Annotated in this window: 107 protein-coding genes, 2 pseudogenes, 2 riboswitches and 1 other annotated feature (1 of these 112 running past the window's edge); of the genes and pseudogenes, 58 read left to right on the forward strand and 51 right to left on the reverse strand. The window is 57.6% G+C overall.

The annotated features are described in order from the left end of the window. The 4 genes from WHJ28_RS04775 to WHJ28_RS04790 all read right to left on the reverse strand — a co-directional run. Positions 1-379: the 5' portion of a CatB-related O-acetyltransferase gene (locus WHJ28_RS04775; protein ID WP_340040190.1), read on the reverse strand. 245 nt of this gene lie to the left of the window's left edge; 379 of the gene's 624 nt are visible here — the first part of the coding sequence; the start codon lies at positions 377-379; the stop codon falls past the left edge of the window. Between the two features lie 15 nt (positions 380-394). After that, on the reverse strand, positions 395-1,771 hold the full coding sequence (locus tag WHJ28_RS04780; RefSeq protein ID WP_340040192.1) for an MATE family efflux transporter: 1,377 nt from the start codon (positions 1,769-1,771) through the stop codon (positions 395-397). A gap of 452 nt (positions 1,772-2,223) precedes the next feature. Further along, positions 2,224-2,667, reverse strand: a complete 444-nt coding sequence (locus WHJ28_RS04785; RefSeq protein ID WP_340040194.1) for a GNAT family N-acetyltransferase — start codon at positions 2,665-2,667, stop codon at positions 2,224-2,226. A 9-nt stretch (positions 2,668-2,676) separates the two neighbouring features. Next, the gene (locus WHJ28_RS04790; RefSeq protein ID WP_340040196.1) at positions 2,677-3,426 is read right to left on the reverse strand and encodes a GNAT family N-acetyltransferase; all 750 of its coding nucleotides are present in this window, start codon (positions 3,424-3,426) and stop codon (positions 2,677-2,679) included. A 164-nt stretch (positions 3,427-3,590) separates the two neighbouring features. Here WHJ28_RS04790 and WHJ28_RS04795 point away from each other — a divergent pair, with 164 nt between their 5' ends. The 8 genes and pseudogenes from WHJ28_RS04795 to WHJ28_RS04830 form a co-directional block, all read left to right on the forward strand. Next, positions 3,591-4,517: a helix-turn-helix transcriptional regulator gene (locus WHJ28_RS04795; protein WP_340040198.1), complete on the forward strand. Its 927-nt coding sequence runs from the start codon at positions 3,591-3,593 to the stop codon at positions 4,515-4,517. After that, the gene (locus WHJ28_RS04800; protein ID WP_340040200.1) at positions 4,504-4,824 is read left to right on the forward strand and encodes a TfoX/Sxy family protein; all 321 of its coding nucleotides are present in this window, start codon (positions 4,504-4,506) and stop codon (positions 4,822-4,824) included. The genes WHJ28_RS04795 and WHJ28_RS04800 overlap by 14 nt, the downstream gene beginning before the upstream one ends. 2 nt (positions 4,825-4,826) lie before the next feature. Beyond that, positions 4,827-5,456 (forward strand): GyrI-like domain-containing protein, encoded by a 630-nt coding sequence (locus WHJ28_RS04805; protein ID WP_340040202.1) that lies wholly within the window; start codon positions 4,827-4,829, stop codon positions 5,454-5,456. 8 nt (positions 5,457-5,464) lie between these two features. Then, complete coding sequence (locus tag WHJ28_RS04810; protein ID WP_340040204.1) at positions 5,465-5,950, forward strand: GNAT family N-acetyltransferase; 486 nt, start codon at positions 5,465-5,467, stop codon at positions 5,948-5,950. 15 nt (positions 5,951-5,965) lie between these two features. Further along, positions 5,966-6,400 carry a nuclear transport factor 2 family protein gene (locus tag WHJ28_RS04815; RefSeq protein WP_340040206.1) on the forward strand — a complete coding sequence of 145 codons (435 nt, stop codon included), beginning with the start codon at positions 5,966-5,968 and terminating at the stop codon, positions 6,398-6,400. Positions 6,401-6,413: 13 nt separating this feature from the next. Further along, a complete protein-coding gene (locus WHJ28_RS04820; protein ID WP_340040208.1) occupies positions 6,414-6,971 on the forward strand; it encodes a DUF3795 domain-containing protein in 558 nt (185 codons plus the stop codon). A 4-nt stretch (positions 6,972-6,975) separates the two neighbouring features. Then, a complete protein-coding gene (locus tag WHJ28_RS04825) occupies positions 6,976-7,371 on the forward strand; it encodes an SRPBCC family protein (RefSeq protein WP_340040210.1) in 396 nt (131 codons plus the stop codon). Between the two features lie 72 nt (positions 7,372-7,443). Further along, positions 7,444-7,563, forward strand: a pseudogene (locus WHJ28_RS04830) (helix-turn-helix transcriptional regulator); the annotation flags it as partial. Between the two features lie 738 nt (positions 7,564-8,301). Here the strand turns inward: WHJ28_RS04830 and WHJ28_RS04835 are convergent. The 4 genes from WHJ28_RS04835 to WHJ28_RS04850 form a co-directional block, all read right to left on the reverse strand. Beyond that, the gene (locus WHJ28_RS04835; protein ID WP_002578721.1) at positions 8,302-8,847 is read right to left on the reverse strand and encodes a P-loop nucleotide/nucleoside kinase family protein; all 546 of its coding nucleotides are present in this window, start codon (positions 8,845-8,847) and stop codon (positions 8,302-8,304) included. 199 nt (positions 8,848-9,046) lie between these two features. After that, positions 9,047-9,823, reverse strand: coding sequence for an aminoglycoside nucleotidyltransferase ANT(9) (gene ant(9), locus WHJ28_RS04840; RefSeq protein ID WP_340040217.1), 777 nt, complete (start codon positions 9,821-9,823; stop codon positions 9,047-9,049). Between the two features lie 24 nt (positions 9,824-9,847). After that, on the reverse strand, positions 9,848-10,618 hold the full coding sequence (locus WHJ28_RS04845; protein ID WP_002578723.1) for a nucleoside phosphorylase: 771 nt from the start codon (positions 10,616-10,618) through the stop codon (positions 9,848-9,850). A 24-nt stretch (positions 10,619-10,642) separates the two neighbouring features. Then, positions 10,643-11,440: a helix-turn-helix domain-containing protein gene (locus tag WHJ28_RS04850; protein WP_002578724.1), complete on the reverse strand. Its 798-nt coding sequence runs from the start codon at positions 11,438-11,440 to the stop codon at positions 10,643-10,645. Between the two features lie 339 nt (positions 11,441-11,779). Between WHJ28_RS04850 and WHJ28_RS04855 the strand changes: the two genes are divergently transcribed. From WHJ28_RS04855 to WHJ28_RS04885, 7 genes and pseudogenes are all read left to right on the forward strand, one after another. Continuing rightward, positions 11,780-12,193: a cysteine-rich VLP domain-containing protein gene (locus tag WHJ28_RS04855; RefSeq protein WP_024400051.1), complete on the forward strand. Its 414-nt coding sequence runs from the start codon at positions 11,780-11,782 to the stop codon at positions 12,191-12,193. Between the two features lie 111 nt (positions 12,194-12,304). Beyond that, positions 12,305-12,700 (forward strand): replication initiator protein A, encoded by a 396-nt coding sequence (locus tag WHJ28_RS04860; protein ID WP_002578726.1) that lies wholly within the window; start codon positions 12,305-12,307, stop codon positions 12,698-12,700. Positions 12,701-12,882: 182 nt separating this feature from the next. Next, positions 12,883-13,827, forward strand: coding sequence for a MobV family relaxase (gene mobV, locus WHJ28_RS04865; protein WP_024400050.1), 945 nt, complete (start codon positions 12,883-12,885; stop codon positions 13,825-13,827). A 72-nt stretch (positions 13,828-13,899) separates the two neighbouring features. Next, positions 13,900-14,094, forward strand: coding sequence for a hypothetical protein (locus WHJ28_RS04870; protein ID WP_002334813.1), 195 nt, complete (start codon positions 13,900-13,902; stop codon positions 14,092-14,094). Between the two features lie 100 nt (positions 14,095-14,194). Beyond that, positions 14,195-15,817: a recombinase family protein gene (locus WHJ28_RS04875; RefSeq protein ID WP_024400049.1), complete on the forward strand. Its 1,623-nt coding sequence runs from the start codon at positions 14,195-14,197 to the stop codon at positions 15,815-15,817. A gap of 37 nt (positions 15,818-15,854) precedes the next feature. Next, a pseudogene (locus WHJ28_RS04880) lies at positions 15,855-16,262 on the forward strand (helix-turn-helix domain-containing protein); the annotation flags it as partial. A gap of 128 nt (positions 16,263-16,390) precedes the next feature. Beyond that, positions 16,391-17,248: an AraC family transcriptional regulator gene (locus tag WHJ28_RS04885; protein WP_340040225.1), complete on the forward strand. Its 858-nt coding sequence runs from the start codon at positions 16,391-16,393 to the stop codon at positions 17,246-17,248. Positions 17,249-17,336: 88 nt separating this feature from the next. Here WHJ28_RS04885 and msrB read toward each other — a convergent pair whose 3' ends face one another. Together msrB and WHJ28_RS04895 are read right to left on the reverse strand one after the other, a co-directional pair. Further along, complete coding sequence (gene msrB, locus WHJ28_RS04890; protein ID WP_340040227.1) at positions 17,337-18,449, reverse strand: peptide-methionine (R)-S-oxide reductase MsrB; 1,113 nt, start codon at positions 18,447-18,449, stop codon at positions 17,337-17,339. Between the two features lie 107 nt (positions 18,450-18,556). Further along, positions 18,557-19,123 (reverse strand): 6-carboxytetrahydropterin synthase, encoded by a 567-nt coding sequence (locus WHJ28_RS04895; protein ID WP_340040229.1) that lies wholly within the window; start codon positions 19,121-19,123, stop codon positions 18,557-18,559. A gap of 317 nt (positions 19,124-19,440) precedes the next feature. On the opposite strand from WHJ28_RS04895, the gene WHJ28_RS04900 reads away from it, so the two are divergent. From WHJ28_RS04900 to WHJ28_RS04910, 3 genes are all read left to right on the forward strand, one after another. Further along, entirely contained in the window at positions 19,441-20,097 is a 657-nt protein-coding gene (locus WHJ28_RS04900) for a Crp/Fnr family transcriptional regulator (protein WP_340040231.1), read from the forward strand. Positions 20,098-20,165: 68 nt separating this feature from the next. Continuing rightward, the gene (locus tag WHJ28_RS04905) at positions 20,166-20,579 is read left to right on the forward strand and encodes a DUF3788 domain-containing protein (protein WP_340040233.1); all 414 of its coding nucleotides are present in this window, start codon (positions 20,166-20,168) and stop codon (positions 20,577-20,579) included. 210 nt (positions 20,580-20,789) lie between these two features. Beyond that, a complete protein-coding gene (locus tag WHJ28_RS04910) occupies positions 20,790-21,179 on the forward strand; it encodes a NifB/NifX family molybdenum-iron cluster-binding protein (protein WP_340040234.1) in 390 nt (129 codons plus the stop codon). A gap of 58 nt (positions 21,180-21,237) precedes the next feature. Here WHJ28_RS04910 and leuA read toward each other — a convergent pair whose 3' ends face one another. The 6 genes from leuA to WHJ28_RS04940 all read right to left on the reverse strand — a co-directional run bounded on the left by leuA (position 21,238) and on the right by WHJ28_RS04940 (position 27,064). Then, positions 21,238-22,929, reverse strand: a complete 1,692-nt coding sequence (gene leuA, locus WHJ28_RS04915) for a 2-isopropylmalate synthase (RefSeq protein WP_340040235.1) — start codon at positions 22,927-22,929, stop codon at positions 21,238-21,240. 54 nt (positions 22,930-22,983) lie between these two features. After that, positions 22,984-23,219, reverse strand: a binding site (T-box leader). A gap of 44 nt (positions 23,220-23,263) precedes the next feature. Next, on the reverse strand, positions 23,264-24,658 hold the full coding sequence (locus WHJ28_RS04920) for a hypothetical protein (RefSeq protein WP_340040236.1): 1,395 nt from the start codon (positions 24,656-24,658) through the stop codon (positions 23,264-23,266). After that, positions 24,655-25,401, reverse strand: coding sequence for an ABC transporter ATP-binding protein (locus tag WHJ28_RS04925; RefSeq protein ID WP_340040237.1), 747 nt, complete (start codon positions 25,399-25,401; stop codon positions 24,655-24,657). Before WHJ28_RS04925 ends, WHJ28_RS04920 begins: the two co-directional genes overlap by 4 nt. Continuing rightward, positions 25,394-25,921, reverse strand: a complete 528-nt coding sequence (locus tag WHJ28_RS04930) for a hypothetical protein (RefSeq protein WP_340040238.1) — start codon at positions 25,919-25,921, stop codon at positions 25,394-25,396. The genes WHJ28_RS04925 and WHJ28_RS04930 overlap by 8 nt, the downstream gene beginning before the upstream one ends. Further along, positions 25,908-26,678 carry a hypothetical protein gene (locus tag WHJ28_RS04935; RefSeq protein ID WP_340040239.1) on the reverse strand — a complete coding sequence of 257 codons (771 nt, stop codon included), beginning with the start codon at positions 26,676-26,678 and terminating at the stop codon, positions 25,908-25,910. Before WHJ28_RS04935 ends, WHJ28_RS04930 begins: the two co-directional genes overlap by 14 nt. Beyond that, complete coding sequence (locus tag WHJ28_RS04940; protein WP_340040240.1) at positions 26,675-27,064, reverse strand: GntR family transcriptional regulator; 390 nt, start codon at positions 27,062-27,064, stop codon at positions 26,675-26,677. Before WHJ28_RS04940 ends, WHJ28_RS04935 begins: the two co-directional genes overlap by 4 nt. Positions 27,065-27,217: 153 nt before the next feature. On the opposite strand from WHJ28_RS04940, the gene WHJ28_RS04945 reads away from it, so the two are divergent. From WHJ28_RS04945 to WHJ28_RS04965, 5 genes are all read left to right on the forward strand, one after another. Next, a complete protein-coding gene (locus WHJ28_RS04945; protein ID WP_340040242.1) occupies positions 27,218-29,005 on the forward strand; it encodes an ABC-F family ATP-binding cassette domain-containing protein in 1,788 nt (595 codons plus the stop codon). A gap of 35 nt (positions 29,006-29,040) precedes the next feature. Next, complete coding sequence (locus WHJ28_RS04950; RefSeq protein ID WP_340040244.1) at positions 29,041-30,888, forward strand: family 10 glycosylhydrolase; 1,848 nt, start codon at positions 29,041-29,043, stop codon at positions 30,886-30,888. Between the two features lie 181 nt (positions 30,889-31,069). After that, a complete protein-coding gene (locus WHJ28_RS04955; protein WP_209344799.1) occupies positions 31,070-31,255 on the forward strand; it encodes a hypothetical protein in 186 nt (61 codons plus the stop codon). A 95-nt stretch (positions 31,256-31,350) separates the two neighbouring features. Continuing rightward, positions 31,351-32,163, forward strand: coding sequence for a histidinol-phosphatase HisJ family protein (locus WHJ28_RS04960; RefSeq protein ID WP_340040249.1), 813 nt, complete (start codon positions 31,351-31,353; stop codon positions 32,161-32,163). A 122-nt stretch (positions 32,164-32,285) separates the two neighbouring features. After that, positions 32,286-33,530, forward strand: a complete 1,245-nt coding sequence (locus WHJ28_RS04965) for a phosphotransferase (RefSeq protein ID WP_340040251.1) — start codon at positions 32,286-32,288, stop codon at positions 33,528-33,530. Between the two features lie 54 nt (positions 33,531-33,584). On the opposite strand, the gene WHJ28_RS04970 is transcribed toward WHJ28_RS04965, so the two are convergent. Next, complete coding sequence (locus WHJ28_RS04970; protein ID WP_340040253.1) at positions 33,585-34,760, reverse strand: M20 metallopeptidase family protein; 1,176 nt, start codon at positions 34,758-34,760, stop codon at positions 33,585-33,587. Positions 34,761-34,946: 186 nt separating this feature from the next. Here WHJ28_RS04970 and WHJ28_RS04975 point away from each other — a divergent pair, with 186 nt between their 5' ends. Together WHJ28_RS04975 and WHJ28_RS04980 are read left to right on the forward strand one after the other, a co-directional pair. Beyond that, complete coding sequence (locus tag WHJ28_RS04975; RefSeq protein WP_340040255.1) at positions 34,947-36,884, forward strand: MATE family efflux transporter; 1,938 nt, start codon at positions 34,947-34,949, stop codon at positions 36,882-36,884. 52 nt (positions 36,885-36,936) lie between these two features. After that, positions 36,937-37,410, forward strand: coding sequence for a hypothetical protein (locus WHJ28_RS04980; RefSeq protein WP_340040257.1), 474 nt, complete (start codon positions 36,937-36,939; stop codon positions 37,408-37,410). A gap of 42 nt (positions 37,411-37,452) precedes the next feature. On the opposite strand, the gene WHJ28_RS04985 is transcribed toward WHJ28_RS04980, so the two are convergent. The 3 genes from WHJ28_RS04985 to WHJ28_RS04995 all read right to left on the reverse strand — a co-directional run bounded on the left by WHJ28_RS04985 (position 37,453) and on the right by WHJ28_RS04995 (position 40,922). Then, positions 37,453-38,307, reverse strand: a complete 855-nt coding sequence (locus tag WHJ28_RS04985) for a patatin-like phospholipase family protein (protein ID WP_340040259.1) — start codon at positions 38,305-38,307, stop codon at positions 37,453-37,455. Positions 38,308-38,324: 17 nt separating this feature from the next. Continuing rightward, positions 38,325-39,677 carry an MATE family efflux transporter gene (locus WHJ28_RS04990; RefSeq protein WP_340040262.1) on the reverse strand — a complete coding sequence of 451 codons (1,353 nt, stop codon included), beginning with the start codon at positions 39,675-39,677 and terminating at the stop codon, positions 38,325-38,327. A 297-nt stretch (positions 39,678-39,974) separates the two neighbouring features. Further along, complete coding sequence (locus WHJ28_RS04995; RefSeq protein WP_340040264.1) at positions 39,975-40,922, reverse strand: AEC family transporter; 948 nt, start codon at positions 40,920-40,922, stop codon at positions 39,975-39,977. 132 nt (positions 40,923-41,054) lie between these two features. Between WHJ28_RS04995 and WHJ28_RS05000 the strand changes: the two genes are divergently transcribed. From WHJ28_RS05000 to WHJ28_RS05025, 6 genes are all read left to right on the forward strand, one after another. Then, the gene (locus WHJ28_RS05000) at positions 41,055-41,324 is read left to right on the forward strand and encodes a YlmC/YmxH family sporulation protein (protein WP_340040266.1); all 270 of its coding nucleotides are present in this window, start codon (positions 41,055-41,057) and stop codon (positions 41,322-41,324) included. Positions 41,325-41,422: 98 nt separating this feature from the next. Then, the gene (glmS, locus tag WHJ28_RS05005) at positions 41,423-43,255 is read left to right on the forward strand and encodes a glutamine--fructose-6-phosphate transaminase (isomerizing) (RefSeq protein ID WP_340040268.1); all 1,833 of its coding nucleotides are present in this window, start codon (positions 41,423-41,425) and stop codon (positions 43,253-43,255) included. Positions 43,256-43,272: 17 nt separating this feature from the next. After that, positions 43,273-44,847 carry an ABC transporter substrate-binding protein gene (locus WHJ28_RS05010; protein ID WP_340040270.1) on the forward strand — a complete coding sequence of 525 codons (1,575 nt, stop codon included), beginning with the start codon at positions 43,273-43,275 and terminating at the stop codon, positions 44,845-44,847. A gap of 99 nt (positions 44,848-44,946) precedes the next feature. Beyond that, positions 44,947-45,906, forward strand: a complete 960-nt coding sequence (locus WHJ28_RS05015; RefSeq protein ID WP_340040272.1) for an ABC transporter permease — start codon at positions 44,947-44,949, stop codon at positions 45,904-45,906. A 4-nt stretch (positions 45,907-45,910) separates the two neighbouring features. Next, entirely contained in the window at positions 45,911-46,783 is an 873-nt protein-coding gene (locus WHJ28_RS05020) for an ABC transporter permease (protein WP_340040274.1), read from the forward strand. A 283-nt stretch (positions 46,784-47,066) separates the two neighbouring features. Further along, positions 47,067-47,621, forward strand: coding sequence for a helix-turn-helix domain-containing protein (locus tag WHJ28_RS05025; protein WP_340040276.1), 555 nt, complete (start codon positions 47,067-47,069; stop codon positions 47,619-47,621). 39 nt (positions 47,622-47,660) lie between these two features. Here the strand turns inward: WHJ28_RS05025 and WHJ28_RS05030 are convergent, their stop codons facing one another. Then, a complete protein-coding gene (locus WHJ28_RS05030; RefSeq protein WP_340040278.1) occupies positions 47,661-48,158 on the reverse strand; it encodes an SLOG family protein in 498 nt (165 codons plus the stop codon). A gap of 149 nt (positions 48,159-48,307) precedes the next feature. Continuing rightward, positions 48,308-48,436: riboswitch (FMN riboswitch) on the forward strand. A gap of 83 nt (positions 48,437-48,519) precedes the next feature. Here WHJ28_RS05030 and WHJ28_RS05035 point away from each other — a divergent pair. Further along, complete coding sequence (locus WHJ28_RS05035; protein ID WP_340040280.1) at positions 48,520-49,125, forward strand: ECF transporter S component; 606 nt, start codon at positions 48,520-48,522, stop codon at positions 49,123-49,125. Positions 49,126-49,169: 44 nt separating this feature from the next. Here WHJ28_RS05035 and WHJ28_RS05040 read toward each other — a convergent pair whose 3' ends face one another. The 3 genes from WHJ28_RS05040 to clpB form a co-directional block, all read right to left on the reverse strand. After that, a complete protein-coding gene (locus WHJ28_RS05040; RefSeq protein ID WP_340040282.1) occupies positions 49,170-50,240 on the reverse strand; it encodes a hypothetical protein in 1,071 nt (356 codons plus the stop codon). Further along, positions 50,237-50,776, reverse strand: a complete 540-nt coding sequence (locus tag WHJ28_RS05045; RefSeq protein WP_340040284.1) for a sigma-70 family RNA polymerase sigma factor — start codon at positions 50,774-50,776, stop codon at positions 50,237-50,239. The genes WHJ28_RS05040 and WHJ28_RS05045 overlap by 4 nt, the downstream gene beginning before the upstream one ends. A gap of 130 nt (positions 50,777-50,906) precedes the next feature. Continuing rightward, positions 50,907-53,540 carry an ATP-dependent chaperone ClpB gene (clpB, locus tag WHJ28_RS05050; protein ID WP_340040286.1) on the reverse strand — a complete coding sequence of 878 codons (2,634 nt, stop codon included), beginning with the start codon at positions 53,538-53,540 and terminating at the stop codon, positions 50,907-50,909. Between the two features lie 208 nt (positions 53,541-53,748). Between clpB and WHJ28_RS05055 the strand changes: the two genes are divergently transcribed. Continuing rightward, positions 53,749-55,119, forward strand: coding sequence for an MATE family efflux transporter (locus tag WHJ28_RS05055; RefSeq protein ID WP_340040288.1), 1,371 nt, complete (start codon positions 53,749-53,751; stop codon positions 55,117-55,119). Positions 55,120-55,176: 57 nt separating this feature from the next. Here the strand turns inward: WHJ28_RS05055 and kal are convergent, their stop codons facing one another. Both kal and murC read right to left on the reverse strand, forming a co-directional pair. Further along, entirely contained in the window at positions 55,177-55,578 is a 402-nt protein-coding gene (gene kal, locus WHJ28_RS05060; protein WP_340040290.1) for a 3-aminobutyryl-CoA ammonia lyase, read from the reverse strand. A gap of 147 nt (positions 55,579-55,725) precedes the next feature. Beyond that, complete coding sequence (gene murC / locus WHJ28_RS05065) at positions 55,726-57,096, reverse strand: UDP-N-acetylmuramate--L-alanine ligase (RefSeq protein ID WP_340040292.1); 1,371 nt, start codon at positions 57,094-57,096, stop codon at positions 55,726-55,728. 108 nt (positions 57,097-57,204) lie between these two features. Here murC and WHJ28_RS05070 point away from each other — a divergent pair, with 108 nt between their 5' ends. From WHJ28_RS05070 to malQ, 6 genes are all read left to right on the forward strand, one after another. Continuing rightward, entirely contained in the window at positions 57,205-58,200 is a 996-nt protein-coding gene (locus WHJ28_RS05070) for a CCA tRNA nucleotidyltransferase (protein WP_340040295.1), read from the forward strand. Positions 58,201-58,393: 193 nt separating this feature from the next. After that, complete coding sequence (locus WHJ28_RS05075) at positions 58,394-59,743, forward strand: ABC transporter substrate-binding protein (protein WP_340040297.1); 1,350 nt, start codon at positions 58,394-58,396, stop codon at positions 59,741-59,743. A gap of 98 nt (positions 59,744-59,841) precedes the next feature. Continuing rightward, positions 59,842-60,684: a carbohydrate ABC transporter permease gene (locus tag WHJ28_RS05080; RefSeq protein ID WP_340040299.1), complete on the forward strand. Its 843-nt coding sequence runs from the start codon at positions 59,842-59,844 to the stop codon at positions 60,682-60,684. Beyond that, positions 60,684-61,520: a carbohydrate ABC transporter permease gene (locus WHJ28_RS05085; protein WP_340040301.1), complete on the forward strand. Its 837-nt coding sequence runs from the start codon at positions 60,684-60,686 to the stop codon at positions 61,518-61,520. The genes WHJ28_RS05080 and WHJ28_RS05085 overlap by 1 nt, the downstream gene beginning before the upstream one ends. Positions 61,521-61,552: 32 nt before the next feature. After that, positions 61,553-62,560, forward strand: a complete 1,008-nt coding sequence (locus WHJ28_RS05090; protein ID WP_340040303.1) for a LacI family DNA-binding transcriptional regulator — start codon at positions 61,553-61,555, stop codon at positions 62,558-62,560. Positions 62,561-62,564: 4 nt separating this feature from the next. Then, positions 62,565-64,058, forward strand: coding sequence for a 4-alpha-glucanotransferase (malQ, locus tag WHJ28_RS05095; protein WP_340040305.1), 1,494 nt, complete (start codon positions 62,565-62,567; stop codon positions 64,056-64,058). A 50-nt stretch (positions 64,059-64,108) separates the two neighbouring features. Here malQ and WHJ28_RS05100 read toward each other — a convergent pair whose 3' ends face one another. Together WHJ28_RS05100 and hemW are read right to left on the reverse strand one after the other, a co-directional pair. Continuing rightward, positions 64,109-67,126, reverse strand: a complete 3,018-nt coding sequence (locus WHJ28_RS05100) for a phosphodiester glycosidase family protein (protein ID WP_340040307.1) — start codon at positions 67,124-67,126, stop codon at positions 64,109-64,111. A gap of 95 nt (positions 67,127-67,221) precedes the next feature. Next, positions 67,222-68,424 carry a radical SAM family heme chaperone HemW gene (hemW, locus tag WHJ28_RS05105; RefSeq protein ID WP_340040310.1) on the reverse strand — a complete coding sequence of 401 codons (1,203 nt, stop codon included), beginning with the start codon at positions 68,422-68,424 and terminating at the stop codon, positions 67,222-67,224. A 140-nt stretch (positions 68,425-68,564) separates the two neighbouring features. On the opposite strand from hemW, the gene WHJ28_RS05110 reads away from it, so the two are divergent. Both WHJ28_RS05110 and WHJ28_RS05115 read left to right on the forward strand, forming a co-directional pair. After that, positions 68,565-69,467 carry an RluA family pseudouridine synthase gene (locus tag WHJ28_RS05110; RefSeq protein ID WP_340040312.1) on the forward strand — a complete coding sequence of 301 codons (903 nt, stop codon included), beginning with the start codon at positions 68,565-68,567 and terminating at the stop codon, positions 69,465-69,467. Positions 69,468-69,583: 116 nt separating this feature from the next. Then, positions 69,584-70,285 carry a hypothetical protein gene (locus tag WHJ28_RS05115; RefSeq protein ID WP_340040314.1) on the forward strand — a complete coding sequence of 234 codons (702 nt, stop codon included), beginning with the start codon at positions 69,584-69,586 and terminating at the stop codon, positions 70,283-70,285. A 59-nt stretch (positions 70,286-70,344) separates the two neighbouring features. Here the strand turns inward: WHJ28_RS05115 and ribH are convergent, their stop codons facing one another. The 6 genes from ribH to WHJ28_RS05145 form a co-directional block, all read right to left on the reverse strand. After that, positions 70,345-70,812: a 6,7-dimethyl-8-ribityllumazine synthase gene (gene ribH / locus WHJ28_RS05120; RefSeq protein ID WP_340040316.1), complete on the reverse strand. Its 468-nt coding sequence runs from the start codon at positions 70,810-70,812 to the stop codon at positions 70,345-70,347. A gap of 1 nt (position 70,813) precedes the next feature. Further along, positions 70,814-72,043 (reverse strand): bifunctional 3,4-dihydroxy-2-butanone-4-phosphate synthase/GTP cyclohydrolase II, encoded by a 1,230-nt coding sequence (locus WHJ28_RS05125; RefSeq protein ID WP_340040318.1) that lies wholly within the window; start codon positions 72,041-72,043, stop codon positions 70,814-70,816. 15 nt (positions 72,044-72,058) lie between these two features. Then, positions 72,059-72,688: a riboflavin synthase gene (locus WHJ28_RS05130; protein ID WP_340040320.1), complete on the reverse strand. Its 630-nt coding sequence runs from the start codon at positions 72,686-72,688 to the stop codon at positions 72,059-72,061. Next, the gene (gene ribD / locus WHJ28_RS05135; protein WP_340040321.1) at positions 72,669-73,775 is read right to left on the reverse strand and encodes a bifunctional diaminohydroxyphosphoribosylaminopyrimidine deaminase/5-amino-6-(5-phosphoribosylamino)uracil reductase RibD; all 1,107 of its coding nucleotides are present in this window, start codon (positions 73,773-73,775) and stop codon (positions 72,669-72,671) included. Before ribD ends, WHJ28_RS05130 begins: the two co-directional genes overlap by 20 nt. A gap of 123 nt (positions 73,776-73,898) precedes the next feature. Then, positions 73,899-74,016: riboswitch (FMN riboswitch) on the reverse strand. A 47-nt stretch (positions 74,017-74,063) separates the two neighbouring features. Next, complete coding sequence (locus WHJ28_RS05140; protein WP_340040322.1) at positions 74,064-75,449, reverse strand: alanine/glycine:cation symporter family protein; 1,386 nt, start codon at positions 75,447-75,449, stop codon at positions 74,064-74,066. Positions 75,450-75,479: 30 nt separating this feature from the next. Further along, the gene (locus WHJ28_RS05145; RefSeq protein ID WP_340040323.1) at positions 75,480-77,660 is read right to left on the reverse strand and encodes a DNA topoisomerase III; all 2,181 of its coding nucleotides are present in this window, start codon (positions 77,658-77,660) and stop codon (positions 75,480-75,482) included. 130 nt (positions 77,661-77,790) lie between these two features. Between WHJ28_RS05145 and WHJ28_RS05150 the strand changes: the two genes are divergently transcribed. Then, positions 77,791-77,997, forward strand: coding sequence for a hypothetical protein (locus WHJ28_RS05150; RefSeq protein WP_340040325.1), 207 nt, complete (start codon positions 77,791-77,793; stop codon positions 77,995-77,997). A gap of 42 nt (positions 77,998-78,039) precedes the next feature. Here WHJ28_RS05150 and WHJ28_RS05155 read toward each other — a convergent pair whose 3' ends face one another. Beyond that, positions 78,040-78,360 carry a winged helix-turn-helix transcriptional regulator gene (locus WHJ28_RS05155; protein ID WP_425461100.1) on the reverse strand — a complete coding sequence of 107 codons (321 nt, stop codon included), beginning with the start codon at positions 78,358-78,360 and terminating at the stop codon, positions 78,040-78,042. 115 nt (positions 78,361-78,475) lie between these two features. Here WHJ28_RS05155 and WHJ28_RS05160 point away from each other — a divergent pair, with 115 nt between their 5' ends. Both WHJ28_RS05160 and WHJ28_RS05165 read left to right on the forward strand, forming a co-directional pair. Then, positions 78,476-79,087 carry a LysE/ArgO family amino acid transporter gene (locus WHJ28_RS05160; RefSeq protein WP_340040327.1) on the forward strand — a complete coding sequence of 204 codons (612 nt, stop codon included), beginning with the start codon at positions 78,476-78,478 and terminating at the stop codon, positions 79,085-79,087. Positions 79,088-79,226: 139 nt separating this feature from the next. Then, a complete protein-coding gene (locus WHJ28_RS05165) occupies positions 79,227-82,010 on the forward strand; it encodes a DNA methyltransferase (protein WP_340040329.1) in 2,784 nt (927 codons plus the stop codon). A 60-nt stretch (positions 82,011-82,070) separates the two neighbouring features. On the opposite strand, the gene pepT is transcribed toward WHJ28_RS05165, so the two are convergent. Beyond that, on the reverse strand, positions 82,071-83,282 hold the full coding sequence (pepT, locus tag WHJ28_RS05170; protein WP_340040330.1) for a peptidase T: 1,212 nt from the start codon (positions 83,280-83,282) through the stop codon (positions 82,071-82,073). Positions 83,283-83,558: 276 nt separating this feature from the next. Between pepT and WHJ28_RS05175 the strand changes: the two genes are divergently transcribed. After that, on the forward strand, positions 83,559-84,506 hold the full coding sequence (locus tag WHJ28_RS05175; protein WP_340040331.1) for an alpha/beta fold hydrolase: 948 nt from the start codon (positions 83,559-83,561) through the stop codon (positions 84,504-84,506). 43 nt (positions 84,507-84,549) lie between these two features. On the opposite strand, the gene WHJ28_RS05180 is transcribed toward WHJ28_RS05175, so the two are convergent. Both WHJ28_RS05180 and rpmB read right to left on the reverse strand, forming a co-directional pair. After that, positions 84,550-84,888 carry a histidine triad nucleotide-binding protein gene (locus tag WHJ28_RS05180; protein WP_340040332.1) on the reverse strand — a complete coding sequence of 113 codons (339 nt, stop codon included), beginning with the start codon at positions 84,886-84,888 and terminating at the stop codon, positions 84,550-84,552. A 1,131-nt stretch (positions 84,889-86,019) separates the two neighbouring features. After that, positions 86,020-86,208 (reverse strand): 50S ribosomal protein L28, encoded by a 189-nt coding sequence (rpmB, locus tag WHJ28_RS05185; RefSeq protein ID WP_087188236.1) that lies wholly within the window; start codon positions 86,206-86,208, stop codon positions 86,020-86,022. Between the two features lie 523 nt (positions 86,209-86,731). Here rpmB and hprK point away from each other — a divergent pair. From hprK to WHJ28_RS05225, 8 genes are all read left to right on the forward strand, one after another. Further along, entirely contained in the window at positions 86,732-87,685 is a 954-nt protein-coding gene (gene hprK, locus WHJ28_RS05190) for an HPr(Ser) kinase/phosphatase (protein ID WP_087188237.1), read from the forward strand. 89 nt (positions 87,686-87,774) lie between these two features. Continuing rightward, positions 87,775-89,217, forward strand: coding sequence for an MBOAT family O-acyltransferase (locus tag WHJ28_RS05195; protein WP_340040335.1), 1,443 nt, complete (start codon positions 87,775-87,777; stop codon positions 89,215-89,217). A 15-nt stretch (positions 89,218-89,232) separates the two neighbouring features. Continuing rightward, positions 89,233-90,252 carry an SGNH/GDSL hydrolase family protein gene (locus tag WHJ28_RS05200; protein WP_340040337.1) on the forward strand — a complete coding sequence of 340 codons (1,020 nt, stop codon included), beginning with the start codon at positions 89,233-89,235 and terminating at the stop codon, positions 90,250-90,252. Between the two features lie 107 nt (positions 90,253-90,359). Further along, positions 90,360-90,860, forward strand: coding sequence for an RNA polymerase sigma factor (locus tag WHJ28_RS05205; protein ID WP_340040339.1), 501 nt, complete (start codon positions 90,360-90,362; stop codon positions 90,858-90,860). Then, positions 90,841-92,013, forward strand: a complete 1,173-nt coding sequence (locus WHJ28_RS05210; RefSeq protein ID WP_340040341.1) for a DUF4179 domain-containing protein — start codon at positions 90,841-90,843, stop codon at positions 92,011-92,013. The genes WHJ28_RS05205 and WHJ28_RS05210 overlap by 20 nt, the downstream gene beginning before the upstream one ends. Positions 92,014-92,234: 221 nt before the next feature. Continuing rightward, the gene (gene rpsB / locus WHJ28_RS05215) at positions 92,235-92,960 is read left to right on the forward strand and encodes a 30S ribosomal protein S2 (RefSeq protein WP_087188242.1); all 726 of its coding nucleotides are present in this window, start codon (positions 92,235-92,237) and stop codon (positions 92,958-92,960) included. 80 nt (positions 92,961-93,040) lie between these two features. Next, positions 93,041-93,955: a translation elongation factor Ts gene (tsf, locus tag WHJ28_RS05220; protein ID WP_340040344.1), complete on the forward strand. Its 915-nt coding sequence runs from the start codon at positions 93,041-93,043 to the stop codon at positions 93,953-93,955. Between the two features lie 384 nt (positions 93,956-94,339). Next, complete coding sequence (locus WHJ28_RS05225) at positions 94,340-94,810, forward strand: GNAT family N-acetyltransferase (RefSeq protein ID WP_340040346.1); 471 nt, start codon at positions 94,340-94,342, stop codon at positions 94,808-94,810. 55 nt (positions 94,811-94,865) lie between these two features. Here WHJ28_RS05225 and WHJ28_RS05230 read toward each other — a convergent pair whose 3' ends face one another. Further along, on the reverse strand, positions 94,866-95,546 hold the full coding sequence (locus tag WHJ28_RS05230; protein WP_340040347.1) for a Crp/Fnr family transcriptional regulator: 681 nt from the start codon (positions 95,544-95,546) through the stop codon (positions 94,866-94,868). A 103-nt stretch (positions 95,547-95,649) separates the two neighbouring features. Here WHJ28_RS05230 and hcp point away from each other — a divergent pair, with 103 nt between their 5' ends. After that, entirely contained in the window at positions 95,650-97,290 is a 1,641-nt protein-coding gene (gene hcp / locus WHJ28_RS05235) for a hydroxylamine reductase (RefSeq protein ID WP_340040348.1), read from the forward strand. Positions 97,291-97,326: 36 nt separating this feature from the next. Here the strand turns inward: hcp and WHJ28_RS05240 are convergent, their stop codons facing one another. The 5 genes from WHJ28_RS05240 to WHJ28_RS05260 form a co-directional block, all read right to left on the reverse strand. Next, a complete protein-coding gene (locus WHJ28_RS05240) occupies positions 97,327-97,803 on the reverse strand; it encodes a TspO/MBR family protein (protein WP_340040349.1) in 477 nt (158 codons plus the stop codon). Positions 97,804-97,851: 48 nt separating this feature from the next. Beyond that, complete coding sequence (locus WHJ28_RS05245; protein ID WP_340040350.1) at positions 97,852-98,457, reverse strand: hypothetical protein; 606 nt, start codon at positions 98,455-98,457, stop codon at positions 97,852-97,854. Then, a complete protein-coding gene (locus WHJ28_RS05250; RefSeq protein ID WP_340040351.1) occupies positions 98,445-98,957 on the reverse strand; it encodes a flavodoxin family protein in 513 nt (170 codons plus the stop codon). The genes WHJ28_RS05245 and WHJ28_RS05250 overlap by 13 nt, the downstream gene beginning before the upstream one ends. Before the next feature lie 145 nt (positions 98,958-99,102). After that, the gene (locus tag WHJ28_RS05255; protein ID WP_340040353.1) at positions 99,103-99,684 is read right to left on the reverse strand and encodes a hydrolase; all 582 of its coding nucleotides are present in this window, start codon (positions 99,682-99,684) and stop codon (positions 99,103-99,105) included. A gap of 71 nt (positions 99,685-99,755) precedes the next feature. After that, a complete protein-coding gene (locus WHJ28_RS05260) occupies positions 99,756-99,983 on the reverse strand; it encodes a hypothetical protein (RefSeq protein WP_340040355.1) in 228 nt (75 codons plus the stop codon). Between the two features lie 499 nt (positions 99,984-100,482). Between WHJ28_RS05260 and WHJ28_RS05265 the strand changes: the two genes are divergently transcribed. Together WHJ28_RS05265 and deoC are read left to right on the forward strand one after the other, a co-directional pair. Continuing rightward, entirely contained in the window at positions 100,483-101,610 is a 1,128-nt protein-coding gene (locus WHJ28_RS05265) for a DUF362 domain-containing protein (RefSeq protein WP_340040357.1), read from the forward strand. A gap of 24 nt (positions 101,611-101,634) precedes the next feature. Next, positions 101,635-102,300, forward strand: a complete 666-nt coding sequence (gene deoC / locus WHJ28_RS05270; RefSeq protein ID WP_340040359.1) for a deoxyribose-phosphate aldolase — start codon at positions 101,635-101,637, stop codon at positions 102,298-102,300. A 248-nt stretch (positions 102,301-102,548) separates the two neighbouring features. Here the strand turns inward: deoC and ptsP are convergent, their stop codons facing one another. Genes ptsP through WHJ28_RS05295 form a run of 5 tightly spaced genes read right to left on the reverse strand, consistent with a single transcriptional unit; the run spans position 102,549 to position 108,219 of the window. Further along, positions 102,549-104,270 carry a phosphoenolpyruvate--protein phosphotransferase gene (ptsP, locus tag WHJ28_RS05275; RefSeq protein ID WP_340040361.1) on the reverse strand — a complete coding sequence of 574 codons (1,722 nt, stop codon included), beginning with the start codon at positions 104,268-104,270 and terminating at the stop codon, positions 102,549-102,551. A gap of 40 nt (positions 104,271-104,310) precedes the next feature. After that, a complete protein-coding gene (locus tag WHJ28_RS05280; protein WP_340040363.1) occupies positions 104,311-104,574 on the reverse strand; it encodes an HPr family phosphocarrier protein in 264 nt (87 codons plus the stop codon). Between the two features lie 55 nt (positions 104,575-104,629). Continuing rightward, positions 104,630-106,549, reverse strand: a complete 1,920-nt coding sequence (locus WHJ28_RS05285; protein ID WP_340040365.1) for a PTS fructose transporter subunit IIABC — start codon at positions 106,547-106,549, stop codon at positions 104,630-104,632. Positions 106,550-106,570: 21 nt separating this feature from the next. Beyond that, positions 106,571-107,473: a 1-phosphofructokinase gene (pfkB, locus tag WHJ28_RS05290; protein WP_340040366.1), complete on the reverse strand. Its 903-nt coding sequence runs from the start codon at positions 107,471-107,473 to the stop codon at positions 106,571-106,573. Continuing rightward, positions 107,470-108,219, reverse strand: a complete 750-nt coding sequence (locus WHJ28_RS05295) for a DeoR/GlpR family DNA-binding transcription regulator (protein WP_340040369.1) — start codon at positions 108,217-108,219, stop codon at positions 107,470-107,472. The genes pfkB and WHJ28_RS05295 overlap by 4 nt, the downstream gene beginning before the upstream one ends. 177 nt (positions 108,220-108,396) lie before the next feature. On the opposite strand from WHJ28_RS05295, the gene WHJ28_RS05300 reads away from it, so the two are divergent. Both WHJ28_RS05300 and WHJ28_RS05305 read left to right on the forward strand, forming a co-directional pair. After that, positions 108,397-108,609, forward strand: coding sequence for a hypothetical protein (locus tag WHJ28_RS05300; RefSeq protein ID WP_340040371.1), 213 nt, complete (start codon positions 108,397-108,399; stop codon positions 108,607-108,609). Positions 108,610-108,808: 199 nt separating this feature from the next. After that, the gene (locus tag WHJ28_RS05305; RefSeq protein ID WP_340040373.1) at positions 108,809-109,489 is read left to right on the forward strand and encodes a Crp/Fnr family transcriptional regulator; all 681 of its coding nucleotides are present in this window, start codon (positions 108,809-108,811) and stop codon (positions 109,487-109,489) included. Positions 109,490-109,538: 49 nt separating this feature from the next. Here WHJ28_RS05305 and rpoD read toward each other — a convergent pair whose 3' ends face one another. After that, positions 109,539-110,885 carry an RNA polymerase sigma factor RpoD gene (gene rpoD / locus WHJ28_RS05310; protein WP_340040375.1) on the reverse strand — a complete coding sequence of 449 codons (1,347 nt, stop codon included), beginning with the start codon at positions 110,883-110,885 and terminating at the stop codon, positions 109,539-109,541. Next, positions 110,878-112,668: a DNA primase gene (dnaG, locus tag WHJ28_RS05315; RefSeq protein WP_340040377.1), complete on the reverse strand. Its 1,791-nt coding sequence runs from the start codon at positions 112,666-112,668 to the stop codon at positions 110,878-110,880. Before dnaG ends, rpoD begins: the two co-directional genes overlap by 8 nt. Positions 112,669-112,789 lie beyond the last annotated feature (121 nt).

Genomic DNA, 112,789 nt, shown 5'->3' on the forward strand with positions numbered 1-112,789 from the left:
CATATCCGATCCACACATCGTTTCCGATAACGATATCACCCTTGTTGTCCCAGGCTCTGGCCACCTGACTCCGATCCAGGCCCCACTCCTCGAAGAAGATGGGAAAGGGATAGGTGGAGAGGGATTGCAGGCTGTGGTTGGCGCTGTTGAAGAGGAACTTTGCCCCACAGGCGATAGAGCAGAACTTGCCGATCACCAGCCGGTCATGGTTGACGGGATAGTGATACAGCACGTTGTTCTTCTCAAAGTCAACGGGGTCATGGACAAAGTCGTTATACATGGTGTAGTCCCCCACAAGGATGCTGGGGTCCGTCACGACTTGGTTGAGATAGATGGTCTGAGTATCTCCTGTTCGGGGATAGATGTTGGATGGATTCATATTCTTTTCCTCCTCTTATTTGTTTCGGCTGCCCTCTCTCGAAGGCTCACGCACCAGCCTCTTCCGTTCCCAAACTCTGCTTTTGAAGTAGATGAGCCCAACCAGAGCGGGCGGAATGGGCGAAAGGGCCTGACCCAGATAGATGCCGGGAAAGCCCATGGAAAGGGAAAAGGCCAGCAGCAATCCCACCGGCAAACGCACTACCACCGCGTCCAGCAGGGCGTTGACCATGGCCACATGGGCCGCGCCCACACCGATGGCAAAGGAATCCAGCGTGTACATGGCGGCATAGATAAGGCTGTTGACCCCGCAGCACAAGCGCAGATACAGCACGCCTACCCGGATCACCTCCGGGCTGGTGCTGTCAAACAGGCGGATAAGAGGTTCCGCCAGAAACTGTACCGTCACCACTACCGCCGTTGTGACGGCAAGGTTCAGCAGCAGACCGGACCGCACCACCTGGCGGGCCCGCCGGATTTGGCCGGCTCCCATGCACTGGCCCACCATGGCGGTAATTGCCTGTCCAATGGCCCAGCAGTGCATCCCGGCAAAGGTGTTGATCTTCAGTCCTACGCCGGAGGCAGCGGCCACCGAGGTGCCAAATGGATTGAGCATTCCCGTTACCAGCAGATAGGCCGTGTTCACCACCACCATCTGGGTGGCAGTGGGCAGGCCTACCTTCAAAATGGCCAACAGTATTTCCCGGCGGAGCTCGATCCTTCTGAGGGGAACGCTCAGCTGGTACCGTTTCAGATAGGCCAGCGATCCCACAAAGGAAATGCCTTGGGCAGTGATTGTGGCCCAGGCCGCGCCGGCGGTACCCATGGAACACGGCCCTACCAGCAGTACATCCAGCAAGACGTTGAGAATCGTGGCGACACCTACGAAAAAGAGCGGTGTTTTGGAATCGCCCAATCCTTTTAGAATGGAGCAGACTGTGTTGTAGCCAAAGACGAATACGGTTCCCCAGCAGATGATCTCCATATAGCCGCAGGCGTCCGGATAGGCCTCCGCCGGTACATCCAGCACCCGGAACAGAGGCTCATAGGCAGCAAGGCCGAGCATGGTAACCACAACGGAGGCCGCCAGTGACAGGAGAAACAGCATCCCGATGGTGTCACGCTGTCCCTTTTGGTCACCCGCCCCTTTGAACTGGGCCACCAGAACACTCCCCCCCATGGTCAGGCCGATACAAAGGGAATTGATGATAAAGCACAGCATGGAGGCGTTGCTGATGGCGGCCAGGCCGATTTCACCCACAATTTTCCCCACCACCAGCATATCCACCACATTGTAGAGAGCCTGCAGCAGGTTGGCCAAAAACAGCGGGAAGGCAAACCGGATCAGTTTTTTGGGTACACTCCCGGTCAATAAGTTTTGTTCTTGGGTCATGTAACATCCTCCTTTCAAAAAAACAGAGGGCAGCACAGTGCTGTGCGCCCTCTGTTCGGTTGCCGCCCCTAAAATGGGCATAACAAAAGGCCGCGGACAAAACATCGTCCGCGGCCCAAAATAAACGATCTTGCCCTGTCAGATTGTAAAAAGGGTACAAAAAGCAAAGGCAGTATTTTTCTGCCCTGGCCTCCCGGTTTTACAGATTGACAGTCCGAAAAGGCTCCGCACAATGTTTTGTGGTATCCATTTGTACGGAGCCGAAATCAATACAGAATTTTCCGAATAACATCGTGCTCACCTCGCTTTGCTATTGTAAATACTATACCATGTACCGCTGCCTGTCAATGCCCGTCTGGCGGCCTGCCTTTGATGGGTCGGAGCGCTGACATCACCGCATCCGTCATGTCAGTGACAACTGCCCGATTCATCCGCAGCGACCACTCGCATTTTTACAGTTTCCTTTGCAGGTACACCATGTCCGCCAGCTGCACCCCACACTCGTAGATGGGGTGGTTGTAGTGGTCGATAAAAAAGTCCTTGACCAGATGGTGCCTGTAAAAGCCGCAGGCCTCATAAAAGGGGACGGTGGAGGGGCTGTCTCCGGTGCCCACCTGTAGCACTGCATACTGCCCCTTGTAGGTTCGGATGAGAAAGTCCACCATGGCCTTTCCGTAGCCTCTGCCCTGCGCGGCGGGCGCAACGGCGATGTTCTTCAGCTCCAGGACGCCGTTTCCCTCGTCGGTCACCACGCACTCCGCCTTGACGCCGCCGTCCTCCAACACATACATGGTCCCCCGCTCCAGATAGCAATCCACCATGTCCTCCTGCTCATCCGCCAGCAGCAGCAAACTCAAGTATTGCTTTTTGGCGGTCTCCACTTTTCTGATTTCCATAGGCGCACCTTATTGTTTCAGAAGCCGCTTCAGCGCGGCGGCGTCCAACAGATTCACCGTCACGAACTTCCCCCCATAGAAGACCGCCCAGTTGTTGAACACGCAGGGCAAGGCCTTGGCCTTCTCCAGAGTGTCCACCGGGATGAGGGTGCAGGGTGCCTCCAGTTCTTCACAGGTTTTGCGCACCAACTCCACGCTCTGGTGGATGTAGGGACACTGGGAACTGTAATAGACGGTCAGCTCCTGGTTTTCGATGGCCTGCACCTTGGCGTTTTCCCCGAAGCAGGGTTTTGTCCCGTCAAAGGAGAGAGTCAGCAGCCGGTAGCCCTCCGGGGTGGTGTCCACGGTTTCAAATCCATACTTCTCTGCAAAAGCCTGGTCTGAGAGCCAGGCCTTCTGCTTTTCCGCCCCCAGCATACACACGCCGGACTTTCCCTTGGCCCTGGCGTCGGCCAGGCAGTATTCCATCAGCTGTCTGCCGTAGCCCTTGCCCTTGAACTCCCCGCTGACCCACAGGCAGTAAATATAGAGGTAGTTATTCCCCGCCACCGGCACCCAGGCAGTCTCCAACGGGGCGTACTCGATAAACACCACGCCCTTGGCGTCCAGTTTGCGAAACACATGGCCCTCCCGGAGCCGCTCCCGGAGCCAGGCCCGCTTGGCTTCCACACCGGGGTGGGGCTTCTTGCTGCGAATGATGCAGCACAGGTGCTCCCGATCCAGATTTTCTTCCGTCAGATTGAGAAACTGATCCCCCATATCCTGTACCTCCCGAAAAAACTGCCTTCATGATACCACGCCCTCCGCGGCAAGGCAATGCCGGATCCCACCAGCAAAAGTTTTTCTTTCAATGGGAACATGACAGACAGTTGTCGTGTTCCTGTGCTATAATGCAGACAGAATCCAGAAGGGGGGCGCATTCCATGAAGATGGAACGGCTGATCGGTATCCTGTCCATCCTGCTCCAGCGGGAGAAGGTTACTGCCCCGGAGCTGGCGGAGCAGTTTGAGGTCTCCCGCCGGACCATCCAGCGGGACATCGAGTCCCTGTGCCGGGCGGGCATCCCCATCTCCACCACCCAGGGCGCGGGGGGCGGCATCTCCATCATGGAAGGCTACCGGGTGGACCGGACGGTGCTCACTGCCCCGGAGATGCAGGCCATCCTGGCGGGGCTGAGGAGCTTGGACAGCGTCAGCGGCACCCGGCGCTACGCCCAGCTGATGGAGAAACTGTCTGCCGGAACGGGTGGGCTGGTACCCGGCGGCGCCCATATGCGCATCGACCTCTCCTCCTGGTACAAGACCAGCCTGCCGCCCAAAATTGAACTTATCCAGAGTGCCATCGAGCAGCACCGCACCATCCGCTTTACCTACTTTTCTCCCAAGGGGGAGTCGGTGCGTATCGTCGAGCCCTGCTACCTGGTGTTCCACTGGTCCACCTGGTATGTGTGGGGCTGGTGCCAGAAGCGGGAGGATTTCCGCCTGTTTAAATTGAACCGCATGACAGAGCTTACTACCGGGGATCTCTTTGAGCCCCGGCCTGCGCCTCTGCCAGACCTGGAGCCGGAGCGCATCTTTCCAGCCAAGTATCAGGTCACCGTTCTCTTTGGCCCGTCTTGCCGCTGGAGGCTGGTAGAGGAGTACGGTGCGGACCGTTTCACAGTGGAGCCGGACGGCAGGCTTCGTTTTACCGGCGGCTTTCCCGATGCCGACAGCGTGCTCAGCTGGGTGCTGACCTTCGGGGACAAGGCAGAGTTGCTGGAACCGGCAGAACTGCGGGAGCAGTTGCGGGGACTGACCGAAACACTGGCCCGTCGATATCGAAAGGGGGATCAGCATGGCCTCTCATAAGGACTTTGTGGACTATGTGGCTGAGCAGCTCCGGGAGGCGGGCGCCATCCGCAGCCGTAAGATGTTCGGAGAATACGGCCTCTACTGCGATGAGGTGTTCTTCGCAGTCATCTGCGACGACCAGCTTTTTGTTAAAATCACCCCGGCGGGCGAGGAGGCCTTTTCCGACCTGCCCAAGGCTCCGCCCTACAAGGGGGCCAAGGACTCCTTTCTGGTGGAGAATGTGGAAGACCGGGAATTGATGACCGCTCTCACCCGCCTGACCTGTCTGGCCCTTCAGGAGCAGCCGAAAAAACGGGGGAAATGACCATGGCCTTTGACTATAAAAAAGAGTACAAGGAGTTCTATCTGCCGCCCAGGACGCCAGGCATCGTCACGGTGCCCGCCATAAACTTTCTGGCGGTGCGGGGGCAGGGCGACCCCAATGAGAAGGCTGGTGCCTACAAGTACGCCCTGGAGCAGCTCTACGCGGTGGCCTACACCATCAAAATGAGCAAACAGAACCCGCCGGAGGGTTACTTCGACTACGTGGTGCCGCCGTTGGAAGGGCTTTGGTGGCAGGAGGGCGTCCACGGCGTGGACTATTCCCGCAAGGCGGATTTCCAGTGGATCTCCCTCATCCGCCTGCCGGAGTTTGTAACCAGAGCGGTCTTCCGCTGGGCCGTTCAGAAAGCCGCGGAGAAAAAGCAGCGGGATTTCTCCAAGGTAGAGTTCTTCTCCTGGGAGGAGGGCCTGTGCGTCCAGTGTATACATATCGGTCCTTACGACGACGAGCCTGCCACCGTGGCGGCTATGGAGCAGTGTGCAAAGGGACAGGGCTATGCGTTGGATTTCAGCCAGGGCCGGTTCCACCACGAGATCTATTTGAGCGATGTACGGCGGTGCAAGCCGGAAAAACTGAAAACGGTCATTCGGCAGCCCATCAAACGGGCAGAGTGAGGAAAAAGATGAACACAATCATTCGTAAAATACGCCCGGAAGAACATGGCCTTCTGCGGGAATTTCTCTATCAGGCCATCTATCTCCCGGAAGGTGTGGAGCCGCCGCCCCGATCTGTGGTGGACTTGCCGGAACTGCAGATCTATATTGCGGACTTCGGTACTCGGCCGGGTGACCACTGCCTGATAGCCGAGGTGGAGGAAAAAGTGGTGGGTGCGGCGTGGAGCCGCATCATGGAGGACTACGGCCACATTGACAACGATACCGTCTCTCTGGCCATCTCTTTACTGCCGGAGCATCGGGGGCTGGGGGTTGGGACACGGCTGTTGCACGGCCTTTTGCTTCTGCTCCGGGAGAACGGGTATCTCCGGACATCTCTTTCCGTTCAGAAAGAAAATCCGGCACTGCGCCTGTATGAGCGGGTGGGATTCCGGATCGCAGCGGAACAGGGCACGGAGTATTTAATGCTGCGGGATATTGCCCAAGCGCCGTAACAGGAGGATGTTGATATGGAAAATATAACGGAGAAGCAAAGAGAAAGTAAGATCCAGCAGTGGTTTTCCATGTGGCTGGACAAACAGGACACGGGCATTGAAAACCTCTTTGCACCTGATGCCGTCTATATCGAAAGCTGGGGGCCGGAGTACCACGGCAGCGGGAAGATAAAGCTGTGGTTTGAGGAATGGAATACCCGGGGAACGGTACAATGCTGGGACATCCGGCAGCATTTCCACAAACAGGACCAGACTGTGGTGGAATGGGTCTTTCGGTGCGCCATGGATGATGGTGTGATCCAGAGTTTTGACGGACTCTCACTCATCCGCTGGAATGAGGCGGGACAGATCTGCTTTTTGCAGGAATTCGGCTGCAACGAAAACCGCTATGATCCCTACGCTCAAGGAAAAGCCCCGGTGTTCCGGAAAGAGCGGGCACTGTGGTTTTGAAGGAGAGATGGACATGAAGGGCTTCACCCGTGCAGAAACCCGATTCTCCCTGTGTGGACTCAACTGTGTCCTGTGCAGTATGCACTTGGGCGGGTACTGTCCTGGCTGCGGCGGGGGAGCAGGCAATCAGAGCTGTGCCATCGCCAGATGCTCCCTGGAGCATGGCGGCGTTCCGTTTTGTTGGGAATGCCTGGAGTACCCCTGCTCCCGCTACGAGGGCTTTGACGATGGAGATTCCTTTGTCCCGCACCGAAACCGGCAGCGGGATATTGCCCAGGTCCGGGAACTGGGACTGGACGCATACCTTGCCCAGCTGGAGGGGAAACGGGAAATTTTGGAGGAACTTCTGACCCATTACAACGTTGGCCGCCACAAGACCTTTTTCAACACGGCGGTCCATCTTTTGCCTCTGGAGGATCTGCGCGCTGTGATAGCTGCTCTGGACAGCCGATCGGAGTTGACAGAAGAGCTGATCAAGGAGCGTGCCCTTGCCGCGGTGGAACTGCTTCAGGCGGCGGCGGACCGACGGAGTATCAGCCTGAAGCTCAACAAGAAACCGAAAGAGGGGTGATCCCATGGCCACGTCCAAAGTGACAGTCCATTTCCCCTGTCCGGTGGAACAGGTGTGGCAGACGGTGACTGACCTTTCCCATACCGCCTGGCGCAGCGATCTGATCCGGGTGGGTGTTTTGGATGAGACTCACTTTGTGGAGTATACCAAAAGCGGCTACGCCACAAATTTTACGGTCACAGATTGTGAGCCGCGTTGCCGCTGGGGCTTTACCATGGAGAACGGCAATATGTATGGTGCCTGGGAAGGGGGCTTCGAGGCAGAGGAGTGTGGCACCCGGCTGACTTGCACCGAGACTGTTAGCGCCAAGCGCTGGTGGATGCGCCCCGTCGTCCCTGGATATCTGAAGCGGCAGCAGAAGCGGTATCTGGACGATTTGCGGAAGGAATTGCTGAAATAAGCCGTGTTAATCTGCGTTGCTTGCGGCAACGGGGCGCTTTCCCTACAATAGGGGCGGAAGGAGTGAGCCCATATGTTGAACGAAAACATCAAAGCCATCCGGAAGTCCAAGGGCCTTTCCCAGCAGGAGCTGGCTGTCAAAGTGAATGTGGTGCGGCAGACCGTCTCCAAATGGGAGCAAGGGGTATCACTTAGATAAAGATACCACACCATTCCCACGCTGACTTTTGCTCAACCGATACAGCCGGAGGGCTGGATAACAAGAAAAGGCGGTATGCGCCCCGTGGAGGGGTAGCGTACCGCCTTTTCTTGTGGGGGTTTCCAAAGGGGGCAACGCCCCCATTTGGCACACGACTTTGCGAAGCAAAGTGTAGTGTGTTATACGCTCTGTCGGCGTTGCCGTGAAAATGCCGTTGCCGCCGGGGAGGGCAAGGGCATTTGAAGCGGCAGGAAAACAGGGCTGTGCTTGCGTGGCGTAGAGCCGTAAGCACAGGTCTGGTTTCAACAGCAGACTGGGCGTATATGAAAGCCCCCGTCCCTCGTCCTACGCTCCGACTTGTGGACAAAGTGTCCCGAAGTTGTGGCTACACTCCCGGAAAAGTAACAGGACAGCGGGCAACCGTCAAGGCTGAAATGAACGGGTTTACACCCGGCCTTGACCGCCACCCGCCGTCCCGCTGAATGGGTGGACAAGGCGGCCAATCCCTCAAAGTGCTTGGCCGCTCTCGTTCTGATTTTGGAGCGTTTCTTTTCTCATAATGAAATGGGCGGGAAGCCATTTTAGGGCTTTCCCTCCTTGATTGCCCATCTGCAAAGACGGGCGGGACTGTCAACGGCGGCGCATGAAATGCGCCGTTCATTTTGACCGTTGACTGGCTTGGCTGCCTTTGCTATTTCTCTGATAAATGAAATTTCGATTTTTAGAAATCGTTTAAGATAGCAATGCGGCTCCACTTGAAATTTTTTCTTTTACTGCAAAAACAGCCTCTTGGATAGAATAGGTTGTCGTTTCTATAACATTCGATTCATATATCCCCAAATTACAAAATTGCTCCCACATTGTTTCTACTAATTCAACATTTGTTTTTCTGTCTAATTTTGAGCGTTCCACAGCTCGTTTCATAGTTTCTTCTTTACTGGCTCTTAAAACAATATAGTGTACTTCATAATCTTCTCGAACAAGGGCTCTCCATGGTTCTAAAAACCACGGCCCGACAATTCCATCTACAATTACATCATATCCGCCGCGGGCATAGCGCTTTGCAGCTTCTAAAAAGGCTTCAATGACAACTAAATTTTGTTCGTTGGACTCTGGTAAATGCGGCGGTATTGCTCCTTTGCTTAAATAATGAAAAAAGTCGTCTGTGTGCATATGCACAGATTTATCCATGTTCGATTCTTTTGCGACAATCGACGCAGTTGTTGTCTTTCCTGTTCCCGGCGAACCTGTAATCACAATAATTCTTCCTTGATTCATCTACATTCTCCCTCGCAATTCAGATTTACCGCTCTCTTTCTGGTTTTGGAGCGTTTCTTCTCTCAAGATTGAAATGGGCGGGAAGCCATTTTAGGGCTTTCCCGCCTTGATTGCCCATCAGCAAAGACGGGCGGGACTGTCAACGGCGGCGCATTTATGCGCCGTTCATCTTGACCGTTGATTGGCCCCGCTAACTTTGCTACTCTGTTCTAAGTAATTCCTCAATTTGTTTTTTCATATATTCTACAAGTGCCATCGCTTCCTTTTCTACTGTCTCCCATTCATCAGACAAATTTCCCAAATAAGCTTCCTTTGCCGTTGTTAGCAGGGGGGGGAATCTCTCCGGCAATTTTAAAATTACCCATTTTGCGGCAACATCTTTTGTCGTGATTTCTTCTGTTACTAAAGTAAACCACATTCGTGATAAGGTTAATAACACATTTCTTTCATCACCCTTAAAGCTGGAAATCAAACCAGGTAAAGAAAACCGAATTGCTTTTTTAATTTCGTGAAATGGGATAGCGGGAATAAGCTCTTTGCTTTCCGCCCCCTTCAAAGTTATGCTATTTTTTCTTGCTTGCCATAATAAAATCATTATATCTGGGTCATTGCAGGCTTGCGGATATTCTCCTGCTTCCATCTCTCCCCTTAGCCATTCACCATACATATACTGACATTTTGGCGGAAATTGCAACGGAACAATATCAGATTGATTGATAATAGTTACCTCTAAAGGTCTTTTTTCAATACAGCCTACGGAGCCAGAAATTTTCAATAATTGCTTTGTTAGTTCTGCTCTGATTGAATTACTCAATTCTTGTTTAGTAATTATCAGTATATCTATATCACTATCTGGACGCAGCCCATTCATTGTTGCTGAACCATATAAATATATCCCCAATATTTGACCTTGTAATATGGTTTCTGCTATTGAAATAACTTGATTTACTTGTTGTGGAAATTCATTTATATTCATTGTAACTCCTATATGTATTTATTTTTACTCCTCAACAACTGATAAAACAGCGTCTAAGGCTAATTCTAAGGCTATGGATATACTTGTTTTTCCCCATTCTCTTTCTTGGTATTTATGAGGGTCTGCAAGAGTATCGGCTGAAAAAAGCAGCATAGCCCATGTAACTTTTCTAAATTTTGCACACGCCGCCAATGCGGAACATTCCATTTCTACTACTTGACATCCCTCTTCTTTCCGATACTGAACCATTTCTACTGTTTCTCGATAAAAACCGTCTGTTGTCCATGTTTTAACTTCCCAATATGGTATATTCTTTTGGCTTAAAGCAGATTCAATCGCATTTATACCAGCCTTTGAAATCTCTACTTCTCGGGAGGGAGGAAGATAATGGTAAGATGTTCCCTCATCTCTCAATGCAGAAACAGGTATCAAAAATCTATTTTCCGGGATGTCTTCCAATACGCCGCAGGAGCCGACGGAAATAATCTTTGTTACACCCCCTGCAATTAAATATTCTAAAACTTGGACGGCAGCAGCACTTCCCACAGGAGCCGGACATAGACATATTTTCTCCTGATTATAAAGACATTCATAAATAGGATATCGTCTTGTTGCACTTTCAAATTCATCTATCTGTATTCCATCATGGGTATGTGCATAATTTTCAACCTCGTCTCCTAAAAAAGCAAACACTGCTTTTGCAGGAAAACATTTTTTCCCATTTCCCGGCTGAAAAACAGCTTTTGATGCGGTATCGTACTCTAAAACAGGGTAGTCATGCTTTACTAATGGCATATTATTATCTCGAATAACAGGCTATTATTCTATTCCTTTCATCATCTTTTTTGCCAACTGCTTGAACAGGTCGGCAGTTTCTTCATCCATCGGCGTAAGCTGTCCGATCTGTCCGGCAACCATCGCCGCTACATCGTCAATGGAAAGCGGGTTTTGCTTCTGTTCCGCCAATGCGTCCCGCATGGCTTGGAACATCGCGGCGGTCACAGCTTCTCCCGGCTGTTCCCCGTTGTCAATGTCTTTCTTAATATCCCGCAGGATAGCAAGGAACACATTTTTGATTTTCTCAATCTCCGCCTCATGTTCCCCCATCTTCTGGGCGTTCAAAAGCTGTAAATCCTGCTTTGCTTCCGCCCGGTGTTCCGGGTGTTCTTTCATCAGGTCGGACAGGGAAGCCGTTGCTATCTCGATAAGCTGGTTTCTTGCTGTTATGCCTTTTGCCGCTGTGTCCTGAAAATAAATCCGTATCAAATCTATCAGCTTAGGAAAATTCCTGTGTTCCAACAGGCGGTTGAGGATTTGCACATCAACAGCACCCGTCACGAGCCCCCTCACGGCTCCCTCGGACAAGCCTAATTCAGAAATATCGTAGCTTTTACGGACGCTCACGGTGGATAAGCCCAGTATGTAGTCTGTCGATACCTTAAATTCCTTTGCCACGCCTATGAGAATATCACTGCTGACCGTTCTCGTTTCGCCGCTGACAATGCGGCTCAACTGGGAAGCGGAAACCCCTATCTTCTCCGCAAGTTCCTTTTGTGTGATGTGGTTCCCGTTGCATAAATCGGAAATCCGCTGTCCGGGTGTTCCGGGTAAAGCCATAGATACGCACCTCCTCCGCATACTTCCATTATACAGAATGATTGCAAAAAATGCAATTTCCAAAGTGTAAACTTCATCAAAATGCAATTCTCGCAAAATTCCGGGGATTGCATTTTTTTCGTGTAGACTTAGGGTAGTTCATCGATGGACAGCACCTTGAAAACAGAATGACCGTCCGAAAAGGAATACCCCGGCTGGGGAAGCACCGCAAGGAACCGGACTTCGAGACAAAATGTCCCGAAGCTGCGGGGAGCGTGCCAACGCCGGAACACGCCGCAGGAATGGGGCAGGAAACCTTTTCGGGGAGAACGGCAACGGAAAGCAAAATGGAGGGAACGCATGAGAGATAACCCCTATAAAGACTTGCCGCCACTGGAACGCAGGCCGGACGGTTCCCTTTACCGCATGACACCGGCGCAGAGAAAACAGGCGGCCAGCCTGATACGCCGGGAGTGTTGTTGCTGTGAGGACGGCAACTGCATTGTCCTTGATGATGGGGACACCTGCACCTGCCCGCAGACGATTTCTTTCTCGGTCTGCTGTAAGTGGTTCCGCTGGGCGGTCTTGCCGCTGGACGGGACGCTGGAAGCGGAAATTGTCCGGGATAAGGACTTGAAACGCTGTGCGGTCTGCGGTGGCGTGTTCGTCCCCAAATCCAACCGGGCAAAATACTGCCCCGGCTGTGCCGCCAGAGTTCACAGGCGGCAGAAAACAGAAAGTGAACGGAAAAGGAGGTCTGCTGTGGACAGTTAGGAGCGAAAAAAGCCTTGATTTATCAGGCTTTGCAAGCCCCAAACCGGGGCAGGTGGTATAAAGTATCGCCCGCCCCGGAAAACGGGCTTCTAACCGTCCACAAAACGAACTATGACAAATACCATCTATATCCATCAGCCGGAAAAGGCGTTCAGCTTCACCCGGCTCCCGAATTTCCTCTTTGAAGCCCCCACATTCAAGCCCCTGTCTAACGAGGCAAAGGTTCTGTACGCCTTTATCCTGCGCCGGACAGAGTTATCCCGCAAGAATGGGTGGGCGGATGACTGCGGACGGATTTTCCTGTATTACCCTATCTGTGAAGTGGTCACACTGCTCCATTGTGGGCGGCAGAAAGCGGTGAATACCCTGCGGGAACTGCAATACGCCGGACTGGTGGAGATCCAGAAGCAGGGCTGTGGAAAACCCAACCGCATTTTCCCAAAATCCTATGAAGCGGTTCCAAACACCGACTTCAAGAAATCCGGTTCTGGTACGCCGGAGGACTGAAAACCGTACCCATGAAGTACGGAAATCACTCCTGAGACGTACGAAAACCGGACGGTATATAGAAATACAAAGATAAAAAGATTGATTTATATTCTATCCATTCCAATCCTATCCGAGCTATTTTCTGCGGGATTTTCCCTGTGGAAAACCCCGGATAGGAAAGGAATGGGGAAAGGAGCAGAATGGCAAAACACGCAATTTTACGGTTTGAGAAGCACAAGGGCAACCCGGCAAGGCCGCTGGAAGCCCATCACGAAAGACAGAAAGAACAGTATGCCAGCAATCCCGACATTGACACAAGCCGGAGCAAATACAACTTCCATATCGTCAAGCCGGAGGGACGCTATTACCACTTCATTCAGAGCCGGATTGAGCAGGCCGGGTGCCGAACCCGCAAGGACAGCACACGGTTTGTCGATACGCTGATAACCGCCAGCCCGGAGTTTTTTAAGGGGAAATCCCCAAAGGAGATACAGGCGTTCTTCCAAAGGGCGTCGGACTTCCTCATTGGCCGGGTAGGACGGGAAAATATCGTGTCGGCGGTGGTACACATGGACGAGAAAACGCCCCACCTGCATTTGACCTTTGTTCCGCTGACAAAGGACAACCGCCTGTGCGCTAAAGAGATTATTGGCAACCGGGCAAACCTGACGAAGTGGCAGGACGATTTTCACGCCTATATGGTGGTGAAATATCCCGACTTGGAGCGTGGGGAGAGTGCCAGCAAGACAGGCCGGAAGCATATCCCCACCCGGCTTTTCAAACAGGCGGTTTCCCTCTCCAAACAGGCCAGAGCCATTGAAGCCGCCCTTGACGGCATTAACCCGCTGAACGCCGGAAAGAAAAAAGAGGAAGCCCTCTCCATGCTAAAAAAGTGGTTCCCGCAGATGGAGAACTTCTCCGGGCAGTTGAAAAAGTACAAGGTCACAATCAATGACCTGTTGGCGGAGAATGAGAAGTTGGAAGCAAGGGCAAAGGCCAGCGAAAAAGGAAAGATGAAAGATACGATGGAACGGGCAAAGCTGAAAAGCGAACTGGACAATTTACAGCGGCTGGTTGACCGTATCCCGCCGGATATACTGGCGGAACTGAAACGTCAGCAGCGGCACACGGTAAAGGAAAGGTGATAGATATAAGCAGAAATTTTCGCCGCCTTTGTGCGGCATTGTACCTTGAAAACTGAATATGGAGGACACTGGATGGCAAAAAGCGAAAGCGATATTTTTACACCCCGGACAGGGCAGGTCATACAAGCAGAGAACGGCACGCAGTATTTTGTATGTGGGAACAACCGTATAAAAATCTCCGAACACTTCGCCGCAGGCGGGAAGCCCCTCGGTGATCTGATTGTAGATGTGGTGCGGCATACCGCAGAAAAAGCCGCTTCAACCTGATAGCCCATCATTGATAACACGCCCACGCTTATGATATAATTGCCATAGAGCAAAAGTATTGTAAGCGTGGGTTGTTTCTTTAGAAGGAGGATTTTTAACGGTGAAACAACCTTACAATACTACGATTTACAACACGGCGCTTTATATGAGATTGAGCCGGGACGATGAACTGCAAGGAGAAAGCGGGAGTATTCAGACACAACGCATGATGCTCCGGCAATATGCCGCCGAGCATAGCCTGAATGTCATAGATGAATATATCGACGATGGATGGTCTGGAACGAACTTTGACAGGCCGGATTTTCAGAGAATGATTGATGACATTGAGGACGGGAAAATCAACTGCGTTGTTACGAAGGATTTATCCCGCTTAGGCAGAAACTACATTCTGACCGGCCAATACACGGAAATCTACTTTCCCAGCAAAGGAGTCCGCTATATCGCTGTCAATGACAATGTGGACACCATCAACGGAGAGAATGAGCTTGCCCCATTCCTCAACATTCTGAATGAAATGCACGCCCGCCAGACCAGCAAAAAGGTAAAGGCGGCCATGCGGACACGGTTCGCAAATGGCGCACACTATGGAGCCTATGCTCCGCTTGGCTATGTCAAAGACCCAGATAAGAAAGGCCATCTTCTGATTGACCCGGAAACAAGGTGGATTATCGAAAAGATTTTTGACCTTGCCGTTCATGGCCGGGGAGCCGCCAGCATTACACGGATTTTGGTCGAAGAAAAAGTACCTACTCCCGGCTGGCTGAATTTCCAGAGATACGGCACTTTCGCAAATATCTATGCCGGAGCGCCGGAGGAAAAAGCCTATGCGTGGACGATAGCGCAGGTGAAAAGTATTCTGAAAGAGGAAACCTATATCGGACACAGCGTCCACAATAAGCAGACCAATATTTCATTCAAAAACAAGAAGAAAGTACGCAAGCCAAAAGAGGAATGGTATCGTGTGGAGAACACCCACGAAGCGATTATTTCCGAAGATGTGTTCCGTCAAGTACAGGAGCAGATTTGCAACAGGCGCAGACGGCAGAAGAACGGCACAACACAGATATTTTCCGGGCTGGTAAAATGTGCGGACTGCGGCTGGTCGCTGGCCTATGGTATGAACAGCCAGAACAAAAATCCCTATGCCCACTACCATTGTAGCAAGTACGGGCAAGGATTGCACCAGTGTTCCATGCACTATATCCGCTATGATGTGCTTTACGCCTATGTCCTTTCCCGTCTGCAATACTGGTCTGTGCTGGCACAGCAGGATGGGGACAAACTTCTGAAACGGCTACTTAACGCCAGCGACAAGGAACGCAATACTGCAAGGAAGCGGCAGACAGCCGAACTGAAAAAGGCGGAAAAGCGCAAAGCAGAAGTAGACACCCTGTTTGCAAAAATGTATGAGGACTGGTCTGCCGGACGCATTACAGAATACAATTTCAATATGCTGTCCGAAAAGTATCAGGGCGAACAGCGAGAATTGGACGCAAAAATTGAACGGCTTCACGAAGCGATGGAGGTCGCCGCCCAGACAGCGGTTGACGCTGAAAAGTGGATAGGTCTGATGAAACAGTATGTCAATCCCACAGAATTGACGGCTGAACTTCTGAATACGCTGATTGAAAAAATCCTTGTCCATGAAGCGGTCAAAAGTGAGGACGGAAGCCGGGAACAGGAAGTGGAAATCTTCTACCGCTTTATCGGCAAAATCGAATGACACATCTTGAGATACCCAACAATATCTTTAACTAAGGGAAACGGGACTGTCCGTCCCGGACTCCGATCTGCTCATCGCCCTGTCGGAAGCCCTTGGGACGCCTGTGAGCACGCTGCTGGGAGAGACGGTGACGGAGTCGGAGGTGGATGAGGTCCAAGCGCTCTCTGAAAAACTGGAGATCATCAATTTGCAGTTTGCGCGAAGAAAGACAACGCGAAAGGCGGTCCTTCATTGGCTGCTCATCGCATTGTGCGCCGGTATTGTGATCATTGCTGCAATCTTGTTCGTAGGAAATAGTCCTTATCTGGGATGGGATTTTCATGACCCGGAACTTGCCGTTGCAGGCACGGTTTTTCACGCATTTGAATGGTTGTTCGTCCGCTTGGCTCCCATTGCCCTGATTGTAGTGCTTGTGGGCATTTTTGTGACGCGGAAAAAGGAATGAAGGGTTTTCCGGAAAGACGCCTCCAAGGAACGTGCTGTAAAAACGCTGCCGGACAAATATGGACACAAAAAATCGGGCAAAGGCGGCCTGTTTCCGGTAAGCTGAAGGGCAGAAGGACGGTGTGACCAATGGATTGGGTAGCAAGCATTCATCAGGCGGTCCAGTATATCGAGGAGCGTCTCCGGGAGGAACTGACCATCCGGGAGATTGCGCGGCAGGCGGCCCTGTCTCCCTTTTACTTTCAGAAAGGGTTTGCCATGCTGTGCGGCATGACAGTGTGCGACTACATCCGCCAGCGCCGGCTCTCCGCCGCCGGGCTGGAGGTGCTCACGACGGACCGGAAGATCATCGACATCGCGCTGGAGTTCGGTTATGACTCACCGGACAGCTTTACCAAAGCCTTTACCCGCTTCCATGGCCTCACACCCGCCGCACTGCGAAAAAGCGGAGGCGCGGTCCGTTCCTTTGCTCCGCTTCGGATCAAAGTGACATTGGAAGGTGGTCAAAACATGGATTGCAAAATCATGAAAAAAGAGGCGTTTACGGTGCTCTGCCGGGCAAAGGCCTTCAAGTATGAGGATGCCGTAGTCCGGATTCCCAAGTTCTGGGAGGAACATTTCGCCGCAGGCGGCGGCAAGGTGGTGTGCGGCATGTACGGTATCAACCTGGATGAAAGCATGGGCGGGAATGAGTTTGAATATCTCATCGCCGACAACTACGATCCCGCCAAGGAGATCCCTGACGGGTTCACCACCCGCACCATCCCGGCCCACACCTGGGCGGTGTTCCCCTGCACCGGCCGGATGCCTCAGGTGCTCCAGGGGCTGAATCAGCAGATCTTTTCTCAGTGGCTGCCCACGAATCCCGACTATAAGATCGCCGCCGGCATCAATGTGGAGTTGTACAGCGACGCCAGCAAGTTTGAGGATGGAACCCAGGATCAGGATTACTACTGTGAGATCTGGATTCCCGTGGAAAAGAAGTGATTTCCCGCGTCACACAGAGTCACGCTGTCTGACAAGAAAACCGGCATATGCGTCAAGCATATGCCGGTTTTGGAGAACGGCCCTATTTTTAGAACAAATCCAACAGATACCCGTAGCCCTCGGCCTCCATTCTGGCATAGGGGACAAACCGCAGAGCGGCGCTGTTGATGCAGTAGCGTACACCGTTGGGGGACTCCGGGTCGTCGGTGAACACATGGCCCAGGTGGGAATCCCCGGCCCGGCTCCGGACCTCGGTGCGGTGTATCCCAAAGCTGTCATCCGGACGTTCTATAACAGCGGGGGATTCAATGGGTCTTGAAAAGGCGGGCCAGCCACAGCCGCTCTCAAATTTGTCTGTGGAAGAGAACAATGGCTCACCGGTGACTACATCCACATAGATGCCCTTCTCAAACTGGTTCCAGAACGCATTGGCAAAAGGCTGCTCTGTACCGTTCTCCTGGGTGACATGGAACTGCTCGGCGGTCAGCTTGTCCCGGACGGCCTCCGCGGCCGGCTTCTGATAGTCGCCGGGATCGATGCGCAGACGGGAAAAGAGCTCCATCTCCTCCCGGGGGATGTGGCAGTAGCCGCCGGGATTCTTCTCCAGATAATCCTGATGGTAATCCTCCGCTGGGTAGAAATTCACCAGCGGGCCGATCTCCACAAAAAACGCCTTGCTGCGGCTGCGCTCAATGTCTGCTAGGCGCTCCACCGTCTCTTTGGCCTTATCGTTGGTGTAGTAAACGCCGGTCTGGTACTGGCTGCCGATGTCATTGCCCTGGCGGTTGGTCACCGTGGGATCAATGACATAAAAATAGGCCAGCAGCAGGGCGTCCAGGCTGACCTGCTCCGGGTCATACTCCACCCGCACCGTCTCCCGGAAGCCTGTCTCTCCGGTAGATACGGTTCGATAGTTGGCATCGGCCTGACCAGTGCCGTTTGCGTAGCCGCTCTGGGCGTCGATCACGCCGGGGATGGACTGCATGAGGGCTTCGACGCCCCAAAAGCAACCGCCCGCCAGGTAGATAACATTCTCTGTGGTGTCCATAGACAACCCCTCCTCGTTGGACTGTATGGAAGTATATCCGGTTTCTGCCTTTTGATTTTTCTCCTCTCCTGTCTCCGGTCCGCCGCCAGGCACCGAGCAGCTGCTCAGCAGCAGCGCCGAAGCAATCAGAAAAAAGAACCATTTCTTGCGCATAATTGGCGCCCTCCTGAAAAAAGCTGCCGGACCCGGAAAGGCTCCGGATCCGGCGCGTTGCAAAGACATTGCTGTGTCAGTTTCCTAAATATCCCCAGGAGCGGAAGTTATCTCTTCTTATAGCCGCACTTGGGGCAGACGCCGTTTTCGTTCAGCGCAATACCGCACAGCGGGCAACGATCGATCTGATTGTGGGTTTCAAACTCGGCAGACGCTGCGTTGACGCCGCTGGTAAAGGTGATCTTGGCAATGTTCAGTTTGTCCTTCAGCAGATCGTAGACGATCTTGATCATACCCTCCACCGTCAGGGTCTCCTTGGTGACCACCAGGCGGCACTCCGGATAAGCGGTGGCCAGTTCGGTCTTAAAAGCGGGACCCTTCATCTGATTCTGGGGAGCGCCGTTCCGGATGCCCTGCTCCTCATAGACCTTCAGAACCGCGGGGAGAAGGGGATCATCCTCCCGCAGGATCAAAGCATGGTCGAAGTTTTTCAGAACGTCCCAGGCGGTTTTCTGGATCTCGTTGCAAGGGAACACCATATTCACGCCGGACACAATGGTGTCCTCCACCTCGATGGTCAAAACGCCGGTGTGGCCGTGGAGATACTGGGCTTCGCCCTTGAAACCATAAAATCTGTGGGCGTACTGCAGGTCCAATGTGGTGATGCTTCTCATATAAAAAACCTCCTTACAGTTAGAGTGACCAGTCCAACGACTCGTCTGCACTGGGAACTTGGGAATGGCCGCCGCTTTTGTCCGGCTGCGCAGTTATGATATGTGAAGTCTGCACTCACACATTCTCAAGCCCCATGAACTGTGTTTACTATACTGAAATGGTAGGGTTTTGTCTGTGATGAAATCACGCTGGAGATAATTTTGTGAAAATAGTTTGGCCGGATGGGCCCGGAAGTGCCTTTGCGTTCTCTGTTCTGCGCGGTTGACAGCAGCTGTTTCTGTCCTTTATACTGAGGACACAATGAGGAGGGCGCAAGATGAGTTTTCAGAACTTTTTTCCCGTTTGGGATCAGCTCCAAACCCACCAGCAACGCCAGCTCCTCGACTCGCTGGCCTTTCAAGCCGTGAAGAGAGGGACGATCGTTCGCGGCGGAAGCACGGACTGCACTGGGCTTTTACTGATCCGGACCGGACAGCTGCGGGCCTTTGTATACTCGGAGGAGGGGCGGGAAATTACGATCTATCGCCTGTTTGACGGGGATATGTGCCTGTTCTGTGCCCCCTGTGTTATCAGTTCCATCCAGTTCGATGTGACCATACAGGCGGAAAAGGACACGGAGTTCTGGAGCATCCCGTCGGGAGTCTACCAGCAGCTCATGACTGAGTCCGCAGCGGTGGCCAATTACACCAATGAACTGATGGCCAGGCGCTTTTCAGAATTCATGAACCGGATGGAGCAGTTCATGTGGAAGCGCATGGACAAGCGGGTGGCAGCCTTTCTGCTGCAGGAAGCGTCCATTGAGGGGACTTGTGAGCTGAGGATCACCCACGAAACCATTGCCAACCACCTGGGTTCCCACCGGGAGGTAATCACCCGCACGCTGCGTCACTTCCAGAGCGCAGGCACGGTAAAGCTATCCCGGGGCGTGGTTACCATTCTGGATATGGAAAAACTAAAGGCGCTGCGGACATAGCAGATGATATCGCCGCAGGGGATAATCTAGAGATATCTACATAGCGACGGTATAAGGAGGAGGCTATCATGCTGGATATGGCACCAAGCGCAGAGAAGATGATAACTTTAGTCGGGGAAGCTTTATATGAGGTATGGACCCGGTTATGTGCCTTGATTGACCAAAAATATGATATGGATCACCTGTGGGGAAGCGGCGGGAAAGCATGGACCTATGAGTATAAATACCGCCGCGGTGGTAAAACCCTGTGCGCCCTGTATGCCGGAGAAAACCGCATTGGATTTATGGTTATATTGGGTAAGGATGAGCGCCTGCGATTTGAAAATGGCAGGGAGCATTACACCAAGAATGTTCAACAAGTTTATGATGAAACGCCGACTTACCATGACGGAAAGTGGCTGATGTTTGAGCCGTCGGATAGCTCGTTGTTTGAGGATTTCGTCAAGCTGCTGGCTGTCAAAAGGAAACCAAACAGGAAATGAAGAGGGGGATTTGAGCGGGCGAGAAGTGGAGGATGCAAGTTTCTCCCCATAAATCAAAGTGAAAATCGGTTGAAATCAACATACAGGACAGTCCATCCGGCGAAAGACCGGGAGACTGTCCTGTTTTAAAATAATATTGACATATGCCGGAAATGAGCGTATGATGAAACCATAATAATTGGCATATGCCGGGAAAAGGAGCGACGAACCATGAAGATCGCAGTTGCCAGCGTGGGAAGAGAGGTAGGGGGCCACTTTGGCCATTGTGAGCATTTCCGTATCTACACCGTGGAGAGCGGTAAGATCCTGGGGGAGGAGCTGGTGCCCAATCCGGAACACAAGCCCGGATTCCTGCCCAATTTCCTGGGGGATATGGGGGTTGAGGTAGTTATTGCCGGAGGCATGGGCGCCCATGCCGTGTCCCTGTTCCAACAGCGGAACATTAAAACCATGATGGGGGTCCAGGGGGACGCCCGCACCGCCGTGGAGCAGTACCTGAAAGGGGAGCTGAAGTCCACCGATGCCGTCTGCCACCACCATGATCATGAGCACGAGCATCATCACGACCACAACTGCGGCGGTCATCACCACGACGCATAAAAAATGGACAAAAGGGGTCCTGCCGGTGAACCGGCGGGACCCCTTTTGCATTGTGAGATTACAGCCCGTCGTGGTTGACGGCCCGGTTGATGGCGGACAGGATGCCCTTCAGAGGAGCCAGGTTGATGTTGTGGCTCATGCCCACACCAAACCAGTCACGGCCCTCCTCATCCTGGAGGTGGATGTAGGCCACGGCCTGGGAGTCGGAGCCCTGCTTGATGGCGTGCTCCTTGTAGTCCACGAAGGTAAAGTGGTCCATCTTCTGGCCGTGGATGGCGTTGAAGAAGGCGTCAATGGGACCGTTGCCGGAACCCTGGACCTGGAACAGGGTGTCGGTGTGGCGGATGGTGCCGGCAAAGGTGACGTGGGAGTGGCCCTCTTCATCGGTGAACTCAGCGAAGGAGTGGCGCACCATCTCGTAGGGCTTGACGGCGTCGATGTAGTGGGTCTTGAACAGGTCGTAAATGGCCTCCGGCTTGAGTTCCTTGCCCACCCGGTCGGTCTCCACCTGAACGATGTGGCCGAACTCGGGGTGCATGGCGCGGGGCAGGTCAAAGCCGAAGGAGTGCTGCATGACAAAGGCGGAGCCGCCCTTGCCCGACTGGGAGTTGATGCGGATGATGGGCTCATACTGTCGTCCCACGTCGGCGGGGTCGATGGGCAGATAGGGCACCTCCCAGTATTCGGTGCCGCTCTCTTCCATGTAACGGGTGCCCTTGTTGATGGCATCCTGGTGAGAGCCGGAGAAGGCGGTGAACACCAGCTCGCCCACGTAGGGTTGCCGCTCGCCGATCTTCATCTTGGTGACCTTCTCGTACACGTCCCGGATCTTATTGATGTTGGAGAAGTCCAGCTTGGGGTCCACACCCTGGGTATACAGGTTGAGAGCCAGGGTGACCATATCCACGTTGCCGGTGCGCTCGCCATTGCCGAAGAGAGTGGCCTCCACACGCTCGGCTCCTGCCAGCAGGCCCATTTCGGCGGTGGCCACGCCCTCGCCGCGGTCATTGTGGGGGTGGAGGGAGATGATGGCGCACTCCCGGCTGGGCAGCTTGTCGATGAAATACTCGATCTCGTCGGCAAAGTAGTTGGGCATACAGTTTTCCACCGTGGTGGGCAGGTTGAGGATGATCTTGTGGTCGGGGGTGGCCCCGATGGCCTCGATGACCGCCTGGCAGATCTCCACGGCGGCGTCCATCTCGGTGCCCATGAAGGACTCGGGGGAATACTCGTACCGGAGATCCATACCGGCGTCAATGGCGGGCTGGCTCAGCTCCCGGATGAGCTGGGCGGCGTCCACGGCGATCTGGGTAACGCCGGCCACATCGGTGTGGAAGACCACTTTCCGCTGGAGGGTAGAGGTGGAGTTATAGAAATGGAAGATGACGTGCTTGGCACCGTCAATGGCCTCGAAGGTCTTGCGGATCAGGTGCTCTCTGGCCTGGACCAGCACCTGGATGGTCACGTCGTCGGGGATGTGGCCGCCCTCAATGAGGGTACGGATGAACTCATACTCGGTCTCGGAGGCGGAGGGGAAGCCCACCTCGATCTCTTTCACGCCGATGTCCACCAGGGTATGGAACAGCTCCAGCTTCTCCTCCACGTTCATGGGATCAATGAGGGCCTGGTTGCCGTCCCGCAGGTCCACGGAGCACCAGATAGGGGGCGCTTTCAGCTCCTTGTCGGGCCAGGAGCGCTTTTCCATTTTCAGCGGGACGAAGGGGATGTACTTTTCCTGTGCGGGTTTCATAGCTAAAATTCCTCCTTGGGCCAGAGTACGAAAAACGCCCCTGACCAGATTATGGTCAGGGGCGTAAAATACGCGGTACCACCCTGCTTCCGCCCGCCGTCACCGGCGGACGCTCATGGCCTCCAACAAGGCCCCGGCCGATAACGTGGCCGTGACGGCCTGCCCTACAACAGCGGCTTCAGGCAGGCGGCTCCGGGATCAGTATCCGCACGCTTTCCTCCGCCGGTTCGCACCAACCACCGGTTCTCTGAGGGGGACGGGACGTGCCTTCTTCCCATCATTGCCTGTTCTGGGATTTGATTGTTACCCATTCTAGCCGAACCGCCCGGTTTTGTCAAGAGGCAGTTTCCGACCAGGAGAGCACATGGGAGGGGGCGGTGTTGCGGTAGGCACCATACAGTGTATACACATCTGCGGGCAGGCTGAACTGATAGATCCCCAGATAGGCCAGCCCGTCCCGATCGTATACAGACAGGAAGAACGAGGTGTTCTTTTCGTCCCGTGCGTAATAGGAGTCGGCAAAGATCAGCCGGTGGCCCTCATGGTCGTAGAGGGAGGAGGTAGTGCTGTATCGGGCATATCTGCTCAGTTCATCGGCTGACGGGTAGCAGTTGAGGGCGTACTGGTCATAGAGGGCCCCGGTCAGATCCACCTTCCAGCCCCCCTGGCCGTCGGGAACCAGTACCGCGAAGGAGCCGCTGCCGGTAAAAAGGGCCAGATAATCTTCCTGCCACAGGGTACTGAGGATCTCCTGATCCTCTGTCCAGGGGAAGAGAGGCAGATGGACCACCGCCTGGCCGTTTTTGGGGTCTAGTTGGGTGAAAAACAGCGTGTTCTCTTCCAAAGTCAGCAGGTAGAGGCAGTCGTCTCCCTCCGGGCCGCCAAAGAGACGGACCACCTGCCCGCCATCGGGTATGGAGTAGAGGGTGGAGATGGCGGTGGATTCTCCGCTGGTGCCGGTGAGGGCGTATATCCCCCAGCCGCCGGGAATATGACTGGTGTCCAGCAGATCGGCCCGGTCTCCGCCGGGAATGAGGGCGAAATAGGTGATATAGTCCCGCATTACAGTCTGGGTAGACAGACTCAAATCATATTCCAGGTCAAAGTCATAACCGCGGAGCTGGCCGTTCTTCTCGTTGGTCTCCAGAGAGACGGTGGCATATGTGTTCTTGGTCAGAGGAAAGAAAAAGTAGTCCTCCACCAGCTGGGTGAGCTGCTTGGGTGTCAGCGGGTCGCGCACAAATTGGGTGAAAGAGCCGGAGACCTCCAGGGGATAGTGATCGGTATAGTCGGACAGGTCCACCCGCCGCTCCGAAACGGCGACGTTGGGCCGCTCACTCTGGATCTGCTTCAAGAGAGCAAGCAGAGAAGGAGAGAGCTGCTCCTCTATATGGAAGGGACTGCTTATACCGTGTCCAAGCAGCTCGATGTCAAAGTAGGGTCCCCAAGAAAAGTTATCCTCTGCGAAATGGGCAGCCTGGGAAAAGGCGCAGCTGGTCTCACCCTTCTCCGGGCTGTCCGCCGGAAAGGAATGACGCCAGAAGAGGTGATTTTGATACTCGGTATAGCTGGTGACCTGGACGTCAGCGGCAGCTGCCGGGTCTCCTGCCAGGGTGGTGGCAGAGATAGTCACATCTGTACCCTGTTGCTGCAGCTGAGCATTGGTCCAGCCCAGCAGTCCGCCGAAGACGACCACCAGAGCCAGAAGCAGAGCCAGAGCGCTTTTCATCCTTCTCCCTCCTCCTTGCCGGTGAGCTGGTCCAGGGCCTGACTGACCCGGTCAGCCTTGTAGCGATAGGTCTCCTTCACATAGTCCATGAGGCTCTTGCCCTGCTCCTCCAGATCCAGGGTGGAGGTGTCTCCCACCAGTCTGCCCTTTTGCAGCAGAACTGCCCGGCTGATGAAGTGCTGTACCTCCTCCAGTAGGTGGGTGGACAGCAGGATGGTCTCGTTGGGTTCCAGAATACCCAGCAGCACCTTGTAGAAGTCCTCCCGGTTGAAGATGTCGTTGCCGGCGAAGGGCTCATCCATCAGGATGTAGTCGGCGCCCTGACACAGGGCCAGGATCACCTCAAACTGGTTCTTCTGGCCGGTGGAAAACCGACGGATGGGCTTGTGGGCAGGCAGCTCGAAGAAGTCCAGGAGAGCGTGGAAGCGTTTTTGACGGAAAGTAGGAAACTGGCTGGTGAGAAAAATTCTGTGTTCCTCTGCGGCCAGGTTGGGGAAGAAGGAGTGCTCGCAGGTGGCGAAAGACAGGCGGGAGATATTGGCCCGGTTTACTGGGGCGCCGTCCAGGATGATTTGGCCCTGATAGGACAGCAGGCCCAGGATACACTTGAGCAGCGTGGTTTTGCCGGCGCCGTTCTCCCCAAACAGTCCTACGATTTCCCCGGGGCCTATGGTGAGGGACAGATCATCCACCGCCACGGTGGAGCCGAAGTATTTTTTGCGGACCTGATTCAGTTCAAGCATAGCAGCCTCCGATCCAGTAGAAGGGGAAGGAACCCCAACAGTTGGGGGGCAGGTGGCCCTCCGGCGTCCCGTAGCGGTAAGTGAGGGCGCACAGCAGGAGCAGCAGGCTCCACAGCAGCGCGCAGGCAGCCAGGCCTACCAGAGGGATAACGACCACCCGCCGCCATAGCTCCCAGCGGTTGGGGAGCAGCTTCATGCGGTAGATGCTGCGGCTGCCCAGCTTATGCCAGGCATAATGAAGAAAGAGAGAGGCTATGAGGCAGAGGGCTACCAGGGTCAGCCCCAGCGATACCCCGCCCAGCAGGTGGGAGAACGGGGCAATGACCGAACCCTCAATGAGTTTGGAGACCCATTTGCTGTCGATCTTGACGGACGTGTAGAGCTCCTCTTTGGCGGAAAAGAAGGAGGCGAGAAACCGGAAATAGCCGATGGCGAAGGCGAGCCCCAAACCACCCAGTGTGATCTGGAGAGCCTGCCTGCCGGGAAAGCCCAGGGGATAGGCGCGTTCAGGTGTCCACATAGCCAGCCCTCCCTATCAGGTTGTAGGTGACGATGATCAGAGCTGTCACAAAGACGCCCAGCTGGAAGAGTGCGGTCATGATATTGCTTGGGACCTCAGCGTACAAATTGGGCAGACTGGCAACAAAATCGCTGCCCGGTCCCGGTAAACCGAAGGCGCCAATGTCGGCAGGGAAGGTGAGACCGGCAAAAGCGGCCAGGGGCAGGACGGTAAAGGGCTTATCACCCCGCCGCCAGTGGTAGGAGCAGGTGGCTGCCGCCATGGCCAGAGCCGCAAGCATCACCACATTGCGGATGTAGATGGGCCAGTCCAGGCCGGGCAGAATTCCGTGAAACCATCCGCTGTAATAGAACACCAGCATGGGAAAGGCGCCGTCTGAGAGGGCGCAGAAGCGCAGGGCAATATACCATGCTGCTGCGATCTGCCCGCCCCAGTAGATCAGCAGGCAGAGGAAGTGGTGAAGGGCAAACACCAGGGTGGCCGTCTCCTCTCCGCAGGGCAGGCGGCGGAGGGTATAGCCAAGCTTGCTGCCGCCCCGCTCCATACCGAAGGAGGCCAGCGACAGACAGATCAGCACCAGACCTGCGGTGAACAGCAGATGGAACAGGGAATTCTGCATAAAACCATATAGACTCACTCTGTTCAGCATGGAAATAGCCAGTGCCACCTGAGCGGCACTGGTGCCGGCGGTGATCAGGATCACTTGCCACAGCCGGGAGCGGGCGGCTACCATCATCAGACTTACATATTGTCTCACGGGTCCTCCTCCTTTCGGTCCCACAGCCGGCCGATCAGCTCCAAAGCGGCCTCCTTCTCCAGCCCGGACTGCCGCAGGGAGCGCACAAAGGCGGCGACCTCCTGTTCCAGCAGCCGGGTACGAAGGGCCGCTACCTGATCCGGCGGGGCGCACACTTCACTTTTGGCCCCCGAGCGGGAGGTGATGAGCCCCTCCTCCTCCAGCAGGCGGTAGGCCTTCTGCACCGTGTTGGGGTTAACGCCCAGCTGGGCCGACAGCACCCGGCGGGAGGGCAGTTCCTCGCCGTCGGCAATGGTGCCGGCCGCCACGCCCCGCTCTACATAGCGCACGATCTGCAGATAGATGGGCAGACCGTCCGCCGGGACGAAGCCGCCAAAATCACACATGGCCTTACCACCTCCTAACTGTATTACTGGACTAGTACACTTTCTGACTGTATTATATGAGTAATACGGTTGCCTGTCAAGTACCATGGGGCCTTTTCTTTTTCAGCCATTTCCGCTATACTATACGGGATATCGACAAAGCGAGGGAACAATATGCTGTTATCGGCGGAACAACTGACCAAGACCTACGGGACCCGCAGTCTGCTGGACTCTGTCTCGTTTTATGTGGAGCCGGGGGACAAGGTGGGTATCATCGGCGTCAACGGATGCGGAAAATCCACCCTGCTGCGGCTGCTGGCCGGGGCGGAGGAGCCGGACGGAGGGACTGTCCGGCCTGACCCCAACGTGCGCCTGGCCTACCTGCCCCAGAACCCGGTATTTCCCGGGGAACATACCGTGCTGGAGCAGGTGCTGCTGGGGCTGGACGGGGACGACCGCACCCTGGCGGAGTATGAGGCCAAGACCATTCTGAATCAGCTGGGGGTGCCCCGGTTTGACCAGAAGGTGGGGGAGCTGTCCGGCGGGGAGCGCCGCCGGGTGGCCCTGGCGGCGGTGCTGGCCCGGCCCTGCGACGTGCTGCTGCTGGATGAGCCCACCAACCACCTGGATGACCGGATGGTGGGCTGGCTGGAGGACTTTCTGAGAAGCTGGAAGGGCGCCCTGGTGATGGTCACCCACGACCGGTATTTTCTGGAGCGCATTGTCACTAAAATGGTGGAGGTGGAGGGCGGCAGGCTCTACACCTATGAGGGCAACTATGACAAATATCTGGAGCGGAAGGCGGCTCGGATGGAGAGTGAAAAAGCCAGTGAGCGCAAGCGCCAGGCCATCCTCCGCCGGGAGTACCAGTGGGTGATGCAGGGCCCCACCGCCCGGGGCACCAAGAGCCGGGAGCGGCTGGAGCGGTACGAGGCCCTGAAGGCCCAGACCGGCCCCACGGAAAAAAGTACCTTGGAACTGTCCGCCCGTGCCAGCCGTCTAGGGAAAAAGACGGTGGAGCTTGCGGGGGTCACCAAGGCCTTCGGGGACCGGACCGTGGTCCGGGACTTTGACTGTATGCTGCTGCGGGATGACCGCATCGGTATTGTGGGCTCCAATGGCAGCGGCAAATCCACCCTGCTTAACCTGATGGCAGGGGCCCTGGCTCCCGATTCCGGCACCGTGGAGGTGGGCGAGACGGTCCGCTTTGGTTACTTCCGCCAGGAAGTGCCCGACATGAACGGGGATACCCGGGTCATTGATTATGTGAAGGAGATTGGCAACAACATTGAGACGGCAGAGGGAATGCTCACCGCCTCTCAGCTGCTGGAGCAGTTCCTTTTCCCGGTGGAGGTTCAGTGGTCCCCCATCTGCAAGCTGTCCGGCGGGGAGAAGCGGCGGCTCTATCTGCTCTCAGTGCTGGCCGCCGCTCCCAATGTGCTGCTGCTGGATGAGCCCACCAACGACCTGGATATTCAGACCCTGTCCATTCTGGAGGACTATCTGGACACCTTCCCCGGCGCAGTGATTGCAGTGTCCCACGACCGCTATTTCCTGGACCGGGTGGTGCGGCGGGTGTTTGCCGTGGAGGGGGACGGCTCTGTGCGGGCCTATCCCGGCGGTTATACCGAGTATCTTACTGCCCAGCGGGCGGAGGAGAAGGCAAAGGCGCCCAAGGTTTCTGCACCCGACAAGGGGAAGGAGCGCCCTGCCGCCCCCAAGAAGCTGAAGTTCAGCTACAAGGAGCAGCGGGAGTTTGAGACCATTGACGACGATATTGCCGCCCTGGAGGAGCAGATCGCCCAGGTCCAGGCGGAGCAGGCGGCCAAGGCTACCGACTATGTGGCCCTCCAGGAACTGCAGGAGAAGCAGACTGAGCTGGAGGCCGCCCTGGAGGAGAAGATGGAGCGCTGGGTCTACCTCAACGACCTGGCGGAGCGGATTGCCGCCCAGGAGAAGTAGCCCGCCGTCCTCAGAACCAAAGCAAGGAGAATCCCATGACAAAAGTATGGAAATTTGTGGTGGCTATTGTGCTGATCAGTGCCCTGGCATTGGCAGGCATGGCCATCCGCACCCAGACCAGCGCCGGGAAGAATGAAGTAAAGAATCCAGACCAATTCCGGGCGGTGTGGGTGAGCACGGTATACCGGCTGGACTATCCCAGCAAGGCCACCACCGACCCGGCGGTGCTGAAGGCGGACGCGGACAAGATCTTGCAGACCTGCGCCGATATGGGCATGACCGCCGTAATCTTACAGGTGAGGCCCTCCGCCGACGCCCTCTATCCCTCCAGTTACTATCCCTGGAGCGCCGATCTGACGGGCCGACAGGGTCAGGCCCCGGCAGACGGCTTTGATCCCTTGGCCTACTGGGTGGAGAAGGCCCATGAGATGGGGCTGGAACTTCACGCCTGGATCAACCCCTTCCGGGTGACCAAGGGAGGCCAGTCCGAGTATGACAGCCTGACCGCCGATCATCCCGCCAAGGTCCACCCGGACTGGGTGGTGGAGTACGACGGCAAGTTCTACTTCGACCCCGGCCTGCCCGAGGTGCGGGAGTATATCATCCAGAGCGCCGAGGAGCTCTCGCGCAATTACGACATCGACGGCATCCACATGGACGACTATTTCTATCCCGGCGCAAACTTTGACGACGCCGACACCTATGCCCAGTACGGCAGCGGCTTCTCCGACATTGGGGATTGGCGTCGGGACAATGTGAACCAGCTGGTGAAGGAGATGGGGGAGCGGCTTCATGCCATTGATCCCGATCTGTCTTACGGCATCAGCCCCTCCGGCGTATGGGCAGACAAGAGCAGCCAGTCCCAGGGCTCCAATACTACCGGCGGCTTTGAGAGCTACTACGCCTCCTACGCGGACAGCCGCAAGTGGGTGAAGGAGGAGTGGATCGACTACATCTGCCCCCAGGTCTACTGGTATATCGGCCATAAAAGTATGGATTATGAGACCATTGTGAAGTGGTGGGCGGATACGGTGAAGGGTACAGGAGTTTCCCTTTACATTGGCATGGCCGACTACCAGGCGGGCAACACCGATCCCAGCAGTCCCTGGTACGGGGTGGAGGCCATACGGCAGCAGCTGGAGCTCAACGAGACCATCACCCAAGTGGACGGTGAAGTCCATTTCCGGTATCAGTTTTTGGCGCAAAATGGGGAATTGCAGGAACTTTATAAGGAATTTTATGTGCCTCAGCCGGAGGCGGCTCTAAACACGGCGGACCATACGGCTTATGTGCAGGGCAGCAATGGAGCGTTCCACCCGGACAGTTCTCTGACCCGGGGAGAGGCAGTGACGATGCTGACCCGGCTGGCGGTAGATCGTAATGGAGAACCACTTTATAGTTATGAGGAGGGCACCGGCGGCTTTTCCGATGTGAGCCTGGGGGACTGGTACAGCTCCTACGTCCATTTCGCCCGGAAATACGGCATTGTCCAGGGCTATGCGGACGGAACCTTCCGCCCCACCCAGCCTGTCCGCCGGGCGGAGCTGGTGAAGATGGTGTGCGGCTTCTTTGCCGTCACCGGCGGCAGTCACAAATTTCCCGACGTGTCCGCCAGCTATTGGGCGGCCCGGGAGATCGCTTTCGCAGCCAGCCAGGGGTGGATATCCGGCGGTACCGACGGCACCTTCCAGCCGGGCCGCAACGTGACAAGAGCGGAGGCGGTAAAGATCCTCAACCGTGCCATGGATCGGCAAGCGGGAGAGCGGGAGACTCAGCTTCCCTTTCATGACGTGGCCCGGGAGCACTGGGCTTACCATGAGATCCTGGAGGCCTCTGTGACCCACGACTATAAGAAAAGCAGCCAGGGAGAAACCTGGCTGTAAAACAGGAAGAGGCTCCCGGCAGTGCCGGGAGCCTTTTGGGCAGTCAAAAGAAACTTTACAGTCTTTTACCAAAAGCTGATGGAAAGCGCAGAGACAGGGCAGTACAATGGGGGCAGTGGTCCAGGGCGGTACAGCCGAGCCGTCAAGGATCCATCCAGGCCGGGAGAAAGGGGTTTCCGCCATGCTTCCATGTCAGCAGAGCTGTTCCAGTTACTGTGAGGGCTGCCACAAGCATTGCCTGCGCTGGGCCGAGTTCCAGCGGCAGAAGAGCCGGGAGCGGCAGGCCAAGAAAGACTATCTGAAGTACTATAACGAGTTGTGCGGGGCGGTGGTCCGCCAGTTCAGCGCCATGGGCGCGGTCCGGTGACCGTTGGGCGGCGGGAGTTTCTCCCGCCGCCTTGCTTTTTTTCTGCGGAAGGTTATAATAAGGCGAGAGAATTTAGCGAAGAGAAAGGGAACGTTATGCTGCGATATAGATCGGATTACCATACCCACACCTATTTTTCGGGAGACAGTAAATCCACGTTGATGGAAAATGCCCGGGCGGCCCGAGCGGCCGGCGTGGCGGAGCTGTGCATCACCGAGCACTGGAACCTGCTGGACCAGCAGGGCAACCGCCTGCCCGCCAGCTATGACTTTGCGCCGGTGCTTCAGCAGTGGCGGCGGCTGCGTACCCGTCTGGCAGGCCAGGTGGAACTGCGGGTGGGCATTGAGGTGGGCAACAGTACAGTGGACACCGAGGCTGTGGATCTGGGACTGAAACTGCCCCAGCTGGATTTTGTGATCGGCTCTCTCCATTCCACCAGCCTGTCTTATGGGGGCATCGGCATCTACACAGCGGCCAAGGCCTGTACCAGCCGCCGGGAGGCGGAGGCCATCTTGGAGGACTATATTTGCCAGATGGAGGAACTGGCTGTAACAAACAGCTACGATGTACTGGGCCATATCATTTATCCCCTGCGCTATCTGCCGGCAGAGTACCAGCTGACGCTGGAACCATGGGAGGAGCGACTGGCCGCTTTGCTCCGGCAGGTCATTGACTCAGGACGGGGCATCGAATTTAACACCACCCAGGGCACCACGGTGGAGGAGTGGCAGTGGCTGCTGAAGCTCTATCGGGAGCTGGGCGGCGAGATCATCACTCTGGGCTCCGATGCCCACCAGGCCCGCTATATCGGAGCGGGCTTCCCCCAGGCGCTGGCCCTGCTGGAGGCCTGCGGCTTCCGGTGGGTAGCCACCTACCGCCGCCACACCCCCTGCTTCCACGCGCTCTGACCGGCGAGGGCAAAAAATGACAGGGCCGGGGCAAAGATATCGCTTTCCATCCTGGGCGGGGCAGGGTATACTTTTGGTATCCTGCAAATATTGTCCCTTGAGGGAAAGGGAGGAGTGCCGCCATGCTGATTCTGACCAGAGAAAATCTGCCGGCCTATTTGCGCGACCATGATCCGTCCTTCGCGGAGGAGGGCCCCTTGGAGATCCGTGTCATCGGTGAGCAGGGGGAGGATTCGGCGGGACTGATCAACGACATTTTCCAAGTCAGCACCCCCAGGCGGTCCATGATCGTCAAGCAGGGACAGGAGAACATCCGCTCTGCCCGGGAGTCCAGCTATCGTCTCCCTCCCTCCCGCAATCAGCTGGAAGCGGCCAGCCTGCGGCTGCGCCGGGCTATCGTGCCCCAGTATGTACCGGAGGTCTACTGGGTGGACCGGGAAAATAATGTGTTCGCCATGGAGGACGTGTCCTACCTCCACCCCTGCCGCAGCGGCTTGGCCCGGGGAGAGATTTTCCCGGAGCTGGGGCGAAACTGTGGTGCGTTCATGGCATCCATCGCCTTTTTTACCTCGGAATTTTATCTGTCCCGGGAGAAGTTCCGGGAGCTGGCCCAAACTTTTACCAACAGCGGTATGCGCAGGGTCATGGAGGAGTGGAGTATGCTCCACCGTTCGCCCTTTGCGCCCGCGGCCGAGACGATGTATATGCGGGCGGGGCTGGAGGAGCCGGCGGTACAGACGGAGACCTATCTGCTGCGCCACCGGTATATGAGCCACGCAGAGGCCCTCATTCACTCTGATCTCCACCCGGGCAATATCTTTATCGACGGTGACCGTATGAAGGTCATCGACATGGAGTATACCTTTGCCGGTCCCTGTGCCTATGATTTAGGCTACTTTATGGGTAACACGCTCAGTGTCTATGCCGCCTCCTTTTTCCACCCGCTCTCCGGTCCGGACGAGGAGGAGCGGTTCCGCCGCTACCTGCTGGATACCATAGAGCAGCTCTTCCGGTCCTATCGCCAGACCTTTGGGGCCTTGTGGGACGGATATGCCAAGGCGGAATACCGCCGGCATCAGGGATTCCGGGACCGCTTCCTGGACAGCCTGCTGGCAGATGCTGTGGGCTACGCTGCCCTGATTTCTCTGACCCTGGCCATTCACGGTTCTGATGTAGCCGAGTTAAAGATCATCAGTGACCCGGTGGCCCGGCATCACGCTATGCAGATGTACTACGCTACCGCCAAGAGTCTGCTGCTCACCAGAAATAGCCTCACCAGTGTGGCGGAGCTGGTGAGCCGCATCCAGACCTGTGCCAAACTCTACCTGACCCGTCAGCTGGGCATACGTCCTCCCGCTCTGCGCTGAGATAAAAACGTCCCCCGGATCCGAAGATCCGGGGGACGTTTTTGGTTTGTAAAATCAGGCCTCCAGGCCTACCAGGGCAGACTGAGCCAGCAAAGCAGATGCCAGAGGGAGGGCGCTGTCGTCAGTACGGTAGTGCTCGTTGTGCCAGCAGGGGTTGAACTGGCCGGGGAAGCCGGAACCCAGCCAGTAGAAGAAGGCGGGCACATCCCGCCCAAAGACGGCGAAGTCCTCGGAACCCATGTCGGGGGCGGGGGAGACTACATGATCCGCATCCACCAAAGCCAAGGCCGCCTTTCTGGCCAGAGCGGTCATGGAGTGGGAGTTGACGGTGGCGGGCACGCCGGGATGGAACTCCACTTCAGCGGTACAGCCGTAGGCGGCGGATACCCCAAGCGTCAGCTCGCGCAGCCGCTCCTCGGCGTGACGATGGGCGGCGGTGCCGTGGGCCCGGATGCTTCCCGTCATAGTGAGCACGTCGGGGACGAAATTGTCCGGGGTACCGGCGTGGATGGACAACACGGAGCACACCAGGCTTTCCAGGGGATCGGTGTTGCGGCTCACCACCGTTTGCAGGGCGTTGACCACCGCCGCACCGGCTACGATCACGTCGGTACATTTGTGGGGGGAGCCGCCGTGGCCGGAGATGCCGTGGAGGGTAATGACAAAGTGGCTCTTGCCCGACATCACCGGCCCTTCCATCACGGCGATCTGCCCGGCGGGCAGCTCGGGCCGGTTGTGCAGTCCGAAGAGACAGTCAGGCTTTGCAGGCAGCTTGTCCCACAGCCCATGGTCGATCATGGCCTGGGCCCCCTGGGTGACCTCCTCAGCGGGCTGGAAGAGAAAGACTACGTTGCCCGCCAGCTGGTCCCGGAGCTGGGCCAGCAGGCAGGCTGCACCGAATAGTCCCACGGTGTGGAAATCGTGGCCGCAGCCGTGCATCAGCCCGTCGCACTGGGACATGGCCCCGTCGTGAGCCGCCTCCTGCTGGGCGATGGCGTCGATGTCGGCCCGGAGGGCCACCGTCTTGCCGGGGCGTGCGCCCCGCAGCAGGGCTGCCACGCCGGTGTCCATGCCCAGGTCAATGAGTTCCAGACCCAAAGAAGTCAGCTTTTCTTTTAAAATTCCAGTGGTACGCACCTCCTGAAAGCTCAGTTCGGGGTGGCGGTGGAGGTCGTCCTTCATGGCCCGCAGCTGAGGCCCCATAGCCTTGGCCTGCTCCAACAGTGTCAAAGAAATCAGTTCCTTTCCGTTGTCTGTACTTTAAAACGGTAGTATAATCATCTATTATGTCTCCGCCGTATCCAGACGGCGGATCTGTAGGTTCCCTATAGGTATACCCCAAAACCATCCAAATTGCAAGAGAAGAGGTGACCGGCTACGCAAGCCCGGACCCAGAATGATTTTTCCAAGGGCAGCATGGCGCGCAATATCGTCTCCATGGCGGTACCTATGACGGTGGCCCAGCTCATCAACATCCTCTACAACGTGGTGGACCGGATGTACCTGGGCCGCCTGCCCGGACACCTGGCCCTGACGGGGCTGGGGCTGTGTCTGCCCATCATCTCCATCTTAATGGGTTTTGCCAATCTGTGCGGCATGGGCGGATCCCCGCTGTGTTCCATCTGTCAGGGCAGAGGAGAGAATGAGGAAGCGGAGCGGATCATGGGCAACTCCTTCTCCCTGCTGCTGCTGTTTGGCACGGCCCTCACTATTTTGACTCTTATTTTCCGCCGGCCAATTCTCTATCTGTTCGGAGCCAGCGACGTTACCTTTCCCTACGCCAACGACTACCTAACCATCTACATCCTGGGCACCCTCTTCGTCATGATCAGCCTGGGTATGAATCCCTTCATCAACGCCCAGGGCTTCAGCCGCATGGGTATGGTCACGGTGGCGGTGGGAGCGGTGGTCAACATCATATTGGACCCTGTCTTTATTTTACTGCTGAATATGGGAGTGCAGGGGGCTGCTCTGGCCACGGTGCTCTCTCAGGCCTGCTCGGCTGTGTGGGTACTGAGATTCCTCACTGGGAAAAAGGCCATCCTGAAGCTGAGACTGTCCGCCCTCCGGCTCAAGGCGGAGCGGGTCAGACGTATTTTAAGCCTGGGCACCTCCGGGTTTGTCATGTCCATGACCAACAGTCTGGCCCAGGTGTTGTGCAACGCCAGCCTGGAGGCCTACAGCGGCGATCTGTATGTAGGCGTCATGACGGTGATCAACTCCGTCCGGGAGATCATCACCATGCCGGTCCAGGGCATCACCAGCGGCTGTCAGCCGGTGCTGGGCTACAATTACGGGGCAGGCCAGTATGAGCGGGTACGCCAGGGCGTTCGGTTTACCACGGTGCTGACGGTGGGGTATTCGGTGGCAGTCTGGGTGTTAGTGATGCTGCTTCCCGAACCTCTGATCCGTATCTTCAACAAAGAGCCGGATCTCATTGCCGCCGGTATCCCCGCCTTCCGCATCTACTTCGCCATGTTCTTCTTTATGGCCTTCCAGTTTATCGGCCAGTCGGTCTTTGTGGGGCTGGGCCGGTCCAAAAGCGCCATCTTCTTTTCCTTGCTCCGCAAGGCCTTCATTGTGGCGCCCCTCACCCTGATCCTGCCTGCGGTGGGCTTTGGGGCAGACGGTGTGTTCCTGGCCGAGCCTATTTCCAATGTGCTGGGCGGTCTGGCCTGCATCCTCACCATGTATTTCACGGTCTACCGGCAGTTGGGTCGGGAAAAATTTTTGGGGCGTCGTTCAGACGCCCCAAAAATTTTTCCCTTCCTGGTGAGATTTTTTGCCCCTTTGGGGGATATTCCTGATGAAAGGCCTTTCAAACAAACCCACAGAAAGGGAGTAGTCATGACCGACGAGACATTTGAACAGGCGGCCCGGACCTATGGCGATATGCTCTACCGGGTGGCCTACCACGCCCTGCGGACCCGGGCGGACGCGGAGGATGTGGTGCAGACGGTGCTCCTCAAGCTCTACCAGCAGGACGCCTTTGAGAGTGAGGACCACCTGAAGCATTGGCTGCTGCGGGTGGCAGTCAATGAGAGCCGGAAGGTGATGCGTTCCTTCTGGCGCCGCCGGGCGGTGCCGCTGGAGGAGCGGGATGAGGCTCCCCCTCCGGCGGAGGACCGCCGGGAAGAGGTGTTTCAGGCGGTGATGGCGCTGGATGGGAAGTACCGCCTGACCATCTACCTCTATTACTACGAGGGCTGCTCCGTCAAGGAGACGGCGGCGGCCATGGGGGTCAATCCCTCCACCGTACAGACCTGGCTCCAGCGGGCCCGGGCCCGGCTGCGCCGGACGCTTTCCGAAGAAGAGGAGGGGAACGATGATGTTCGACCACAACGCATACCGTGAACGATGCTCGGAGCTTCACGTCTCCGAAGAAGCCTTACAGGAGGTTATTGAAATGGCAGAACAGAAGCAGAAAAAGCCAGTCCGCCGCCCGCTGCGGGTGGGATTGATCGCCGCCGTGGTAACTGTGGCTCTGATGGTGACCGTCAGCGCCGCCAACCCGGAGGCCCTGGAAGGCCTGCTGGCCACCATCCGCACATCTGCCTCGTTGGGAGATTACCGGGAAGAGATCGTGATGGATGATACCGGCGAGACCATCACCGCCCTGCGCCTGCCCGATACGGCAGTGGAGGAGAGAGACGGCCGCATCATTCTCATCGTGGATGGGGAGGAGACGGATATCACCGATGCCATGGAGCAGGACGGCAGCTACCTCTGGACCCGGGAGGACGAGGGGGCCAAGGTTTCCGTCCAGGTGACCCTGGATGAGGACGGCAAGCCTGTGGCTGTTTCCAATGTGACTCTGCCCGACGGCGCCGGACAGGATGCCAATATGGCTATGGTCACAGAGATCAGCGGAATGGAATAAGACGCAAAGGACCCGGACGGCGGCCGCCGTCCGGGTCCTGTATTATTGTCCTGCCAGGAAGGAACGGACCTCGTCCAACCGGGCTATGCCCTCGTCGTAGCCGTCCTGCCAAAGAGCCTGAATCTTGGCTACGTCCCGCTCGGTGCGGCTGAAGCCCTGAGTGTTGTGAGGGGCAAAGAGGAGCACCCGCCCCTCCTTTTCCAGTTGGAAAAGCTTTTCCCGGGACTCATTATAGGTATCTGCCCGGCGGCGCATGGTATCGCAGAACTTGGGATATTTTCGGTAAAAGCGGTCAATGATGGGCTGGAGCTTCTCCGGCTGACGCCGAAAGTCCCGCTCCCGGGTGAGTACCACAATGACCCGGTCACACCCCTTTTCAAAGGCACGGTCAAAGGGAATGGCATCGGCGGCGCCGCCGTCAAGGCAGGGCTTGCCGTCAATGTGGAAGATGGGGAAGAGAAGGGGCATGGCACAGGTGGCCTGGAGAATGGTAAATTTTTTGTCGCTCCGGTCCACCGGGAGATACTCTGCCTTGCCGGTATCCAGATTGGTGACTGCGGCCTCCACTTCGCCCGGAAAGGCGTTAAAGGTGTCATAGTCAAAGGGGATCAGCTTGTTGGGAATCTCCCCGAACACAAAGTTCAGACCGAAATAGGCCCGGTTGTCCCGGCGGAACAGATTGCCCATACCCATGTATCGTTTGTCGTTGACGTAGTTTACCATAATATCAAGATTGCGGCGGATCTGTCTGGACACATAGCTGACGCCATAAGCGATTCCGGCGGAGACTCCGATGACATAATCTGTCATAATATCGCCAGTGAGCAGGGCGTCGCACACGCCGGAGGAGAAGATGGTGCGGATGGCTCCGCCCTCCAGCACGATCCCGGTCTTCATGGACAACACATCCTTTCTTACATGGACAGTACATTTTTGCGGCACCAGGCCCGGCTGCGCCACCGCAGCAGGAAGAGCACCGCCCGCAGGCACTCGTCACAGGCCATGGCGATCCACAGCCCCGCCAGCCCCAGGCCCAGAGGCACGGCCAGCAGGAAACCGCCTACCACAGCGGTAAGCCAGGCACTGAAGATGCAGATGGTGATGGGAAAGCGGATATCGCCGCAGGCCTGGAGGGCCCGGCACATCACCATATTCACTGCCCGGCCCAGTTCCAGGGGGATCTCGATGATCATAATGAGGCGGAAAAGCTCCAGCACCTGAGGGTCCTGGGTGAACAGGCTTAACAGGGGCTGGCAGAACACCAGCAGCACCACTGCCACCAAAGCGGAGATGCTGATGGAGGCCAGCAGGGTGCGTTTGACCAGCCGCTCTACATCAGGGATACGGCCGGCTCCCATCAGATGGGCCACCATGACCTGGGCGGCCTGGGAGATGGCCGAGCCAAACATATAGGTGAGCATGGCGAACATATTGGCGTATACCCGGGTGTTGATCACAAAGATGGCAAACAGGTTGCAAATGGACTGGATGGCCACCTGGGACAGGTTATAGGAAATGGACTCTCCGCCGGCGGGGATGCCGATGCGGAGCAGCCGGCGCAGCTGATCCGTAGGGAAGGGGCGCAGCAGCTTGAAGGAGAGCACAGGCCCGAACTTCCGGCGGAACAGGACGGCAATGAGGATGACCCCTACCACCCGGGAGATGTCGCTGGACAGGGCGGCGCCCGCCACGCCCAGGGCAGGCAGGCCGAAGGCGCCGCCGATGAGCACCGCGTTGCCGCCGATGTTGAGCAGGTTCATGATCACCGCCACGATCATGCTCTCCTTCATCATCTGGTTGGAACGGAAGAAGGCGGTAAAGGTGAGGTAGACCGCCTGGAATACCATACCGCCGCCGATGATCCGCAGGTACAGGCAGCTGCGGTCCAGAATTTCCGCCGGCACCTGCATCAGGGTGAAGATGGGGCCGCACAGGACGATCAGCAGGGTGCCTACCGCCAGACCGAAGATGGCGTTGACCAGCAGGGAGAGGGTGTAGGTCTCGTTGACCCGCCGTTTGTCCTCCGCGCCCAGGTAGCGGGAGATGAGGATGGTGGAGGCGGTGGAAATAACGGAAAAGACCAGCAGGACCAGATTGGTGATCTGATTGGCGTTGCCGATGGCGCCCACGCCGTTGGGGTCAAAATGCCCCACCATGACCTGGTCGGCGTTACCGACCAGCATCTGGAGCAGTAATTCGATAAAGATGGGCCAGGTGAGGGAGAGGATGCCCGGCTCGCGCCGGCGGAGGACGGTAGCTTGTTCCATGGAGGGGCTTCCTTTCGATACAAAAATGGGAAATAGAAAGTACCGTGTTAGTATAATGCGTCCATTGGTGTACCTTAACGCACCAACGGAAATACGCATTGTACCAATGGCTGAATTTCATAAAACGGCCACTTCGAGCCGCTTCTATAAAATTGCGCGGCTACTGCCGTACGAATAAACCGCATCGCGGTTTATTCAGCAGACATTAGTATAGTGTCTCCATACCAAAATGCAAGGGGGAAAAACGCCGTCTTTTTCCCTTGTTTTGGGGAGTTCCTCCGTCTGTTTTTGTCAAAGTCAGATGAGGGCCAGGGTTTTCAGCGCATAGAGCCACAGGGTCAGGGTAAAGGCGCTGAAGCCGGTGGTGAGCATGACGGTGCTGGAGGTGAGGGTGCCCTCGTGGCCCATGTTGCGGGCCATAACGAAACAGCTGACGGTGGTGGGGCTGCCCAGCATGGTGAGGGCGGCCACTAGCTTGTCATCCCGGAAACCCATGGACACGGCAATGGGCAGGAAGATGCCCACAAAGACCACCAGCTTGAGGGCGGTGGCGGAGAGGGCTGGCTTGATACGGCTGATGGCCTCCTTCCGGTCAAAGGAGGCCCCCAGGGCCATGAGGCCCAGGGGAGTGCCGGTGGCGGAGATGCTGTTCACTGTTTTGGTGAGGATAGTAGGCTGGGGGATGCGCAGCAGGGTCCAGGCCAGGCCCGCGATGATGCCAAGGATGATGGGGTTGGTGATGATCCCTTTGGCTACTTTCTTCAGCGCGCCTTTGGACAGCCCCTTCTGACTGGGGCTGGTGAGGGAGAGTACTATCACCGCTGCTGCATTATAGAGGGGCACCGCGCCAATAATAATAAGACTGGCAGCCCCGGCGCTGCCGTAAAGGTTTTCCAGGAAGGCAGCTCCCAGCAGGGCAACGCTGCTGCGGTAGCCCACCTGGATAAATTCTCCTCGCAGCGGGGGCTCCTTCAGCATACGGCTGAGCAGGGCGGTGAGCAGGATGGAAGCCAGCGTGGCAAGAAAACAGAATGCCACAAAGGAGGTGTCCCACACCTGGAAAAAGTCGGAGCCGGTCAGGTCCTTGAACATCATAACGGGCAGACCTACTTTAAATACGTAACTGTTCAGCTTGTCGGCAAATGCCTGGCTGAAAAAGCCCATTTTGCGGAACGCTACGCCCAGCAGCATGAGCAAAAAGATAGGTGTGGTACCATTGAGACAATAAACCAAATTGTCCAGCATGACGATCTCCCTCCAGAAGCTGCATCTGCTTCATTATATCCCCTCTGTCAGATAGGTGCAAGATTACCACATGGTAAGTGGAATGGGTCAACCCGGCTGGCGCATAGGGATGCAAAAAAGGAGGGGTGCGCTATGGAGTGCCGGGGATCGGAACTGCGGGATAAGGAGATCATCAACATTACCGACGGCAGCCGGATCGGCTATGTAGGCGATGTGGTCATGGACCTGGAGGAGGGGAAAGTGAGTGCGTTGATTGTGCCTGGGAGGCTGCGCCTGTTCGGGCTGCTGGGGCGGGAACCAGACACTGTTTTTCCCTGGACGGCGGTGCGCCGCTTTGGTGCGGACACCATTTTAGTGGAGGGAACCCAGGTGAGACGGAGAGGCCGGCAGGAACAAACCTAATTTCGGGCGTTCTGCCATTGTTTTACCAGCTTTTCCGTGCTATAATCCTATTTTAAAGCACCATCTATCAAACACGTCAAATACGCAGGAGGATCACCATGTGCGGGATCGTTGGATATGTTGGAAGAGATGAGGCCGCGCCGATTTTGCTGGACGGCCTTTCCAGACTGGAGTACCGGGGATATGACTCTGCCGGTGTAGCGGTTTACGGGGAAGCGGAAGGAATGCAGGTGGAGAAGGCCAAGGGGCGGCTCCAGGTGCTCAACGACCTTGTCAAGGGCGGCAGCACCCTCCATGGCACTATTGGCGTGGGCCATACCCGGTGGGCCACTCACGGGGCTCCATCGGATGTCAATTCCCATCCCCAGGTCAGTGAAAATGGCCGGTTTGCCGTGGTCCACAACGGCATCATTGAAAACTATGCTGAGCTGCGGGAGTTCCTCCAGTCGGAGGGAGTGCAGTTCGTGTCGGATACCGATACCGAAGTGGCGGCCCAGCTGCTGGAGTATTACTATCAGGGGGATCTGCTGGACGCGGTGGTGCGTACCCTCCACACCATCCGGGGGGCCTACGCCCTGGGTATCCTGTGCGCCGACTGCCCTGACCGGCTCATTGCAGCCCGGAAAGACAGTCCGCTGATCCTGGGCTTTGGCGATGGAGCCCACTATCTGGCCAGCGATGTCACCGCCCTCATCAAGTACACCCGGGAGGTGTGCTGGCTGGACGATGGCGAGATCGCCGAACTGACCGCCGACCACCTGTGGGTGTACGATTCTTACCTGCGTCCAGTGGAGAAGGAGCGGCGTTATGTGGACTGGGAGATCTCCGCTGCGGAAAAGGGCGGCTACGAGCACTTTATGATCAAAGAGATCATGGAGCAGCCCGAAGCCATCCGCAAGACCATCTCCCCCCGCATCAAGGACGGCCGTGTTGTGCTGGACAACTGGCGGCTTACCGCTCGTGAGCTGGAGGAGATGGACCGGCTGTATATCATCGCCTGCGGGTCCTCCTACCATGTAGGCGTGGCGGCCAAGTATATCCTGGAAAAGCTGCTGAGAAAGCCGGTGGAGGTGACTCTGGCCTCCGAGTTCCGCTACTGCGACCCCATCGTGTCGGAGCATACTCTGGCCCTGGTCATCAGCCAGTCTGGTGAGACCATCGATACCCTGGCCGCCATGCGGGAGGCCAAACGGTTGGGCGCAAAAGTGGTGTCCATCGTCAATGTAGTTGGCTCCACCATCGCCCGGGAGAGCGACAGCGTGCTCTATACCTGGGCCGGGCCGGAGATCGCCGTGGCCACCACCAAGGCCTACTCCACTCAGCTGGCGGTGATCTACCTCATCGGCCTGTACTGTGCCGATCTGCTGGGTACCCTGGATCGGGAGGACTACGACGCCATTCTGACAGAGCTCCAGCGTATCCCGGACAAGCTGGAGGAGATCCTGGCGGACCGGGAAGATATCCAGTATTTTGCCACTCTGTACTTTAACCGGGCATCCATGTTCTTTATCGGCCGCAATCTGGACTACGCCGTGGGCCTGGAGGGTTCTCTGAAGCTGAAGGAGATCTCCTATATTCACTCGGAGGCCTATGCCGCCGGCGAGTTGAAGCACGGTACCATCTCCCTTATCGAGTCCGGTACTCTGGTGGTGGCTCTGGCGGGGTGCGGGCCCCTGTTTGAAAAGACGGTGAGCAATGCGGTGGAGGTCAAGAGCCGTGGAGCCGACGTGCTGGGTCTGACCACCCGTGACAAGGCGGACGACCTGCGCCGGACGGCAGACCATGTGATTGCCATTCCGGAGACCCATCCCATGCTGCTGCCCTCCCTGGCGGTGGTGCCCATGCAGCTGTTTGCCTACTATACCGCACTCCAGCGCGGATGCGACATCGATAAACCGCGCAACCTGGCAAAGTCGGTAACAGTGGAATAAAAAGACGGAGGAACGACATGAAACGACTGATCGCATTGCTGATGGCAGCCGTTCTGGCCCTGGGGCTGACGGCCTGCGGCGGAGAGAAAGAGACTGCGGAGCAGGTCACGGTGCGCTATGGACTGTCCAATGCCTGGGATTCTCTGATGCCCTACAACAGCCCTTCGGGCAGCAACTATACCCGCATCATCTGCGACAAGATCTACGACCGGCTAGCCTATGTCCATGCCGATGGCACCCTGGACCCCCGGGGTGCGAAAAGCTGGGAGAGTGCTGACGACGGTATGGCGGTACTCTTCCATCTGGATGAGAAGGCTGCCTTCCACGACGGCACTCCAGTGACCGCCCGGCACTGGGCGGATACCATTGCCCTCATTACGAACCCGGACTGTCCGGCATTGGGCAGGGGAAACTTCTCTGTGCTGGTGGGCACCGACAGCAAGGGCTGTGCCGTGGCGGGAGAGCAGCTGGGGGTTGAGGCGGTAGACGACTACACCCTAAAGCTCACGTTCAAGAGTCCCACCACCCCGGAGGACTTTCTGCTGGACAAAAACCGGGAGATTTATGTATTGCCTACCCATCTGCTGGCAGAGACCGAGCCGGCGGAGATCATGAAACTGGATCTGTGGAACGCCCCGATTGGCTCCGGTCCCTGCAAGTTTGCGGAGGAGATTCCCGGCAGCCAGCTGGTGCTGGACATCAATAAGGTCTATCAGCTGGGTTGCCCTGATTTTGATCAGCTGGTGGTAACCGTGATTGACAAGTCCAACCTGCTGTCCTCTCTTATTTCCGGGGACCTGGATTACTACGCCTTTGGCGGCAATCTGTCTATGGATGATTCCGATACCGCCAGAGAGGGTGGTATTGAAGTTCTGGAAGGAGAGATTCCCAATACCTTCTATGAACTGATGCTCAACTGCGAGACCATCCCCAGCGCGGAGGTGCGCCGGGCGATCGATCTGGCCCTGGATAAGGAGGCCCTGTGCCTTCAGTCCACCCATGGCCTGGGCGAGCCCACCGCCACCGATGTGACTCCGGGCACCGAGCATACCTGCTCCCTTACTTGGCAGCGGGATGTAGAGGGAGCCAAGACCCTGCTGCAGCAGGGGGGCTATGAGGGGCGGACCTATACCCTGGCCTGTACATCCAACCGCTCGGGTCTGGCCGCCCTCATGCAGCAGGAGCTGGCCGAGGCTGGCATGAATGTGACCATCGAGACGGTGGACTCCGCCGCGCTCTTCTCCGGTATGGCCGATGGCAAGTACGACATGGCCATTGCCAGCCATACTCCCGGCGCACTGCCTCTGTGGTTTACCGAGAGCCGCCTCAGTGAGAGCAACAACATTTTCCACATTGCGGATCTGGAACCCTACACCTACTATATTGAGCAGATCAAGAGCTCTTCTGGCTGGGAGACCCGTCAGGTGTTGCTGGATAAGCTGCAGGAGCTGTTGGCCGATCAGCGGCCCTTTATTCCCCTGTGGTTTGGCCGTACGCTCCATGCCCAGTCTCCCACCGTGGACAACATTGACTACCCCTCGTCCAGCTTCTCCAACGAGAATATCTGGGCGTGGCGTATGAAGGAAGCCTGACAGCCTCCTTCCCAATCAAAGAGAAACCTCCGTAGGGCCGCTGCCCATAGCGGCCCGTGCCCCTGATTGGGGCCGGAAGTGCAGGAGGAAGCGAAAACTATGGGACGATATTTCCGCCGTCGTCTGCTGACGGCTATCCCGGTCTTTTTTGGGATCACTATTTTGGTGTTTTGTATGTTGAATCTGGCCCAGGGCTCTATTCTGGACCTGATGGGGGAGGGAAGCGGGGCCACTGATGCCGACCGCTCCGCCCTGGCCGCATCCCTGGGGCTGGATCAGCCTCTGCCTCAGCGGTATCTCTCCTGGCTGGGCGGACTGCTCCGGGGAAACCTGGGCAATTCCTACGCCAACGGGAAACCGGTGGCCGGTCTCATTGCCCAGCGGGTGGGACCCTCTTTGCTGCTCACCGGCACCGGCGTGGTGCTGGCTGTAGCCATTGCCCTGCCTCTGGGTGTGCTGGCTGCCTGGAGACCCCGGTCCGGCTGGGACCGGACAGCCTCTGCGCTCAGTCTGGTCAGCTTTGGGGTGCCTGGCTTTTTCCTCTGCCTGGCCGGTATCTTTGTTTTTTCTGTTGCCCTGGGCTGGCTGCCCGCCAACGGGATGTATGCCGCGGGGCGGTTTTCCGGTTTGGCTGATCTGATCCGCCACCTGATTCTCCCTGCAGGGGTAGTATGCCTGAGCAGTGTGGGCGAATTGGTGAAGCAGACCAGAGCTGCTTGTCTGGAGGCTTTAGGGGAAGATTATATCCGCACGGCCTATGCAAAGGGGCTGACCGAGCGGGCAGTCATGGTACGCCATGCCTTCCGCGGGTCCCTGATCCCGGTACTCACCACCATCCTCAGCCACATCCCGCACATTTTGGGAGGTTCTGTGGTGGTGGAACAGGTCTTTGGCTGGCCGGGTATGGGCAGTCTGCTCTTCTCCGGCATCTCCGGCCGGGACTATCCCGTGGTGATGGGGGTCACAGTGGTGATCGCCCTGACGGTGCTCCTGACCAACTTATTCCTGGACCTGGTCTATGGACTGGCGGACCCCAGAGTACGCTATGGAAAGGGGTAGGGCCATGGAAGAAAAACGATTGGCCCGCAGCCCCTGGGCCCGGTTTAAGGCTGACCGGCGGGCGATGGTATGTCTTTATGTGCTCTGCCTGGAGATCCTGACGGTAGTGCTGCTGCCGGCGCTGCTGGGGCTGGAGCCTAATGTCAGCGATCTGGAGGCCGGCTTCTGGGCACCGCCGTCGGCACAGCACTGGCTGGGTACCGACGATGTAGGTCGGGATCTGCTGGCCCGGCTGCTGAGTGGGGGACAGGTATCCCTATTCATCGGTCTGAGCTCCGCCGCCATCAGCACCGCGCTGGGCGTACCTTTAGGCCTGCTGGCAGGCTACCGCCGGGGGGCCTGGGAGTTTTGGATCATGCGGCTGGCCGACATCTTTCAGACCTTCCCCAGCATTGTGCTGGTGCTCTGTTTGGTGACCCTGGTGGGGCCCTCCGCCCTCAACATTGTGTTGGTGCTGGGCTTGCTGGGCTGGACGGGGATTGCCCGACTGGTATACGGCAATACCCTGGCAGTGCGGGAAAAGGAGTATGTGTTGGCGGCCAGAGCCCTTGGCGCACGGACTGGGACCATTTTGCGGCGGAACGTGCTGCCCAACGTGATCTCGCCTGTGTGGTGCTCCATCCCGCTGCGGGCGGGGCGGGCCATCCTGTCGGAATCCAGCCTCAGCTTTCTGGGGTTCGGCATCCGGGCGCCTCAGGCGTCCTGGGGCAGTATGATCCAGTATGCCAGCAATCTGACGGTACTCACGGGCCGGCCCTGGGTGTGGCTGCCGCCGGGGCTGTGCATCATTCTGACGGTGCTCTGTCTGGCGGGTATCGGAGACGGTCTGCGGGATGCGCTTGACCCGCGCTTTCATAATGGACGAACTGGAATATAACTCAGAAGCAAATGCACGGTTAAATGACAAAACTCCGGCCCTGTGACGGGGCCGGAGTTTTGCATACACTTCATAAATGTGCTCACGCAGTTTGTATCAGGAAAAAAGTGGACAGATGGGCTAAAAGTGCTTGCCATTACCAAACGGTAAGTGTTATCATGATAACAAAAGGATGCTATGGCTGGGAACGAGGCAGGATGGAGCACCTGTGAAGAAAGCCGCGGCGCTTGGTCGGCTTATTCCCCATAAATAGCCAGGTCTTATGGCAAAGGAGGCCCCACCGGTGGAAAATACGATCGAACTGGCGGAAAAAAAGCAGCTGCGGGTGATGCTTAACCCCGTACGGCAGGAAATGATCCATCTGCTGAGGTTAGTGGCCCGGCCGCTGTCCGCCAATGAGGTGGCGGAACGGATGCAGCTGTCTCCCAGCGCGGCCCATTCCCATTTGAACAAGCTGGTGAAGATAGGACTGGTGTCGGCCCGGGAGGGTGCCCGGCGGGATGGAAGCCAGACTACTTACTATCAGATGCGGGAAGTGAGACTGCGGTTGTGCCTGGGCCGAAAGGACGGCTTTCAGGGCGAGCGGGAGGCGCTGGCGGCCAATCTGGTGGACAGCACTTTCCGCAGCTTGTTGGATAATGTGTACCGCTATGAAGAGGAGGAACTTTTAAATTACGGCGTGCTCCGTTTCGGAGCGCTCCATCTGGATACCGCCCAGCGCAAGGAACTGATGGAAATAGTAACGGATTATCTGGAGAAACACAGCGCGCTCCGGCCGGAGGCGGAGGAACACTGGGAATATGTGGTGCTTGCTTACCGGGCCGGAGAGGAATTGTAATAAAAATCAAGGCTGGACAAACGTCCGGCCTTGATTTTTTTATAGATAAATGATATCCAATTCCAGCCCCTGCTTCATGGCGTGGCTGATAGTATACATAGTGCCCCCCAACATGCCGTTGTAGACGGAGATAAGCCGGGCGGCGTGATCTACCAGATAGCGGTTGCGGCGGAGCATACAGCCCTTGTCGTAGTGGCGCTGCACCATGGTCTCCCCGTCACAGGCCTCCACCAGGGCGTAATAGCGGTCCCGGTCCTGCTCGCTCCAATGGGCGGCCTGTTCCTCACAGGGAATGACGGCCTCCAGTGTGACGTCCGGCATCCGTTCCCGCAGAGCGAGTACTGCTTCACAGAAGTAAAAATCTGCCCCCCGGGCCATGCCGCATAGAAAATGGCGGTATCCGGCCTCATAGGCTCGCTCTATCGACGTAACAAGCTTGTTCTTCACTTCCAGGCAACGGGGATCCTCTTCCTGGTCCCCCCAGGGGAGCTTTTCCGGCCGGTGGCCGGTAAAGCAGCAGCTGATGTCCCGCCTCATGGCGCACCCCCTCTCCACAGTTTGATGCTGCCCATATTGTAAACGATTCCCCGGAGGAAGTCAACGGAAAATAGAACGTTTGTTTTGCTGACGCAAAAAGCAGTTGCAAATTTTGCGGGAATGTGTATAATAAAGATTGACAACTGAATGACTGTCTTCAGGGCAGGGTGAAAATCCCGATCGGCGGTAAAGTCCGCGAGCCAATTTGGCCGACCCGGTGAAACTCCGGGACCGACAGTGACGCACAATGTGCGAAGTCTGGATGGAAGAAGATGTGTTGAAATTTCGCATACTCCTTTGATTTTAACACCTGGAAGACAAGTTCTTTCAGGTGTTATTTTATCAAGAGGAGTGTTTTGTTATGACCAATGCAGTTGTTGCCCGGAGACGGGCGGGGGCACGTGCCGTTACGGTAACGGCTATGTTTTCAGCCGTGGCCTTTGTGCTGATGTTCCTGGAGTTTTCCCTCCCCATCATCCCCAGCTTTGTGAAAATGGATGTGTCCGAACTGCCCGCCCTGCTGGCTGCTTTTGGCCTGGGGCCGGTGTACGGTGTGGTGGTATGCCTGGTGAAGAACCTGCTCCATCTGCTCATTACCACCACCGGCGGCGCGGGCGAGCTGTGTAACTTCCTGCTGGGAGCCTGCTTTGTATTCCCGGCAGGTCTGCTCTACCGGCTTTATAAGTCCCGCAAGACTGCTATCCTGGGGGCTCTGGTGGGCGCGATCATCATGGCCCTGCTGTCCATTCCTCTGAACTACTATATTACCTACCCCATTTACTCCAACTTTATGCCCATCGATACCATTATCGGGATGTATCAGGCCATCCGTCCCTCCACCAACGGCCTGCTGGAGTGCCTTGTGGTGTTTAACGCCCCCTTCACCCTGCTAAAGGGCCTGCTGGACGCGGTGATCTGCTTTTTGATCTACAAGCCCCTGTCTCCCCTGATCCACGGAAAACGGTAAATGCAAAAACGACCGCCGAGAGGCGGTCGTTTTTTGTTGGGGAATCAGGCCAGGGGGATGATCCAGTCCAGGTCCACCCACTGGCTTACCAGTCCCTCATCCATGTCGTCATAGGCGTAATAGATGCGCCCGATGCGCACAGCGGTGATGGGACCCGTGTCCTGCGTGAGTAGGATCTCCTGGGGGTATCCCGCCCCAGCCAGGCCGCCTGGACGGCGGAGGATACCTTGATGGCAGGTGCCGTCCGCCTCCATGAACTGGACCCCATAGATGTGCTCGGCCTGCAATTCCACCAGAGACTTCCACCACTCCTCAGCCTTGGCCATCGTGCCATATAGGGACAGGCGGCGGCCGTCCGCTGAGACCAGGGCAGTGATCTGGACCCCGTCCACGGTACGCTGTTCACAGATTGCCGCGATCTCCTCCGGAGGGGTCAGGGTCAGCTCCACCTCCCGGACCTGGTTCGTTAGATAGTCCTCCACCCGCAGGGTATAGCTGCCGTCCGGATTTGCCGTCTCATAGGTAAAGATGGCCTGGGCGTAGGTCTGATAGCCCTCCGGCAGATAGCGCCAACCCAGATATTGATCCTCCTGCAGAGTGGAGAAGGAGATGCGCTTGCGGGTCAGGGCGGTATATTGTCCCGTAGAGTAGGAGCCATTGTCCGACAGACTGAGGAAGGGATTGCTGCCGGCCAGAGCCTGCCCATCCTGGCTGGCTTCCATCTTGACGTACAGATTTTGATAGGTGCTGCCGTTGAGACGCTCCTCCGAGCGGGAGACCACCTCCAGGGGAACAAAGAGGAAGCCGTCCCGGGCGTAGGCTCCGGAGATGAGATAGGTGCGGCCGCTGAGCTCAAATTCCAGCTCGCCATCCTGGATGCGGAGATCCGCCCCTGTTTCTGCCGCTCCCACCCCGGAGAAATAACGGATGAGGGTTTGTACCCCTGTGGCCAGAGCCTGATAGTTGGCCAGGCACAGGATGAGGGCCAGACAGGCTGCCAGAGCCCCCAGCCGCCGCCAGGAGAGGGGATGAGCTGGTTTTGGGGCGAGGGCCTCCTCTGTCAGATCCATAAGGTCCTCCTCATCCAGCAGTTGATCCCAGTGATAGCGTTTCATGGTGCATCCTCCTTTCCGTCCCAGCCAAGCCCCTGTTGGGCCAGCAGGAGTTTCAGCTTCTTGCGCAGGCGGGCCACCCGGGCGTCCACGCCATTGGGAGACAGCCCCAACATTTTCCCAATTTCTGCGGAGGGCCATTGATAGAGGAAGCGCAGGGTAAAGAGTCTCCGCTCCTCCCGCCCAAGGGCCTCCAGAGCCCGACGGAGACCGTCCCGGAGGGCGGAGCGTTCCGCGTGGTCCTCCGCCCAAAGGATGCCTTCATGCGCTTCCAGAGGATCCTCCCGCCGGGCGGCCAGCCTGCGGCGGCGGTCTTTGGCCCGGCTGCGGACCAGCACACAGAGATAGGTCTTTTCGCTGCCCCGGGCCGGGTCCCACCTTTGGCTGCCGTCCACATAGGCCCATACAGCGTCCTGGACGCACTCCTCGGCCTCCTCCGGGTATCCGGGCAGCAGAGCGTCCGCCACCGTGCGCAGCAGCCTGCCGTACTGGTCCAGCACCCGCTGGGCCTCCCGGTCCCGGTTCATGGTGGTATCCATGCCTTTCCCCCCTTTCACCCAACAGTACGATGGAGCAGCGGAATATCTGACGATGTTCCCCTCCATTTTATCAAAAAAAGCCCCTGAACGGGGACAAAACCGTTCAGGGGCTGGTGGGAGTTGGAAAGGATCAGGCCTGGTCCATTACCTGGCCGGAGAGAATGCTTTTGGCCTCCACAGTCAGTTCGCCGCCCACACAGTCCACGGTGAGTGTATCGCCGGGTTCCACCTGGTCGGCGATGATCTTCCGGCTGATGAGAGTCTCCACCCCGTGCTGCACGAAGCGGCGCAGGGGACGGGCGCCGAAGGCGGGATCGTAGGCGCTGTCGATGATGAAGTGCTTGGCAGAGTCGGTGAGGACCACTTTCAGCTGCTTCTCCTCCAAACGGCGGTTGAGCTCGCCCACCAGCAGGTCGATGATGTGGGTGATGTTGTCCTTGGTGAGGGGCTTGTAGAACACGATCTCATCCAGACGGTTGAGGAACTCGGGCCGGAAGGAGTGGCGCAGCAGCTCCTGCACGGCACTCTTGGCCTCCTCGGTGATCTCGCCATTGGCGTCAATGCCGTCCAGCAGATACTGGGAGCCCAGGTTGGAGGTCAGGATGATGATGGTGTTCTTGAAGTCCACCGTACGGCCCTGGCTGTCGGTGATACGGCCGTCGTCCAGCACCTGGAGCAGGATGTTGAACACGTCGGGATGGGCCTTCTCCACCTCGTCAAAGAGGACCACGGAGTAGGGATGGCGGCGGACGGCCTCGGTGAGCTGACCGCCCTCCTCATAGCCCACATATCCCGGAGGGGCGCCGATGAGACGGGATACGGAGAATTTCTCCATATATTCGCTCATGTCGATACGCACCATATTCTTCTCAGAGTCAAACAGGGCCTCGGCCAGAGTCTTGGCCAGTTCGGTCTTACCCACGCCGGTGGGGCCAAGGAACAGGAAGGAGCCGATGGGTCGGTTGGGGTCGGCGATGCCGGCCCGGCTGCGCAGGATAGCCTCGCTGACCAGTCGCACGGCCTCATCCTGACCAACCACCCGCTGGTGGAGAATATCCTCCAGATGGAGCAGCTTCTCGCGCTCACTCTCCATCAGCTTGGCAACGGGGATGCCGGTCCAGCGCTCGATGATGCGGGCGATCTCCTCCTCGGTGACCTTATCCCGCAGCAGGGAACGGGCCTTGCTCTCGTTGGCAATGGCCTCCTCGGCCTCCAGCTGCTTGCGCAGCTCGGGGATGCGGCCGTACTGCAGTTCGGCGGCGCGGTTCAGGTCGTACTGCCGCTGGGCCTTCTCCAGTTCGGCGTTGGCGGTCTCCAGATCCTCACGCAGCTTCTGAACCTTGCCGATGGCATTCTTCTCGTTCTCCCACTGGGCCTTCTTGGCGTTGAACTCATCCCGCATCTCGGCCAGTTCCTTCTGGATCTCGGCCAGGTGCTCGCGGGACAGGGCGTCGTCTTCCTTCTTCAGGGCGGCCTCCTCAATCTCGTGCTGGATGATCTTACGCTGGATGATGTCCAGCTCGGTGGGCATGGAGTCGATCTCGGTGCGGATCATGGCGCAGGCCTCGTCGATCAAATCGATGGCCTTGTCGGGCAGGAACCGGTCGGTGATATAGCGGTCGGACAGGGTGGCGGCGGCGATGATGGCGCCGTCCTGGATCTTTACGCCGTGGAACACCTCATAGCGCTCCTTCAGGCCGCGGAGGATGGCAATGGTGTCCTCCACCGTGGGCTCGTTGACCATGACAGGCTGGAACCGCCGCTCCAGGGCGGCGTCCTTCTCGATATACTGGCGGTACTCGTTGAGGGTGGTGGCGCCGATGCAGTGGAGCTCGCCCCGGGAAAGCATGGGCTTGAGCAGGTTGCCGGCGTCCATGGCGCCCTCGGTCTTGCCGGCGCCCACAATGGTGTGTAGCTCATCGATAAAGAGGATGATACGGCCCTCGGACTTCTTCACCTCGTTGAGGACGGCCTTCAGCCGCTCCTCAAACTCGCCCCGGTACTTGGCGCCCGCAATGAGGGAGCCCATGTCCAGAGCGAAGATGGTCTTGTCTTTCAGGGAGCCGGGCACATCGCCTTTGACGATCCGCTGGGCCAGACCCTCGGCAATAGCGGTCTTGCCCACGCCGGGTTCGCCGATGAGGACGGGGTTGTTCTTGCTCTTGCGGCTCAGGATGCGGATCACGTTGCGGATCTCGTCGTCACGGCCGATGACCGGGTCCAGCTTGTTCTGCCGGGCCCGTTCCACCAGGTCGGAGCCATACTTCTTCAGGGCGTTGTAGGTGTCCTCGGGATTGTCAGAGGTGACTCGCTGATTGCCCCGGACAGCGGTCAGGGCCTGGAGCACCCCTTCCTTGGTGACGTGATAGGTACGGAAGAGTTCCTTCAGCTCCCGGTTGGCGGTGTCGATCAGGGAGAGCAGCAGGTGCTCCACCGAGACGTATTCGTCCTTCATGGAGGAGGCGATGGACTCGGCGGTGTTCAGGCATTTGTCCACGTCCTGGGCCACATAGATCTTACCCTGCTCACGACCGGAGCCGGAGACACGGGGCAGTTTCTCAACCTCGGCCTTGGTGGCGGCGGTGAAGGAGGGAACGGTGAGGCCCATGTTCCCCAGCAGCTGGGGGATCAGGCCGGACTCATCGCTGAGCAGCGCCAGCAGCAGGTGAGGCTGCTCGATCTGCTGGTTGCCATATTCGGTGGCCAGACTCTGGGCGGTCTGGACGGCCTCCAGAGATTTCTGGGTGTATTTCTGTGCATTCATAAAAAACACTCCTTTCAAGGGGAAGCTTTTTGTTTGTCCTCAGTATAGTCCCCCGCAAGTTAAAAATCATGAACGGAATGTGAATTTTTAGCACTCGTGTATAGAGAGTGCTAAAACCTTCGGCGGGGGAGTGATTTGACAGGATAGCCCCTTTACGAGAGCAGAAAAAAGAGGTATAATGCCGTGGACTGTCTGAAGGAGGAGCGAGATGAAACGGACCAACGATTTGGGGAATGATCCGGTTTTTCGCCTGGTCTGTAAACTGGCCATTCCCACCATGCTGGCCCAGCTGGTCAGTGTACTCTATAGCATCGTAGACCGCATTTACATCGGAAATATCCCGCAGATCGGGGATCTGGCTCTGGCAGGAGTGGGTGTGTGCGGACCTATCGTCACCCTGCTCAGTTCCTTTGCCTCCTTGGTGGGGTTGGGCGGCTCGCCCATCCTGGCCATGCGGATGGGGGAGGGGAACCGGAAGGAGGCCAGCCGGGTGCTGTCCAACAGCTTCTTCATGCTGTTGGTGCTGTCGGTGGGGCTGACGGGGCTGTTCCTGCTGCTCAAGGGGCAGCTGCTCCAGTGGTTTGGCGCCAGTCCGGCCACCTTTGGCTACGCCGATACCTATCTGACCATCTACACCGCCGGCACCTTCTTTGCCCTGATGGCTACCGGCATGAACAGCTTTCTCATTGCTCAGGGCTTTTCAGGATTGGGTATGGCCACAGTCATGCTGGGGGCGGTGCTCAACATTGTGCTGGACCCTATTTTTATCTTTGTTTTAAAGTTGGATGTGGCGGGCGCGGCGCTGGCTACGGTGATCTCCCAGATGGCCTCCTGCGCCTTCGTGCTTTGCTCTCTGCTGCGGAAGAAGATGCCGGTGCCCCTGCGATGGGGCGGCTTTGACCGGAAGATCATGATGCGGATCGTCACATTTGGCTTGTCCCCCTTCCTGATCATTGCCACCGACAGTGTGCTGCTTATCGTCCTCAACACGGTGCTCCAGCACTATGGTGGGCCGGAGTTGGGCGATAAGCTGGTGGTCTGCGCCACCATTGTGCAGAGCTACCTGCTTCTCATCACCATGCCCATGGGTGGCCTGACTCTGGGCACCCAGCCGGTGATCAGCTTTAACTACGGCGCAGGCAACGCCGCCCGGATCAAGCGGGCCATGAAATCCATCGTGGGACTGTGCCTGGCCTTCTGCGGCCTGATGACGGTGGTGACCTACACACTGTCTCCGGTGTTTGTTCGGCTCTTTACCCAGAATCCGGAGCTGATTGACCGCTCGGTGGGCTATATCAAGGTATTTACCGCCATGATCCTGCCTCTGGCCATCCAGTATCCCCTGGTAGACGAGACCACCGCCCTGGGCCATGTGCGGCTGGCGCTGTTCTGCTCTTTATTCCGCAAGACGGTTTTTTTGGCTTGTCTGCTGCTGCTGCCCGCCCTGGTGTCGGCGGAGGCCACCTTCCTGTCCGAGCCTATTGCCGATGCAGTGGCCGCCACCGTCACCAGCATTCTGTTTCTTCGCTTCTTTCCGCGTATTCTGGCCGAGCGAAGCGGGACGCCTGCCCCACAATAAAAAAGAAGTCCGCCGCGAAGGTTCCTTCGCGGCGGACTTCTTTCATGTAAGCGGGAATCAATGCTCCTTGCGCTGGCACTTCTTGGGGGTCACGCAGGTACCCTCGGCAACGGCCACAACAATGGGCTCCTCCAGGAAATCAGCGGCAGAATCGCTGATGTCGGGGCGGGGGACGGCCACCTTGCGGGCCTCAAACTTCATCTTGCGGGAGGTATTGCCGATGTGAGTGATCTCACCATAGGCCTCGATGAAGTCGCCGGCGTACACAGGCGCCTTGAACTCAATGTTGTTGTAAGCGCAGAACAGGCCCTCGTCGCCATCGCACTGAATCAGCAGCTCGGTGGCTACGTCGCCAAACAGATGCACCATATGAGCGCCATCCACCAAGTTTCCGCCGTAGTGGGCGTCCTTTGCAGACATCCGCAGACGGATCATCGAGGTGTACTTCTTCTCTTCCATGTCGATTCCACTCCTTATTGATATTTGTAAAAAGAGAACAAAAGGGACAGAATACTAAAGATATTGTACGTCTCTTTATGAGTCTTGTCAACAGCGGAAATTTGTGGTACAATTTATTCTTTTACTTTAGCGGATGAAAGAAGAGGGTCAATTCCGCAGCAAAGCTTCGCCGGCAATATAGATATTGCCGGCGCCAACGGTGAGGATCAAATCACCGGGCTGGGCCAACTCCTTCAGTTTGGCGGCCACATCCTCCAGAGTGGGGCAGCAGATGCTGCCGGGGATCTGGTCGGCCAGATCCCGAGAGGAGATGCCGACCTCATTGGTTTCCCGGGCGGCATAGATCTCCGCCAGCAGGGTGATGTCGGGCTGGCGTAACACTTTGATGAAATCGTCGAACAGGGCCTTGGTGCGGGTATAGGTATGGGGCTGGAAGGCACAGATGATCCGCTCATATCCCAGAGTGCGGGCGGCGGCCAGCAGAGCCTGGAGCTCGCCGGGATGGTGGGCGTAGTCGTCATAGACCTCGGCGCCGTTGTAGGTACCCTTATGCTCAAAACGGCGGCCGGCGCCACGAAAAGCGCCCAGTCCCTCGCTGACGGCTTTGGGAGAGACCGCCAGGGAGATGGCGGCCGCCGCTGCAGCCAGAGCGTTTTTCACGTTGTGCTCGCCGGGGACCCGCAGGCCTACCCGGGTAAAGAACTCACCCCGATAGATGATGTCAAAGGCAGGCAGGCCCCGGTTCCAGGTTAGATTGGCGGCGTGGACGTCGCCGTCCTCCAGACCGAAGGTGAGGACGGGGCGGGTCTCGCCTTCCAAGGTGTGCATGGTGTTGGCGTCGTCGGCGTTGGCCACGATCACACCGTTTTCCGGTACCCGGTCGGCAAAGGCCCGGAAGGAGTGCTCCACGTCGTCCAGGTCCTTGAAGAAGTCCAGGTGATCCGCCTCAATGTTGAGGATGACGGCCACAGTGGGGAAGAAGGACAGGAAGGAATTGCAGTACTCGCAGCTCTCCAGAATGATGGTGTCTCCGTGGCCCACCCGATAGCCGGAGCCAAGCAGGGGCAGAGTGCCGCCGATCATAACGGTGGGGTCCATTTGGGCAGCCATGATGATGTGGGTGCACATAGAAGTGGTGGTGGTCTTACCATGGGTGCCCGAGATACACAGGGCATTTTTATAGCCCCGCATAATGGAGCCCCAGGCCTGAGCACGCTCAAAAACAGGGATGTTCAGCGCATGGGCCTCCACAATCTCCGGGTTATCATCATGAACGGCGGCGGTGCGGATGATCAGGTCGGCGTCCTGTACATTTTCAGCTCTGTGGCCGATGGCCACAGAAATGCCCAGGGAGCGCAGATGCTCCACCGTGGCACTGTCATTCATATCCGAGCCGGTGATCTCTACGCCCATTTTGTGGAGCACCTCGGCCAGAGGAGACATGGAAACGCCGCCAATGCCAATGAGATGGGCTTTATGGCCTGGCGTCAGATAGTCGTGAATGTTGGGATTGGTCATGGGGTTTACACACCCTTTTCTACAGATTATAATGATAAAAGTTCAACACTATATTATAATCCATTATAGGTAAATAGCAAGCTAAACATACCGGGGGAGGTGGAGAAAATGGAGAAGTGGCCGATTCCGGCAGGCGTACAGCATTGTCTGGATACCCTGCGGCAGGCAGGCTATGCCGCTCATCCGGTGGGCGGCTGCGTCCGGGATCTGCTGCTGGGCCGCACGCCGGGAGACTACGACGTGTGTACCTCCGCCTATCCGGAGCAGGTGATGGGGCTGTTTGAGCATACCGTCCCCACGGGGATACAGCACGGCACCGTCACCGTCCTGACTGAGGATGGTCCAGTGGAGGTGACTACCTTCCGCCGGGAGGGCGGGTATGCCGACGGGCGGCATCCCGATGGTGTGATCTTTGATGTGGGATTGACCGAGGACCTGGCCCGCCGGGATTTTACCATCAATGCCATGGCCCTGGGGCCGGAAGGGGAGATCATCGACCCCTTTGATGGACAGAAGGATTTGGAAGCTGAGATCATTCGGTGCGTGGGGGAGCCGGACCGGCGGTTCTCTGAGGACGCGCTGCGGATGCTGCGTGCAGTGCGCTTTGCAGCCCAACTGGGCTTTGCCATCGAGCCAGCGACTGAGGATGCCATCCGGCGGAATGCCGGACGGGTAAGCCAGGTGTCGGGGGAACGGATCAAGGCGGAGATGGAGAAAACGCTGTTGTCTCCTCATCCGGAGCGGGCGGAGGAACTCATTCGCTGGGGGTTGCTGGCTCACCTATGGCCTCAGCGGAATTGCCCTGGCCTGGTTGACCTGAGGAATTTACCGCCGCAGCCCATCCCACGGTGGCGGGGCTTTTGTACCGCGACCGGCTTTCCCCTTGAACGCCTGCCGGTGGAGCGGGCGCTGAAACGGGGCGTGTACCATCCGGAAATAGAACTGGTGCATTGCCTGACGATCTCCGGCGGGGAGTTGGCGGCCCTTGGTCTGAAAGGCCGGGAGATCGGCACGGCTCAGCGCAAACTGGCATTCCATGTACTGGACCATCCGGAGGATAACCGGCGGGACAGACTGCTGGAATTGCTGCAAAAACTAGACTGATTGGTTTTGCTGCCTGGCATATTGTACAAAATAACAGCGCATAAATTAAGCGCAAAGCTGAAATTAGAAAGATTGACAAAAAGATGCTTGAAAATGGAAACGGAAAGGAGTAAGATGCAGTCACAGGGAGCTGGAAACGTTTCCATGAAACGTTTCCAGCCAAGACATGAATCTGTGACAGGAGGAACTTAGAATGAAGAAACGTCTGTTTGCGCTTGCGTTGACCGGAACTATGGTAGCCGGTATGCTGGCCGGCTGCGGCGGCGGCGACACCACCCCTTCCGGCGGATCCTCCCCCAGCGGCGGTGGCGATGCCACCGGCGGCAAGGTCTACTACCTGAACTTCAAGCCGGAGCAGGATGCCCAGTGGCAGGAGCTGGCTGAGCTGTATACGCAGGAGACCGGCGTGGAGGTTACTGTGCTGACCGCTGCCTCCGGCAACTACGAGACCACCCTGAAGTCTGAGATGGCCAAGACTGATGCCCCCACTCTGTTCCAGGTGAACGGTCCGGTGGGCCTGGCTGCCTGGAAGGACTACTGCTATGATCTGAGCGGCTCCAAGGTGGCAGGCGAGCTGTCCAGCGACGAGTTCGCCCTGATGGACGGGGACAAGATGGCGGGCATCGGCTACGTCATTGAGACCTACGGCATCATCTACAACAAGGCTCTGCTGGAGCAGGCCGGCTACTCCGCCGACGATATCAAAAGCTTTGACGATTTGAAGAAGGTGGCCGAGGACATCACTGCCCGCAAGGGCGAGCTGGGCTTCTCCGCCTTCACCTCCGCCGGCATGGACGGCTCCTCCGACTGGCGCTTCAAGACCCACCTGGCCAACCTGCCCATCTACTATGAGTACAAGGCCGACGGCATCGCTAATACCGACGCCATCAAGGGCACCTACCTGGACAACTACCGTCAGATCTGGGATCTGTACATCAACAACGCCACCTGTGAGCCCGCGCTGCTGTCCACCAAGACCGGCGACGACGCTGTGGCTGAGTTTGTGACCGGTCAGGCGGTGTTCTATCAGAATGGCACCTGGGCCTACAATGATGTGGCCGAGCTGGGCGACGAAAACCTGGGTATGCTGCCCATCTACATCGGCGCCGAGGGCGAGGATAAGCAGGGCCTGTGTACCGGTACCGAGAATTACTGGTGCGTCAATGCCAAGGCTTCCGAGGCCGACATCCAGGCCACTCTGGACTTCATGTATTGGTGCGTGACCTCCGAGACCGGCACCAAGGCCATGTGCGGCGGTGAGGGCGCCATGCCCTCCGGCCAGGCCGGCATGGGCTTCGTGATCCCCTTCAAGGGCAACCTGGAGTCCACCAACCCCCTGGTCAACATCGGCAACCAGTATGTGGCCGATGGCTATGAGTCCGTGTCCTGGAACTTCTCCACCATGCCCTCCGAGGAGTGGAAGAACGGCGTGGGTTCCGCTCTGACCGCCTACGCAGCCGACCAGACCGACGCCAAGTGGGACGCCGTGGTGTCCGCCTTCGTGGATGGCTGGGCCTCCGAGGCTGCCGCGGTCAACGGCTGAGTCTGACCTTAACATCAACTGCTGAACAGGCAGCGGGCGGGCGTTCTGCCCGCCCGCTGCCTCTGCCTTTTTGAGCAATGAGAGAGGAGGTCGATCCTTTGGAAAAGGCAATCAAGCGGTATTTTCCCATTTTCCTGCTGCCTACTCTGATCGCGTTCACCATCGGCTTTATCGTACCCTTTATCATGGGTATCTGGCTGTCCTTCTGTGAGTTTACCACCGTCACCGACGCCACCTTTGTGGGCCTGAGCAACTACATCAAGGCCTTCCGGGACCCCATATTCCTCCACTCCTTCTGGTATACCGCCCTCTTCGCGGTGGTCTCCCTGGTGGTCATCAATGTAATCGCCTTTGCCATCGCTCTGGCCCTTACACAGAAGCTGCGGGGCACCAACATCTTCCGTACCGTGTTCTTTATGCCCAACCTGATCGGCGGCATTGTGCTGGGTTATATCTGGCAGCTGATCTTCAACGGCCTGCTGGCCCCCTTTGCCACCGCCCTCAACCTCAACGAGTGGTACGGCTTCTGGGGACTCATTATCCTGGTGGCCTGGCAGCAGATCGGCTATATGATGATCATCTACATCGCCGGCCTCCAGTCCATCCCCGGCGACGTGATGGAGGCCGCCGCCATTGACGGTGCCAGCGGTCATCAGCGGCTCTTTAAGGTGACTATCCCCATGATGATGCCGTCCATCACCATCTGCACCTTCCTGTCGGTGGTCAACGGCTTCAAGCTCTTTGACCAGAACCTGTCCCTCACCGCCGGCGAGCCCTCCAAGATGTCCGAGATGCTGGCGCTGAACATTTACAACACCTTCTATGGCCGCACTGGCTGGGAGGGCGTGGGCCAGGCCAAGGCCGTAGTCTTCTTCATTTTGGTGGTGGCCATCGGCCTGATCCAGCTGAAAGCCACCCGTTCCAAGGAGGTGCAGCAGTAATGATCCGGAAAAAACGGGTGAACCGGCTGGGTACCGGTCTGTTCACCTTCATCAGCATTTTTTATGTGCTACCCGTTGTGGTGGTACTCTTCAACTCCTTCAAGAAGAAGTCCTACATCAACCTGGAACCCTTCAAGCTGCCCAATGAGACTACCTTTACCGGTCTGGACAACTACACCACCGCCATCAACCAGTATGACTTCCTGAAAGCGGTGGGATGGACGGTGTTCATCACCGTGGGCTCGGTGATCGTGATCCTGATCTGTACCTCCATGTGTGCCTGGTTCATCACCCGAGTACGCACCCGGGTTACCAGGGCCATCTATGTCCTGTGTGTGTTCTCTATGGTGGTCCCCTTCCAGATGGTCATGTTTACCTTGTCCCTGGTCACTGACCGCTTGGGCCTGGGCACCCCCTGGGGCCTTATCATCATCTATCTGGGCTTTGGCGCAGGTCTGGCGGTGTTCATGTTCTGCGGCTTCGTCAAGTCCATCCCCATCGAGATCGAGGAAGCCGCCATGATCGACGGCTGTTCCCCCATCCGCACCTTCTTCTCGGTGGTGCTCCCCATCATGAAGCCCACCTACATCTCTGTAGGCATTCTGGAGACCATGTGGATCTGGAACGACTTCCTGCTGCCCTACCTGACGCTGGACATCAAGAAGTACAAGACCATCTCCATTGTGATCCAGTACATGAAGGGCTCCTACGGCCGGGTGGACATGGGCGCCATCATGGCCGCCCTCATCATGGCGGTGATCCCGGTGGTTATCTTCTATCTGTCCTGCCAGAAGCACATCATCAAGGGCGTGGCCGCAGGCGCGGTCAAGGGATAATAAAGACGCAGACCAACAAGAGGTGAGTTCCTTTGACCATCAAAGACATCGCCAAGCTGTCCGGCTATGCGGTGGGTACCGTGTCCCGGGTACTCAACGACCGGCCGGACGTGTCCGAGGAGGCCCGCGCCAAGGTGATGGCGGTGGTGGAGGCCCACCACTTTAAGCGCAACAGCAATGCCAAGCACCTGAAGCAGCAGGCCAGCAGTGGAGTGGCCCTTATCGTCAAGGGCACCCAGAATATGCTTTTTGCAGACCTGGTGGAACAGATACAGACCCGTATCCGGGACAGCGGATATCCCAGCCTTATCTACTATATCGACGAGGATGACGATGAGATCGACCAGGCCATTCAGGTGTGCCGGGAACGGCGGCCTATGGGCATCCTCTTCCTGGGCAGCAACCTGAGCCTGTTCCAGGCCGGATTTCACCGCATTACCATCCCCTGCGTGCTGGTGACCAACTCGGCGGACGGGCTGGAGTTGCCCAACCTGTCCAGCGTTTCCACCGACGATACCGACGGCGCCCGTCGGGCGGTGGAGCGGCTGATGGATTTGGGCCACCGGACCATTGGCATCCTGGGAGGCCGGGCGGAGCAGTCCAACGCCGCTCAGGCCCGTCTGGAGGGGGTGCGCCTGGCCTTTAATGACCGGGGCATGACGCTGGATGAGGCGAAACAGTGCGAGACCGCCCGCTTCGATCTGTCGGGGGGATATGCCGCTATGGAGCGGCTGCTGAATAAGCTGCCCGGCATGACCGCTGTGTTTGCCATGTCGGATGTGCAGGCCCTGGGGGCCATGCGGGCCCTCCACGATCGTGGATTGCGTGTGCCGGAGGACATCTCCATATTAGGCTACGATGGCATCGAGCTGGGACGGTACGCAGTGCCCCGGCTGACCACCGTCCGCCAGGACGCGCAGCGGTTGGCGGAGCGGAGTGTGGATCTGCTGATCCACCAGATTCAGGACGGCGCGCAGCCCGTCCATGAGCTGATCCCCTATACCTTTCTGGACGGGGAGAGCGTGAAGGAAAGGATGTGAAACTATGCGGACCGGCGGCATTCTGATGCACATCACTTCGCTGCCATCTCCCTACGGCGTGGGCACCATGGGCGCCTGCGCCCGGCGGTTCGTGGATTTCCTCCAGGCGGCGGGTCAGTCCCTGTGGCAGATTCTGCCCATCTGTCCCACCAGCTACGGAGATTCTCCCTATCAGAGTTTTTCCACCTTTGCGGGCAATCCTTACCTCATTGACCTGGACGATTTGGCTGCCGACGGCCTGCTGGATCGGTCGGACTATGAGTCTTTGGACTGGGGGGACGATCCTCAGCGGGTGGATTACGGCAAACTGTATCACAACCGCTACCCGGTGCTGCGGAAGGCGTGCAAGGCGCTGCTGGCTGCACCCACGGCGGACTACTGGACCTTCTGTGAGGAGAACTCCTTCTGGCTGGAGGACTATGCCCTCTTTATGGCAATGAAAGAGGCCAATGGTGGTGAGCCCTGGACGGACTGGGAGCAGCCGGTCAGGGACCGGGAGCGGGTGGCTCTCAATCGAGTACGCCGGGCCCTGGCCGCCGATCTGGCCTTCTGGAGAGGGGTGCAGTACCTCTTTTTCCGGCAGTGGAAGGCACTCAAGGAGTACGCCAACGGGCGGGGTATCCGGATCATCGGCGATCTGCCCATCTATGTCTCCGCAGACAGTGTGGATGTGTGGGCCCATCCGGAGCAGTTCCAGCTGGACGAGCACCGACGGCCCACTGAGGTGGCGGGCTGTCCGCCTGACGGCTTCTCCGCTGACGGCCAGCTGTGGGGTAACCCGCTCTTTGACTGGGACTATATGGAGCGGGACAACTTTTCCTGGTGGGTGCGCCGCATCGCCTATCAGTTTGAGATCTACGACGTGCTGCGCATCGACCACTTCCGGGGCTTTGATGCTTACTATGCCATCCCCTATGGGGAGCCCACTGCCCAGAATGGCCGCTGGCGGCAGGGCCCCGGGATCAAACTTTTCCAGGCCGTGGAGCGGGCCCTGGGTAAAAAGGATATCATTGCGGAGGATCTGGGCTTTCTGACTCCATCAGTCCACCGCCTTCGGGATGAGACCGGATTCCCCGGTATGAAGGTGCTCCAGTTTGCCTTTGACAGCCGGGATAAGGAGGGGCCGGCCTATCTGCCTCACAACTATCCGGCCAACTGTGTGGTCTATGTGGGTACCCACGACAACGAGCCCGCTATGGGCTGGCTGGTGACCGCCCGACCGGAGGATGTGGCTTATGCCCGGGAGTATCTCCACCTGGACCAACGGGAAGGGGAGAACTGGGGCATGATGCGGACGGTCTGGGCCAGTGTGGGCCGGTATGCTGTGGTACAGATCCAGGACGTGCTGGGGCTTGGCTCGGAGGGGCGGATGAATACCCCATCTACTTTGGGCCGCAACTGGACCTGGCGAGCGCCGGAGGGCTTTGACAGCCCGGCGCTGGCGGTCAAACTCCACCGGCAGATGGCACTGTACGGACGGCTGCCCCAAGCAGAATAAGAGCAAGAAAAAAGTGCGCGTCAGCGCACTTTTTTCTTGCCTGTTTGATATCACAGCATGGCGTACAGCAGTTTGGCAACCTCGCCCCGGGTGATGGAGTCGGCGGGGCGGATCAGATTGTTGTTGCCGCTGACCACGCCCTGGGTCACCAGGATCTGTGTGTAGGAGAGAGCCCAGGCGGGGACCTGACCGGCGTCGTCAAAGGTCAGATCATTGGCGGTGTAGCCCTTGACCTGGGTACGGCCCAGAATGGTGATGGCTTCAGCACGGGTGATGGTGGACATGGGGTTGGCCAGCAGCTGACCGCCGCTGGAGGCGCCCTGAAGGATACCCAGGCTGTACATAGCCTTGATCTCGCTGAGGGCCCAGGAGGGGATGGCGTCGGCGTCGGCAAAGGGCAGCTCCACATTGGCGTACTGCTCCAGATCCAGGCCCATCCACCGGGCCGCCAGGGCAAAGAACTCCGCCCGGGAGATGTTCTTGTTGGGTTCGTACTGAGGGGTATTTCCACCGGTGCCCTGGGAGATGCCCTGGTCGTACAGGAAGGTGGCGTAGGGCTCTGCCCAGTGGCCGGTCATATCGCCGAAGGGACTGGGCCGACTGGAGGAGGGCTTCACGTCGGCGGATGCCCGGGCAAGATTGCCGCTTGCATCGGAGGCAGTGACGGTGGCCCGGTGATAGCCGTTGTCAGCGGCAGGCAGGGTGGCGGTAAGCGTGCCGGTGGCTTCATTCCAGCTGGCAGTCAGGGGCTTGCCGTCATAAGTGAGGGCCACATTGCTCTGAGGAATGCTCTTGTCCAGATCATCCTTGACTGTGGCGGTGAGCTGGGTGCCCTTTACCGACACGGAGACAGTGGGGGCGATGCTGTCGGTAACCTGCTGATTGGCGGTGACCAGCTGGTCCAGCCAGATGGAGCCCGTCTGGCGCTCCGCGCCGCCGCCGTAGATCACATCCAGGCTGGACAGAGTGGAGGTACCGGCGGGCAGCTGGACCATGACATACTTCCAGCCGGTAAAGTCCAGGGCGGTCAGAAGGAACTGCTGGGTCTGTCCATCCGGATCAGCGGCGGTGGCCATCAGGGTATTGCCAGAACCGTTGCCGTATACCCACATACCCAGCCAGCTTTCCCCTTCGGGAATGGAGAGGGAGGTAGACAGACTGGCGGAGCCGCTGGTGGCATCATAGGACAGCTTCAGGCTCTGGCTGCCGTTGTGTACGAAGTCCAGACCGGTTTCCTTCTCGGCGGTGGCGGTATCGGTGTTCTGGAAGGAAGACAGGTCGCCCTCACAGGTATCCAGGGTCTTGACATGGCTGGCAATGGTGACCGGGATGGTGACGCTCTTGCCGCCGGCGGAGACGGTGAGACTGCCGCTGCCGCTCTCCTGAGAGGCCTTAAGTACACCGTTAGCATCGATCGTGCCCAGAGCAGAGTCCAGGGACCAGGTAAAGCAGGTGTCCTGGGCAGTGAGTCCCAGGGTGCGGTAGGTGGCAGAGGCCTTCAGATCGATCTGCTGACCGGGATTGAGGTTCAGGGAGGTGATCTTGGAGCCGGTAGACTCACTGGAAATAGTGATGGCGTCCGGTGTGGCCACGGTGGTCAGATAGGCGGTGCCCGAGTGCTCACCATCTGTAGCGGTGACCTGGTAGAAACCGCTCTTGCTGCCGGCGGTAAAGAGCCCGCTCTCATCGATGGTTCCGCCGCCGTCAGAAACGGACCAGGATACCGTGTTTCCAGTGGTGGGATAGTAGTTGGTATCCAGGCCGGTAGCAGAGAGCTGAACTGTGGCGCCGGAGAGTAGCATGGAATCGGTGGGGGTCACATAGTAGCTGTCCAGCTCACCGGTGGGCTGAAGGGTGGTGGTCAGGAAGATAGCGGTGCTGTTGGAACGCTGGGAACCATCAGAGGGACGGTTGACCACCTGCATTCCGTTGGTGTCTGGATAGGTAGCGCCGATGGTGGTGGAGCCGCCGCCGTCCATGGCAATGGCCTCCACACAACCCAGTTCCACCAGTCGCTGAGCAGCCTGGGACAGGGTGCAGCCCACACTATAGCCGGACTGCTTGCCGTCCAGGGTGTAGAAGATCACGGTGCCGTCCGCCTTTACGCCAACTGCTGTCCAGGCGGTGCGCTCCGAGGGCAGGCCGGAGGAGACCACCTTGCCGTCGGTAACAATTTTATAAGTACCGCCCAGTGCCTGGTCCACGCTGTTCCACCGCTCATCGGTGCTGGTGATGGACAGGGTCACCGTGTCGCCGGGCTGGAGGGCGCGGAGCTTGGCTAGAATGTCGGCGTTGTCCTTGGCATTCATGGTGAGGACAGCCTTGCCCTCGGGAATGGCGATGCTGCCGGTGGATTCCAGCACTTGGTCCACGGTATACTGGACCTCCTTGCCGATGGTGGGCTGCATGGCGCTGGTGCCGCTGCCGTCGTCCACCGGGGTGAGGATCACATCCACACCGGGGTCGGTATTCTGGGTGGTGGAAGCGAAGTCAGAGGTGAGCAGGGTCAGCCCACCGCTGGTGTCACTGGCGGTGAGCTTGCGCACTTTGTTGATGGCGCCGCTCACCTTGTAAGTGGAGCCGCCGAAGGTGACAGTGGTGGAGAGGGCTGGCTGACCGATAAAGGCGGTACCGTCCTCGTGAAAACCGATGGCCCAGGAGTTGTTGTAGTAGGGGGTGGCACGTACTACGCCGTCGGTGACCAGCAGGCCTACTGTGGAGCCGGTGGAAAGTACATACCAGTCTCCGTTGATGCCGGAGACCACCCGCTTCCCCTGATTTTCCAGATTCTTGGCCATGTTGGACAGGGTGAGCCGGTCCAGTACCTTGTTTCCGTAGGCTACGGTAGGCACTACATTTTCATTGGGACTGTAAGAGATGTAGTACTCGTGGCGCAGATCGGAGTAGCTGTCACTCCAGAAAATGTTTTTGCCCAGGGTGGCACCCTGAGAGAGAGGGACCTGGCCTGTGTGCAGGTCCCAGCCCAGCGCGTATGAGGCCGACGCCGCAGTGACCGTCAGAGCCAGAGCCAGGCCTGCTGCGGCGCTTCGCCGGATAAAATGCTTCATGATCGTCCTCCTATGATCGGGTGAAAAGATATATACGTTATGTTAACACAGATACCCCCGCTTGTAAACAAGCGGGGGTATCTGAACCAAAATCTTTATTCTGAGTCCTCAGGACGCCCCTGTTTCAAGCGAGGAAGTGTCTTTTCCAGAGTTGCCTCCTCCTGGACTGCCAAAAGATCCCCAATGAGCTGATTGGATACCAGAAATCCCTTGGGAGTGAGGTGCCAGCGGCGGTCATGGCGTTCTGCCCAGCCGTGGCGCTCATAATCTTCCAGCTTCTGTTCAATGGGATCGAAATCCAGGAAAAATTCCCGGCGGTACTCCCACTCCTCGATTCCACGGGTGGTGCGCATCCGCAGCATGAGATATTCGCTGCCCCGCTCCCGGGAGGGGATCAGGTCGGAGGAGTCGATCACCACGCCTCCCTCCAAAACGCCGGAGATATAGCCCTCCAGGTCCCGGATAAAGGAGTAGCGTCGTCCGCCGAAGTCAGAGTGGGCGCCGGGACCAAAACCGATATAGGGCCGGCCCATCCAATACTTCAGGTTGTGGCGGGACTGATAGCCGGAGCGGGCGAAGTTGGAGATCTCATACTGGCGGTAGCCCTCTTGTTCCAGCCGTTCCACCGTCCAGAGGTACATATCTGCCTGAGCGTCATCATCGGGTAGCTTTTCGCCCCGGGAGACCCGGTAGTCCAGAGGGGTACCCGACTCCACCTTCAGACCGTAGCAGCTCAAATGCTCCGGTTTGAGGGAGAGAACCTGCTCCACTGTGTCCTGCCAGGCGGTCAGTTCCTGACCGGGCAGACCGTAGATCAGATCCAGACTCAGATTCTGGAACTTGGCCTGCCGTGCCAGGGTGACTGCCTGGACCGCCTGTTCAAAGGTGTGGGGGCGGTGAAGGCTCTGAAGAGCTTGGTCGCAGGCGGACTGAACGCCCAGAGAGAGCCGGTTGACACCGGCCCGGCGGAGGGCTTGGAGCATTTTTAAATCCACGCTGTCCGGATTGCACTCCACGGTGATCTCCGCGTCCTTGGCTAGGTCAAAGCGCTTGGCAATGAGCCGTAGCAGCTCCCGCAGCCGCTTTTCCCCATAAAAACTGGGTGTACCGCCGCCAAAATAAACGGTGTCAACCTGCCAGCCTCTGGCCTGAGGGGCGGTTTCCTTGAGATGGGCCAGTAAGGCCTTCTGGTAGTCGTCCATCCGTCCCTCTTGCCCAGCCAGAGAGTAGAAATCGCAATAGTCGCATTTGCTGCGGCAAAAGGGAATGTGGATGTAGATGCCCAGTTTTTCTGCCATAGACGGCGCCTCGCTTCCTGGAAAGGTGCAGTAGTGCTACCCAAGTATCACTTGCTCATCTAACTATTATACATGAAAAACCTCAATTTGAAAAGTACAGGCTGCCATGCTATACTCAAAAAGAAAGGAGGGGGGAGACAATGGCCCAACAGAACGGGCGGCGGCTGACGCTGACGGTGACCTCGGAGTGGGACGGAGAGAAGATCGACACGCTGCTGCGCCGGGAACTTGGATTGTCAGGCACCGTGATCAAGCGCATCAAGTGGCTGGAGGACGGTATCCTGCTGGACGGCGTCCGGGCCATCACCGGCCAGCGGGCAGCGGCGGGACAGGTCCTTTCCGTACGGGTGGACGATCCGGACCGGCCCGAGGTTGTGCTCCCCACGCCTGGGCCGGTGGACGTGGTCTATGAGGACCAGGACTTATTGGTGGTGAACAAGGCCCCCGGCGTACCGGTCCATCCCGGACCAGGCAATGGCAGAGAGACCCTGTGCAATTATATCGCTTATTATTACCAACAGAAGGGGGAAACGGCGGGGGTTCACCCGGTCCACCGGCTGGACAGAGGCACCTCCGGCCTGATGGTGATTGCCAAACACCCGCTGGCCCAGGAGCGGCTGAAGGAGCAGCTCCATACCGCTGCCTTTCGGCGGATCTATCTGGCGGTGTGTGACGGTGTGCCGGCGCCGGAACAGGGAAGGGTGGAGGTCCCCATCGGGCGGGTCCCCGGCTCTCTGATCCAGCGGCAGGTGGACCCGGCGGGCCAGCCCGCCGCTACCCGTTACCGGATGGTGGAGCGGACGGGGAACCGGGCGCTGGTGGAGCTGGATCTTGAGACAGGCCGTACCCACCAGATCCGGGTTCACATGGTCTGGCTGGGCTGTCCGCTCACCGGCGACTTCCTCTACGGCAGGGAGGACAAGGGCCTCATTGCCCGACCAGCCCTCCACTCATCGGAGCTGTTTCTGACCCACCCCATCAACGGGGTGCATCTCCGTCTGACCTGCCCGCTGCCGGAAGATATGGCGGCGCTGCTGAGGTAATAAGCGGCAAACACTATGCAGAGGGGATATTGTAACGCCATTCTTGCTTGTGCTACACTTGGTTCTGAAGTTCCGTCAGGGGTGTATCTGCCCTAATCTTACAAGGAAAGGAATGGATGAACATGAAGAAATGGATGGCAGCTTTGCTGGCAGCGGCTATGATGTGCGCTCTAGCCGCGTGCAGCGGCGGGGGGAGCGGCAAAACCACCCAGTCGCCCACGGGGAATGAGGTCGGAAACAATTCTCCGTCCCCTGCGGTGGAACCCACGGAGAGCCAGCCGGTAGAGGAGACGACCAAGCCGGCGGTGGAGTCCTTTGCCATTGGCGATACCATCACGCTGGACTTTGTTGAGATGACCTTCACCGAAACCGGGGTCGCCGAGGATATCAGAACAACCATTACCACCGACAATGGCGTAAAGATTACCCGTACCACCGGCCCTGAGCCGGAGAGCGGAAAGCAGTTCGTGTACATCAAGGGTACCATCAAGAATCTGGCCACCGAGGCCCTGCCGGTCTACGACTTCTTTGAAGGTAACTTTAAGCTGGACGACTACAACTTCGGCGTGACCGCCAACGAATGTGACGTCATTACCGCCGAGGGAGAGAGCATCTATGAGATCGATCCCCTGTCCACCGGCTCTTTCACCCTCTATGCGGCCATCCCCAATGAACTGGTGGAGAGCCACAACAGCAGCAGCTTTACCTTTGGTTTCTACGACCTGTTTGATAACGAGGAACTGGCCAGAAACCGGGCCTTTGAAGACGACCCCATCTCCATGTGCCCCTATCAGTATACCGTGGATCTGGGTGTGTAAAAAATGAAAAGCGGGTCTGCTGCGAAACAACGATTCACAGCAGACCCGCTTTTCTCGTCTCAGGAAAGTTGTGCGAAGAGATTGACCATCTCAATGGCGGATAGGGCGCAGTCATAGCCCTTGTTGCCCGCCTTGGTGCCGGCCCGCTCAATGGCCTGCTCGATGGTGTCAGTAGTGAGCACCCCGAAGAGCACCGGCTTGCCGGTCTGGAGGGAGGCCTGAGCCACGCCTTTGGACACCTCGGCGCACACATAGTCGTAGTGGGAGGTGGAACCACGGATGACGGCGCCCAGGCAGATCACCGCGTCATACTTGCCGCTCTGGGCCAGGTGGAGGGCGGCTACCGGGATCTCGAATGCACCTGGTACCCAGGCAACGTCAATGTTCCCGGTGGGAATGCCGTGACGTACCAGGCCGTCCTCCGCGCCAGAGAGCAGCTTGCTCACGATGAACTCGTTGAAGCGGGACGCCACAATGGCAATGTGCAGGCTTTCGCTGCCGATCAGTTTTCCTTCCAGAATGTTCATGTCAAATGCCTCCCTGAATCTTATCGTCGTCGGCCACCTGCTCCAGCAGGTGGCCCATTTTTTCCCGCTTGGTCCACAGGTAGAAATGGTCATGCTCCTGGGGTGCTGCCTCGATGGGTACTCGTTCGGTGATCTCCAGGCCGAAGCCGGACAGGCCGTAGATCTTGTCCGGATTATTGGTCAGAAGCCTCAGTTCCTTGACCCCCAGATCCCGGAGAATTTGAGCTCCGATCCAGTACTCCCGCAGGTCGGGGGCGAAGCCCAGCTTGATGTTGGCCTCCACCGTGTCATACCCCTGCTCCTGGAGGGTGTAGGTTTTCAGCTTATTGATGAGGCCGATGCCCCGGCCCTCCTGCCGCATATAGAGCACCACGCCACGGCCCTCTTTTTCGATGCGCTCCATGGCGGCGGTCAGCTGCTGGCCGCAGTCGCACCGCTGGGAGCCGAACACGTCTCCGGTAAGACACTCGGAGTGGACCCGGCACAGCACACCCATGCCGTCCCCAATATTGCCTTTGACCAGAGCCACATGGCTTTCGCCGGTAAGGTCGTTGGTGTAGCCGTAGATGGTGAAGTAGCCGTATTTGGTGGGCATTTTGGCCACCGCCTCCCGGACCACGTGCTTGTCGTGGAGGCGGCAGTAGTCCTGGAGATCCTTGATGGTGATGACCTTCACACCCCAGGCCTCTGCATTTTCCAGCAGCTCGGTGGTGCGCATCATGGTGCCGTCCTCCCGCATGATCTCGCAGCACAGGCCGCACTCAGCAAGGCCCGCGTGGCGGCACAGGTCCACCGTGGCCTCGGTGTGACCGTTGCGGGCCAGTACGCCTCCACGGCGAGCCACCAGGGGGAACACATGGCCGGGCCGCCGGAACTCCTCCGGTTTGGCGGTAGGGGAGGCGCACCGGCGGCAAGTAAAGCCCCGCTCCTCGGCGGAGATGCCGGTGGAGGTGTCCACATGGTCGATGGATACGGTAAAGGCGGTCTGGTGGTTGTCGGTGTTTACCTTTACCATCTGCTCCAGCCCCAGCCGGGCGGCTACCGCCTCCGACATGGGGGTGCAGATCAGGCCCTTGGCATGGACCGCCATAAAGTTTACGTTCTCGGTGGTGGCAAACTGGGCGGCGCAGATCAGATCGCCCTCATTTTCCCGGTCCGGGTCGTCGATGCACATAATGAGGTGACCGGCCCGCAGCTCCTCCAGGGCCTCCTCGATGGTGGCAAATCCCATGGTATGTATCCTCCTTTAAAATCCGTGTTGCGCCAGAAATTCCATAGTGATGCCGGAGGACTTGGGTGCCTCCCGGTCCAGCAGTCTGGCCACATATTTTCCTAAAATATCGGTCTCCAGATTGACGGCGTCTCCTGCTCTTCGGTTCAGCAGGGTGGTCTGGGCCCCGGTGTGGGGGATGATGGAGACAGAGAAGTCCCGGTCGGTGACGGCAGCTACCGTCAGGCTGATGCCGTCAATGGCGATGGAGCCCTTCTCCACGATGCCGGAGAGCAGTTCCGGGGCGGCGGAGATGGTGACCCACACCGCGTTGCCCTCCCGACGGAGGGAACTGACGGTACCGGTGCCGTCGATGTGGCCGGTGACAATGTGGCCGCCAAAACGTCCGTCTGCCGCCATGGCCCGCTCCAGATTGACCTGAGAGCCGGGATGCAGCAAGCCCAACCCGGTGCGCCGGAAGGTTTCGGGCATCACGTCGGCGGTAAAACCGGTGGGGGAGAGGGCGGTTACCGTTAGGCACACCCCATTTACCGCGATAGAGTCACCCAGTTTGGTTCCCTCCAGTACTATACGGGCGGCCAGTTCCAGGCTGCCTGCTCCCACTTTGCGGACGGTGCCCAGTTCTTCAATGATCCCTGTGAACATTCTGTATCACCTCATATTCCAGCAGCAGGTCCTCGCCCATGGGGGTGCAGGTGGGGGAAGAGAGCCGCCAGCAATCCTCCGGACAGTCTACCCCCCGGCCCTCCACCGGGCTTTTGGCCTCCGCTCCGCCGAACAGCTTGGGAGCCAGGTAACAGTATACTTTCTGTACCAGTCCCTGCCGCAGCATGGACTCATTGAGTCCGCCGCCCCCCTCCAGCAGCACGCCGTCGATCTCCTGTTTTCCCAGCTCTGCCATCAGGGCGGGCAGGTCCACCCGGCCGTCGGGGCCGGGCAGGTCCAGTACCGTGATCCCGTGGTCCTCCAGGGCAGCCCGCTTGTCCGGCATAGGGGAGGCACAGGCCATGATGGTGGGCACCTCCCTGGCGGTGCGGACCAAGTTGGAGGTGAGGGGGATGCGCAGCTGGGAGTCGCAGATGATGCGTACCGGATTCCGTCCACCTTCCATCCGGCAGGTGAGCCGAGGATCATCCTGAAGCACCGTGCCGATGCCTGCCAGAATGCCCCGGTATTGGTGCCGCAGAGTCTGGACATGAGCCCGGGTGGTCTCTCCGGTGACCCACTGGGATAGGCCGGTATGGCAGGCGATCTTGCCGTCGGCGGTCATGGCGTATTTCATGGCCACATAGGGGGTCTTGTGGGTGATGTAGTGGAAGAATACCGGGTTCAGGGTATCGCACTGGTCCCTCATGAAATCTTCTTCCACGTCTACTCCAGCTTGCCGCAGCAGGGTAGCCCCCTTGCCGTGGACCAGGGGGTTGGGGTCCCGGGAGCCGATGACCACCCGAACAATGCCTGCATCCAGAATGGCCTGAGTGCAGGGGGGCTGACGGCCCTGGTGGCAGCAGGGTTCCAGGGTGACGTACAGGGTGGCTCCTGTCGGGTCCTCTGTACAGGCAGCCAGAGCCTCCCGCTCGGCGTGAAGTCCGCCACAGCGGCGGTGCCATCCCTGGCCAATGATCCGGCCCTCCTTCACCAGCACCGCCCCTACCAAAGGATTGGGGCTGGTCCATCCGGTGCCCTGTTGGGCCAGCTTTATAGCCAGCGCCATGTAGTCAGTATCGTTCATATTCGCTTGTCCCTCCTTTTTCGGGACGAAAAAAGCGCCCCGAATTAACTTCGGGGCGCTGAGAAAGCAACTGCTGGGCAGGAAAAATGGTACCAAAAGAAAAAAGGGTACATCCATTCCCGCCGGCGTCTTCTTCCATCCAGACTTTAACTGTCGGTTTTGGAATTACACCAAATCCTGCGCTTGCGCGCTCGCGGACTTTACCGCCGATCGGGAATTTCACCCTGCCCTGAAGACTGCATATGAACTTGTTGGCCTTATCATAGCACTGCAAAAAAGTGTTGTCAACTACTTATCCACGCTGGGGATCTCGGTGGTATCCACCTCGTCCAGGTGATTCAGATAGTATTTGGTCTCTTTTGCAATGACGCCGGAGAGCAGAAGGACCGCTACCAGGTTGGGGATAGCCATGAAAGCGTTGAGGATATCGGCAATGGTCCACACCAGGTCCAGAGCCAGCACCGGGCCCACTACAACCACCGCCACAAAGAGGATCTTGTAGGGGAGAATGGCCTTTTTGCCCCACAGATACTGGGCGCACCGCTCACCGTAGTAGGACCAGCCCAGGATGGTGGACCAGGCAAAGGTGATGATGCCCACCACCAGGATCACCGGTCCCAGCACGGGGATCTGAGCAAAGGCCAGGGTGGTCAGCTGGCCGCCGTCTGCCACATCCGCCATGTTGATGGCAGGGTTTTTCATGATAGTGGATACCAGCACCAGACCGGTCATGAGGCAAACTACCACCGTGTCCCAAAAAGTGCCGGTGGCGGAGACCAGGGCCTGACGCACTGGGTTGCGGGTCTGGGCGGCGGAGGCCACCAGAGGAGCGGAGCCCAAGCCAGACTCATTGGAGAACAGGCCTCGGGCCACGCCGAAGCGCATGGCGATCATCAGACCCTGGCCCACCAGACCGCCGGCCACCGCGCCGGGGGTAAAGGCCAGATGGATAATAGCGTCGATGGCAGGGAGGATGAAGTCGTAGTTGAAGCCCAGAATGATGATACAGCCCAATACATAGAAGGCTGCCATGAAGGGCACCAGTTTTTCACAGACGCTGGCAATGGAGTTGATGCCGCCAATAATAACGATGGCAGTGAGCAGGCCGCCCACGAGGCCGATGATAATGGGCGGGATAGAGAAGGGAACGTTGTTCTGGATGACCTCGGCAATGGCGTTGATCTGGGTGCCGCAGCCGATGCCGAAGGAGGCCAGAGCGGCCAGGGCGGCAAAGAGGACGCCCAGCCATTTCAGGCCCAGGCCCCGCTCCAGGGCATACATGGCGCCGCCCTGCATCTTGCCGTCTGGGGTGCGCACCCGGTACTTCACGGCGATGAGGGACTCGGCGTACTTGGTGGCGATACCGAAGATGCCGGCGATCCAGCACCAGAATACCGCGCCTGGGCCGCCCAGAAAAATGGCGGTGCCCACACCGATGATGTTGCCGGTGCCGATGGTGGATGCCAGTGCAGTTGTGAGGGCCTGAAACTGGCTCACGTCGCCGGGGGAGTCGGGGTCACGGGTCACCGACAGGCGAATGCCCGTAAAGGTTTTGCGTTGGATAAAGCCGGTGCGTGCCGTCATAAACAGGTGGGTGCCGAAGAGCAGCACGATCATGGGAATGCCCCAGATAAAGTCGTCCAGCCAGTTGATGAAGGATACGATTACATCCATAGAAACCCCTCTTTTCTCTCTCGTTCTCTCTTATTTGTTCTGTTCCAGCCACTTTTTCAGCTGCTCGGCCATGGCGGAGCTGCCGCTGTCCTTCTGCTGCTCCTGCTGCTGGAGGTAGCGGCGCACATCTCCCTTGCCGGCGGATCTGCTCTCCCGCCGCTTCTTGAAGTCGCTGAGCCGCTCCCGGTAGCCGCACACGCAGGCGAAGAGCTGCTTATCCCCCTCGCCCCGCAGCTCCATCTTTTTGTGGCAGTTGGGGCAGCGGGCGTTGGTGGTCTGGGTGACCGAGCGGCGGTAGCCGCACTCACGGTCGGGACATACCAGCATCTTGCCCCGCTTACCCTTGACGCTGAGCAGGAACTTGCCGCAGTCGGGACACTTTTCCCGGGTCACATTATCGTGGGTATAGGTGGCGTCGCTGGACTTCACCTCGGCCACCAGATGGGAGGCGTAGCCCTTCATTTCACCCACGAAGGCGTCCTCCTTCTCCTTGCCCTGGGCGATGTCTCCCAACCGTTTTTCCCACTGGGCGGTGAGGGAGGCTGAGCGCAGGTCGGCGGGGGCCAGTCCCACCACCTGGACCCCCTTGGAGGTGGGTACCAGCTCTTTGCCGCGCCGCTCGATATAGAAGGAGGAGAACAGCTTTTCAATGATATCCGCCCGGGTGGCGGGGGTGCCCAGACCTCCGGTCTCCTCCAGGATCTTGCTCTGGTCCCGGTCCTGTACCTGAGCGGCGGGGTGCTCCATGGCGGTGAGCAGGGTGGCCTCGGTGTACCGCTTGGGAGGCGCGGTCTTGCCCACATTGGCCCGGACGGACAGCACAGGCAGCTTATCCCCCTGGCGCAGGTCGGGCAGAGACTGCTCCCGCTCCTCCTCGTCCTCCGGCTCCTCCAGATCGAAGGAGCGGTCATAGGCCGCCTTCCAACCGGGCTCCTTTACGATTTTACCCCGGGCATGGAAGGTCTCGCCGTCGATGGTCAGCTTGAGAGAGACCTCCTCATACTCGAAGGGGGGCAGCAGCACCGCCAGGAAGCGGCGGGCCACCAGGTCGAAGATGTTGCGCTCCGGACCGGACAGCCGCCACAGGTCCACCTGTTCCTCGGTGGGGATGATGGCGTGGTGGTCGCTCACCTTGGCGTTGTTCACCAGGTAGCGGGTCTGGAGGGGACGATGGCTCATGATCTGCCGGGCCAGAGGGGCGTATTCGTCGATCATCACGCTGCGCAGCCGCTCAGGCAGGGTGGGGACCACGTCGTCGGAGATATAGCGGGAGTCGGTGCGGGGATAGGTGAGGATCTTGTGGACCTCATAGAGGTTCTGCATGACGGACAGGGTCTCCTTGGCGGAGTAGGCGTACTTCTTGTTGGCGTCCCGCTGCAGCTCGGTCAGGTCGTAGGCGGCAGGGGGAGGCGTTTGCTTCCAGGTGCGCTTGACTTCGGTGAGCACGGCGGTCTTTCCTGTCAGTTTATTGACAAGGGAATCTGCTTGCTCCTTATTGAAAATACGGGCTTGTCCGTTTTTATCGCGCCATGTCGCTGTGAAGCCATTTAGCTTCACGGATACGGTGTAAAATTCCTTGGGCTGGAACTTGCGGATCTCCTCCTCCCGGTCCACAATGAGGGCCAGGGTGGGGGTCTGGACCCGTCCGGCGGACAGCTGAGCGTTGTATTTACAAGTGAGGGCCCGGGTGACGTTGAGACCCACCACCCAGTCGGCCACGCTGCGGGCCCGGGCGGAGTGGTACAGGTTGTCGTAGTCGGCGGCGGGACGCAGGTGGGCAAAGCCCTCCTTGATAGCCTTATCGGTCTGGGAGGAGATCCACAGCCGCTTGGCCGGCTTCTTCCAGCCCGCCTTCTCCATGATCCACCGGGCTACCAGCTCCCCCTCACGGCCGGCGTCGGTGGCGATGACCAGATCGCTGATGTCCCCCCGGCGCATCTGGGCCTGTACCGCCCGGAACTGCCGCCCGGATTGGGGAATGACCACCGTTTTCATTCTGTCAGGCAGCATGGGCAGAGTGAGCAGATCCCACTTGGCCCAGGCCTTGTCGTAGTCCTCCGGGGGCGCCAACTCCACCAGATGGCCCAGGGCCCAGGTGACGATGTAGTGTTCCCCCTCCAGAAAACCCTCGCCGGACTTTTTGCAGCCCAACACACGGGCCAATTCCCGCGCTACCGAGGGCTTTTCCGCCAATACCAATGTTTTAGCCATATAGATTCTCCTAACCGCCGGTAAACGGCGTTTTTGGGTGATTTTCAACGGTTGACTTTTGGATACCGCTCTGGTATGTTTAAGTCAGAAGGAATCCCCGTTACTGGTGCGACTGAGAAAGGAGTATCATATGCAAGGGTTAGGAATGACTGCTGCGTTTGCTATGATGCAGGCCAGGCTGAGCCAGAACCTTCCTCCTGACGACCGGATGAGCCATGCAGAAAAAGTCTGCCGCAGGCAGGCCAGGGACGCGGAATGGCAGTTCCGGGTGTCCAAGGGATACGAGAAGGATACCTTCTGGAACCGGGTCAAGTTCAATATGACCCACAAAGACTGAGTTTCTATCCAGCCGCGGGCAAATCCCGCGGCTTTTTTGTATTTAGAGGGAGATGCTCCAGTTGCCCAGCTGATCCAGAATGGGGATCAGCTGCTTGCAGGGCTCAGTGATGCTGTATTCCACCCGCACCGGTACCTCCAGATACTCTGTCCGGGTGACCAGCTTGTCCTCCTCCAGCTCCCGCAGGGCATTGGCCAGCACTGTGTTGGATACCCCGTCCAGCGTCTTTTTCAGTTGATTGTACCGGGTGGGGCCATTGTTGTACAGGGAGCACAGGATCTGCATCTTCCACTTGCCGCCGATAAGGGACAGGGCGTGGTTCAGCGGGCAGGTCTCCATGCAGGGACAGTTTTCATGTTCCACAGGTCAGTTCCTCCTTACCTGGTACGAAATTTCTGCGCTCTTGCGCTGGGGCAATATAGGTACTATAATACTACCAGGTTGTAAAAATGAAAAGCATTTTTTAGGAGGAATTTCCATGCCGCCCTATCTGACCGGTCTTGGCATTGGCCTGGCCTATGTGGCCCCCATCGGGATGCAGAACCTGTTTGTCATCAACTCGGCCCTGACCCAGCCAAGGCACAAGGCGCTGCTGACCGCCCTCATCGTGGTCTTCTTTGATGTGACCCTGGCGCTGGCCTGCTTCTTTGGCATTGGCGCGCTGATGGAGCACTTTACCTGGCTGCAGATGGTCATTCTGCTGGTAGGCGGCGCCATCGTGATCTGGATCGGGATCAGTCTGCTGCGGGATAAGCCCACCATGGACAACAATGTGGATGTAAACATCTCCCTGCCCCGTGTGGCGGCCAAGGCCTGCGTGGTGACCTGGTTCAACCCTCAGGCCATCATCGACGGCACCATGCTGTTCGGCGGCTTCCGGGCGGGCAACCCCGGCGGGGTGAGCACCCAGCTGATCCTGGGGTCCTCCACCGCCTCCTTCCTATGGTTCTTCGGCATCACGGTGCTGATCTCCCTCTTCTCCGCCCGCTTCAACGACAAGATCCTGCGGGTCATCAACATTGTCTGCGGCATTATCATTATTTTCTACGGCGGCAAGCTGATCTGGCAGTTCTTTCAGATGGTCATGTAAAAAAAGTCCCCTCCCAACGGAGGGGATTTTTTATGTCCAATCAGCGGCAGGAGAATCTGATACGGCGGCTGGAAATATGAACAGGTCTATGCTATGCTTAATAAAAGCAGTAAATCAGCACCCAGGAGGAGCGGATATCATGACAGATGTGCAGCAGAGGGCGGCGGCGAAGGAGTTTACAGCCTATTGGGCAGGCCGGGGCGACGAGAAGCAGGAGACCCAGCGTTTCTGGATCGACCTGCTTCGGAACGTCTACGGTGTGGCGGAGCCGGAGAAGGCCATTGAGTTTGAGTGTCCTGTGAAGCTGGACCACGTCAGCTTCATTGATGGATATATCAAGGATACCCGTGTCCTCATTGAGCAAAAGGGGGCGGACATCGACCTGCGGCGGGGCTACAAGCAGTCTGACGGCTCCATGCTGATCCCCTATCAGCAGGCCCGCCGTTACGCGGGCTATCTGCCCCACGACAAGAACCCCCGGTGGATCGTGGTATGCAATTTCCGGGAGTTCCACGTCCACGACATGAACCGCCCCAACGACGAGCCGGAAGTGGTGGCCCTGGCCGATCTGGAGAAGGAATATCACCGCCTGAATTTCCTGGTGGACACCGGAGACGAAAACATCAGGAAGGAGATGGAGATCTCCTTGCAGGCCGGTGAGATCGTGGGTACCCTGTACGACGCGCTTTTGAAGCAGTACAAGGACCCGGAATCCCCGGAGACGCTGAAGAGCCTGAACGCCCTGTGCGTCCGGCTGGTGTTCTGCCTGTACGCCGAGGACGCGGAGATTTTCGGGGGCCACGGCAAGTTCCACGACTATATGCAGCGCCACCAGAGCGACGCCCGCCGTGCTCTGATGGATCTGTTCCAGGTGCTGGATACCAGGCCGGAGGACCGGGACCCCTATATGGACGACGATCTGGCTTCGTTTCCCTATGTCAACGGCGGGCTGTTTGCCGATGAGGCTATCATCATTCCCCGGCTGGACGAGACCATTGTGGACCTGATCCTCCAGCGGGCCAGCGCGGACTTTGACTGGTCCTCCATCAGTCCCACCATTTTCGGCGCTGTGTTTGAGAGCACCCTGAACCCGGAGACCCGGCGCTCCGGCGGGATGCACTATACCAGCATCGAGAATATCCACAAGGTCATTGACCCGCTGTTTCTGGACGATTTGAAGGGGGAGCTGGCGGAGATTCAGGCTGTGGCGGTGGAGACCACCCGGAAGCGCCGCCTGAAAGACTTCCAGCATAAGCTGGCGGGCCTGAAATTCCTGGACCCGGCCTGCGGCTCAGGCAACTTCCTGACGGAGACTTACATCTCCCTGCGCAAGCTGGAAAACGAGGCCCTGCGGTCCCTCTCCGACCAGATCACCATGGGGGATTTCACCAACCCCATTGAGGTCTCCATCGGCCAGTTCTACGGCATCGAGATCAACGACTTCGCCGTGACCGTGGCCAAGACGGCCCTGTGGATCGCGGAGAGCCAGATGATGAAGGAGACTGAGGACATTATCCATATGTCTTTGGATTTCCTGCCGCTGAAATCCTACGCCAACATCGTGGAGGGCAACGCCCTGCGGATGGACTGGGAGAGCGTGGTGCCCAAGCATGAGCTGGATTACATCATGGGCAACCCGCCGTTTGTGGGGTACTCCCTTCAAAGCAAGGAACAGAAACAGGATATTTTATCCATCTATATTGATGAAAAGGGAAAACCATATAAGACGGCAGGAAAAATCGACTATGTTTCAGGCTGGTATTTCAAAGCAGCAGTGTTTATGCAGAACTCAACCATACGCACCGCCTTTGTGTCCACAAATTCCATCACACAGGGTGAGCAGGTTGCGGGTGTTTGGAAGCCGCTGTATGACCGTTTCGGAATTCATATCGATTTTGCACACCGCACCTTCCGCTGGGACAGTGAAGCCAGCCTAAAAGCTCATGTTCATTGCGTAATAGTTGGATTTAGTGTTGCACCATATACGAGCCATCGCAAGCTCTACATTGCGGAGCGATGTCAGGAAGTTGAAAACATCAATGCTTATCTTATTGATGGTCCAGATGTTTTTATTGAAAGTAGAACCCGAGTTATTTGCAATGTTCCGGAAATGGTGTATGGAAATAAACCAACCGATGGCGGCTTCTTATTTTTAACACCAGAAGAATACCAAGAAGTAATTCAGGCGGAACCGGGAATTGAAAAATATATTAGACGGGTATATGGTGCAACCGAATATATCAACAATAAAACTCGCTATTGTTTATGGTTGGTTGGCGCTTCTCCTGCTGAACTGCGAAAGTCAAAATTTATTTTGGAAAGAGTAGAAGCAGTCCGAAAGTTTAGACAGGAAAGTACAAAGGAGGCTACTCGGAAAAGTGCTGATACACCAACTCTTTTCCAAGAAATTCGACATCCAGACACTCAATATATTATCATTCCTAGGCACTCTTCTGAAACGAGACGATATATTCCATTCGGTTTTGTATCGCCACAAGTGATAGTTAATGATGCAGTACAAATCATTCCAAATGCCGGACTTTTCCATTTTGGAGTATTGATGTCTAATGTTCATATGGCCTGGACAAGAGCTGTATGTGGGCGGATTAAGAGTGACTACCGTTATTCCAAGGATGTGGTTTACAACAACTTCCCCTGGCCCACGCCTACCGACGAACAGAAGGCCAAGATCGAGGAGACCGCCCAGGCCATTCTGGACGCCCGGGCCCTCTATCCCGATTCCAGCCTGGCCGATCTCTACGACGAGACCACCATGCCCCCGGAGCTGCGGAAAGCCCACCAGCAGAACGACAAGGCCGTCATGCGGGCCTACGGCTTCGACATCAAGACCACCACCGAGACCACCTGCGTGGCGGAGCTGATGAAGCTGTATCAGAAATTGACGGAAGCCACGGGCAAATAAAACGAAAGGGCCATAAAAACAGCGCCGTCTGCTGAGCAGACGGCGCTGTTTTGCGCTTGTTCAGGCCTTCACCAGATGGACCAGTACATCGGTCATCTTGTGCAGGGCGTCCACCGGGATATACTCGTGGACCCCGTGGAAGTTGACGCCGCCGGTACACAGATTGGGACAGGGGAGTCCCATGTAGCTGAGCCGGGCGCCGTCGGTGCCGCCGCGGATAGGCACCTCCAGCGGTTCGATGCCAATGGCCTCCATAGCCGCCCGGGCGCGGTGGATCAGGTACATATGAGGCTCGATCTGCTCCAGCATATTGTAGTAGGAGTCCTTCAGATCCAGTTCCACGGTACCGGCGCCGTATTTGGCGTTGAGATAGTCCACAACACGGGTCAGGAAGGCCTTGCGGTCCTCAAACTTGGCACGGTCGTGGTCCCGGATGATATAGGAGAGGGTGGCGGTGGTCTCATCGCCGGACATCTCGCACAGGTGGTAGAAGCCCTCCCGGCCCTCGGTGTGGGCGGGAGTCTCGGCGGGGGGCAGCAGGTTGACCAGCTCCACGGCCATGAGGATGGCGCTCTTCATCTTGTTTTTGGCAGAGCCGGGGTGGATGTTCACGCCATGAATGGTGATCTGAGCGCTGGCGGCGTTGAAGTTTTCATACTCCAGCTCGCCCAGCTCGCCGCCGTCCACGGTGTAGGCCACCGCCGCGCCAAAACCGGCCACGTCGAAGTGATCAGCGCCGTTGCCCACCTCCTCGTCGGGGGTGAAGGCGACGGCAATGCGACCGTGGGGGATCTCGGGGTGGAGGGTGAGATATTCCACGGCGGACATGATCTCCGCCACGCCGGCCTTATCGTCGGCGCCCAGCAGGGTGGTACCGTCGGTGACGATCAGGTCCTGGCCCACATAGTTGGACAGGCTTTCAAACTCGGCGGCCTTCATTACAATTTGCTTTTCCTCGTTGAGAACGATGTCGCCCCCCTCATAGTGGACGATGCGGGGCTTTACATCGGCGCCGGGGGCGCTGGGGGCGGTGTCCATATGGGCGATGAGGCCCATGCAGGGGATGCCCTCACATCCCGGAGTGGCGGGCAGCCAGCCGTAGACGTAGCCATACTCGTCCATGTGGGCGTTGTGCAGGCCCAGCTGGTTCAGCTCCTCCGCCAGAACGGCCCCCAGCACCTTTTGCTTTTCGGTGGAGGGTGTGGTCTGGCTGTGTTCGTCCGACTGGGTATCATAGGTGACGTACTTTAAAAAACGTTCCACAGCGTTCATGTTCTGCGTCCTTTCTCCCGGTTTCCGTTCCTTGCTCTTGACGGATACCGGGCAATGGAATAGACTAAACTAAATAGCATCCGATATTATACCATGGCTGCAAGCCGCTCCGGCTTGCGCACCGCAGAGCGGCGAAAACCGGCGCAGCCGGTTTCGGCCATGGTGTAACAAGCGCAGTGCGCGGCGGTTCGCCGCGCCTAGCCGCCTGAAAGGCGGCCCCAAACAGCTCGGCTGTTTGGACTGCGGTTATTATAACATAAGAGGAGCTAGATTTCTATGGTAACGACGCAGGAATTTACCTTCCCCTCCAGCGACGGCGTTCATCTGGTGGGAGCCACCTGGTGGAAAGGGGAGGCGGAGCGGCCCAGAGCCATTGTGCAGCTGGTCCACGGAATTTCGGAATATATCGGCCGGTACGATGATTTTGCCCGGTTCCTGGCGGAGCATGGCTACTGGGTGGTGGGTCACGACCACCTGGGCCACGGCCGTACGGCGGCGGACCCCTCGGAGTACGGCTGGTTTGCCGACAAGGATGGGTGGAAGTATGTGCTCAAGGATACCCGCACCCTGCGGCGGCTGGCGGGGGAGGCCTGTCCGGAGGTACCCTATTTTATCATGGGCCATTCCATGGGCTCCTTTGTGGTGCGGGGTTACCTCAGCTACTGGCCGGGTACGGTGGACGGGGCCATCCTGTCGGGTACAGGCCAGGAGGCACCCGCCAAGGTGAACGCGGGGCTGGCCCTCTCCGGCCTGCTGCTGAAAACCAAAGGCCCCAGAGCGCACAGCAAACTGCTGGATAACCTGTCGGTTGGGGCTTACAACAAGCAGTTCAAGCCCACCCGCACCGGGGCGGACTGGATATCCCGGGATCAGGCGGTGGTGGACGCCTACTGCGCCGACCCTCTATGCCAGTTCCTGCCCTCGGTGAGTATGTTCCACGACATGATGCACGGCCTTAATCTGCTGGCCCGGAAGAGCACCCTGGCCCGGCTGGACCCGAATACGCCGGTGTACTTCTTTGCCGGAGACCGGGACCCGGTGGGCCAGCAGGGTAAGGGTGTCAAAAAAGTGGCCCGCTGGTTCAGAGAGGCGGGGGTGAAGGACGTTGCCCTCAAGCTCTACCCGGAGGGACGCCACGAGATGCTCAATGAGACCAACCGTCAGCAGGTCTATGAGGATGTGCTGGCCTGGCTGGAGGGGCATTTAACCAGAAAAGAGGCATGACAAAAGCGGCCGCGCGCAGCGCGGCCGCTTTTCCTTTGGGGGATCAGCCCGGAGGCCAGGTCATGTCCCGGCCCGCCAGCACATGGAAGTGCAGGTGGTGGACCGACTGGCCCGCCTGCTCCCCGCAATTGGACACCACCCGGAAGTCGGTGATGCCCAGCTGGGCGGTCACATTGGAGATGACCTCAAAGATATGGGCCACCACGCCGGCATTGTCGGCGGTGATCTCACCGCAGGAGCCGATGTGGGCCTTGGGGATCACCAGGAAATGGGTGGGCGCCTGGGGATCGATGTCATAGAAGGCAAAGACCTGATCGTCCTCGTAGACCTTGTTGGACGGGATCTCCCCGGCGGCGATCTTACAGAACAGACAGTCGCTCATAGCAGGACCTCCTCATTTGTCAAGCTGGGTCCAGTATAGCACAGAAGGGTGGGATTGTCATGCCTGAAAGGGAAAAAGACAGGTCCATGCCGAGTGGTTTCTGAACTGGGAATACAACAGCAAAAGGAAACAAGAAAGCAGCTTTGCGGGTCTTGCTGCCTAACACCCAAGCGCAAGAATATACTTGAAGACCATATGATAAAATGATATAATATGACTGAAAAAGTAAATATAAAATGGTTGTATTTTATGCAAATTGCTTGGCGTAGGTGTTGCAAGTACCAGTGGCATAAAAATTGTAAATAATTAGAGATATGCAAAGCGCAAGTGGTTCTTACTTAGGTTTGGTTCTAATGGAATGTATTCAATAATAATGAGAAGGGATGATTCCGATGGGGTTACTATTGCAGTAGATCCTATATTTCGACGAAAGGAGAAACTGCTGTCGGATATCAATATCCAGAATTTGAATATGATGGCATTAAAGTGACGCCAAATGTTGTTCAGGGTAGCCGCATAATTTATTCTGTTCCTGCTGGATATGATAGCAATTTTAATGCGGTAAAAGCATATAATGATATTTATGCCAATACAAGTGCATACGTGATGTCTGTAGAAATTACTGGGATAGAAAGTAAGACCGTTTCCGATATTTCACCTGTTTGTCCGCAATTTCCGGCTCACATTACTTGATGCTGGGGTGAAAAATATGAAGAGGGTAGTGCGCATAGGGAATACACTTATTATTCTGGGAATGCTGTCCATGATTCTTTCGCTCTTTTGGAAGGCGGCCACGCCATTAGTGGGTATTTTGGGCCTTGTGATTGCGTGTGCAGGTTTCATATTTTTCTTCATTTTTTGGCGATGCCCTGCTTGTCATACGCATTTGCCCCTCCAGGGAATGATTGGAATGACTACCTGCCCATACTGTGGGCACCAAATCTATCATTAAAATTCTGGAATATGGGATTTGTGAAAAAGACGGAAAAGAGCTAACAGATGGAGCTTGTTGCTGCAAAATAAGCGTCAAATCTGCCGACGGTTTCACAATTCAAAAAAACAGCAGCATGATGCTAAGGCATCATGCTGCTGTTTTTTCAGGTATAAAAGACGCTGGTTTCTATTGGTCAATTACACAGCGCGGGTGACCTTACCCGAACGGAGGCATCTGGTGCACACATAAACGTGCTTGGGCGTGCCGTTGACGATCGCCTTGACGCGCTTCACATTGGGCTTCCAGGGGCGGTTGGTGCGGCGGTGAGAGTGGGACACCTTAATACCGAACACGACACCCTTGTCGCAAAATTCACATTTGGCCATTCGCTTATACCTCCTCGCTCGTCAGGATACGCTTATAAAAGCATCGAACGATATGATAGCAGAACTTTCGGAAAAATGCAAGTGCTTTTTTAAAAATGACTGGAATTTTTCTGTGGGACCTGTATACAGGTTCTTATGACACCGCTTCTTTTGACAAATTGCCTTCCCGGTTGCAAATCGGGAGAAGAGAATGGTATAATAATGTCTACTGAATAAACCGCGATGCGGTTTATTCGCGCGGAGGTAGCCGCGCAATTTCATAAAAACAGCTCGAAGTGGCCGTTTTTATGAAATTCAGCCATTGTTACAATGCGTATTTCCGTTGGCGCGTCTCAACGCACCAACGGAAAGTGCGAGTTTTTTTGGACGAGATCGTCCAAAACCCTTGCACTTGAACAAAGCCATTTGGCCTTGAAAACCTTGGTTTTCAAGGTTTGTGGCTTTGTTCAGTACGTATTATAATAAAACAAATCGCTTTGAAATGACCGGCGGGGGACAACCCGCCTTTATAGGAGGAAGAGCTATGGAAAGCTTGTACACCGTCAAACTGGGCGAATTGATCAAAAAGTTTAATCTGGAGGTCCTGCGTGGTGCGGAGGGCTATGAGGATCAGGCCATCTGCACCGAGGACGTGAATCGTCCCGGCCTGCAGCTTACCGGATTTTTCGACTACTTCGATCCCCACCGGCTCCAGGTCATCGGCAAGGTGGAAGATACCTACCTCTCCGGCCTGACGCCGGATCAGCGGCGGGAGAGCTTTGAGCTGCTGCTGAGCCAGGATATTCCCGCCCTCATCGTTTCCCGTGGCATTGATCCCTTCCCGGAGTGTATGGAGATGGCGGAGAAGTATGATCGGACGGTACTCCGCAGCCAGGATACTACCAGCGTACTGATGAGTACCATCATTGCCTCTCTGAAGTCCTACCTGGCCCCCCGCATCACCCGCCACGGTGTCTTGGTGGAGGTGTACGGCGAGGGCGTGCTGCTGCTGGGCGAGTCCGGTGTGGGTAAGAGCGAGACCGCCATTGAGCTGGTAAAGCGTGGCCACCGCCTCATTGCCGACGATGCGGTGGAGATCAAGCAGACGGTTACCGGCGGCCTGATGGGTACTGCCCCCGAGCTCATCCGCCACTATATTGAACTGCGGGGCATCGGTGTCATCGACGTACGCCGCCTGTTCGGTATGAGTGCTGTTAAGGAAGAGGCGGAGATCGACATGGTCATCAGCCTGGAGCAGTGGAAGGACGGGGCCATGTATGACCGGCTGGGCCTGGAGAACCTGTACACCACCATCCTGGACGTACAGGTGCCCTCTCTCACCATTCCGGTGAAGCCGGGCCGGAATCTGGCGGTCATCATCGAGGTGGCGGCCATGAACAACCGCCACAAGAAGATGGGCTACAACGCCGCTCTGGAGTTTACCAAGCAGATCAACGAGCACTTTGACCAGGCCATGAGCGCCCAGATGAACAAGTAATCCCTCAGATCACGGCCCGCCGAGGCGGACTTCGGAGCCAGAGGCCCCGGAGCAAAGCCCGGCGGGCTTTTTAAAGGATGTGACCGCTCTTGACCTTTTTATCCCTGCCCTTCTTCTGCTTCTTTCCGGTGACAGCGCTGGGTTATTTCCTGTTGCCCCGGAAGGTGCGGAACCTGTGGCTGCTGCTGGCCAGCTGGTTTTTCTATCTGTGCGCCAAGCCGGTCTATCTCACCCTGCTGCTCTTTGTGATTCTCACCTCCTATGGAGCGGGGATCGCCTTGGGAAAGAAGAAAAAACAATGGGTGTTGGCGCTCTGCCTGCTGACCGACGTGGTGCTGCTCTTCCTCTTTAAATATGTCAACTTCGCTCTCTCTATGGCGGGAGAAGTTCTTCACGGCATGGGGATTGCCTGGAATATGCCGGTACTGGACATTGTGCTGCCGGTGGGTATCTCCTTCTATCTCTTCCAGGCCATGGGCTATGTGATCGACGTATGGCGGGGTAAGACGGAGGCCCAGGGGAATTTTCTGCTCCACGCTCTGTTTCTCTCCTTCTTCCCTCAGGTGGTGTCCGGCCCGATCGGCCGGGCAGGGGAGCTTATTCCCCAGTTCCGGGAACCGCATCCCTTTGACTGGAACAAATTCCGGGAGGGGCTGGTGCGCTTTTTATGGGGCGCCTTTCAGAAAATGGTGCTGGCCGACCGGCTGGCGGTGCTGGTCAACACCATCTTCGGGGCGCCGGAGACCTTTGGCGCGGTGCAGGTGATGGGGGCGGCGGTGGCCTTTTCCCTTCAGATCTACTGTGATTTCTCCTCCTACACCGACATGGCCCTGGGCGTGGCCCACAGCATGGGCTTCACCCTGCGGGAAAACTTTGACACACCCTATTTTTCCCGGTCCATTGCGGAATTCTGGCGGCGGTGGCATATGTCCCTGTCCAACTGGTTCCGGGACTACCTCTACATCCCCTTGGGCGGCTCCCGGCGGGGCACTGCCCGGAAATATCTGAATGTACTCATCGTTTTTGCCGTCAGCGGCCTGTGGCACGGGGCGGCTATGACCTTTGTAGTGTGGGGCGTGCTCAACGGCCTCTATCAGGTGATGGGGGCGGTCACCGCACCCCTGCGGGACGGCGGGTACCGGCTGCTCCACATCAGGGAGGACGGTCCCTTCCGGCATGGGGCGCAGGTTCTGATCACCTTCCTGCTGGCTACGGTGGCCTGGGTGTTCTTCAAGGCCAGCTCCCTGTCCAACGCCCTGGCGGTATTGGGTGGGATGCTCCACGGTCCCCTGTGGGTGCGTCAGAGCATGGGCCTGGACCGGTGGGAGCTGCTGGTGGCCGCTGCGGGTCTGCTGCTGCTCTTGCTGGTGGATCTGTTGAGCAAGCGGTACAATCTGTGGAAGGCCTATCTGCAACAGCCCCGGATGGTACGGTGGTGCATCTTATGGGTGCTCCTCTTTGGCTGCCTGATCTTCGGCAGCTATGGAGCGGGGTACGACGCCCAGGATTTTATGTATGGATTCAGTTTTTAAGGAGGGGATACACCAATGAAGCGCCTGAACAAGGGGAAAGAGTGCTTCTTTGCCCTCCTCTTCCTGCTGCTGGCGGCAGTGATGGTCAATTTTGTCTCCGATGTTCTTCGGCCCGCCCAGACCATGTACGGTGCCACCTGGAGTTCCTTTCGGGCGGAACCGGAGAACAGCCTGGACGTGATTTATCTGGGCAGCTCCTTTGCCTACTGCGATTTCAACCCCTCGGTGGTGTATGATGCCTCCGGCCTGACGGGGTATGTGATGGCGGGCTCGGAACAGCCTCTGTCCATTACCTATTGGTATTTGAAAGAGATTTTCCGCACGCAGTCTCCATCCGCCGTGGTGCTGGAGGGTACCTCTCTGTACTTTAAGCAGTACCAGAACTATACCCAGCAGAATGTGAGCCAGATGCCCTTCTCGGTCAACAAGCTGGGCGCCATCTTTACGGCGTCTGAGGAAAACCTGCGGACCGGACTGCTCTTTGACCTGTCTCTCTACCACAGCCGTTGGAAGGAGATGGGCAAAAGCGATCTGAAAAAAGCAGCGGTCCCGGTACAGGGGGACCACTACAAGGGCTTTACGCCGGTGGATCAGGTGATGGACGGCGTGGGAGAAACCGTGGTGGAGGGCAACCGCACGGTGTCGGAGGAGGACTACGCCGCCAACCTGGTATGGCTGGGCAGGATCCTGGACCTCTGCCGGGAGCACGGCGCCCAGCCCATTGTTACATTCAATCCAAGCTATACCCGCTGTACTCAGGAGCAGTACGCCCGCAATACGGCAGACATTCTGGCCCTGGATGGGGAGGCACTGGTATACAACTGGTCGGACAGCTTCGAGGAGATGGGGCTGATCCCCACAGAGCATCTCTATGACGGCGGCCACCTGAACCAGGACGGAGCGGCCATTTTCTCCGCCTGGCTGGGCCGGTTCCTGACCGACGAGGTGGGGCTGGTCCCCAGAACACAGACTGCGGAAAATACCGCTGCCTGGGAGGAATCTGCCGCCTGGTGGCGGGAGAAAAACCAGAGCTGACTTGAAAAACCTCCGGCTTCGGCCGGAGGTTTTGTCACGTTTGGCTTTGCCCAGGTGTATTCCAGGTGAACGCGTTCCAATCCACAAGGCAAGAAGGAGGGAGGAGCATGGAAGGACAGGACAGGGAGGCGCTGGCCCGACGGCTGGTGGACACTTATTCCGACCAGCTGCTGCGGCTGGCCTATTCGCTGCTGAACAATGTGCCGGACGCACAGGACGTGTGCCAGGAGGCGCTGCTTAAGGGGCTGGACCACGCCCATGACTTTGAAAGCCGGGAGCACGAGCGGGCGTGGCTTATCCGTGTGACTGTCAATCTGTGTAAAAACTTGCGGCGAAGTCCCTGGCGCACCCGGACGGTGGGGCTGGATACGGTGGCTGAACAGGCGGCCTTCCAACCGGAAGAGGGGGGCGTGCTGGAGGAGGTCCAGCGGCTGCCCGCCAAATACCGGGAAGTATTGGTGCTCTATTACTATATGGGCTATAACACCAATGAAATCGCGGAGATCCTGGGTATCCGGGCGGATGCGGTACGGGCCCGGATGAGCCGGGCCAGACAGAAGCTGAGACTGGGATTGGAGGTACAGGGCTATGGCAAGCTATCGAGATGAACTGGACCGGCTGAAATTCTCGCCGGAGGAAAAGGATGAACTGACCCGACGCCTGACGGCGGAGCGCGCGGCCACAACGGCGCGGCGGATGTGCCTGCCCTACCGGGGACTGGTGGCTGCGGTAGCGGCTATCTCCCTGCTGGTGGGGGCGGTGGGCGCGGCATCCCTGGCGGGGGTATCTCCTGCCTTCCGGGAACTGTTTGGTATCACCGATGATGCGCAGGCCCTGCAGCTGGGCGCGGAACAGTTGAATCTGGTCTTTGAGGATCAAAATGGCTCCGGCGCCTCCATCGCCGTCAAAGAGGTGGTCAAGGATCAGGAGCGGGTCTATGTGCTGCTGGACTTTACCGCTCCGGCAGGGGTAGCGCTTCCCACACCGGAGGAGACTGCGGACGGACGGAACTTCTGGCTGGGGGAGGAAGAGGAAGACTGCTCCGCCGCCTTCTATGGAGATGAAAACTGTACCCAGCGGGTGGACCCCCGCAGCTGGGGCTGGGGGTTCCGAGCGGTGGACGACCCGGATACCACCGACCAGGTGATCCCCCTGATGCTCCAGATCACCTGCGATGAGACCCTGCCGGAGGAGGCGGCATGGCTAAAGGTCACCCACTTGTCCAACCTGTGGGCACTGGAAAACGGGAAAGAGACCCGTGTGCTGTCCGGAATGGACTTTACCCTCGCCATTCCCATTGAGACCACGGCGGAGATCTATTCTTTTGAAGGGCGCTGCGGCGTAAATCTGAACGGCGTCACGCTGGCCACGGCGGAAAACCTGACCATCTCCCCGGTCAGTGTGGCCATGGATCTGGTAATCCCAGATGGGGCGGCCTACGATGCCGCCTTCGAGGCCCAGGGCCCCTGGCAGGTGTATGTGCTGCTGGAGGACGGCACCCGGGTGTGGACCGAGTTTGAGCAGGGAAGCGGTGTTCATGATGTGTTCCAGGATGACGCGGGGCAGACCTTCTTCCGGGCTGACCATGTCCGCTTTGAGCTGGACTCCCCCATTGATGTGGCCCAGATCAAAGATATCGTCTTTGTGGGGGACAACAGCCTGGCGTATGGGGAAGAGAAGCATGAGGCGGTGATCCACTTCAGCTTTACCCCCCATTATTTCCGTAATGAGACCTACTGGAATCAGGTCAACCAACATTAAAAAAGTTGCTGCATTCAGGCGTAAAAGAGCCCGGGGTACTCCGGGTTCTTTTTTGTTTTTTTGAGGTGAAAAAATCCTTGCAAAACTGGAAACACTGTGATATTATATTCGGGCATGATTACGCACACCCGCGGACGGGGGGCCAGGTGCTTCCGCTTGGAGGTTGGCCGGCTCCGAATGAAACGGGTGGAGGAATCAACAATTAAAGGAGGAATTTTATCATGGCAGTCGTATCTATGAAGCAGCTTCTCGAGGCGGGCGTCCACTTCGGTCACCAGACCCGTCGTTGGAACCCCAAAATGGCCACCTATATCTACACCGAGCGCAACGGCATCTATATCATCGACCTGCAGAAGACCGTGAAGAAGCTGGAGGAGGCCTACAACTTCGTCCGTTCTCTGGGCGAGTCCGGCCAGACCCTGCTGTTTGTGGGCACCAAGAAGCAGGCTCAGGAGGCTATTAAGGAAGAGGCTGAGCGTGTTGGTATGTACTATGTGAACGCCCGTTGGCTGGGAGGCATGCTCACCAACTTCAAGACCATGCGCGGCCGCGTGGAGCGTCTGAACCAGCTGAAGAAGATGCAGGAGGACGGCACCTTCGATATGCTGCCCAAGAAGGAAGTCATGAAGCACCTGGGCGAGATCGCCAAGCTGGAGAAGTACCTGGGCGGCGTTGTGGAGATGAAGAAGCTCCCCGGCGCTCTGTTCGTGGTCGATCCCCGCAAGGAGCGCAACGCCATCAACGAGGCCCGCAAGCTGAACATCCCCATCGTGGCTATCGTGGACACCAACTGCGACCCCGACGAGATCGACTATGTGATCCCCGGCAACGATGACGCCATCCGCGCCATTAAGCTGATCTCCGGTGTGATGGCCAACGCCATCCAGGAGGGCAAGCAGGGCCAGGACGCCGCTGAGGAGACCGAGAAGACCGAGGCCGCTGAGTAATTTACCCGAATGAATGACAGGAGCGCCCGCCCGCGCGGGCGGACGCTCTTTTTTATAATTGAGATGGAGGTAATGTGATCATGGCAATCACTGCAAAAGACGTACAGGCCCTGCGCGAGATGACCGGCGTGGGCATGATGGACTGCAAGAAGGCCCTCACTGAGGCCGAGGGCAACATGGACAAAGCTGTTGAGATCCTGCGCGAGAAGGGTCTGGCCGCTTCCCAGAAGAAGGCCGGCCGCATTGCTGCCGAGGGTATGGCTTATGCCGCTGTTATCGACGGCATGGGTGTGGTGGTCGAGGTCAACGCCGAGACCGACTTCGTGGGCAAGAACGAGAAGTTCGTGGACTTCGTGAAGGGCGTGGCTGCTGTTGTGGCCGCCAACAAGCCCGCTGACCTGGATGCTCTGCTGGCTCTGCCTTACGGCAACGGCCACACCGTGCAGGAGGAGCAGCAGGAGATGGTGCTGGTCATCGGCGAGAACATCAAGGTTCGCCGCTTTGCCTTCTTCGCTGAGGGCATTTCCGTGCCCTATATCCATGCTGGCGGCAAGATCGGCGTGCTGGTCAACCTGGAGACCGATCTGTCCGCTGAGCAGGTGGAGACCATCGGTAAGGACGTGGCCATGCAGATCGCCGCTCTGAATCCCCGCTTCTGGGATAAGAGCCAGGTCGACCAGGCTACTCTGGACGAGGAGAAGAAGATCCTGCTGGTTCAGATGGAGAACGATCCCAAGATGGCTTCCAAGCCTGAGAAGGTGAAGGAAGGCATTGTGGCCGGCAAGATGGGCAAGTTCTACAAGGAGAACTGCCTGCTGCAGCAGGAGTTCGTGAAGGACGGCTCCATGACCGTGGAGCAGTATATTGCTTCCGCTGCCAAGGCTCTGGGCGGCGCTGTGAGCTTCAAGAACGCTGTTCGCTTTGAGAAGGGCGAGGGCATCGAGAAGAAGCAGGAGAACTTCGCTGAGGAGATCGCCAAGCAGCTGGGCAAGTAATTGTGTACTTGTCCCCCCGCAAACAAGCACATTGTCCCGAAATAATGACTCACAAAAGAGTCCGAGGAAATTCGTTTCCCCGGGCTCTTTTTTTGTTTCTTTTTTACTCTTTGTCCGGTTTTTGGCTTGATTTAGAACTAATTTAGAATTTTTTGAGAAAGAGATTGGGCGAGCAACTGGTGGTCAAAATGGTTGGACAAACGACCGTTTTGGAAGGAACGACCACAAATTGCATTCAGAGAAACGAAGCGCCGGGCACGGAAGTATCCGGCGCTTTTTCATGCCGATGAAGTTCTCCTGTGCCTGCCCTGAACTTGACGCAGTCGGGAAAAGCCCCTATAATGAAGGCGTTCCAACAGGCAAAGTACAGATAGGAGGGCTGTCATGGCGGAAGAGATCAAGATTCTGAATCTGGCCGATGTGCCGGAGTACATGGAGGAAGTTTCCCAATGGCTGTGGCTGGAGTGGGCCAAGGCCGACGGGTATTCTCTGGAGGAGATCATTTATCGCACAAAGTATGCTTCCCAGCGGGATACAGTGCCTCAGATGCTGGTGGCAGTCATGGGAGACAAGCCGGTGGGTGTGGTGTCCCTGTGGCTCAACGATGCCAAGACCAGACAGGACCTGTCGCCCTGGATGGCTACCCTGTATGTGAAGGATGAGTACCGCAATCTCCACATTGGACAGCGTCTCCAGGCGGCCAGCATTGAGGCCGTTAGAGTGCTGAAGCGCTACCCCTGCCTTTATCTGATTACCAAGTTGGAAAACTACTACGAGAAGATCGGATGGAAGTTTGTGGACTACATCCCAGTGGGCGAGGGCGCCACGGAAAAAGTATATCGTTACGATCTCTAAACCTAAAAATCAAGTGAAACGGGCCTGTCGCATCTGCGGCGGGCCCGTTTCTGATTTAGGGGCAAGACAGAGCGGAGGAGTCCTGCGTGAGGGTGAAGCGGTTTCTATCCACCAGAAGTAATCCATCCCGCTGCATTTTGCCCAACTCATTGGACAGGGCGCTGCGCTCCACATTGAGGTAGTCGGCCAGCTGCTGCCGGTTGAAAGGAATCGTAAAGCTGGGGCTGCCGCTCCGGCGGGCCTGGTAGGATAGATAGGAGAGCAGACGGCCCCGGATGGTTTTGGAAAAGGTATGGAAGATTTTTCGGGACAAATTCAGATTTTTCTGGGCGGACAAAAGCAGCAGGTTGCGGATCAGCTTGCTGTGGTGGGCACAGGTGTGGGAGCATACCTGCAGCACCCGATCCACATTGAGGAAGAGGACCTGTGTTCCCTCTGCAGCCACCACATCCACCATCAGCGGTTCTCCGGGCACACAGGCGTAAGTCTCGGCAAAAATCTGGCCGGGGCCAGCTCTGTCCAGCATGGTGGTGTTGCCCCACAAATCGTCAGTCTGAATCAGAACGCTGCCTGAGAGCACCATGCCCAGATCGGTCACATAATCCCCGCTGCGGTAAATTCGATCCCCTTTGGAAAACCCCTTCTCCACTGCCCCCAGGCAGTTCAGCATAGCCTCCGCCTCCTGGGGAGAAGTGCCTCGGAATAAGGCGGTATTCGCCAGTAAGGTGCCGTTCATCTTTCCCTCCTGAGTGTTGTTATAACAACAGACTTGTTGCTATCATTATACTATACTAGGCCTACAACGGCAAGCAACCGTGCAAAACCAGGAGGGCTTATCAATGGAACACAATATGTTTTGCTATCAGTGCCAGGAGACAGTCGGCTGCACTGGCTGTACCAAAGTGGGTGTCTGTGGAAAGACCGCCGATGTGGCGGTCATGCAGGATTTGCTGGTCTATGTGACAAAGGGACTGGCTGCGGTGACTACCGCTCTGCGGACTCAGAACGTGCCGGTGGAGAGGGCGATCAATCACCTCATTACCCTGAATTTGTTTACCACCATTACCAACGCTAATTTTGATCAGGAGGCCATTGAGGCCCGCATTAGCGCCACATTGGAGGTCAAGGCCAATCTGCTGGCCCAGGTGGAGGGGAAGGAATCCTTGCCTGAGGCTGCTCTTTGGGACGGCTCCGGGGACTGGGCGGCCAAGGCTGCCCAGGTAGGGGTGCGGTCCACTGAAAATGAGGACATTCGCTCTCTGCGGGAGCTGATCACCTACGGCCTCAAAGGCCTGTCCGCCTACTCCAAGCACGCCAATGCACTGATGCAGGATGATGACGAGGCGGACGCCTTCCTCCAGAAGGCGCTGGCGGCTACCCTGGATGACAGCCTCACCGCTGATGAGCTGGTTGCCCTGACTCTGGAGACCGGCAAGTATGGCGTCCAGGGTATGGCTCTGCTGGACCAGGCCAACACCGGGGCCTATGGCAATCCGGAGATCACCAGGGTCAATATTGGCGTGGGCAAGAATCCCGGTATCCTGGTATCTGGTCATGACCTGCGGGACCTGGAACAGATGCTGGAGCAGACCCAGGGCACCGGCGTGGACGTGTACACCCACTCCGAGATGCTGCCTGCCCACTACTACCCCGCATTCAAGAAGTACCCCAATTTTGTAGGCAACTACGGCAATGCCTGGTGGAAGCAGAAGGAGGAGTTTGAGTCCTTCCACGGCCCCATCCTCATGACTACCAACTGCATCGTGCCCCCCAAGGAGAGCTACAAGGACCGGCTGTACACCACCGGGGCCGCCGGATTCCCCGGCTGCAAGCACATCTCCGGCGGGGTAGGAGAGAAGAAGGACTTTTCCGCCCTCATCGAGCACGCAAAGCGCTGCGCTCCTCCTGAGGAGATAGAGACCGGCGAGATCGTGGGGGGCTTTGCCCATGCCCAGGTGCTGGCTCTGGCCGACCAGGTGGTGGAGGCAGTTAAGAGCGGCGCTATTCAGAAGTTTGTAGTCATGGCGGGCTGTGACGGCCGGGCCAAGAGTCGGAACTACTATACCGAGTTTGCCAAGGCCCTGCCTCGGGATACGGTAATCCTTACCGCCGGCTGCGCAAAGTACAAGTACAACAAGCTGGATCTGGGCGACATTGGCGGTATTCCCCGGGTGCTGGATGCAGGTCAGTGCAACGACTCCTACTCTCTGGCGGTGGTCGCGCTAAAGCTGAAGGAGGTCTTTGGGCTGGCGGACATCAACGATCTGCCCATCGTGTACAATATTGCCTGGTATGAGCAGAAGGCGGTCATCGTGCTGCTGGCGCTGCTGTACCTGGGGGTCAAGAATATCCACCTGGGGCCCACTCTTCCCGCTTTCCTCAGCCCCAACGTGGCCAAGGTGCTGGTGGAGAACTTCGGTATCGCCGGCATTGGCACTGTGGAAGAGGACATGAAGCTGTTTTTCGGTGAGAACGCATAAATCAAAAATCCGGCAGGCACAGCCTGCCGGATTTTTTTATCGGTTAAGATACCAGACGCCCAGATTGAGGTAGGCGGCAAAGCTCACCCATAGCAGGTAGGGAAGCAGCAACCAGGCGGCAATCGGGTCGATCTTGCGGAAGGTGAGGAGGGTCCAGAGGATCAGTCCCCACAGTGCCGCCAGCCAGAGCAGGGCAACGCCGAAGGCCTGGAGGTTAAAAAACAGAATGCTCCAGAAGAAATTGAAGGCCAGCTGTACAAAATAGAGCACAAGCCCCCGGGTGCGGATGTCGGATGGGGGAGAAAGCCAGATCCGGGCGGCGGCTATGGCCATCAGGGCAAAGAGAATGCCCCAGACAATGGGAAAGACTACGGCGGGCGGGGATAGAGGCGGCTGTACAATGGACTGGCTGTAGGCTTTGGCCCCGTCCCGGGTGAGCCAGCCGGAGAGAAAGCCTACTCCCTCTGTGATGAGGATAAACAGGGCATAGATTTTCCAGGGAAATTGTTTCATACCATATCACCTGGAGTCAGTATATACACAGAGGCGCTTTCGTATACGTTACTGTCCTTCGACTTCCATGGTTGCCATCTGGGGCTGGGAGTTCCCGAATTGCGCACCTCGGCTCAGCCAGTACTTATTAGCGGCCCGCAGGAACATACCTCCGGTCAGCGGCAGGGTGATGGAGAGTTGAGCGGGGCGGCCTTTTTGAATGGAACGGGCCAGCTTTTGGACCTTTCGACGGGCCATTCCCATAAACGGAGTGTTGGGGAAGGCCTCGCCGCAGCCCATCCGCAGGACACCGCCCATCTTATGTCCGCCCCGCTTGCAGAAGAGACGGATCATGTCCACTGCCACATCGTTCTGATGCGGCTCCCGAAAACCGCAGTTGATAATAACATGGACGGTGAGGGGAGCGGTGTGCTGCTCTAACATGGCCTTTAAAAATTCCATCAGACCAGTGGGCAGGCCGTCGGTATAAAGAGGGAAAACCAGCAGCAGATCGGAACATTCCTTGAGCTGTTCCAGACAGGCGGTATGCTGCCGTTGGAGCACACTGTATTGCTCATATTCGCCAGACCAGGCGGACAAAAAGGCCTGGATATACAGTTTGGAGTTGGATTTTGGCGCCCGGGGGCTGCCGTTAACGATCATCAGTTTGCCCATGCTTGTACCACCTTTCCAGCCAGATCTTCCACCTGAGCCTCCGAGTCTGCAAAATGGATGGTGTAGTGCTCTGTCAGGGTGTTCAGGGAATTGCGGGCCAGCCATCGGTCAAAAATGGTCCGCTCCTCCTCATCCTGAGCGCCATAGGCTACCACAGTCAGTTCCTTGGGCTTGACTGCACGCTGGAAGTGGTGGCACTCTCCGTGGTGGAGGCGGATAAAAGCCTGCTGACTGGGGATGGAACGCTCCACCAGGCGTTTTATGGGCAGATCATAGCAGCCAAGAAACAGGCGGCTAACGACCAACAGCCGCTCGCAGCGGGCTATATCAGGGTAGATAGCCGGGGCGTCATCCCGGATGACACAGCGGCCCGGTGTCTTGACCCAGCAGCCAAAGCAGCCCACACAGTTAGCGATCTTCTGTTCGGCTACGTTGATCAGCCGCAGATTACTGGCTGAGGGCAAGGAAGAGAGAGGGTGGTCTGTTAATATCAGGTCCATAGGTATGCTACACTCCTTTTTTCTGTTGGTAAACGACATCTAACAGTATATCATAGATAAAACAAAAATCCTAGTAAAATAATATGAATAAAGAAAAAAGACAGACCTGCTACCGGGAGGGTGGCAGGTCTGTGGGGCAGATAATTCAGAGGGCGGCGCACTGGGCCTCAATGGAGGCCTCACAGTCCTTCATAGCCTGGAGGGTGCGCTCCAACAGGTCGTTCAGTTCCCAGCCAAGCAGCTGAGCGCCCTGGGCAATGGTCTCCCGGGAACAGCCAGCGGCAAAACGCTTATCCTTATACTTCTTTTTCAGACTGGACAGCTCCATATCCTGAACGCTCTTTGAGGGACGCATGAGGGCGGCGGCGCCGATCAGGCCGGTAAGCTCGTCCACGGCAAAGAGAACCTTTTCCATCTGATGCTCCGGCACCGCATTGCCCTCGGTCATGCCCCAGCCGTGGCTGACCACCGCATGGATAAGAGCGGGGTCCAGACCTTGCTCCTCCATGATCTCCCGGACTTTGACACAGTGTTCATCGGGATACAGCTCAAAATCCAGGTCGTGGAGCAGTCCTGCGGTGGCCCAGAAGTCAGCCTCCGCTTCATATCCGAACTGACGGGCAAACCAGTCCATGACCGCCTCTACGGTGAAGGCGTGACGGAGATGGAAAGGCTCTTTGTTATATGTCTTCAGCAGAGCCAGAGCCTGCGCACGGGTCAATTTCATAATAAGGGCCTCCTTTTGTGCTTTTCCACATTATAGCACAGAAGAAGTTCCGATGCAAAAGGATTGCGGTCCTATGGCTGCGTCGGAGGAGGGAGGAAGGTGAGACCTCCGATGCCCTCCAGCGGAAAGAGCGGCGCATGACAGCGGGCGGCAAAGCGTTCCAGCTGGTCCATGGAGTCGATCTGGCGGTATTGAGCGCTGATGACGTCCTGTACATGGGCGGGCAGGTGGTCGAAGTATTCCCGTGCTCTGGCGTCATGGCGAAACAGGACGTAAAGGTCCCTGTAATATGCTTTCATGGTATCACCCCGGAATTAGGATGTACTGCGACAGAGTGACTTATAGACGGAAAATGAAGGAACTTCTGCAAAAAATAGTTCGTCAATTTAGCTGCGGGGAAAAATGGGAAAAATAAGCTGCAAAAATGATTATCTGCATTTGAGTAAAAACAGAGAAAAACGGCACCTGCCAGGTAGAATGGGAGTGAAGAAAGTTTACATAAAGTGAGATTTTGAAGGTGGAAGTTAATGTCTTTGTAATAGAAATGCTTAAAATGCGGTTAAAATTGTCCACATATCCACAGAGATATCCACATTGGGGGGAGAGTGAAAGGGAAACTGACTGGTTTTCGGTAACATAATGTAAAGACGGGGAGAAAATGAAAGAAAAGAAGCAATGCCCTTCAACGTGCGCTGGTCCAAAGGGCGTACAAAAGAAAAGCACTTGCGGTTCCCGGGAAACCGGTATAAAATAAGTTGAATCAACATTACAGTGTAAACCGGGAGGAATGTTACACCTATGGAACAGGCAAAGGTATATTACTCTGACCTGCGTTGTCGGCCTGGGAAAAATTTGCTGAATAAGCTGGAAAAGCTGATCCGCACCGCGGGGATCGGGGAAATCGACTTTGACCACAAGCTGGTGGCCATCAAGATGCACTTTGGAGAGCCGGGCAATCTGGCCTTCCTGCGGCCCAACTATGCCAAGGTGGTAGCCGATGTGGTAAAGAGTCTGGGTGGTGTGCCCTTCCTGACCGACTGCAACACCCTGTATCCCGGACGGCGGAAGAACGCCTTGGAGCATCTGGATGCCGCTTTTGAGAATGGTTTTTCTCCGCTGTCCACTGGCTGCCAGATCATCATCGGCGACGGTCTGCGTGGCAACGACGACGTAGAGGTGCCGGTGGAGGGCGCGGAGCATATTACCACCGCCAAGATTGGTAAGGCCATCATGGAAGCCGACGTGATCATCTCCCTGTCCCACTTCAAGGGACATGAGCAGACCGGCTTCGGCGGCGCGATCAAGAATCTGGGTATGGGCTGCGGTTCCCGCCGGGGTAAGATGGAGCAGCATGCTCAGGGTAAACCGGTGGTCAGTGAGAAGCGCTGCGTCGGCTGTGGGAAGTGCTCCATGCAGTGCGCCCATGACGCCATCTCTTATGGGGAGGATCGCAAGGCCTCCATTGATCAGAATAAGTGCGTAGGCTGTGGCCGCTGCATTGCGGTATGTAATGTGGACGCCATCCACACCGGCTATGACGCCGCTATGGAAGAGTTGAGCTGCCGTATGGCGGAATACACCAAGGCGGTGGTGGATGGCCGTCCTCAGTTCCATATCAGCCTGGTCATTGATGTGTCTCCTTATTGTGATTGTCACGGCGAGAACGACCTGCCTATCCTGCCCGACGTAGGTATGTTCGCCTCCTTTGACGCTGTGGCGCTGGACCAGGCCTGCGCCGATGCCTGCCTGCGCCAGGCTCCCATCCCCGGTTCCGCCCTGGATGATCAGATGCACCGTCCCGGTTTCTGTGATCACCACGATCACTTTATCAACAGTATGCCGGAAACTGATTGGAAGGTATGTCTGGCCCACTGCGAGAAGATCGGTGTGGGCACCCGTTCCTATGAGTTGATCAAGGTAAAATAACGCCCAAAGAAAGGAAGATTTGATATGGACGTAAAGGAGATTCTGGCCCGCTGTGACCACACCCTGCTCAAACAGGAGTCTACTTGGGAACAGATCAAAGCAGTTTGTGACGACGGTCTGAAGTACGACTGTGCTTCTGTTTGTATTCCCGCCTCCTTTGTGAAGCAGGCGGCCGACTATGTGGGGAACGACCTGAAGGTCTGCACCGTGATCGGGTTCCCCAACGGTTATTCCACCACCGCTGTTAAGGTCTTTGAAACAGAGGATGCCATCCGCAACGGCGCGGATGAGATCGATATGGTTATTAACATTGGCTGGGTGAAGGACCAGCGGTGGAATGATCTGCTGGAGGAGATCAAAGCCATCAAGGCCTCCTGTCAGGGGCGTATTCTGAAGGTCATCGTGGAGACCTGCCTGCTGACCCAGGATGAGAAGGTCAAGATGTGCCAGATCGTTACCGAGGCGGGAGCCGACTATATCAAGACCTCCACCGGATTCTCCACCGGCGGCGCTACCCGTGAAGATGTGGCTCTCTTCAAGGCTAATGTGGGGGCTGAAGTGCGTATCAAGGCTGCCGGCGGCATCCGTACGCTTCAGGACGCCGAGGATTTTATCAACCTGGGCGCCGACCGCCTGGGTACTTCCGCTATTGTTAAACTGGTGAAGGGGCAGACACCCCAGGGATACTGAGCGCTGAGGGGTCGGCGCCCAGGACCCGCCGCAGGCAGGACGCCGCCAATGCGGCGCAGGCCGGGGGAATTCAGTTTCCCCGGCCGCAAATAAAAAGAGGGGTCCCCATGAGATTGTATCTCATGGGGTAGCCGACCGCCTGGGTACTTCCGCTATTGTTAAACTGGTGAAGGGGCAGACACCCCAGGGATACTAATTCAAACAAGATATAACAAGGCCCTCCGGCACTGCCGGAGGGCCTTGTTGTTTTATGAGAAGCAGTCCTTTGTCGCAGACTGAAGATAACCCTCCACGGCGGAGGCGGTGGACAGACCCATGGCCTCCTGAGTGACCTGGGCTGCCTGGGCGGCGTACCAGTGGTGGATCTGGGCGCGGGTTGCCAGCACGGCGGAGGAGCTGACGGAGAACTCATCCAGGCCCCAGGTCATGAGCAGGGGAATGAGCCGGGGATCGGCGGCGGCTTCGCCGCACATACCTACCGGAATGCCGGCTTCCTTGGCGGAGGTGATCACGCTGCGGATGGAGCGGAGCACAGCGGGGTGGAAGGTGGTGTACAGATTTTCCACCTGGGCGTTGCCACGGTCTACCGCCATGGTGTACTGGGTCAGGTCGTTGGTGCCAATGGAGAAGAAGTCGCACTCCCGAGCCAGCAGGTCGGCAATAAGGGCGGCGGCAGGAGTCTCCACCATGATGCCCAGGGGGATGTCCTTGTGGTAGGGCAGCCCCTCAGCCTCCAGCTCGGCCTTACAGGCCTCCAGCAGAGCCCGGGCGCCGCGGATCTCCTCCAGAGAGGTGACCAGGGGCAGCATGATCTTGATGTTCTTCTCCTCGGCGCCTGCCCGGAGCAGGGCCCGGAGCTGTACCTTGTACAGGTCGGGGTTGTCCAGGCAGTAGCGGATGGCCCGGTGGCCCAGGAAGGGGTTGTCCTCGTAAGCCATGCCCAGGTACTCCACAGCCTTGTCGCCGCCTACATCCAGGGTGCGGATGATGACCTCCTTGCCCGCCATGATGCGGGAGACAGCCAGGTAGGCCTCATACTGCTCGGTCTCGGTGGGCACGCTGGTCCGGTCCATGAACAGGAACTCAGTGCGGAACAGGCCGATGCCCTCGGCCCCTGCCTCAGCGGCGGCGCCGGCCTCTGTGGGGGAGCCGATGTTGGCGTACAGGGCGTAGCGTTTGCCCTCAGCATCCACGGTCTCCCGGCCCCGATAGACGGCCAGCAGGGCCTTTCTGCGGAGAAACTCCTCCTGCTTGGCCAGATACTCGGCCAAAGTGCGCTGGTCCGGGTTGACCATAGCGGTCCCCTCGCTGCCGTCCACAATGACGCTGTCCCCGTCCTTCAGCTGCTCCATGGCCCGGGGCACACTGAGTACGGCGGGAAGTTCCAGCGCTCGGGCCAGGATAGCGGAGTGGCTGGTACGGCCTCCGACTTCGGTAAGGATGGCGGCAACGTGTTCCCTGTCCAGCCCCACCGTCATGGAGGGCGTCAGGTCGTTGGCCACCAGCACGCTGCCTGCGGGCAGATGGCTCACATCCACGCCGGTGACCCCCAGCAGGATGGCAAGCATCCGGCTGCGGATATCACGCACGTCGGTGGCTCGCTGGCGCATGAGCTCGTCGTCCACCCCGGCGAACATCTCGGCGTACATGGTGCACACCTGATCCACCGCCGCCTCGGCGCACTGGCCGGCGTCAATGACTTCCCCCATCTGGCTCTGCATGAAGGGGTCGCCCAGCATCATGATCTGGCCGGTGAGGATCTCGGATTCCTTTTCTCCCACCTGGGCCCGAATGTGGTCGGCCATGGCGGTGGTTTTTTCGTTGAACTGTGTGATAGCGGCCTGGAGCCGTTCCTTCTCTACCTCTTTGCCGCCGTATTTCACAGCGGAGTAATCCAGACTCTGCTCCCGGACGCAGACGGCTTTGCCGATGCCGATTCCGTCTGAAGCGGCGATGCCCCGTAAGATCATAGCGGTTTCCTCCTATTTATCGGTTCGGGGGTCTGAGCGATCACTCGCCCAGACCGGATTCCACCAGCTCCACGGCGGCCTTCAGGGCGTCGGCCTCCTGCTCGCCGCTGCACTGGATCTCGATCTCGCTGCCCTGCTTGATGCAGGCGGCCATCAAGTGCATGATGCTCTTGGCGTTGATTTCCTTGCCGTTGAAAACGATGGTAACATCGCTCTTGTACTTGGCCATGGTGTTGACAAAGAGTTGGGCAGGACGCATATGCATACCCTGAGGATTGATGATTTTGGTCTTGGCGATAACCATAATGATACTTCCTTTCTGAGTTCGATCAAGTATTGTGTGTAGGATATACGTTTTATTAGATCTTTTTCTTTTTCAGCAGGCCCAGCAGGATCATACCCACCAGAGAACCTGCGGCCAGGGCAATGACATAGCCCAGTACATTGGTCATGACGGGGAAGACGAAGATGCCGCCGTGAGGGGCGGGGAGGGCGCAGCCGAAGGCCATGGACAGAGCGCCGGCCACGCCGGAGCCCACGATGCAGGCGGGCAGGACACGGAGAGGATCGCCGGCGGCAAAGGGGATGGCGCCCTCGGTAATGAAACACAGGCCCATGATGTAATTGACTACGCCCGACTTGCGTTCATCCTCGGTGAAGCGGTTGCGGAAGAAGCTGGTGGCCAGCGCAATGGCGATGGGGGGCACCATACCGCCAATCATGACGGCGGCCATGATGTCGGAACCCTGCCCGGCGGCCATGGTGGCCAGAGTGGAGGTTCCAAACACGTAGGCGGCTTTGTTGAAGGGACCGCCCATATCCACGGCCATCATACCGGCCAGCACGATGCCGAGAACGATCTTGCTGCCCTCGCCCATGGCCTCCAGGCCGGAGTAAAGGGCGGTGTTGATGGCGCCCACAATGGGATTGATGAGGCACATAAACAGGCCGATGATGAGAAGCCCCACCACGGGGTAGATCAGGATGGGTTTGAGGCCCTCCAGTGCCCGGGGCAGCTTGTCGCAGATCTTCCGCATACCCAGCATCAGGTAGCCGCCAGCGAAACCGGCGATGAGAGCGCCCAGGAAACCGGCAGAGACAGCGGTACCGGAGGGGGAGGCGAAGGTGGCGCCGGACACGGCCAGCGCGCCGCCTACAAAGCCCACCATCAGACCGGGCCGGTCGGCAATGGACATGGCGATGTAGCCGGCCAGGATGGGCAGCATAAAGTTGAAGGCTACACCGCCGATGTTTTTGAACCAGGCGGCAATGGGGGTGTTGGTGCCGAAATTGGCATAGTCAATGGAGGCGTCGTCCAGCAGGAAGGCCAGAGCGATGAGGATGCCGCCGCCGATGACGAAGGGGAGCATATGGCTGACGCCGTTCATCAGCTGCTTGTACAGCTTTCGGCCGATGCTTTCGTTGGAGGTCTCCTGCACCACCTGACCGGCGTGATGGTAGATGGGGGCGCTGGGGGCCTGACGAATGAGTTCCTCGGGTTTATGGATGCCGTCAGAGACCGGGACCCTCAGCACCGGTTTGCCGTCAAACCGGGCCAGATCGACCTCTTTGTCAGCGGCGATGATAATGCCGTCACAGGCATCGATCTCCTTCCGTGTCAGGATGTTTTTGGCGCCGCCGGAACCCTGGGTCTCAATTTTAACGGAAATGCCCAGTTCCTTGCCCTTTTTCTCCAGAGCCTCGGCGGCCATGTAGGTGTGGGCAATGCCGGTGGGGCAGGCGGTGACTGCCAGGATACGGGGACCAGCGGCAGGACTCTCGACAGTGGATGCAGGAGATTCTGCGGGGGCTTCCTCGGGGAATTTGGCGGCCTCGTACTTATCGATGACATCCATAAAGGTTTTGGCATCGGAGGCTGCCCGCAGTTCGCTGATGAAGTTGAAATCCATCAGCAGCACCATCAGGTGGGACAGGATCTCCAGGTGCAGATCCCCATCCATGGGGGCGGCGATCATGAAGAAGAGGTCAGAGGGCTGGCCGTCCATAGCGCCGTAATCCACGCCTTCTTTCAGAATGCACGCGGCAAGACTGGGGGATTTGACGCAGGCGCTTTTGGCGTGGGGGACGGCGATCCCCATCTCAATGGCTGTGCTGGTCTGAGATTCCCGGGCCAGGATAGCCTGCTTATAGGCTTCCCGGCCAGTGAGACAGCCGCTCTTGTTTTGCAGGTCCACCAACAGATCGATGGCGGCCTCCTTATCGGTGGCGGCGGCGCCCAGCGCGATTTTTGCCGGGCTCAGCAGATCGACAATGCGCATGGTAGGAAACTCCTTTCTGAATTAGAAGGTATGGATCAGTGCCATGATTTCTTCTTTCGTGGCCAGTCCGTCAGCAAAGGCGGTAGCGGAACCGGCGGCGGCGCCCAGGCGCTGGGCGTAGGCGTAGTCGCCTCTCTCCAGCCAACCAGCCAGGAAACCGGCCACCATGGAGTCGCCGGCACCTACCGAGTTGCGGACGATGCCCTTGGGTACGCCCAGCCGGTGGCAGCCGCCTCGCTCGTCCAGCAGCAGGGAACCCTCCCCGGCCATAGAGACCAGTACGTTGCGGGCGCCCCTGGCCTGCAGCTCTACGGCACAGGACCAGATGTCCTCATCGCTTTCCAGGGTACGGCCAAACAGCTCGCCCAGTTCCAGATCGTTGGGTTTGATGAGGAAGGGATGATAGGGGAGGGCGCTGCATAGCAGATCCCGGGTGGTATCTACCACAAACTGGATGCCCCGATCCTCCAGACGGGCCAGGATCTGTTCATATACATCGTGAGACAAAGCAGCGGGTACAGAACCGGAGATCACCAGAAAGTCTCCGGCCTCCAGCCGGTCCAGCTTGTTCTGAAGGGCCCGTAGGGCGACTGGACCCACGGTGGGACCCTGGCCGTTGATTTCAGTCTCATCGCCGCCCTTAACCTTGACGTTGATGCGGGTCAGTCCATCGGGGAGCCAGATAAAATCGGTGCGGATTCCGCGGCTCCGCAGGCCCTCCTCCAGCGCCCGGCCGGTGAATCCGGCCAGAAAGCCCAGTGCTACATTTTCTACACCCAGCGCGGACAAAACAGTGGATACGTTGATGCCCTTGCCGCCATACTGGATTTCCTCGCTCTGGGTGCGGTTGATCTGGCCGGGACGCAGAGCATCCATCCAAACCACATAATCCAGGGCGGGATTAAAGGTTACTGTGTAGATCATACGGATACCTCCTTGATGACCGTGTGCTCCAGATAACTGGGGTCGGAGAGATGCTCGGTAATAATAGTGGCCTTCTCCAGCGGCAGCACGGTCACGGTGGATACCAATTCAAATTTGCTGCTGTCGGCCAGCACAAAGGTGAGGTAGGACTGCTCAGCGGCTTTGGTCTTAATGGCCGCCTCCTCCGGGTCTGGGGTGGTGAAACCCTGGCGGATGGTGATGCCGTTGATACCCAGGAAAGCTTTGGTGAAGTTATACTTGCCGAGCTCCTCCAGTGCGCCGGTACCTACTACAGCCCAAGTGCCAGGCTTGAGGTAGCCGCCCAGCACGTAACCACGCAGTCCCAGCTCCATCAGCCGCTGGGCGCAGGCGATACCGTTGGTGACAAAGGTAGCACGGGAGCCCTTTAAGTACTCCACCATCCGTACCGTGGTGGTACCTGCGTCCAGATATACCACATCATCGTCATTGATGAGTCCGGCAGCGTAGTGGGCAATGGAGTCCTTTTCGTCCCGATGAAGCAGGGATTTGGTGGTTACGTCAGGCTCCTCACCCTGAAAGGTGCTGTCGGTCAGAACCGCTCCGCCGTGCACTTTGTTCAGCCTGCCCTGTCGGGCCAGGATGGTCAAGTCCCGCCGGATGGTGGCTTCAGAGGCGCCGGTGAGTTCGCACAGATGGGTTACACTGGCTGCCCGACTGTTGGTCAGTTCCTGCAGGATGGTTTCGAAACGCTGCTCTGCCAACATGGAGGACCTCTCCTTTCTGCTTTGTTTTGATTGAAAATGACTGATCTTTTTTGCAACTCAAATATAGCACCAATATCAATCACAGTCAATCACAAACAGTCAAGTCCGCGCACAAAAAAGCAGACTGCTTTTTGGACAGTCTGACGAACTACCATGGGGAGGTTTTGGAAAAATCCGGTGAAAAAAGAAAGTACAAAATATGAAATACGCAAAAACGATCAAAAAAGTGCGCCGGTGGCCAAAGCACACCGGCGCATGATTTTACTGGAGCAGCCCCGTGATTATGGTTGCGATTCCAGCAACCAGAAAAACGGCTCCGCCTATTTTTGTGGTGATACTGGAACGCATCCTTCGAAAAACAGTCTTAAGCTTTTCAAAGGGGATCAATAGGAAAATCAGGCCGAGAATGAGGAACAGTGCACCCAGGGAGAAGTAGACCGACATGGTTTCACCCACCGTTTCTTATGTAGTAGTTCCATCTTACCAGTTCTGTACGGCTATTGCAAGAGTTCCTTGTATTTCGGGGAGACATCTGGTAGGATAACAGAGAAATAGGACAAGGAGCCGAGAACTTCAATGGAGGGCATCCATGCGGGAATATGAGGGAGCGCTGCGTCGGACGGCGCTGTTTCGGGGAATGGAAGAGGAGGAGCTGTTTGCCCTGCTGGACTGTATGGGCGGGGGTGTGCGGCGGTATCCGCGGGGGACTGCGGTGCTTCGAGCGGGAGATCCTGCGACCCATTTGGGTGTGGTACTGGCGGGGCAGGTGCAGGTAAGCCGCATCCGATCTGATGGGCAGCGGATCGTGATGGGAGAGATGGGACCGGGGCGGCTTTTTGCAGAATCCTATGCTTGTGCCGGAGCCGAGAACCTTCCGGTTACCGTTACCGCAATGGCGGATACGGCGGTGCTGCTGCTGGACTGCCGGCGGCTGTCCATGCCCTGTGCCGCTGCCTGTGGAGCCCATGGAAAGCTGATTCATAATCTGTTGTGGGTGTTGGCTGAGAAGAATCTGTTTCTTACCGGAAAGCTGGACCACCTCTCTGGCCGTACCATTCGGGAGCGGCTGCTCTCCTATCTGGAGGAGGAGGCAGCCCGCACCGGTCGGGCTACGGTGGTGGTTCCCTTTGACCGCCAGAGTTTGGCAGACTACCTCTGCGTGGATCGCAGCGCACTGTCCCGCACCATCGGCCAGCTGCAAAAGGAAGGGGTGCTGGAGGCCGACCGCCGGCGATTCCACCTGAAGGTTCTGCCGGAGTCTATGGAATAACAAAAAGCGGGCATACTGCAATGCAGTACGCCCGCTTTTTGTTTGTAGATCAGTTCAGGAAGTCCTTCAGCTTCTTGGAGCGGGAAGGATGACGCAGTTTACGCAGGGCCTTGGCCTCGATCTGACGAATACGCTCACGGGTCACCTTGAACTCCTTGCCGACCTCCTCCAGAGTGCGGGTGCGGCCGTCCTCGATGCCGAAACGCAGCTTGAGGACCTTCTCCTCGCGTTCGGTGAGGGTGCCCAGCACGGAAACCAGCTGCTCCTTCAGCAGGGTGAAGGAAGCGGCCTCAGAGGGCTCGGAGGCGTCCTCGTCGGGGATAAAGTCGCCCAGATGGGAGTCTTCCTCCTCGCCGATGGGGGTCTCCAGGGAGACAGGCTCCTGGGCGATCTTCAGGATCTCCCGAACCTTATCCACCGGCATATTCATCTCCTCGGAGATCTCCTCGGGGGTGGGATCATGGCCCAGCTCCTGGAGGAGCTGACGGGAGACACGGATGACCTTATTGATGGTCTCCACCATATGGACGGGGATACGGATGGTACGGGCCTGGTCGGCGATGGCACGGGTGATGGCCTGCCGGATCCACCAGGTGGCGTAGGTGGAGAACTTGTAGCCCTTGGTGTAGTCAAACTTCTCCACAGCCTTGATGAGGCCCAGATTACCCTCCTGGATCAGGTCCAGGAAGAGCATGCCACGGCCCACATACCGCTTGGCAATGGACACCACCAGACGGAGGTTGGCCTCGGCCAGGCGCTGCTTGGCGGCCTCGCCCCGCTTTACCAGCCGGCGCAGTTCTTTGATATCATCCTCGGACAGCATGACCTCTTCGCCGGCTTCTTTTGCCCGCTCTATCTCCTCCAGCTGCTCCTTGGCGGCATCGCCGGCGCCCATATCCTGGGCCAGCTGGACCTCTTCATCGGGGGTGAGCAGGTTGACCTTACCGATCTCCTTCAGGTACATCCGCACCGGATCGTCGATGCCGAAGGAGTCCACCAGAGTATTGGGGTCTACGATCTCCTCTTCGGGCAGATCTTCGATTTCGTTGAGTTCCTCCAGAGGAGGCATGGTATCGTCAGCCAGCTCGGGCAGATAATCGTCGCCCACAGTGTCGATGCCCAGGTTCTCCAGGGTATCGTAGATCTTGTCCATCTGCTCGCTTTCCAGGTCCATGTTCTCCAGCACGTCCATCAGTTCGCTGGAGGAAAGCTTGCCGTTTTTCTTACCCCGCTCGATCAGTTCGGCCAGTTTTTCAGAGCCCTGGACGCCTTCCACCACCTTCATGACCTCAATCTTGCCCTGCTCCATCTTCTTGGCGTTGTCGCGGGCCAGCTTGGCCTGATCCTCCAGGGTCAGGGTGAGCTCTTTTTTACCGGTGGTCTTCTTTTCACTCATGCGGTTGTCCTCCATATGATTTTTTCTCTCTGAATTTATCCCGGGCTGCCAGCAGCGGGTCCAGTCCGGCGCCGCCCCGTTTGGCGGCTTCTGTTTCGATGATCTCTAAGTAGTCGCGCAACGCTTGGCTGCGATTGGAACGGGTCTCCGGTTGTTCCAAAAGCCCGGTGATGTGACTCATCTCCTCCGGGTCCAGCGATCCGGACAGCGCGCCCAGCTGTAAGCTGAGCCCCTGGCTGTGCCGCTGCTTGAGCAGCACATAGAGCTTGGCCAGCAGGGGAGAGGAGAATTGGGAGGGGTCCAGCCCCTCTGTCTCAGGCAGCAGACTTGAGTCCAGCAGCAGCAGCCGGATTACACCCTCCTCCGCCCGGGCGGAGCGGATGTTCTCGTAGCGCAGCTGCCTGGATTTGGGCTGGAGCTGGACGGCAGGGGTCAGGTCCTTTTTTGCCTGGACCTTTCTAGCCCGCCAGGCCCGGTCCTTTCGGAAACGAGCCACCTCCTGGGCCATGGCGGTTCCGGAAATGCCTGCTACTGCCGCTGCCTTGTTGCCGTAGATCTCCCGTTCAATGGGGCTTTGAAGGGCGGCGATGGTGGCTACTGCTTCCTTTAGGTAGGCCAGCCTGCCCTCCTCGCTTGACAGGTCATGCTTTGACTGAAGGCTGTCCAGCCGGTAGTCGTTCTGGCCGGCACTGCCGTTGAGGCATTTCTCAAAGGCAGTGGGCCCAAACTTTTTAACAAAATCATCCGGGTCCTGTTTGATGGGCTTGCCTTCGGCGTCAAAGGCGTTGGGCAGCTGAAGTACCCGGACGGTGAGGTTGGCATTTTTTAAAATGTTGAGCACCCGGTCGGTGGACTGCTTGCCGGCGGCATCATTGTCGTAGCACAGCACCAGTTCCTTGGTGTACCGGGCCAAAATGCGGGCGTGTTCTTCGGTGAGAGCGGTACCCATGGTGGCTACCACATTATCAAAGCCCGCTTGGTGCAGGGTGATCACGTCGATGTTGCCTTCCACCAGCACCAGATTGGGGCGCTTGGTATTCTTGGCAAAGTTGAGGGCATAAATGAGCCGGCCTTTTTTGAAGAGTACCGTCTCTGGGGTGTTCAGATACTTGGCGCCCTCCAGTCCGGGGAGCAGGCGGCTGGTGAAACCCACCACTTCGCCCCGCACGTCAATAACCGGGAGCATGAGCCGGGACCGGAACTTGTCATAAATGCCACCGTTCTTCCCGGCCACCGCAAGACCGGCGTCGATGAGTTCCATCTTGGTGTACCCCTTGGCGGTCATGGCCTTGGTGAGGGCGTCCCACTGGTCGGGAGCGGCCCCTAGACCGAACCGGGTAGCGGTACGGGGAGAGATTTGCCGCTGAGCGATGTAGTCCCGCACCTGTTGGCCGCCGGGACTGGTAAGGTAGTCATGATAGAAGCGGGCCGCGTCTCTGGACAGCTCCAACAGCCGGGTTCGCTTTTTGCGGTAGGCCTCGTTTTCTCCGGCCTCAGGCACCTCCAGTCCTGCCCGCTTGGCCAGCAGCTTTACCGCGTCAAGAAAAGGAAGGTTCTCCATCTCCATGACAAAAGAGATCACGCCGCCACCCTTGCCGCAGCCGAAACAGTGATAGATCTGCTTATCGGGAGAGACGGAGAAGGAGGGGGTCTTTTCATTGTGGAAGGGACACAGGCCCCATAGATTGCTTCCTTTTTTTGTGAGGTGGACGTAAGAAGAGACCACATCGGCGATGTCGCTGCGGGCCACCAGATCGTCAATAAATTGTTCTGGTATCGCCACAGGCATCCTCCTTCCGACTATGTTTTCCAATCAATGCCATTTTCATACGCGAACATGTGTAAAGTCAAATAACCTTACAAAATGAACTCCCGATAAGAGGGGAAGTAACGAGTTGGAATAA

The sequence above is a fragment of the Flavonifractor porci genome (genome assembly GCF_037572415.1).
In the GTDB taxonomy this organism is placed as follows: domain Bacteria; phylum Bacillota; class Clostridia; order Oscillospirales; family Oscillospiraceae; genus Flavonifractor; species Flavonifractor porci.

Excerpts from the sequence above, each read along its gene's own strand:
- rpsB (WP_087188242.1), top strand. The coding sequence starts at position 92,235 with ATGGCAGTCGTATCTATGAAGCAGCTTCTCGAGGCGGGCGTCCACTTC.
- WHJ28_RS04900 (WP_340040231.1), top strand. The coding sequence starts at position 19,441 with ATGAGTTTTCAGAACTTTTTTCCCGTTTGGGATCAGCTCCAAACCCAC.
- WHJ28_RS05180 (WP_340040332.1), bottom strand. The coding sequence starts at position 84,888 with ATGAGCGACTGTCTGTTCTGTAAGATCGCCGCCGGGGAGATCCCGTCC.
- WHJ28_RS04895 (WP_340040229.1), bottom strand. The coding sequence starts at position 19,123 with ATGAGAAGCATCACCACATTGGACCTGCAGTACGCCCACAGATTTTAT.
- tsf (WP_340040344.1), top strand. The coding sequence starts at position 93,041 with ATGGCAATCACTGCAAAAGACGTACAGGCCCTGCGCGAGATGACCGGC.
- mobV (WP_024400050.1), top strand. The coding sequence starts at position 12,883 with ATGGCAAAACACGCAATTTTACGGTTTGAGAAGCACAAGGGCAACCCG.
- ptsP (WP_340040361.1), bottom strand. The coding sequence starts at position 104,270 with ATGATCTTACGGGGCATCGCCGCTTCAGACGGAATCGGCATCGGCAAA.
- WHJ28_RS05260 (WP_340040355.1), bottom strand. The coding sequence starts at position 99,983 with ATGAAAGCATATTACAGGGACCTTTACGTCCTGTTTCGCCATGACGCC.
- WHJ28_RS04990 (WP_340040262.1), bottom strand. The coding sequence starts at position 39,677 with ATGGAACAAGCTACCGTCCTCCGCCGGCGCGAGCCGGGCATCCTCTCC.
- WHJ28_RS05015 (WP_340040272.1), top strand. The coding sequence starts at position 44,947 with ATGGGACGATATTTCCGCCGTCGTCTGCTGACGGCTATCCCGGTCTTT.
- WHJ28_RS04925 (WP_340040237.1), bottom strand. The coding sequence starts at position 25,401 with ATGCTTGAACTGAATCAGGTCCGCAAAAAATACTTCGGCTCCACCGTG.
- WHJ28_RS04980 (WP_340040257.1), top strand. The coding sequence starts at position 36,937 with ATGGCAGAACAGAAGCAGAAAAAGCCAGTCCGCCGCCCGCTGCGGGTG.
- WHJ28_RS04790 (WP_340040196.1), bottom strand. The coding sequence starts at position 3,426 with ATGGGGGATCAGTTTCTCAATCTGACGGAAGAAAATCTGGATCGGGAG.
- rpoD (WP_340040375.1), bottom strand. The coding sequence starts at position 110,885 with ATGAGTGAAAAGAAGACCACCGGTAAAAAAGAGCTCACCCTGACCCTG.
- WHJ28_RS05100 (WP_340040307.1), bottom strand. The coding sequence starts at position 67,126 with ATGAAGCATTTTATCCGGCGAAGCGCCGCAGCAGGCCTGGCTCTGGCT.
- WHJ28_RS05175 (WP_340040331.1), top strand. The coding sequence starts at position 83,559 with ATGGTAACGACGCAGGAATTTACCTTCCCCTCCAGCGACGGCGTTCAT.
- rpmB (WP_087188236.1), bottom strand. The coding sequence starts at position 86,208 with ATGGCCAAATGTGAATTTTGCGACAAGGGTGTCGTGTTCGGTATTAAG.
- WHJ28_RS05265 (WP_340040357.1), top strand. The coding sequence starts at position 100,483 with ATGGAACAGGCAAAGGTATATTACTCTGACCTGCGTTGTCGGCCTGGG.
- WHJ28_RS04850 (WP_002578724.1), bottom strand. The coding sequence starts at position 11,440 with ATGGCTTTACCCGGAACACCCGGACAGCGGATTTCCGATTTATGCAAC.
- WHJ28_RS04910 (WP_340040234.1), top strand. The coding sequence starts at position 20,790 with ATGAAGATCGCAGTTGCCAGCGTGGGAAGAGAGGTAGGGGGCCACTTT.
- WHJ28_RS04805 (WP_340040202.1), top strand. The coding sequence starts at position 4,827 with ATGGCCTTTGACTATAAAAAAGAGTACAAGGAGTTCTATCTGCCGCCC.
- WHJ28_RS05085 (WP_340040301.1), top strand. The coding sequence starts at position 60,684 with ATGATCCGGAAAAAACGGGTGAACCGGCTGGGTACCGGTCTGTTCACC.
- WHJ28_RS05210 (WP_340040341.1), top strand. The coding sequence starts at position 90,841 with ATGGCAAGCTATCGAGATGAACTGGACCGGCTGAAATTCTCGCCGGAG.
- ribH (WP_340040316.1), bottom strand. The coding sequence starts at position 70,812 with ATGAACATTCTGGAAGGAAAACTGATCGGCAGCGAAAGCCTGCACATT.
- murC (WP_340040292.1), bottom strand. The coding sequence starts at position 57,096 with ATGACCAATCCCAACATTCACGACTATCTGACGCCAGGCCATAAAGCC.
- WHJ28_RS05160 (WP_340040327.1), top strand. The coding sequence starts at position 78,476 with ATGCCGCCCTATCTGACCGGTCTTGGCATTGGCCTGGCCTATGTGGCC.
- deoC (WP_340040359.1), top strand. The coding sequence starts at position 101,635 with ATGGACGTAAAGGAGATTCTGGCCCGCTGTGACCACACCCTGCTCAAA.
- WHJ28_RS05295 (WP_340040369.1), bottom strand. The coding sequence starts at position 108,219 with ATGTTGGCAGAGCAGCGTTTCGAAACCATCCTGCAGGAACTGACCAAC.
- WHJ28_RS04820 (WP_340040208.1), top strand. The coding sequence starts at position 6,414 with ATGAAGGGCTTCACCCGTGCAGAAACCCGATTCTCCCTGTGTGGACTC.
- WHJ28_RS05055 (WP_340040288.1), top strand. The coding sequence starts at position 53,749 with ATGAAACGGACCAACGATTTGGGGAATGATCCGGTTTTTCGCCTGGTC.
- WHJ28_RS04845 (WP_002578723.1), bottom strand. The coding sequence starts at position 10,618 with ATGCCATTAGTAAAGCATGACTACCCTGTTTTAGAGTACGATACCGCA.
- pfkB (WP_340040366.1), bottom strand. The coding sequence starts at position 107,473 with ATGATCTACACAGTAACCTTTAATCCCGCCCTGGATTATGTGGTTTGG.
- WHJ28_RS04795 (WP_340040198.1), top strand. The coding sequence starts at position 3,591 with ATGAAGATGGAACGGCTGATCGGTATCCTGTCCATCCTGCTCCAGCGG.
- WHJ28_RS05200 (WP_340040337.1), top strand. The coding sequence starts at position 89,233 with ATGAAGCGCCTGAACAAGGGGAAAGAGTGCTTCTTTGCCCTCCTCTTC.
- WHJ28_RS05040 (WP_340040282.1), bottom strand. The coding sequence starts at position 50,240 with ATGAAACGCTATCACTGGGATCAACTGCTGGATGAGGAGGACCTTATG.
- malQ (WP_340040305.1), top strand. The coding sequence starts at position 62,565 with ATGCGGACCGGCGGCATTCTGATGCACATCACTTCGCTGCCATCTCCC.
- WHJ28_RS04870 (WP_002334813.1), top strand. The coding sequence starts at position 13,900 with ATGGCAAAAAGCGAAAGCGATATTTTTACACCCCGGACAGGGCAGGTC.
- WHJ28_RS05075 (WP_340040297.1), top strand. The coding sequence starts at position 58,394 with ATGAAGAAACGTCTGTTTGCGCTTGCGTTGACCGGAACTATGGTAGCC.
- WHJ28_RS05305 (WP_340040373.1), top strand. The coding sequence starts at position 108,809 with ATGCGGGAATATGAGGGAGCGCTGCGTCGGACGGCGCTGTTTCGGGGA.
- WHJ28_RS05230 (WP_340040347.1), bottom strand. The coding sequence starts at position 95,546 with ATGAACGGCACCTTACTGGCGAATACCGCCTTATTCCGAGGCACTTCT.
- WHJ28_RS05145 (WP_340040323.1), bottom strand. The coding sequence starts at position 77,660 with ATGGCTAAAACATTGGTATTGGCGGAAAAGCCCTCGGTAGCGCGGGAA.
- hcp (WP_340040348.1), top strand. The coding sequence starts at position 95,650 with ATGGAACACAATATGTTTTGCTATCAGTGCCAGGAGACAGTCGGCTGC.
- WHJ28_RS05020 (WP_340040274.1), top strand. The coding sequence starts at position 45,911 with ATGGAAGAAAAACGATTGGCCCGCAGCCCCTGGGCCCGGTTTAAGGCT.
- WHJ28_RS05045 (WP_340040284.1), bottom strand. The coding sequence starts at position 50,776 with ATGGATACCACCATGAACCGGGACCGGGAGGCCCAGCGGGTGCTGGAC.
- glmS (WP_340040268.1), top strand. The coding sequence starts at position 41,423 with ATGTGCGGGATCGTTGGATATGTTGGAAGAGATGAGGCCGCGCCGATT.
- WHJ28_RS05205 (WP_340040339.1), top strand. The coding sequence starts at position 90,360 with ATGGAAGGACAGGACAGGGAGGCGCTGGCCCGACGGCTGGTGGACACT.
- WHJ28_RS04785 (WP_340040194.1), bottom strand. The coding sequence starts at position 2,667 with ATGGAAATCAGAAAAGTGGAGACCGCCAAAAAGCAATACTTGAGTTTG.
- WHJ28_RS04930 (WP_340040238.1), bottom strand. The coding sequence starts at position 25,921 with ATGTGGACACCTGAACGCGCCTATCCCCTGGGCTTTCCCGGCAGGCAG.
- kal (WP_340040290.1), bottom strand. The coding sequence starts at position 55,578 with ATGGAAGAGAAGAAGTACACCTCGATGATCCGTCTGCGGATGTCTGCA.
- WHJ28_RS04945 (WP_340040242.1), top strand. The coding sequence starts at position 27,218 with ATGCTGTTATCGGCGGAACAACTGACCAAGACCTACGGGACCCGCAGT.
- WHJ28_RS05225 (WP_340040346.1), top strand. The coding sequence starts at position 94,340 with ATGGCGGAAGAGATCAAGATTCTGAATCTGGCCGATGTGCCGGAGTAC.
- WHJ28_RS05000 (WP_340040266.1), top strand. The coding sequence starts at position 41,055 with ATGGAGTGCCGGGGATCGGAACTGCGGGATAAGGAGATCATCAACATT.
- WHJ28_RS05245 (WP_340040350.1), bottom strand. The coding sequence starts at position 98,457 with ATGGGCAAACTGATGATCGTTAACGGCAGCCCCCGGGCGCCAAAATCC.
- hemW (WP_340040310.1), bottom strand. The coding sequence starts at position 68,424 with ATGGCAGAAAAACTGGGCATCTACATCCACATTCCCTTTTGCCGCAGC.
- WHJ28_RS05240 (WP_340040349.1), bottom strand. The coding sequence starts at position 97,803 with ATGAAACAATTTCCCTGGAAAATCTATGCCCTGTTTATCCTCATCACA.
- msrB (WP_340040227.1), bottom strand. The coding sequence starts at position 18,449 with ATGCGCAAGAAATGGTTCTTTTTTCTGATTGCTTCGGCGCTGCTGCTG.
- WHJ28_RS05150 (WP_340040325.1), top strand. The coding sequence starts at position 77,791 with ATGCAAGGGTTAGGAATGACTGCTGCGTTTGCTATGATGCAGGCCAGG.
- ribD (WP_340040321.1), bottom strand. The coding sequence starts at position 73,775 with ATGAACGATACTGACTACATGGCGCTGGCTATAAAGCTGGCCCAACAG.
- WHJ28_RS05030 (WP_340040278.1), bottom strand. The coding sequence starts at position 48,158 with ATGAGGCGGGACATCAGCTGCTGCTTTACCGGCCACCGGCCGGAAAAG.
- WHJ28_RS04780 (WP_340040192.1), bottom strand. The coding sequence starts at position 1,771 with ATGACCCAAGAACAAAACTTATTGACCGGGAGTGTACCCAAAAAACTG.
- WHJ28_RS04955 (WP_209344799.1), top strand. The coding sequence starts at position 31,070 with ATGCTTCCATGTCAGCAGAGCTGTTCCAGTTACTGTGAGGGCTGCCAC.
- clpB (WP_340040286.1), bottom strand. The coding sequence starts at position 53,540 with ATGAATGCACAGAAATACACCCAGAAATCTCTGGAGGCCGTCCAGACC.
- WHJ28_RS04995 (WP_340040264.1), bottom strand. The coding sequence starts at position 40,922 with ATGCTGGACAATTTGGTTTATTGTCTCAATGGTACCACACCTATCTTT.
- WHJ28_RS05010 (WP_340040270.1), top strand. The coding sequence starts at position 43,273 with ATGAAACGACTGATCGCATTGCTGATGGCAGCCGTTCTGGCCCTGGGG.
- WHJ28_RS05140 (WP_340040322.1), bottom strand. The coding sequence starts at position 75,449 with ATGGATGTAATCGTATCCTTCATCAACTGGCTGGACGACTTTATCTGG.
- WHJ28_RS04810 (WP_340040204.1), top strand. The coding sequence starts at position 5,465 with ATGAACACAATCATTCGTAAAATACGCCCGGAAGAACATGGCCTTCTG.
- WHJ28_RS04985 (WP_340040259.1), bottom strand. The coding sequence starts at position 38,307 with ATGAAGACCGGGATCGTGCTGGAGGGCGGAGCCATCCGCACCATCTTC.
- WHJ28_RS05280 (WP_340040363.1), bottom strand. The coding sequence starts at position 104,574 with ATGGTTATCGCCAAGACCAAAATCATCAATCCTCAGGGTATGCATATG.
- WHJ28_RS05125 (WP_340040318.1), bottom strand. The coding sequence starts at position 72,043 with ATGGGATTTGCCACCATCGAGGAGGCCCTGGAGGAGCTGCGGGCCGGT.
- WHJ28_RS04855 (WP_024400051.1), top strand. The coding sequence starts at position 11,780 with ATGAGAGATAACCCCTATAAAGACTTGCCGCCACTGGAACGCAGGCCG.
- WHJ28_RS05115 (WP_340040314.1), top strand. The coding sequence starts at position 69,584 with ATGAACATGAAGAAATGGATGGCAGCTTTGCTGGCAGCGGCTATGATG.
- WHJ28_RS04800 (WP_340040200.1), top strand. The coding sequence starts at position 4,504 with ATGGCCTCTCATAAGGACTTTGTGGACTATGTGGCTGAGCAGCTCCGG.
- WHJ28_RS05255 (WP_340040353.1), bottom strand. The coding sequence starts at position 99,684 with ATGAAATTGACCCGTGCGCAGGCTCTGGCTCTGCTGAAGACATATAAC.
- WHJ28_RS04965 (WP_340040251.1), top strand. The coding sequence starts at position 32,286 with ATGCTGATTCTGACCAGAGAAAATCTGCCGGCCTATTTGCGCGACCAT.
- leuA (WP_340040235.1), bottom strand. The coding sequence starts at position 22,929 with ATGAAACCCGCACAGGAAAAGTACATCCCCTTCGTCCCGCTGAAAATG.
- WHJ28_RS05250 (WP_340040351.1), bottom strand. The coding sequence starts at position 98,957 with ATGGACCTGATATTAACAGACCACCCTCTCTCTTCCTTGCCCTCAGCC.
- WHJ28_RS04960 (WP_340040249.1), top strand. The coding sequence starts at position 31,351 with ATGCTGCGATATAGATCGGATTACCATACCCACACCTATTTTTCGGGA.
- WHJ28_RS05285 (WP_340040365.1), bottom strand. The coding sequence starts at position 106,549 with ATGCGCATTGTCGATCTGCTGAGCCCGGCAAAAATCGCGCTGGGCGCC.
- WHJ28_RS05070 (WP_340040295.1), top strand. The coding sequence starts at position 57,205 with ATGGAGAAGTGGCCGATTCCGGCAGGCGTACAGCATTGTCTGGATACC.
- hprK (WP_087188237.1), top strand. The coding sequence starts at position 86,732 with ATGGAAAGCTTGTACACCGTCAAACTGGGCGAATTGATCAAAAAGTTT.
- WHJ28_RS04905 (WP_340040233.1), top strand. The coding sequence starts at position 20,166 with ATGCTGGATATGGCACCAAGCGCAGAGAAGATGATAACTTTAGTCGGG.
- WHJ28_RS04860 (WP_002578726.1), top strand. The coding sequence starts at position 12,305 with ATGACAAATACCATCTATATCCATCAGCCGGAAAAGGCGTTCAGCTTC.
- WHJ28_RS05130 (WP_340040320.1), bottom strand. The coding sequence starts at position 72,688 with ATGTTCACAGGGATCATTGAAGAACTGGGCACCGTCCGCAAAGTGGGA.
- WHJ28_RS04975 (WP_340040255.1), top strand. The coding sequence starts at position 34,947 with ATGGCGCGCAATATCGTCTCCATGGCGGTACCTATGACGGTGGCCCAG.
- WHJ28_RS04825 (WP_340040210.1), top strand. The coding sequence starts at position 6,976 with ATGGCCACGTCCAAAGTGACAGTCCATTTCCCCTGTCCGGTGGAACAG.
- WHJ28_RS05035 (WP_340040280.1), top strand. The coding sequence starts at position 48,520 with ATGACCAATGCAGTTGTTGCCCGGAGACGGGCGGGGGCACGTGCCGTT.
- WHJ28_RS04950 (WP_340040244.1), top strand. The coding sequence starts at position 29,041 with ATGACAAAAGTATGGAAATTTGTGGTGGCTATTGTGCTGATCAGTGCC.
- WHJ28_RS04835 (WP_002578721.1), bottom strand. The coding sequence starts at position 8,847 with ATGAATCAAGGAAGAATTATTGTGATTACAGGTTCGCCGGGAACAGGA.
- WHJ28_RS04815 (WP_340040206.1), top strand. The coding sequence starts at position 5,966 with ATGGAAAATATAACGGAGAAGCAAAGAGAAAGTAAGATCCAGCAGTGG.
- WHJ28_RS05110 (WP_340040312.1), top strand. The coding sequence starts at position 68,565 with ATGGCCCAACAGAACGGGCGGCGGCTGACGCTGACGGTGACCTCGGAG.
- WHJ28_RS04920 (WP_340040236.1), bottom strand. The coding sequence starts at position 24,658 with ATGAAAAGCGCTCTGGCTCTGCTTCTGGCTCTGGTGGTCGTCTTCGGC.
- WHJ28_RS04885 (WP_340040225.1), top strand. The coding sequence starts at position 16,391 with ATGGATTGGGTAGCAAGCATTCATCAGGCGGTCCAGTATATCGAGGAG.
- WHJ28_RS05165 (WP_340040329.1), top strand. The coding sequence starts at position 79,227 with ATGACAGATGTGCAGCAGAGGGCGGCGGCGAAGGAGTTTACAGCCTAT.
- WHJ28_RS04940 (WP_340040240.1), bottom strand. The coding sequence starts at position 27,064 with ATGTGTGATTTTGGCGGCTTCGTCCCGGCGGACGGTCTGCCCATCTAT.
- pepT (WP_340040330.1), bottom strand. The coding sequence starts at position 83,282 with ATGAACGCTGTGGAACGTTTTTTAAAGTACGTCACCTATGATACCCAG.